Below are 90,383 nucleotides of genomic sequence, written 5' to 3'. Positions count from 1 at the left end.
CAGGTACTTCCCCTGTCTATTCCGATACAAAGTTCGATTGCTTTCGCAATCGCCCACTTTTTATTGTCCATTTCTGGTCAGGTTGTGGTGGGAACAGTTCGCACTTTCCTTCATTATACTACACTATTCACCAGGCTTGTCGACAGGACTAGAAGAAAAACGAAAGGTGATGGAACGGGGACATCATTCCGAACAGCCAAAAAAGAATTGCGCCCTGCCTCGGTCCGACCGTTTCTCGCCCGATGCCCAGTTCGGCGCCAATCTCCTTGTTTGTTCTATCACGGGAACGAATCAGAACACCTCCCTTGTACAAATAAAAGGAGGTGTTCCGATTTGATCTAAAAAATCAGGATTCTTCCGTAACGTTGAAACTCATCCGGATCGCGGGAATTCGCGTTCCCGGGTGATCCTCGCCGTACGTCAGTTGAGGCGCCAGATAGACATTCGGCGTCGTCTGACGCCCCTGGTAAATGCCGGGATACAGATCGATCAGATGCGTTCCCGGTTCGCCGGAAGCGACGACCGTAAACTTCACGGTGCCCTGGCTGTTGAACCCGCACATGTAGCCGGTATAGGCGTTGTCGTAAGTCATATAGAAGGCATTGTCGAATTCGGTCCATCCGACACCTTGCAGCGTGATCTCCACCGCCGTTCCGGCCGGACCGGACGCCGGCTCCATGCCGACGATGGACGGGACGATTCCGACATAAGCCTGTCCGTAGACGACGCCCCCAACCTTCACGTCGATCCGGTGCGGCACTCCGCCCAAGTCCTCGGGAATCGCGAACGGATACGTCAGCTTCCCTTCTCCGTCGGTCGCGGAGCGACCAAGCGCAATCTGCTTCTCGGCAAATCCCGTACCGGATACGCGGCTTCCGGCCATCGTATTCCAGACCAACTCCACCGGCTTGCCGGTCGGAAGCCCTTCCGCGGTCAGCGTTACCGGATCGCCGACCGCGCCGGAGTCGCGGCTGACCGCCACCTTCACGTTCGGCTTGTTGCGCAATTCGGGAACGACGACGCCTCCGCCGCCGGCAGGCACCGGCTCTACCGCGTTCGTCAGATCCGCCGCTCCGTCCGTAACTTCGAACTCGAAGGTTGGAACCGGCAAATAGGCGGTCGGAGCTTGCTGGTGATTGAGATACGCCGCCCCGCGATAACCGTGCCAGATCGTCAGCGTATGCTTGCCCGCGGGACCCGCGGCGCGAATCTTGGCCGTCGCCTTGCCGTTCGTCGATACGGCGGAGATCAGACCGGTAAACTTGTTGTCATAGGTCAGCTGCCAGTTGCTCTCCATCGTCGTCCAGCCGATGCCTTCCGCCTCAATCGTAATTTCCGTGCCCACCGGACCGGATTCCGGCGACATCTTAAACGTCGGACGGACAAAATAGACGTTCTGGGCCAGGCGTTCGCCGTCCTGGCGGACGTACACGGTATGATCTCCGCCGAAGCCTTCCGGCACTTTGAAGCTGCCGCTCCAGCGTCCCACCCGGTCCGTCGTTCCGGCAAGCGCCACTTCCTCGCGCTCCATGTATCGTTGGCCGACGAAGGAATAAATGCCATCCAGTTCGTAGCTGCCGTCTACCGTTACCCAGATCAGCTTTGCCGGTTTATTCGGGTTCAGTCCCGTCGCCTCGAATTCAACGACCGATCGCACCGTTCCCTGATTTTGCGCCAGCATGAGCGTTCCCTTCCCGGTCTCTGCGGCCGCCGACGCGGACAAGAGCCAGGGGAGCAGCAGTCCGGCTGCCAGCAGCATCGCCGCCAGTTTGCCGGCAGTCCGCCGTGCAGCTCCCTGTCGCCCGTTCGCAAATCCAATCTCGCGATGACGCACGATCATGCTTCACCGTCGGCGGCAGGCTCCGAAGCCGGCACGTCGGTCGCCGGAACCAGCTGATCCGGGGACACAATCGTAAGCAGAGAAGGCACGACGTTAAAAGGCTTGAATTCGCCCTTCTTGTCTCCCGATTGCGCCGTTACGCGATAATTAAGCGTTCCCTTGGGCGTATCTTCCGTCACCTCGTACTTGGCGCTCCAGAATCTGTCGGCGCCCGGCACTTCCGGAGGATGGTCGCCCAACTGCATATCGAGCACTTCCCCGGTGGAAAGGTGCACTTGCAGCTTGGCTCCCTCCGCCAGCTGTCCCGTTGCCGAATCGGTCGCTTTCATGCGGAAGACGATCGCATCGCCGGGAATAAAACGGTTCATAACGAGACAGCTTCCCATTTGCACGGTATCTCCGTACACAACCAGCGCGTTCTCCGAAACTCCCTGTTCTCCGAACGTAATCTGCACTGTATTCGCGGCTTTGTTCCAACGAATTTCGGCTCCCGCCGCGGCGGACAACTCGCGGACCGGCGCGAACGGCACGCCGCCTTTCAATTGAATCGGAAGCGGCTTCCCGTTGACGGACAAGGTTCCGGCTTGGGTATCCAACGTATAAGGCAGGCCGAACAGCTCGGACAATTCGGCGATGTTGACGTAGGTCCGTCCGTCGGAAATATAGCTGCCGGTGAGCGGAAGCGGCTTGCCGTTGAGAGAAACGATCGGAGAGCTTGCGGCCGCCGAAGCGAACGCGGGAATCGAGAGGGCGACGGCGGCGGAAAGCAAAGTGGCCGTGGCCGCTTTTTTCATGACTTTTCTCATTGGGGAATTCCTCCTGAATATAGGGATATAGGTTTTATTGCGGATCGATGTTGTGGTTGTGGCGGAAGCGATTATCGGGATCCCACTGCCGCTTCAACTCCCGGAGCCGCTCGAAGTTGCCGCCGAACGCGTGTCGGACCACTTCGCCGCCCGGGGCGATTCCGTTCAAATAAGAAGATTGCTTCAGCGAAAAAGGCAGCAGGTCGGCATAGACGGCTTGCGTCCATTCGCGGCAGCTGTCGATCGAAGCGCCCATCGCCATCGCATCGAGCAGCAGGACGAAGGAAGCGTCGCGGTTGGCGAAAGCCGTATCCTGCGCGGCAATTCGATTCATCTGCCCGCCGAGCGGCCATAGTTGGGCCAAAATCGCCGGAGTCGGCGCATGGTCGAGCTGCCGCAGAAAACGATCGATGGCCTCGTCGTCCAGCTCGGCAAAATAAAGCGACGTGCCCGACACCGGAACCGAATCCGGCACGAGCGGGTCCAGCTTCTGCTGCAGCGCTTCGTAGGAAATGACGGCGCTCTGGTCGGCAATCGGAGTCGCCCATCTGCGCAGCGGTCCGATGGCCGCTTCTCCCTCCTCCGAACTGCCCGCGTACATGCCGGACACGATCGCCACCCTCCGGTTGTGCAGCGCTTCCGGCAGGAACGGCGCCGGAGGCAGCTGCGTAGCCGTGATGTTAAACGTCACTTCGTCCGGCGCAGACTTGGCATAGTCGCGAGCCTGTGTCAGGATCGACCGCAAATCGGCATAATCGTAGAGAATATCGATCGCCAGCACTTCCGGGCCTACTGGCTGCAACCGGTAAACGAAGCTGGAGACGACGCCGAAGTTGCCTCCGCCTCCGCGTAATGCCCACAACAGTTCGGGAAACTCGCTCTCGCCGACCTCGATCGTCTCCCCGTTTGCCGTCACCAGCCGAGCTCCGATCAGATGGTCGCAGGTCAGTCCGTATTTACGCCTTAAGTACCCGAGACCTCCGTTCAGCGTCAGCCCGGCGATGCCGGTTTTGGACACCGTTCCGGTCGGTACGGCAAGCCCGTGCTTCTGCGTCTCCCGGTCCACGTCGCCCAGCGTCGCTCCGGCTTCTACAACGGCCACGCGGCGAACGGGATCCACTTCCACCTTGTTCATTCCGGACAGATCCAGCATCAGCGCTCCTTCGCCCGCCGCCGTGCCGCCTACATGATGGCCTCCGGCTCGCATGGATACCGCGATTCGGCGGTCGGCCGCGAACCGAACCGCCTCCGCGATGTCCGCTTCCGACCAGCAGACGACCACCGCGGCCGGCTTGTTGTCGATCGCCGCATTCCACAGCGACCTTCTCGTCTCGTAAGAGCCGTCTCCGTGCAGCAGCACCGAGCCGCTCACTTTCTCTTGCAGCAATTCGAACATCTTCTTACTCCTTCCCTTTCGCCCGAAAATCAACCGCAACGCAATCTGCCTTTCCAATTCATACGGGATGTTATCCGTATTGCAATCGCTAATTATTATAAGGAGCGGCATAAAAAACCAAAACACCCCCCTGTATAGACTGGTCCGGACGCGTTCCCCAGCCTGTCGGCGCTGCCGAAGGGCCGCGATGGAAACGGACAAAGGAGGGAGAGGCGAACGAACGATGTTGCGGTTCAGTAATAGCCGCAAATCTGCTACAGTAAAGAAGACGGTTCGGCATCGGAATAGCGAGCGCGCGAGCGGCGAATGCGTCCGGCATGATATGTAGTCTGCCGGCTTTTCGGCTTGGCGCGGCCGGACCCGCGAAATGAAAGCGAATACAAGGGGGCGAATCGCCCCTGAGGATGGCGAGGTAGACTATGTATCATGTATTGATTGCCGAAGACGAACAGTGGATCAGACAATCGGTCGCCGAGATGATCAACCGGATGGGCGACGACTTCGTACTCGCGGGAGAGGCGAGGAACGGCCAGGAAGCCTGGACGCTGATCGAGGAACTGTGGCCGGCCATTCTCGTCACCGACGTCATGATGCCCCAGATGGACGGGCTGGCTCTCATCGAACGGGTAGTCGAACAGCAAATCCCGATGACCTTCGTAATTCTGAGCGGTTACGACAATTTCGAGTACGCGCGGCGGGCCATACGCTACGGCGTCACCGAATATTTGCTGAAGCCGGTGCAGATGGAGCAGCTTCACGAGGCTCTTAAACGCTCCGCCGCGCAGCTCGGGAGCAACGGAGAGCTCAACCGTCTGCTGGTCGGCTTCCGCAATTTGCTCGACCGGTTCGATCCGGCGGACAGCGGTCTCTTCTATCGCAAGGCGCTGCAATTGATCGACCAGGTGCTGGCGATGCCCCGGCTCGACGGTCCGGCGAAGCTGAATCTGCTGAGACTGTTCGAGCATCGTCTGCTGTCGCTGCTGCGCGATCTGCAGGCGCCCGCAAGCGCGCTGGACATCGGCAGATCGACGGACGATCCGACCATCCGCCGGCACTTGCAGACGCTGCTGGAAACGTGGGTGCTGCACAAGAGCGAGTCCGCCGCGCTGGACAACCATCGCACGGCGATGAGAAAAGCGTGCGAATATATCGGGCAGCATTACAAGAAAGACATCTCGCTCACGCAGATGGCCGCCGCGACGCACATGAGCGTCTCCCACTTCAGCCTCAGGTTCAAGGAATATACGGGCAAAACGCTCGTTCAGTATATTCAGGAAACCCGGATTCACAAAGCCAAGGAGCTGCTGCGCGACACCTCGCTCAAGGCGTATGAAATCGCCGAGGAAACCGGATTCAGCACGCATTCTTACTTCGTACGGGTATTCAAAAACACGACCGGGCTGTCTCCCGGCGAGTACAAGAAGAGGATAAACCCATGAAGCGCTACCCTTCGTTTCTTCACTATTTCTCCCTGCGGCAGAAGATGATTCTCGGTTTTCTCCTCGTGAGTCTGACCGGCGTGTTCACGATTGCCTTATCCGCGCACCACTACTATACGAAAGCGACGAGCAAAGATTTCTACACGCTCGCCAACGGAGCTTCCGCCGGCCTGAACAATCAGATCGACCAGTACCTGAACAGCATGGCGGAGTCCACCTACGCGATGGTCGCCGGCTCGCTGCAATTGTCCGGCGATTCGCTGCTGCACATCCCGGACTCTTACATTATTCAGGAATGGCTGGCGGGGAGTATCGAGCGAACGGCGCAGAACCGGCTGCAGATCGAAAATCTGTTCAAGCTGCACATCACGCTCAGCTATTCGGAAATCGAGAGCATGGTGCTCATCTCGAATACGGGCGAAGTCGTCTCCTCCCGCGGAGAGAGCGACGCCGCCGTCTACCGGCAGCAGCGCTGGCAGGAGCAGCCTCCGCAGCCGGTGCCGACGCTGCTGCAGATGAAGCAGTCCAGGCTGAGCCGAATTCCGGTCGTTCCGCTCGTCGTGCCCATCTACAATACCAAGAAGGTCAAAATCGTCGGCAGATTGATTCTGAACGTGTCCACGACGGAAATTCGCAAAATCATGGGAGGAACGCCGATCGGCGACACGGGTTATTTCTTCATCCTCGATCCGGGCGATCATATCGTCTACCACCCCGATCCGGCGCTCGTCGGCCAATCCATCGCCGAATCCCGTTTGTCTCCGTTCAGCCGCATTCGACCCGACTCCATCCTGACGGTGGATAAGGTCAAGTTCTTGACGACTTACAGCGCCTCGGACTTTACGGGCTGGCGCATTATGGCCGTCGTGCCCCTGCCGGAGATGGCGTCCGGTCTGCACGTGGCGCGCAATTCCATCATTATGGTCATGCTGTTCCTGCTCGCCTTCGTCTTCCTCATTGTCCCGCTGCTGACCCGAGCGCTGCTGGCGCCGGTCATGAAGTTGAACAAAAATATGCGCGAGGTGAGGCGAGGCGATCTCAACGTTACGGTCGACGTCCTGCCGAGCCGCGACGAATTCCAGATGCTCGGCAACAATTTCGCGCATATGCTCACCACCCTTAACGAACTCATCGACAAAGTATACCGGTTCCAAATCCGCGAAATGAATCTGGAATTGCGGCAGAAGGACGCTACGATCCATGCGCTGCAAAATCAGATCAATCCCCATTTTCTATACAATTCGCTGGACATTATCAAAAGTATCGCTTTTCTGGAGGACGTACCGAAAATCGAACGCATGGTGGGCAACCTGGCCGCTTTTTTCCGCTATACCGCAAAATCCGACAGGATCGAAGTCAGCCTGCGGGACGAAATCGTCCATCTGAACGAGTATCTGGAAATCATTCGTATCCGGTTCAACGACCGGCATATCGGCAAAAACTATATTCCCGAAAAGTATATGGACGTGCGGCTGGTGAAGCTGACGGTTCAACCGATCGTCGAGAACGCCGTCAAATACGCGGTGGAGGCCACGCACGGCGAAGCGGAAATCATCATCAGCGCTTACGACGCCCAGGACGATCTGTTCATTGAAGTGGTGGACAACGGTCCCGGCATCGACGAAGAGCGAATGAACCTCATTCGCGAGCAATTGTCCGCCTCCGGCGACGATTATTACGAAAGCCCGACGCCGGGGGACAAATCCGTCGGACTCGCCAACGTCCACGCGAGATTAAAGCTGCAGTACGGGACTCCTTACGGACTGAGCGTCGTTTCCTTCCCCGGCAGAGGCGCCGCCGTAACCGTTCGCATCCCGATGCAGAAAAAGAAAAACGTGCAAGCAAACATAAAAATGTGAAATAAATCGAGGGCGTCCGTTTGCTAACATAATAAATGTAAGGTGGCCATTGGAGGACAGCATGAGACGTACAACGATTGCAGCAACGTTTCTGACCGTCGCAATGTCATGGGCAGCCATAGCGCTGTGGCTGCCGGGATGCGGCATAATGCCCGGCAATGCGGATCGTTACGCCGCCAGGCCCGCTCCGAAGCCGCAATATGCAGAGCATCTGACCCTTACGTTAATGCCCTTCTCCTGGGAAGGCGGACTCAGATGGCGGGAGGATCATCCCACCATTCAGTACTTGAACCGGAAGTTCAACATCGATCTCCAATTGCAGTGGACGGATGGCGAATCCTACAAAGACAAGCTGAACGTCATGGCGGCGTCGGGCAAGCTGCCGGATATGTTCCAAGTCGAACCGGACATGTTCGTAAACTGGCAGGACGACGGAGTCTTCATGGATTTGCAGCCGGTGTTGGACAGTTATTCCCATCTGTCGCAAGCCTTCTCCGTTGGGACCTGGAGACTGCTTAATCCGGAAGGAGCGCTGTTCGGCATTCCGGTCAACGTCGTCTCCAACAGCGACAGCTATCAGATTCGCGCCGACTGGCTGGAGAAGCTCGGACTCGGGATTCCGGAGGAAGACAGCTTTACGATCGATCAATTTTACACGATCGTACAATCGTTCGCGCTGTACGATCCCGACAGCGACGGCATCAGCAATACGTACGGGTTGTCCGTTACCAACTTGCTGACGGGCGAGGCCCAGACCAACTCGGCGCAGCTCAGGGCGGCATTCGGCTTGGCGAACGAATGGGCGCTGCAGGACGGCAGGCTCGTCTCGCAGTACGCGCAAGTTCCGGAGATGAAGGCCTTCCTCGGATTTTTGCGCAAGCTGTACGCCGAAGGACTGCTCGATCGCAACTTCAGGGAAAAGGGCTTTACGAACATTTACGATGACTTTCAGTCGGGACGCACAGGCATCCTGACGAGCCATCCGGATTCGCTGAAGAGCGACGAGTTGCTGCTGCAAAGAAGCCATCCCGGCACCCGGCTTGTCCAACTGCCGCCGCCGATCGGTCCGAACGGGCAGCGAGGCAATCCGACGAACCTGCAAGGCGTGAACAAGAGCGTCATTAACGGACGAATCGAGCCGGCCAAGCAAGAGCGGATCCTGGCGCTGCTCGATTGGTGGGCGACGGACGAAGGCACGTTCATCATGCGCAACGGTTTTGAAGGCCTTCACTTCGAAATCAACGAGGATGGAAGCGCGACCAAGAAACCGCTGACGGACAGCGATCTCCCCAGGCTGCTGGATAACTGGTTTTTCTCTCGCAGCGACATTGCGGTCGGTTACGTCTACTCTCTTCCCGAAGAAATAGAGTTCAACCGACGCTATTACGAACGCAACGCCAAATATCCGTACGTCAACGACGCCGGCGGGCTGGAGGTGCTGTCGCTCGCTTACCGGTGGTACTACAAGAAACTGGAAGAAGCTTATCGCGACGTGCAAATCCGGATTATTCGGGGAGAGCTTCCGCTGGACAGCGTTGACGATGCCGCGGCCGCCTGGCGCAGAGGCGGAGGGGATCGGATTACGATGGAAATCAACGAGATATACGCCAGAAACAAGACGCATAAAGCCGCGTCCAATACAGGTGCAGAGGAGTATAGCAAATGAGCGAAACATTGCCGAACGGCGTATGGCCGGTTATGCTGACGCCTTACACGGACGATTACGAAGTGGATTACGAGGCGCTGGAGCAAATGATCGAATGGTACATCCGCAAAGGAGTGCACGGTCTGTTCGCGGTCTGCCAGTCCAGCGAGATGGTGCAGTTGACGCTGGAGGAACGGGTAGCCGTCGCCCGATTCGTGCGGGAAAAAGCGGGCGGACGGGTGCCCGTGGTCGCTTCCGGCCATGTCGCCGACGCCTACAGCCAACAGTCCGAGGAGATCGCTCGCATCTCGGCGACAGGCGTTGACGCCTTCGTGCTCGTCACGAACCGGTTGGCGGCGGAAGACGAGGATGAAGCGGTATGGAAACGCAATGCGGAGAAAATATTGAACGATTTTCCCGAGGTGACGTTCGGCCTGTACGAATGCCCGAATCCGTATCAGCGCTTGCTGTCGCCCGAGCTGCTGGCATGGTGCGCGCAAACCGGGAGATTCACCTTCATGAAGGAATGCAGCAACAATCTTGAACAGATCAAAGCCAAGATCGCGGCAGTCAAGGGGACTCGACTCAACCTCTATGTCGCGAACAACCCGCACGTATTGGAAACGCTGCAGGCCGGCGGCCACGGCTACAGCGGCATTCTGGCGAACTTCCAGCCCGATTTGTACGCATGGCTTACAGAGAATTGGAGCGGAAAGCCGGAGCAAGCGCAGCTTGTTCAGGATTACCTCGGGGCATCCTGCCTGTTCGAAGGCCGGCATTATCCGACCAGCGCCAAATATTATATGCAGCTGGACGGCGTGAACTTGACCTTAAAGGGCCGCACCAAAAGAATCGCGGATTTCAAGGAGACGCATCGGCGAGAGATCGAGCAATTGCGCAGATTTAACGGGAACATCGCGAAATCGCTTGTTTGATTTTTCGCATTATTACTTTTAGCTATAAAAAAATGTAAATTGTTAGATTTTTCCTATAACCAAAGACGTAGAAGCTTCTTTCCGATTGTAAAAAAAATGAAGGGGTGTTGTATTCTTATGCGTCGTATTCAGTCAACCGGATTATTGGCCCTTGTGCTGCTCCTGGTGCTCGCGGCATGCGGCGGCAACAACCAGAATTCCGTTCAGCCCGGCAGCGGCGGCGGATCGTCGTCCTCGGGCGAGCAGGCGGCTTCGCAGCCCCCTGCGGAGAAAGCCGAGCTTCGCATGACCTGGTGGGGCAATCAGAAAAGAGCGGACTTAACGCTGCAAGTGATCGAATTGTTCGAGAAGAAGTATCCCCATATTACGATAGCGTCCGAATTTCTGGCCCAGGACGTATTCGGCGATAAAATCAAAACGCAGATGGCCAGTCGAAGCGAACCGGATTTGATCATTCTCGGCAACGACTACGGCGACTATGCGGAACGCGGCATCCTGCGCGATTTGACGCCTTACGTCGGCAGCGAAATCCAGATCGACAAGTTCGAGGAATCGTTCATCAATCCGGGCCGCTACAACGGCCAACTCATCGGACTGAATCTTGGCAACAACGGAATCGGCATGATCTACAACCAAACGATGATCGAAAACGCGGGCTTGCAGTTCCCCGAGACGATGAACTGGGACGAGCTGGAGGCGTTCGGCAAGGAACTCGTCGCCAAGCTCGGCAAAGGAAAATACGCCTTCGCGGATCAATCGAACCTGAACGAGTATTTTGAATACTTCCTGCGCCAGAGAGGGAAAGCGATCAACGATAACGGCAAAGTCGGCTTTACCGAACAGGACGCGGAGGATTGGTTCGCCATGTGGGACCGATTCCGCAAGGAGGGCATTATCCCGACGGCCGAAATCGCCGCCGCCCATGTCGAATTGAGCGCCGAGACGTCCACGCTGATCGAGGGGCTTACCGCCATGGTGTTCCGTTACTTGAACCAGCTGCCGGCTTTCCAGGATGCCACGCAAGATGAGCTGGAGCTCGGAAGGCTGCCGACCGGCGGCCCCGGCGCCGAGGAAGGGGAATGGCTGCACCCGGGACAATTCATCACGGTGAGCGCCAATTCCAAGCATCCGAAAGAGGCGGCCATGTTTATCGATTTCATGATCAACGATCCGGAAGCGACCAAGGTGCTGGGCAGCGACCGCGGCATCTCCATCTCGGCGGAAGCGAGGGAAGCGATCAAGCCGACGCTTACGCCGCCGGAACTGAAAATGATGGAATATTTCGAAGAAGTCATCGCCAAAGCCAAGCCCCTGCCGAAGCAAATGCCGGCGGGAGCGTGGAACGGCGCATTGACGAACGCCGCCCAGAAAGTCGCTTTCGGCAGATCCACGGCCGCCGAAGCGGCGAAGGAAGTGTATCAGGCCGCCGCGGACACTCTGAAATAACTCCGGAATGAACGAATGGGCCGGCAAGCGCAGCGGTTGCCGGCCTTTCCCGACGAAATGGAAAACGAGGTGCGCTAGTCATGAGCAGCATGTATCAAGCCGCGAGCGGCCGCTACGGAAGAATGCGGTATCGCCGTTCCGGCATCAGCGGGCTTCGCCTTCCGGCGATCTCGCTGGGACTGTGGCATAACTTCGGAGGCGCGAACGCGTACGGGACGGCGCGCGGACTTATCCGCCATGCGTTCGACGCGGGGATTACGCACTTCGATCTGGCCAACAATTACGGGCCTCCGCCCGGATCGGCCGAACAAACCTTCGGCCAAATTCTCGCGGCGGACCTGCGTCCCTACCGCGACGAAATCGTCGTCTCGAGCAAGGCCGGCTATACGATGTGGGACGGACCTTACGGCGACTGGGGCTCGCGGAAATATTTGATCTCCAGCCTCGATCAAAGTCTGTCCCGCATGAAGCTGGATTACGTAGACATTTTCTATCACCATCGCTTCGATCCGGAAACGCCGCTGGAGGAAACGATGGGCGCACTGGACCATCTGGTACGGCAGGGCAAGGCGCTGTATGTCGGTCTGTCCAATTACGATGCCGACAGCACCCGGCAAGCGTCGGCCCTATTGAAACGGTTCGGAACGCCGTGCCTCATTCATCAGCCGCGCTATTCGATGCTCGACCGCGGGCCCGAGGCCGAACTGCTGGGCGTGCTCGAGGAGGAGGGAATCGGCTGCATCGCCTACTCCCCTCTGGCCAAAGGGATACTGACGGATCGCTATCTGCAAGGGATTCCCGCCGACTCCAGAGCCGCCGGTTCGAGCGTCTTCCTGCAGCCGGAGGATTTGACCAAACGTGTGCTGGATCAGGCCAGAGCGTTGGAGAACACGGCCTCGCGCCGCGGGCAGAAGCTGTCCCAACTGGCGCTGGCTTGGGCGCTTCGCTTCGATACCGTGACATCGGCTCTGATCGGAGCGAGCCGGACCGGTCAAATCGATGATGCCGTCGCCGCGTTGGACAACTTGCCGTTATCGGACGAAGAGCTTGCGGAAATCGAACGAATTTTACAGCCGGAGCCCGCTGGCGAGGAGCCGCCTGCATGAAGGCTTGGAAGGAGGGATACAGGTGACGCGTACGTCGACGGCCGCCCGTCCCGCGATCAAGAAGAACGCCAAAGCGCCGTCCGGGAAGCTTTGGCGGCAGGATCGGGCCGCCTTTTTATTTTTATTGCCCTGGTTGATCGGTTTTATCTTCCTGACGTTCGGGCCCATGGTCAGTTCCCTCTATCTATCGTTCACGAATTACGACATGCTGCTTGGGGCGCGGTGGATCGGGCTCGACAACTTCAGGATAATGTTTTTCGAGGACCAGCGGTACGCCGCATCGTTGAAGGTCACGCTGATCTACGTGCTTGCTTCCGTGCCGCTTAAGCTGCTGTTCGCATTGGCCGTCGCGATGCTGTTGAACAAAGGGCTGCGCGGACTCGCCTTCTACCGGACGGTCTATTACATCCCCACTTTGTTGGGCGGCAGCGTGGCGATTGCGGTGCTGTGGAAGAAAATGTTCAGCGGGAACGGCGTCTTTAATCAGGCGCTGCTCACGTTGTTCGGTTATCAGGGACCGGACTGGGTATCCAATCCCAAGTATGCGATTTATTCGATCGTCGTCCTGTCCGCCTGGCAGTTCGGTTCGACGATGATCATTTTTCTTGCGGGATTAAAGCAAATTCCCCACGAGTTCTATGAGGCCGCCCGGGTGGACGGCGCCGGGAGAATTCGCCAGTTCTTCAATCTTACGCTGCCTTTGCTGACGCCGGTCCTGCTGTTTAATATCGTTATCCAGATGATTACGGCTTTTCAGGCCTTCACGCAGGCATTCATTATAAGCGGCGGCACCGGCGGTCCCATAGATTCCACGCTGTTCTATACGCTGTATTTATACATGAAGGGCTTTACGCTTTTCGAGATGGGGTACGCTTCCGCTATGGCATGGGTGCTGCTGTTCATTATCGGATTTTTTACGGCTATCGTGTTCGTGTCTTCCAAGTACTGGGTCAATTACGGGGATGGGGGCGATTGAGATGGAGATAACGCGAATTCGTCGCGCCTGGCTGCTGCATATTCTCATATTCGGCCTTGGCCTCGCCATGCTCTACCCGATTCTGTGGCTCATTGCCAGCTCGTTCAAGCCGAGTTACCTGATTTTCTCCGACCAACGGATTTGGCCTGCCGAATTCACGATCCAAAACTATATCGACGGGTGGAAAGGCATCCTGCGCAACGGGTTCCATACATTCATGATCAACTCGATCGTGCTTTGCCTGTTCGCGGTGATCGGCAATGTGATTTCCTGCTCGCTGACGGCATTCGCCTTCGGCCGATTGAACTTTCGTTTCAAAACCGTATTATTCGCGCTAATGCTGACAACGATCATGCTGCCGCATCACGTCACTATCATTCCCCAGTACGTGTTGTTCCGGGAATTGGGCTGGGTAGATACCTACTTGCCCTTGATCGCGCCGAAATGGCTTGCGACCGAAGCCTTCTTCGTATTTCTGATGGTGCAGTTCATCAGAGGACTGCCGAAAGATCTCGACGAGTCGGCCCGAATCGACGGGTGCGGCCCCGGGCAGATTTATTGGCGGATCATTATGCCGCTTATGGTTCCCGCGCTCATTACGACCGCCCTGTTCTCCTTCGTATGGACGTGGGACGACTTTTTCTCGCAGCTTCTGTACATTAACTCGGTTCAATTGTACACGGTGCCGCTCGGCTTGCGCCTCTTCCTCGACTCCACGGCCGATTCCGCCTGGGGACCCTTGTTCGCGATGTCCGTCGTGGCCCTGATTCCGAGCCTGATCCTCTTCTTCACCATGCAAAAGTACTTCGTGGAAGGGATATCCACAACGGGTCTCAAAGGCTAAGCGCATCCGAAAGCGAACGACGAACGCCGTTCCTCTCATCTAAATGGCAGCGGCCCGGACCGTAACGGTCCGACCGGCTGCCATTCGTTATTTCTGCGGGCGAAACATGGCTTCGATGTATGATTGTCAATTTCTGCAGCGTTTCTGCAACATTGCTCACGGACAGTTCCTTCCAAAGGTTGTATAATGATACGGTCACGCGAAGGAGGAGATCGCATGCTTCATCCGGCCAGTCTGCTTATTCCGTTGTTGATTCTGCTGCCCAACCTCGTTTTTGTCCGCTTTCCGCCAACAAACCCGCCGGCCCGGCGAACCGCCAACCTCCTTCTTAAGGCAAGTGAAGCAATCGGCAGGCTCGGCGTCATGGTCATTCCATTGTTTTATTCGATGCGCGCCGAACGAAGCTATGAAACGATCTCGCTGATCGTTATGCTGGCCGCGATTCTCTTCTATTATTGGGGCTGGATCGAGTATCTCCGCAGCGACAGGAGCTATGCTCGCCTGCTCGCCCCGATGCTGGGCATCCCGGTTCCGATGGCCGTGTTTCCCTGTCTCTATTTTCTCGCTGCCTCTATCGTTCTGCATTCCATCCTCTTCTTTGTTTTCGCCGCGATTTTTGCGCTCGGTCACATTGCGAACAGCTGCAGGGATTACCTCCTCATCGGAAAAAGCTGAAGCGACCCCGAACAGGCCTTCGGACGATAAGCTTTCCCTCAAAAATCCGCATCCGTCCGGACCGATTTGTGAATTTATTCATATATCGGTTTTATAGGAGGTTATCCCTTTGCCAAACTTAATTTTAGTGCCGCAGGATTTTCCGACGATTCAAGCGGCCATAAATAGCGCATCGGACTATGATACGATCCGCGTTGCTCCGGGAACGTACACTGAAAGCATCAACGTAAATAAAACGATCCAGCTATTAGGCGCTCAAGCGGGGATCGACGCACGAACAAGAAACGGCGCTCCGGAATCCATTATTACCGGCACGGGGAGCACGCTTCTTCGCATCTCCGCGAACAATGCCGTCATCGACGGGTTCACGATTCAAGGAAACCCGGCCGGCAACGGTATGCATGCGGGAAACGTGAGCGGGTATTGGATTTTCAACAATATTATTCAAAATAATACGCTTGGCGTGTTTTTGGAGCCGAACAGCGGAACGACGACGTCCCAAGTCAGACAAAATCTGATACGGGACAATGTCAGCCCCACCGGAAACGGCCTCTTTACGCGCGCGATCAACGTACTCATTGACAGCAATCTTTTCACGGGGCATCGCGAGAACGCTTCTATTAACATAACGGATGACTCCACAAACGTGATCGTGACCAATAACGATATTTTGAACGATACGTCCATTACCTTGGCGGGTTCCACTAACGTAAAAATCGCGAACAACAGACTTATCGACACTCAAGGAACCGCCATCTTCATCGGCGGAAATACAAATATCACGGAGATTGAAGGGAATACTCTTAGCGGCAGCACCGGGAACGGAATCAGCGTGAACAACATTTTCTCCCCGATACCGAATCAAAATATTAGAGCCAAGGATAATTCCATAGAGGGGAATCAATCGGCGGGTTTGAATGTCGCTGCGGCCAGCTATAACGACACTCCGCCCAACCGGCCGCTGGATGCGACCAATAACTGGTGGGGAAGCCCGAGCGGCCCCAACTACAACGGAACCGGGCCCGGGACGGGACAGACGATTACCGATCCGTCGAACGTGGTGCTTTATACGCCGTTTTTGACGGCTAATCCGGCTCCGCCGACTCCGACCGCCCCTGTGACGCCCATTCAACGTTTGGTCAGCAACCCTTCTTCCGTGTATATCACCACCGATAGAAATTCGGCTGTTCTCGTGGCTATTTCCGGTATCGGGCAGGTTGCCACCGAACAACCGCAGTTATATATGTGGTGGCCGAACCTGCAGAAATTCGCCAATGACAACTCGCCTTTCGGCGGCACGCCCAATCCGGTTTACATCTGGGACAACACGACCAGCGACGGCCAGACTCGCGGTTTCGCCATCTCCTCGAACCCTTTCATTCTCGACGCAGCGTCCCAGTTGGTGATCAATCTGAATGCTTTTGCCGATAACGCCTTGGAGGCGCAGATCGACTTGGTGGACGCGGCCACCAATCAAATCATTTCCGCTCCCCCCATGGGCGCCTTGCTTACGGATGGAAGCATGAATCCGAACACCGGCGTAACCGTTGAAACAAGTCCGCCCTACAATTGGCAAAGCATTCGTTTCTACTCCGTCGTGACCGCTCCGATTCTTCCCGGCTCCTATAAGGTGATCGTTTCCTTCCAGGTCGTCAATTACAGCAACTTTTCCGGCTACCCCAATCCGGCGGGCTTGGCCTTTGTGGCCGATATATATCAGGCGATCTGAGGATCGGCGAAAAAAGGCTCCACTGCTCCACCGGTTGTGACTCGCGGCCCCGATCTTCCCTACGCGTCTCGCTGCGGCTGCATATCGGAGGAGATGCCTCAAAGGCCCGTACTTCCGGAAGGAAGATACGGGCCTTTGATTTGCCTTGCCGCTCGTTCTACTCGTCTTTGGCCGGCGCGTCTTTCTCCTGCCGATCGATCAGGCGCATTAACATGACTACGATCTCCGCGCGCGTCGCGTTGGACGCGGGCAGGAACGTCGAATTCGGATACCCGTTGATCACGCCGTGGGAAGACAGAATATCCACGCTATTCGCGGCCCAAGACGGGATCGGGTCCCCGAACGTCTTGCGGTTGCCGACGTCCGCCGTCAAACGGTAAGCGTTCTGGAACAAGACCGCCGCTTCCGCCCGCGTGACGAGCGAAGCTCCATTGACGTAAAGCTTGCCTTGGCGCAGCTTGCCCGTCACCAGTCCGTTCGCATAAGCGGCTGCAATGTAAGGCCGGCTCCACTGCGCCAGCTCGTGCCAATCGGCGAAGTGCGCCGCCGCAGCGTCCAGATCGGCTTGCTTGCCGATCGCGAGCTTCCGGGCTCTGACCAGCATCGCGATCGCTTCGTCTCTTCTCGTATGGCTGTTCGGAGCGAATAGATCCGCCGTCCGGCCCGATACGATGCCCAGCTTGTAGGCTCGCTCGATTGCCTCTTCGGCCCAGGCCGCTTCGATATGCACGTCCTTGAACGTCTTCTCCGCCAGCGTTCCGTTGTCCGTTGGACTGTCGGTTTGTCCGTCTTCCGTCGCAGGCGCGCTGCCGGAACCCGCATTCGTGCCCGTATTCGTGCCGCCGCCATTCGTGCCCGTGCCTGATCCCGGGTTAGCCGGTTGGCTGCCTCCAACGATCGAGACATCGTCTTGCGCGACGTTCCCCAAGGAATCGATAGCCGTGACGGTGCTGTAAGCTTGCGTACCGGAACTGAGCGTGCCGCTTAAGCTAAATTGCCCCTCATGGTCCGCCGTCGTGCGATTCCCCCGGTCGTCCATCACGGTCGCGTAAGGAAGCGTGCTGCCTGCAATTCGGTAACGCCCGGCCGAATCGGCGGCGATCCTGCCGTCCGTTCCCGTCTCGACGAACAGGGCAGGCGGGAGACGGTTGTAGTGGACAGCCAGCCCGTACTCGGATACGTCGCCTTGATCGTTCTCGGCGACGATTCGCAGCAGGGTCGATCCCGCATCTCCGTCGACGATAATCGGCACGGAAATCCGATTCTCATAATCAATGCTGGAGTAAACTTGAACGAACCTCGGCAGATTCGTGTTTTCGTCGATCGTTCCGTCGCTTTGCCATACGGTGAACCTGACACCCAAATCTTGCGTCTGTCCGTCCTCCGCGCTCACGTAAGTGGTCGCGGCATCCAGCGTAAAGTCGCCGCCTACCGTAAGCACCTTGCCCAACAGCGAATCGTTCGCAATGACGCCCGCGCTAGGTCTAACGTGAATATTAGGACTCTTGACTAGCGGAACGTCGACGACATTCGTCACCGTTGTCGCGCCGTAAATATAGGACGAGTTCATCTCCGCGTCGTCCGCGTAAGCGAACGGCGTGACGGCAAGTCTATAGCTGTTGCCCGGATCTATTCCGCCGAAGCGGAGGCCGATCTGTCCGTTCGCTTCGTCTTCGGCCGCCACTTGATACTCGATCGGTCTACCGGCATGCACGACCCGATTGCCCGTCGGATTGCCGTCGCTGCCGATCTCGTCCGTGTACGTCAAAGGCGACATGACTGCATTGCCGTCGGCATCGTACAACCGAACAAGATAACCGTCCGCATCCGAGACTGCGCTCCACGCCGCATGGATCGTGCCGTTGCCGCCCGCGGACACGGTTACGCCGCTAATTGAACCCGGCGCGAGCGGATTGACGACGTTCATCGCCTGCTTCGCATTTCTGCTCGCATACGGAATCGATCTGGAGGCATCGGACATCGGCGTTCCGATCAGCGTCACTCTCGCGTAATACTGACCGCTCTGCAGATAGTTCAAATCTTGCTCCGTGAACGTATAACTGCCCGATGCCGCTCTGTCTGTTACATCCGCAGCGTCGATGCTGGACGTGTGGACCAGCACACCCGCGCTCCTGGCGTTCGGATCGTCGCCGTTGTCCGTCGACAGACGGACTTCGACTTGATAGTCTTCCGTCGAAGCATCCAGACCCGACAAATCCCAGCTTACCTTGCCCGCCCCGGCGTCATAGGAAGTGCCCGCGATTTTCGGAACCGGAGCAATGGCGATAATCGAGCTGTCGAACGGCTGGCCGGAAGCAATCGTCCAATCGCCCGCTTCCGCGCCCAGGCGAATCATGACCGTGCTCGCGGACACGACCGCCGCATTCGCGTTAGGATCGTCGTAATAAGGCGTTCCGTCCTCCAGCGATCCCGGATACGTCAAGCCGTAGGGGCTGCCGCTCGGGTCCAGAATGCGAAGATCGTCCGGATCGGCGGATACGAGTACCGCATAATCCTCCGTCAGGCCCGCCGGGAACGACACCGTATGCTCCGTTCCCTCGGCGTTCGTCGATATCGCCGGCTCAACCGCAAGCGTCCTTAGCAGACTTGGCGAACCGCCGCTCGACGCGACGAGCCGCACGTTGGAGAAGGCGTTAATCTGTCCGAGGGCGGCGCCATTCTCGTCGTACACGGTCTGTCCTGCCGGTCCCGTCTGCGCCGGAGCGAAGCTGCGGCGTCCCACGCTGACGGAGCCGCTGCCGAACGCATAGTTCACCTTAAGTCCGAAACCAAGAAGGCTGAACGACGCGTAGGCGTTCGTATTGCTGAGCCCGACGTCGCTGTCGAGCAGCGTATACGGACCGATGGAGAACAGCCCCACTTCGATCTCCGGCACCTGAAGTCTTCCGCGCAGCTGCCCATTTAAATTGAAGCCGTTATTTCTGTAATAAGTGAGGTTGGCGTTGCCGCCAGCCAGAATGACCGAGAAGTTCTTCAGAATGTTGGCTGCAATCTGCATTTGATACGATACGGAAGATTGGGTCACGTAGATGCCAGCCTGGAATTTGTCGAAGATCGACATCTTCAGCAGGGTCGGATTCCCGGACAGTTCAATCCGGGAAGGCCCGATCGCGAGCTCCACGTTGCTGAATTCGAGCAGGCCGGCGCCCGGAATAAGGCTTCCGACTTCAAAATCGCCCGTGAGCAAAATCAAGATCGGCGCGATGCCTGTATAGTTGCCGCTGATCGTGTCCGCCAGGCCCGAGACGCCGCCGCCGACTCTTGTCAGCTTCGCGATCGGCGTCATCGGCGTTACCGGAATTCCGTTCTCTAATCCGACGATGATCTTGATCGAGTCGGGAATGAACCGCCCGGACTCGCTGTTCTTCTTCAGGCTCAAGCTCGACGCGAAATTCGCCAGCTTGGCGTCTACGTCGAATGCGACAGCGTACTTGCCGTTGAACGTATCGATCGAGCCTGCCGCGCTGCCGTTAATTCCGAACCCGCCGAGCAGCTTCTTCGATATCTCCGTGCCCGGAGTGAAGGAACCGTCCGCCGTCACCCCTTGGAAGCTCAGATTCCCTTGATCGTCCATGCCGTACTGGAGCCGATCGATGTTCAGGTCGATCCCCACCGTGTCGCTGCCCGGCAGCGCCATGCCGAAATAAATTCTTCCGTCGAAGATGACGGCGCTGCCGAGCAGCGTGGCCCCCGTAATGCCGGCCTGCATGCCGCTCCCCACAACGGTCAGCTTGTTCTGGTTGCGGATGGAGACCTCCATATTCCGTTTGGCCGGATCCTCCAGCTCCCCGTCCTCATCCCTCGCATAATCGGAGATGTACTCGATGCCCTTATCCAGCCTGATCGAGCCGTCTGACGTTGACATGATGCTGAACGAGCCTGCGGTCATGTTGACTTTTTCCATCGTCAGCCTGACCGTGCCGTCAAGATCGTCGCGCACATTGAGCAAGCTCTGCGTGTTCGGCAGATAGACCGCCACGCCGCCATTAAGGATCGTCGTGCCGCTGAACACGTATTCGCCCCTCATGTTCGCGTTGGCCGGGAAGCTGCCCTTGATCGTCAGGACAGGCGTACGATCGCCCAACTGCTGCGTCAAGTCCCTCTCGCTCTCAGAGACGATGACGGAATGATTGAATTGGCTGTCCGAGACTACGGCCATGTAACCAAACTTGATGTGGCTCAAGTTCTCGGCGGCCGGTATCGTCACGGATCGCTGTACGCCGTTGCTGGACACGTAATACGTAACGTCCATCGTACGGGACAGCATATTGGAAGGAACCTGGACGACGAGAGAGGTCGCCGTTACGTCCGTTACGGCAGCCGTCACCGTCGGATTCGGCGACGTGCCGATGAACACTTGCCCTTGGCCGTTCATATTCGTTCCGAATACGTTGATGGTTCTGAACAGGCCCGCCAATCTGGAGTTCGGCGAGACGGAGGCGATATTCCTGAGCTTCGTTGCGCCCGGCGCGCCGCCTGCGGCCGGAGAATCCGTGTCGATCGCATCGTACAGCAATTCGACCAGATCGATGCTGTTCTTCGTAACGGCCGGACAGGTGTATACGCTCTTCGTCTGATCCTGCGAATCGGACCTCACGTACGTGCAGGCATATACGGCCTTGTTGTTCAGCCTGTCGCGGAAGCGGACGACCGGATTGTAGATTTTGCTTGCGTCGCTCGGCGGCGTGAAGCTGAACGTAATCGGTTCGTTCAAGTTCGCCCTGGCCGGATAGTTCGAGAATTGCGCTGCGCTTGCCGTCGTTACGGGCATCGAGACGTTCTCGAACCTGGCGACGACTTTTAACGTCGCGCCGGCCGTCAGTTGGGCGGTAGACGCGTAAGGCATAATGCCGACATTCATTCTGGAGTCGTAGGGGTTGGCCGGCTGCACCTGCTTGACGAAGGTGCTGGAAGTCCCCGACACCCGGTACACTTGCACATTGGCCGCGTATTTCGCCGGATCCTTGTTCACGATCTGCACGTCAATCGTATCGCCCGGATAATATTCCTCGAGTGCGACTGTCATTTCCGCGTTCGCATTCGTCGTAATCTCCGTCTCGATCGGGTTGGATACGATCTTCTGGACCAGCACGGTAACGTTCGCGTCGGTGAACGGCATCACGAACGAATAGGTGCCGTCGCCGTCAGGCGTTACCGGCAAAGCAACGTTCAGCAGGTCGGAGCGCACCTCGACCCCGGTAACCTTGTACATTCGACGATTATAGCTTCCCGGATCGACGGTGATAATAGCGCCGGAATAATCCGTCGCCGGGGCCCTTGCGGTCGCCTGCACGAACTGCGGACCGCCGGACAGTGTTGGCGTTAAGACGCCTGGAATCGTCGCTTGCACCGCGATATTATGCGCGGCCTTTCCGTCCGTCGAGGTCACGGACAGGAAGATCGGCTCGCTCGGCATCGAGAAGGTGTAACCGAATCGATAGTTCGTCGTGTCGAACAGCGTATTCGTCACGGGCGACGTTTTGGACGTATTTTTGCCCACAATCTGCACGCCCGCCGGAATCAGCCCGCTCGACGTCGTCTGCAGCTTTAACTGATCACCGGTTAGAAAATAATAATAATTGCCGTATTCGTAAGGACTGACGCCTCCCAGGGTCGGATACAAGTATTCGATCGTCGGATTCGTGAATCCGATCAGATTACGAATATCGATTCGCCGAGCGGTATCGGTATTCACCGTTACCGTAATCAGCCTGGCCGCCGCCGTCGCATTGCGATCGATCGTAATTTGTAAGCTCCACGGGTGATTTTGCGCGACGCCGGTCGATACGGTCTGCACGCTCATCGGCACCTCGTTGCCGAGACTGTCCCTGACGAAAATGCTCTTGACCATCGCGGCGGTGAGCGGCGCGGACGGGTTCGTCGTATCGATGGATTCGTTAACGAGCGTAATGCTGTAGTCGTTCTCTGCAGAGACGACGAGCCCCTGCTCGGGAATAAGCGTGCTGCCTGAATACGCGCGGAAATCGGTCGTATTGCCGATGTGGATTTTGACCGAATCGGCAATTTCCGTCGCCGGCCAGGCGACAATAATCGTGAGCGTATCGTTCGATGTGCTTGTCGTCGTCACCTGTGCCGTGAACGTGCCCGCCCCCAGGTTGACGATACTGATCGCATCGTACGCTCCCGCCGTCGCGTTGAATTGATAGCCCGCCGCGGCGGTGAGCACGTACCTGGTCCTATAGCTCTTCCCGATGGCGAACGTCCCGCCGGCCGGCTCGTACGTGACGCCGTTATCGGCAGACCAGGCAATGCTTGAAGAGACATGATTGAAACTATTGCTCCCGTCCGACTGGGCGGCTCCCGTCACCGGAGCCGCCGTACCGATCGAGAGGTCTGCGGGGACGATTATTGCCGCTCCCGTAGCCGGCCATGTGATCACGATCGTTAACGTATCGTTCGACGAGCTCGCCGTCGATACCGTCGCGGAGAATGCGCCTGCGCCGAGATTGGCGATTCGGCCCGAGAGATCTCTCGCTCCGTTCTTCTCGTAGACGCTCGCCGCCGAGTCGAACGCGTAACCTTCCATAGCCGTCAGTACGTATTTCGTCTTATAGACTTGAGCCGCGGCGTATGCGCCGTCCGCTTCCGCATAGGAAGCGCCCCCGTCGCTTGACCAGGTCACGACCCCCGCCGCATGCGCGAACGCATTCGTCCCGTTCGCCTGAGTCGCGCCCGTCGACGGCGCCATCGTTCCGATCGAGATATCCGCAGGCACGATCTCGGCTGCGCCCGTTGCCGGCCAAGTGATCTCGATCGTCAACGTATCGTTGAACACGCCCGACGTGGACACGTCTGCGCTGAGCACAACTCCGCCCGGATTCTCGACGGCAACGGCATTGTAGGCATTCATCGCCGAATTGAACGTATAGCCGCCGTCAGCGGTCAGCACGTATTTCGTCCTGTACACCGTATTCGGCGCGTAGACTCCGCTTGCCGCCGCATAAGAGAGGCCCCCGTCGCTTGACCAGGCAACGCTCGCGGTCGCATGCGGGAACGTATTGGCGCCGTCCGCCATACTTGCGCCGGTTACCGGCACGATCGTCTTGATCATGAGCTCGTTCGCAGCGATCGTCGCCGCCGCTGTCGACGGCCAAGTCACCGTAATCTTCAGCGTATCGTTGGACGTGCTTGTCGTCGACACTTGCGCAGAGACCGTGCCTGAGCCCAAGCTCGGGATCGGGATCGAATCGTAGGCTCCCGCCGTCGGATCGAATGCGTATCCCGCTTCTGCGATCAGCACATACTTCGTCTTGTACGCCTTGCCGGGCGCGAACGCACCGCTCGCGGAAGCGTAGGACGCGCCATTGTCAGCGGACCAAGTCACGCTTGCCGCCGTATGCGCAAAAGCGTTCGTGCCGTTTGCCATGTTCGCCCCCGTTACCGGAGCGACCGTGCCGATGGACATTCCCGATGCCTCCAGAATCGTGAACGGCGCCGCAGCGGTCTGCGGCCAAGTGACGACGATCGTTAACGTATCGCTCGAAGCGCCCGACACGACCGCGGTATACGTACCCGATCCGAGATTAGCGATGCGGCTGGTCAACGCCTTCGCTCCCCCCGCTTCGTATACACCCGCTGCGGAATCGAAGAAATAGCCGGCTTCCGCAGTAATTGCATATTTCGTCTTATAAGTCGTTGTGAAGGCATAGGTGCCGCTCGCCGGATTGTAGGTCATACCGTTGTCTGCGGACCAATCGATCTCAGCCGCGGCATGACCGAACGTATTGGCGCCGTTCGCCACCGCTGCCTCCGCGACCGGCGCCAGCGTGCCGATCGAGATATCGTTCGGCAGGAGGAGCCCTGTCTGGGGCCAAGTGACCTTAATATAGATCTCTTCGCCTCCAGAACCTTCAAATACCTGGAACGCACCCGATCCAAGATTCGCAATGCGGCTCGACAGATCTCTGGTCCCGCCTTTCAAGTAGGCCGAGCCCGAATCGAATGTATAGCCGCTCGCCGCCTTGAGCGCATACTCCGTTGTATAAGTCGCCCCGGAGACGAATGGATCTCCCTCATCCAAGTATGCAAAAGGAGTCTCTCGACTCCACTCCACATAGGTTGCCGTCGCATGATTAAACATGTTCGTTCCATTCGCCGCGACGCCGGATGGCACCGGAGCAGCCGTGCCGATCGAAATATCGGAGGCCCCGATGACGATCTGCCCCGATCCTGCGCCGGTCGACTCCCAACCTACGACGAGGGTCAAAGTGTCATTAGGCCGTGCCGTTGTCGATACGCTTGCTCCCGCCAAATAGCCCGTGCCCAGATGGGCAATGCGTCCCTTTAACGACTTTGCTCCATCCAGGTAGATTCGGTTCGTGGTGTCGAAGGCGTACCCCTCGTTGGCGGTAATGACGTATTTCGAGTAATAGTACGTATCGGCCGCGAACGTTCCGCTCGCCGCACCGAAAACCGTGCCGTTGTCGGACCAAGTAATCACGGCCGCGGCTTTGTTGAACGTATTCGTGCCGTCCGCGATTGCCGCGCCCGCTGCCGGAGCGATCGTGCCAATCGCGACATCCGAGGGCTCGATCGTCGCATCGGGCCACGTGATCACGATCGTCAGCGTATCGTTCAGCGAGAATCCCTGGCTTACGGTCGCGGTGAACGTCCCCGAGCCTAAGTTGGCGATTCTGCTCGTCAAGTCGCTGGCTCCGCCTTGCTGATATACGCCGGCTGCCGGATCGAACACATAACCCGAGTTGGCCGTCAGCACATATTGGGTCCGGTAAACGGTGCTCTGCGCGAACGTTCCGCTTGCGGCGGCATAGCTTGTCCCGTCCGATGACCAGGTCGCAACCGTCGTTCCTCCGCTGAACGAGACCGTTCCGTCGGAGATAGCCGCCCCGTTCACCGGCGCCGCCGTTCCGATCGTAATATCGGATGCGGCAACGACCTCCTCCGCCAACGCGGTTACCGGCATCATCGTACCCAGGAGGGCAATCGATAGAAGGACAGCCGCGAGCTTAGCAGCAAATCTTGTTCCCAAGTACGATCGCAATCGATTCATATGGTCCTCCTTAATCTCCCCATTGAAGATCGACGTTGCGGCAGACAGTCAGCATACGAAGAATCATGGCGACCGCCTGTTCGCGCGTCGCGTGGGCGCCCGGATTAAACTTGCCGTCGCCTCCGCCCTTCACCACTTCGACGCCAGCCAGCAGTTCGATCCATTGACGCGCCCAACTGCCGGTCGTATCCGTGAAAGAGACATTGCCGGCAGGCTCGTCGAAAACCATGAGCCGGGCCAGAATGGCCGAAATCTCGGCCCGGGAAATCGGCCTATTCGGCTTGAAAGCCCCGTCGCCCATGCCCTCAATGACGCCCGCAGCGGTCAAAGCGCGAATGGCCGGTTCCGCCCAGTGACCCTTCGTATCGGAAAATGTTGTGCTCACGCCGTTTGCCGCGCTTGCCGTATCGAGATGCAGCGCGTTCGCTGCCATTGCCGCGAACTCGGCGCGCGTAATCGAATCGCCGCCATGGAAGCTCCCGTCGGTTCTCCCTTGAACGATGCCCAACCGCTGGGCGGCCCGGATCGCTTCGAAGCTCCAGCTATTCGCCTTCACGTCGCCGAACGGCTTGTACGCGGCCGTTTGAAGCGCGGCCAACGAAGCTTCTCTTACCTTCGACGCGTCCGCGATCTTCTCGTTCAACAACGCCCCCCGAGAGACAGGCGGCGGGACATCGCCGCTCGCTCTCGTTACGGTAATCGTGTACGTCTTCGTCGTGCCGTCCTCGGCAGTAACCGTAACCGCGATCGGATTGTCCCCTATGCTCAGAACGATCTCCCCGGATGCCGCATCGCCCGGCACAGCCGTACCGCTCACCTTGACCGCTGCATAACGGTCGCTTGTTATCGACGTTAGGGTAATGCGGCTCACGTTGTACGCTACGTTTGCCGTATAGCTCGTCGTGTCGGATGCAAACGCCGGGTTCAAGCTGCCGCCGGACAGCGTCAACCCGCTTAGGCGCGCGTCGCTGCTCCTGCTGATACCGCCCCCGCCTCCGCCAACCGGCGCTGCTGCTTCTCTCGTCACCGTCACGGTATACTCGTCCCTCGTCGCGCCATCCTGCGCCGTCACCACGATCGGGATCGCATTCGCTCCCACGTTCAAGTTGATTGCACCGGACGGCGCTCCGCTTGCCACGCCCACGCCATTTACCGTCACCGTCGCGTTGCTCTCGCTCGTCGTCGGCGCAACCGTTATGCTGCTCACGCCGTTTGCCACGCTGGCCGCATATCCCGTCGTGCCCGATGCAAACGCCGGGCTCAGACTGCCGCTCGACAGCGCCAAGCCGCTCAAGCTTGCATCGCTGCTCGGATCTCTCGTTACCGTCAGTGTATACGTCTTCGTCGTGCCGTCGTACGCCGTTACGACGATCGGAATCGTGTTATCCCCCACGCCCAGGTTGATGGATCCGGATGACGTGCCGCTGGTCGCTGCCGTACCGCCAACTGTCACGGATGCATCCGCGTAGCTCAACGTCGGCCTTACCGTTAAGCTGTACACGCTGTTCTGTACGCTTGCCGCATAGCTTGTCTCGTTCGATGCGAAGGTCGGATTCAGGGTGCCGCCGGACAACGTCAAGCCGCTCAAGTCGGCATCGTCGGACGGATCGATTCTGCTAATGAAGTTGACTTGTGAAATGTACACGTTATTGTCGCCGTCAACCGCTACGCCGAATGGATAGCATAATGCAACCTCCGCTGCTGTTCCTTCGTTGACCGCACAATCTGCGGTACCCGTACCTGCGATTATCGTAAGGATACCCGTAGATTGATTCACTCTGTAAACACGATAATTATCTAGATCTGCGATAATCAGATTGCCGCTTCTATCGATAGCCAATCCCATTGGCGAGAACATAAGCGCCTCGGTTGCCAATCCCCCTGCGCCAGAATCGCCAAAATCGCCCGTTCCCGCTACCGTGCTGATGATCTCCGACCTATGATCGACTTTTCGAACGCGATGGCTATATGTGTCCCCGATATACAAATTGTCGTTGCCATCGATCGCCAACCCGTACGGAAGATTCAATTGAGCCGTGGTCGCAGGCATCCCGTCGCCGGAATAGCCAAAGGATCCATTGCCTGCTACCGTGTCGATTTCTCCTGTTGCCTTATCGATCCTCCGAACCCGGTGATTTCCGCCATCGATAAAGTACAGATTGTCACTGCTGTCAAACGCTAAATCGACAGGGTCCCACACCTCGGCCAACAATGCCGGTCCTCCATCGCCGGAGAAGCCAAACGCTCCAGTGCCTGCAATCGTCGAAATTTTACCTTCCGAGTCTACTTTCCGAATGCGACCGTTACTCGAATCCGCAATGTATAACGTATCTTTGCTGTCGAACGCAACCGCATAAGGTCGATTGATTTGGGCATCTACCGCATATCCGCCGTCTCCCGAAAATCCGGCAACTCCCGTTCCTGCTACCGTGCTGATCTTCCCCGACGACTTCTCCACCTTTCGAATTCTGCTCGCCTCAATGTCGGCAATGTACAGATTGCCGACACTGTCGACGGCTATATTCATTGCCGACATAATCTCGGCATCCGTTGCCGCGCCGCCGTCTCCGGAATCCCCGTAATTCCCCGTCCCTGCCACCGTAACGAGCAGGCCGCCGCCAGCCGCGTAAGCCTGTCCGCCGGACAGTGCCGGCAAGCCTGTCGTCACCAGCAAAGAAGCCAATATTAAGGCCGTAACACGTCTCATTCCACGCACGCCCGTCCCCCCTATTCAACTATGCCATCGCCAATTTTAAAGAATAAGCGACAAGAGCACATCTATAGAAAGTTATAGAAATGCAAATAAACCCGCCTATTGTCGAAGCGAGTCAACTGCCGCCGCATTAAAAAAAAGGCACAGCTCTCCGACGGGAGACTCCGTGCCTTGTCGCCTAGTTCAACAGGAGAAGCTCACGCGCCTTCTTGATCGCCTGCACTCGCGTACGGACGTCCAGCTTCTCATAGATATGGTTGGCGTGACTTTTTACCGTTCCCTCCGTAATATCCAGATCCTGCGCGATCTGCTTGTTGGACATCCCTTCGGCCATAAGACGGACGATCTCCATCTGGCGGTTCGTCAGCCGTTCGATCTGCGGCTTCCTGGCGCGGCGTGCCTCTGCCCGAACCGGTACCGCCGATTGATGCCGAGACAGCTGGAGAGCCTGAAGCAGGCTAACGGCATAGTCCGGCGGAACAGAGGCCGCGGACCTTAAACGGTCGTCTTGGCGCGCGCTCAAGTATGCGGTAAGGATCTCCGCCATGACTGGACCTTCGTCCACAAAGCTGCGAACGAACCTCTGCGGCCACGCCAAACGCAAAGCGGTCTCCAGCAAACCGATCGCCTTATTCTTTTGCCCGCCGCGATATTGCGTCACGCTTTGCAAAATGAGCATCTTGATTCGCTCCCGAAGACGATCCTCTTTCCAGAACAGCTGCTGCAGCCGTTCCGACAAAGACAGCGCTTCGTCCATCCGTCCGCAGGCAGCCAGCACTCTGGCCAGAGCCGCATATTCGGCCGCTTCGTTCAGCGGGATCTCATCCGTCGGGGTCATGCCGCATCGTTCCAGCCACTCCGCTGCCGCCGGCAGGGATCCCTGTCGTACGGCCAAGCAAGCCTGCTCCGCTTCAATTTTTCGCAGAAAGACCGCGTAATCCGGAGATTCGATCTGTACCTTCAACCGCTCCAGCAGCTCTGCCGCTTGTACCGGATGGCCCAGTGCCTGCTGAATTCGCGAAGCGCTAACGTTAATCTGCAGCATGCTCCTCGTGTTGGGCGGCGCATCCTGGGGGCGAAGGACCTGATCGATACAACGCTCGGCTTCCTCCAGCCGATTCCATTCATAGAGCAGCTTGCTGTAAGAAGCTTGAATTCGGCCGGCAAACGGATGCGTTCTTCTGTCCCCCCACCGGGTGATCCATTTCAACAGAAATACGGAGGCGCCATGATAGTCGTTAATAAACGTCAAATGGTCCTCGAATTCATCGTAGCCGTTATAACGATTGTCCCCGATCGTTTGCAAGAAGCTGCCTTCCGGCGCATACTGGTCGACCAGCTCGAAGTAGTCCGATACCTGGGTCAGATCTTTCTTGAAATAACTCGAAGTTGCGCACAGGTAGCAGATATTGCCCATGACGTTCTTCCATTCCGCGTCATCCATCGTCCCTTGCAGCGCGTCGTAGCGAAGCTTGGCCCGCTCTATTTTCTCCGAGGCTTTGTCCCATTGCCGGATTCCGATCAGAAGGAGCAGATAGAACATTTCAACCATGGGTCGCTTCGAGATGACGCTCTCCGGCAGTTGCAGAATCCATCTGCTTAGCGCGGCAAACTTCTTTTTCAAAAAGGCTTGAAGGTTGTTCTCGATGACCCGGACGACATCCTCGTACTGCTTCCCTTCCAAATAATGCTCGGCTGCTTCTTCTTCAAATCCGTGGCTTTCCAGCCAACGGGCGGCTTGGACATGCGTTCGCGCCCATTGTCCGGGATTGGTTCGAATAAACATTCGTCGCAAAAAATCGGACATTAAATGATGATAACGGTACCAGTTCCGTTGATCGTCCAGAGGGGTTATGAATAAATTCCACTGTTCCAATCGCTCCAGCTGCTCCTGGGCGTTCGCTTGGCCTGTGGCAGCTTCGCACAAGGAATGATTCATGCGGGTTAATATGGAGGTTTGGAGCATAAAAGCGCGGGTGGACTCCGGTAAATGAAGGTATACCTCTTCCAGCAAATAATCGGAGATATGAGTTTGATGGCCGCTGAATTGCCGGATGGATTCCGCAATATTATCGCTTCGCTTCAGGGAGAGTGCCGCGAGCTGCAGACCGCTGATCCAGCCTTCCGTCTGATGGTACAGCTCTGCGAACTGCTCTCTGGACAACGATAAACCCGCGGTCTTCCGGAAGAAAGCATGCCCTTCCTCCGGATGAAAACGTAAATCCTGAATCCTAATCTGCCGCATTTCTCCCTTGGCCATAAGCCTGGCAGTCGGGATAGGCAGATCGGTACGGCTGGCGATATATAAATGAATCTGAGGGGGTAAGCGGTCCACGAAATAACTCAACGACCTCTGGATTTCGGGAAGCTCAATGCAATGAAAGTCGTCCAACACGATCGCGAGCTCGCCTGGCAGCTGATTCAACTCGTTCAGCATAGCCGTGACCGCAGGCTCCGAAGATGCGAAAGACGCCGACGGTCCGTTCGCCAGCAGCGGCAAAACCGTCTGCGCGAAGCCGGGAGCTTGCTCCTGAATGGAAGAGGTCACATAGGTCCAGAACGCGATCCACTCGTCGTCCTGCTTATCCAGGGACACCCAGGCGACAGCAACTCCGCTCTGCCTGGCCCATTCGCTTAGCGCCGTCGTCTTCCCATAGCCGGCCGACGCGGAGATCAAGATCAGCTTCGCTTCGAGCCCCTCGTCCAGCTTGCGCATCAACCTCGGCCGCGGCACCGAATCATGGCGTTTGTGCGGGATGTACAGTTTCGTCTTCACAATCACCTGAAATCCCTCCAGGATCGATTCCAAAATGAACAAAGATGATGATCCTGCGGTAATCCAACGTCCTATAAATAGAATTCGGCAAAATTCTTTGAAATCCTCCGCTGTTCCGCTCCCGACAATTCTTGGCCCCACTATAGAGGGGTGTGCGGACTACCGTTTCCTCGCCCGGTTGCCCACCGGAATGCTCTGGGAGAACCGAAACACATTATGCGGATCGTACTTTCGTTTCACCTGCTTTAATCTGCCGAAGTTCGCCCCATAATACGCCTTGGGCCAGTTCTTGATCTGCAAATCGGGAAAGTTCACATAATCCCCCTTAACGAAGGGGCGCAACGCTCTGCGAAACCTTTTCACCCACCGAGTATTCCTCTGCTGCTCCCCGTTGTTCCTCCAGCGGGCCGACAGTTCGTAGATGGTCTCGGCCTTCCGATGAGGATAGGCCGTTGCCGTCGATGCTACTCGACTCACCGCGCTTCCCGCGCCGCCCAGGCTTTGACTCCACACGGTAGAATGTCTATTGGGCGCTTTGGCTAAAAAGTCGCGTATGATCCGTACTCCCTTGCGAGGCAAAGGTTTATACCCGTAAGCTCCGGTTATTTTAAACTTCGGTTCCAGATTCAGGTCCGATTCGGCGAAAAAACGGGTCGCTTCGATAAAAGGCACCGTCTTCACCCTCACCTGTATCGGAGTGCCTGCCCGCAAGAGCGGTCCAATCAATCGACGCAGCTCCCCCGCGCCGCCCAGCAATTGCCCGGTAGAGACAATCGTCCCCACCTGCTTGGCAGACACTTCAATGGTTGAAGTCAAGCGGTTGGTGACAGACGGAGCCCAGCGCTGCCAAGCCGGCAGCACCTTCTCAAGATCGCGCCATTTCCACGTGATGCTGTAGATTGAAACCGTTGAGATCGGTCTGACCCGAAAAGTATAGGCCGTTGCAATGCCAAAGTTTCCTCCCCCGCCGCCTCGCGATGCCCACAGCAGGTCGGAATGTTTTTTCCCGTTGGCTACGATCGTCTTTGCGCCATACCGCCCCGAAGCTACGACCATCTTCACTTGTTTCAGGTTATCGCACGTAAGTCCGTATTTGCGGGACAGAAGTCCGATCCCGCCTCCCAAGGTTAGCCCTGCTACACCCACGTCGGGCGCAGTCCCGGCCGGAAGCGCCAGACGCTTATTCCACAGCTTTCTGTACACGCGGGCAAGCGGATTTCCCGTCTGTACAACGGCCACCCTGTTTTTGCGATCGACCTTAACCTTGTTCATCTCGCTTACATCGATAATGATACCGCCGTTTACAGTCGAGAAGCCCTCATAGCTATGCCGCCCGCTGCGCATTCGCAGCCGCACGCCCCGCTCGCGAGCCCATTTGACGGCGTTGATCACATCCTGGGTCCTCCTGCAAAAGACAATGACCCTCGGGAACTTCGAAAAGCGCCTGTTATACTCCATTCTGGCCGCGTTGTATGACGGATTGTCCGGGAATACGATCCTCCCGGTTAATCGTGTGTCTGTCTTTTTCCGGCTTTGCGCCATCCGCTCTCCACCGTCCCCGTTCATGGAATAAGCCTTTCTCATCATCAGCTTATTTCTATGTAGGGACACTTGACCCAGCAACGGCGGATGCCTTGTTTGTATCGTAGAAATAGCTGCTTAACACAGGGCCAGCGAAATGTTCAAGACTGCTGATCGGTTTGTATTCCGAATCGAAGCGTCTGCTCCCGGTTCTCTTATTCCCAGTAGAACATCGCTTCGCTGCGAGATTTAATGTCTGGAAACGTTAAGTTGTTGTCCGTTTGTACGCGCGCATTGCGAAGGTATAAGCTGCGAGCGTAATTCCGAGGCACCAAGCCATCGCGATCCAAATATCGCTGCCCACAGGCTGACCTGACAGGAGCGCACGGATCGCTTCCACAATGGAGGTCACCGGTTGGTTATCGGCAAAAGCGCGAACGACCTTCGGCATCGAATCGGTCGGCACAAAGGCCGAGCTGATAAACGGCAGGAAGATAAGCGGATAGGAAAATGCGCTTGCACCTTCCACCGATTTCCCGGTCAATCCGGCAATCGCCGCGACCCACGTCAAAGCCAGAGTATACAGCAGGAGTATACCGACTACGGCTAACCATGGCAGGACCCCTGCCGACGAGCGAAAGCCCATAATGAGCGCTGCCAGAAGGATGACGACAAGAGAAATGGCGTTGGATACCAGCGAGGTCAGCACATGCCCCCACAGCACGGCGGAACGTGCAATCGGCATTGTGTGAAACCGCTCAATGATGCCCCTCTGCTTATCCAAAAACAGGCGGTAAGCCGTATAAGATATCCCGCTGGCAATCGCAATCAGCAGAATACCGGGCAACAAGTAGTTCACATAGTTATCCGTACCGGTTTGGATTGAGCCGCCAAACACATAGACAAACAGCAGCAGCATCGCAATCGGAATGACGCAGACCGTGATGATGGTGTCCATGCTGCGGAAAATATGACGCATGGAACGCCCAAGCATCACGCCCATGTCGCTAAAAAAACGACTCTTTGCCGTCTCCATTTACATGGCCTCCTTTCTGCCGATAATAGCGAGGAAAATTTCTTCCAATGAAGGTTGTTTTTCCACATACTCCACCTTCGCGGGCGGGAACAGCTTTTTCAGTTCCTGAAGCGTGCCGTTGGCAATAATCCTGCCTCCATGCAAAATGGCAATTCGATCGGCCAGTTGTTCAGCCTCCTCTAGATACTGAGTGGTCAGGAATACCGTTGTCCCACCGTTGGCAAGCTCTTTAACCATCTTCCAGGTCTCCATGCGCGCCTCGGGGTCAAGCCCGGTGGTCGGCTCGTCGAGGAAAATAAGCGGCGGTTTCCCGATCAGGCTCATGGCAATGTCGAGCCTGCGGCGCATGCCGCCCGAATAGGCGGCCGCCTTGCGGTCGGAGGCGTCGTCCAAGCCGAAGCGGTTCAGCAAATCATCCGCGACATGACGCGGGTTTGCAAGGTGTCGCAGCTTGGCGATCAGGATCAGATTCTCCCGCCCGGTCAATATCTCGTCCACGGCGGCAAATTGCCCGGTCAGGCTAATCGTATGCCGCACAAGGTCGGGTTTTGACGCGACGTCAAATCCGTTTACAACGGCGGTGCCTCCGTCCTGCTTGAGCAGCGTGGCAAGGATTCTGACAATCGTCGTCTTGCCCGCGCCGTTGGAGCCCAGCAGGGCGAAAATCTCGCCTCGCTTCACTTCAAAATCGACGCCCTTCAAGACATCTGTGTCCTTGAAAGACTTTTGCAGCCCTTTTACTTGAATCGCTTTTTCCATCCCGTCATCCCCCTTTCTGCTTTTTTTTATTCGTCACCTTTTTCACTGCCTTGTTCACTTCCTGATTCACGGATTCTTGATAGCTGTCCGCGTACGTTTTTGAATCTCTGATGAGTTCGTCGCAAAAAAACGCTACGTCGGTTCCCGTTACATCGAGCACGCCTTTCCCCAAAGCCGCGCCCTCTTCGAAAAGATCGACAATCCCCGACAACAAACCCGTACCGTCCGTTAATTCAACAGGACCGACTTTAAAGAAATATTTCTGAATCTCTTTATAAACAATCTGATAATCCTGCGGGAGCGCTTTGACACGCGCTGCGTGTGCCCGCCACTCTTTTTTGCCTTCGATGATATCCCGTATTTTCATTTCATCCCCTCCTATCTGCCTAATTTTTTGGCGATATTGTGGTTGAGCTGCTCGCGCCACCTGTCGCGAACGGACTTGGCTCCTTCTTCGCCGGCCAGCGCCGAACAAAAGCCTTTGATGTCGTCGCCCAGAACCTCTTGAACACTCTGACCGTCAGCCGCCGCTTCTTCGAGCAGACCAAGCACGCCGTCGAGAATGGGCATAAGATTGCGACCGGTGAAATCCGAGTAGGACCAAAGATTCGCATTGACTTTCTCCCATGCCGCTTGATAATCAGCCGGCAGCTTTTGGGCTCGAGATTCAAAAGCCCTCATTTCTTTAGTCATGTCGCTGCCGGTGATTTTTTCCCAAAAGTTCATGATTATTCCCCCTTTAACTCGTTAATTTTTGAGGATACGAACTCCCACTTTTCCCAGAACCTCCGCAGCTCCTCGCGCCCCGCGTCGTTGATCGCGAAAAATTTTCGCGGCGGTCCCATATCCGAAGGCTTCTTCGTCGTCTCTACCAGCTTGTTTTTTTCAAGCCGGATCAGGATGGTGTATACCGTTCCCTCCACAACATCCGTGAAGCCGAGAGCGTTCAGCCGCCGCGTAATTTCGTAGCCGTAGGTTTCTTCGCGGCTTATAATTTCAAGGACGCAGCCCTCAAGCACCCCTTTGAGCATTTCCGTTAGGTTCTCCAGCACAATCACTCCTCACTATTCCGTATGACAGGTATGCAGTATCACTTATTACCACTATAAAGTATCACGCAGTAGCCGATTTGTCAATGGCGCTTGCTCTGGCACGGACTTTTCCCATTTTCCCATTAAGATAAAAATACAAAAAAACGGCATCGCTGCCGTTTAAAGATTCAAAAGGACATTCCACTCTTACGCATAGTCGCCCGGCTGAGTCTTGCTCTTCATCGCTACCCCGAAGTCGGTATAAATCCGCTGGGTCAGGTCGATTCCTCTTGCTCCCGCAACGTGATGGGCCAGAATCTGGAACGGAATAATCAGTAGGAACGGAGCCATGAACTCGTCCAGCTCCACCTCCAGACCGATCGTACGGTCGTTCTCCGCTTTACCCAATGTGATGGTATAGTTGTAGTCGGTAATCCGGCTCTCATACGCGATCAGCAGTTCCATTCGTTCCTTGACCGGACTTTCCGTCTCCACGAAGAAGATGCGGTGCTCCGGATTGACCTCCAGATATGGCCCATGCATGAAGGCCTCCAGATCGATCCCCTGCGACGGCATTCGAACCGTCTCTGAGAATTTGGTTTCGAATTCCTTCACCGTTCCGACGGTAGGGCCGTAACCGACAGCGGAAAATCTCGGCGCGCTCGCCAGATTGTCCTTGTGCCGCTCGAAGAAGGCTTCTGTTTTGGCGATCGTTTGCGGGATGGCGGCCGCTGCAGCGCGGAATTGAGCGAGATGGGACTGCTCCTCCCGCTCCGTCAGCGTTTTTTTCGTAGCAGCTGTCTTCAGGCCGGTGAGCATCAGCGTCAATACGGTAGAGATAAACCCCTTGGTCACGTAGCCGACTCTTTCCTTGCCGCAGCCGATATCGAGCGTCAAGTCGGCCGCTTCGGAAATGGCCGTCGTCACGTCGCTCGTAAAGGCGACCGTTTTAAGGCCGGTCTGCTTGCGAATCCGATTCAGGGCGCCGATCGTCGAAGTGCTCTGGCCGCTTTGCGAAATGCCGATGACCAGATCGCAGTGCGGGCTGATTTTATCGTAGTGCGTAAAATTGAACGGCTCTTTGACGTCAATCCGCACGTCCGCCACTTTCTCGATATAATACTTGGCGCTCAGCGCGGCATTGATGCTTGAACCGGTCGCCAAAATCAACCATTCCGTCTTGTCCGTCGCCAGCTCCGCAAAGGCGGTCACATTGCCCGGATAGCTGCCGAGAATGCCTTCCGCGACCGCCTGCTCTTCTTGAATATAGGTCATCATTGTCGGTTTCATCGATTGTTCCTCCCTGACCGGCAGTCGCGCTGCCGGTCACCCTTGTCGCATTAGGGTCGGATCAAGCCCCGCCCTGCTCGTCGTATTCATACAGGTCGGAAAGCAAAGACAGCCATTTGCCTGCAAGACCGACCCATACTTCCTTGTAGGTGGCGTTGTTCATTTGCGGCCAGTAGGGGACATCTTCGTTCTCGAAGGTTTGCACGCCTACCGGGATTTCGCCTACGATTTCTCCGCTGAGCACGCTGTACTGCTGGGCGAAGTGATAGCCTTCGCCGTACATCAGCGACTGACCGAACGGATTTTTGCCGACGACCCACTGCAGCTGGCTCTCGGCAATCGAGATCAGCTCCCGATCCCCAAGCAGCATGCCTGCGAGGGACGCGGCCTTTCCTGTGGACAGGACAATCGCCGTGTTGCCCCTGAACGAGAACCAGACCGGGAACCGCTTCAAGTAATAGTCGTCGTTCAGACGGACGCCCTGCTTCAGTTGCTCCGTATACAACGCTTTGGCCTCCTCCCCGACCAACAAATGCTGGAGATCGAAGCTTTCGCGGTCCTCATTCTCGTCCGCACGGTAGATACCGCTTGAAAGCATCGGATACGGCGCCGTGAAGGCGGTCAGAAACTTGATGTATTCCCCGTAGCTTCGGACGGATTCCATCCAGCGATCACACTTGGCATGCCCGGGCTGCGTCTTCAGAATTTCGCTGAAAGCCTGCAAGTATATATGCTCTCTGGCCTGGTGGTTGAAATGCTGGACGACCTTCTTCTCCGGCGTTCGGTAGAAGAAGCCGGCCACGGTCCTGCCGTCGTCGGTTCGAATGCCGGCAAGCTCTTGCGAATCGATCACATAGTCCAGATATTCGACTGCCTTGCCTGCATAGGAAGCCTCGCCCGTCAGCCGATATTGGAGCGACGCCGACCAGGAAGCCGTCGCCATGAACAAGCTTTCCGAGCTCATGTAGGTGTGCTCCCAGAAGATCGGCTTCGGCGCAAAACCTCTGAGCTCGAACTCCTCAACCGCATAGTGGAAATCCTGCACCGCGCAGGCCGCTAGTTTAGCCTTGAGTAAATCCTCCTCCTCCATGAACAGGGCGATCTGCGCTTCGATGCCGGAGAGGATAAAGTTTTCATACGGATTATTGTGCACTCGGGCTGTCATATCATCCATATTGCCCATGATGCCGTCCGACCAGATGCGGATGCCCGCGCTTGTAGCCCGGTAGCCGTCGCCGAATCGGGTCTTCAGAATGAAGTCCACCCCCCATTCTCCCTCTTCGACAAGACGAAGGTACAGCGGATAGTTGCTCTCCTTCACCTGATGGGCCATCTCGTAGAGGGCGCTTGCCACCTCCGCCGTCTGCACCAGCTGCTGGGAGACATCGCCCGCATCGTGCCAGCCGCCGTTGAAAATAATCGTCCCGCCGTTATGCCGGGCGAGAATATCCTCATGGCAGCTGCCGTGAATGCCGTGCACCGGACAGCCGCAGCGCTCGCAATAGATAAAGTTGATCGATTTCCAGATCGAATCTTCCCACCGGTCCGCCGCGCCGCCAATCTCGAAAGGTTTCGTCAGCAGCTCGCCCACCCGGACGATATACGTCCCTTCCTCCTTAAACGCGGAAAAATCCACGACGGAGAAGCTGCCGATCGAGGTGCTTACAGGATGAACGGGACCGGTGAACTTCTCCTCTCCCGTCTCAAGCTCGATAACGGAGAAAGACGACGTCTGCCGCTCCGCCAAAATCATCGTTTTAGGCTGCTCCGCGCTGTAGCCGTTATGGGAGAAAATAATATCCTTGCTTCTGGGCTGCCATCCCTTCGAAATGTTCGGATACGCCACTTTTTCCAGGAAGACGTTGCGAATGCGATATTCCATCGTGTCGCCGGTCGCACGGTCTTTGCCGTACATGTCATAGCCAAATTCCAGCTCGGTAATCCCGTCCCGCGGCAGATCCGGAATTTCCATCGAGCAGACGTTCCACTGACGGTTTTTCAGATTGATGACATTGGAGCCTTCGCGGTGATAAATATCGGGAATTTTGATCGTGCCGTCGTTTTTAATGCCGACTTTAATATGCGGATTCGACATGCCGCTGCAATCCGGGTAAATTTCGAAGGAGATCCGGTTGAACCTCTCCCAGTTCTCATGATCGAACGTCCGATAGACGCCCACATGCCCGTAAGTGCTGTAATCTCCGTCACTGGGCGAGCCTTCCGGCCATGCCTCCATAACAAACGGAGAAGTCAGCTGCAGCTGACCGTCTTCAAGCACGCTGGACGCCCCGAGTCCGCGGTGCATCCACCGATCGCCGCCCGCAGCCGGATCGAGAATGACGACTCTGTCCAAAACTTCCTTCTTCAAGCTGTCCGCTTCCAACGACGCGCTCTCGTCCACCTTCAGCGGTCTGTGAATCCAATTCGAGCGTTCAAGCTCGCGCGCTATTTTCGATGCCATGATTCCGTTATCCCCCTCCCTTTTAAACCTCCGGCTTGGACATCGCTCGTATCGCCAGCCAGGCGGCGCCCTTCAAGCCGATAAAGTCCTCGTCGATCGCCGTCTTCTTCACACCGTTAATCACGAAACGCATCGTCTTCGTCTGCAGCCGGGGCTGCAGCTTATCCATAAACCAGCTCCCGCTAACCACGCCGCCGCCAAGCACGACAGTGTCCGGATCGGAGAAGCGGACCATATTCATAATCGTTTCCGCTACGGCCTGCAGCGCGGTATCCACAACCTCGATGCAGAGCGGATCGCCGCGATCGTAGCCTGCAAAAATCTCTTCCACGCCCACGCGGCCTTCATTCGGGATGACAAGGGACGAATCGGGATAGGACGGCTTCAGCGCAACGATCCGATTGTGCATCCCGAGCCCGGAGGCCAGCGGCTCCACGCAGCCCTTTCTTCCGCATACGCATTGAACGTCGCTGTTGTAATCTACGACATGATGCCCAACCTCGCCCGCATTGAAATGCCCGCCGATAATCGGCTCGCCGTTGACGACGCAGCGGGCGGCAATCCCCGTGCCGATATTCATATAAATAAAATTGTCCGAATAAGTGCCGCAGCCCCATTGCTGCTCCGCGAGCGTTGCGCAGTAGACATCGTTGCCAATCGTACACGGCAGCGCGAACCGCTCGCCGATCTTCCGGGCGAGCTCGATCGGCCGGCTTCGGGAAGGATCGATCTCGAGCCAGACGCCCTCGCTCGTATTGACCCGTCCGACTACGCCGATCCCGATCGCCGCCGCCTCGCGCCGCAGTCCCACATCCCGGATATAATCTCCGAGGCATGCCGCCAACGTCTCGAATGCTTGCTCTTGCGATACGACCGTCGATTCATAAACCTTGCTTCCGAGCACCTCGCCGTCCGGCGAAACCTCCCCGATCAAGATTTTGGTCCCTCCCAAATCAACGGCCAGTACAGACTTCTCCATCGTGGTTCCTCCTGATAGCACTTGCTTATGTGGCGCAGGGACTGAAGACCGATCAGGGCGCGAAGACCTGTCTTTAATGGTCATCCTGAATAAACTCGACGAGCTCGCCGCCCGGCGCGCGAACGTAGGAGAAGCTCAAGCCGACGATTTCGCCCGAGCGGGTCGGAATATTGCTGTGGCGCGGAACGCCAAGAGGCGTCGCTCCCGCCGTTACGGCCCGGCGCACCGATTCCTCGATATCCGTCGTACGAACCGCCAGATGCTCCCACATCCCATCGACGAATTCTCTCTTTGTCTCGTAGATTTCCAGGAAATCTCCATCGCCCAGATCCACCAGCACCGCATGATCCTCGGCTCCATCCTTGCCCCATTCCACGACAAAGCGCGCGCCGAGACCTTCCCTATAAAACTTGACCGTACTTTCGATATCCTGCGTCTTTAAGCAAACATGATGAATGCCCTGCTTTTTAGTTGTCGTATACATGGTCTCAGCTCCAATCAAAAATAACGCAGGGCTTCGTCAAAACGCCGTCGGCAATTCCCGCGTAGACTTCTCCGCATGCGCTTGGCGCATAGCTATCATAGATGTTGTCGACCCGGATCAGCCCGTCGCGAATCCATTCCATCGCTTTCCTGATGCTCCCGTGATTGCTGTTGGGATGGAACTCCGAAGAATGCCGCGGAAGCGACCACTCCCACCCGGAATTAACCTGTACGTAGCCGTAGAAAATGCTGCGCAGCAAATCGTGCGCGAACTTGTCCGTCGAACGGTACCAAGGCACGCCGACCAGGTACAGCTCCCCGCCCTTGCGCAGGTTGGCCAGCAAGGCATACACCGCCTCTTCCCTGCCGGAGCAGTCCATTGCCAACCCAGCCGTTCCTTTCAGTCCCGGCACCTCATCCGGCGAGGCATACACATGGCGCAATCCGCAAGAGCGGGCTGTCGCCCTGCGGCCCTCGTTCGGATCGAAGGCATAGACCTCATAGCCGCAATGCTGCATCACCTGCGCGCACATGAGGCCCACAATGCCGAGTCCCGTTACCATAACCGATTCCGTCGGGCGAATCCGGGAATGAATCATGGAGGTCATCGAGACGGCCGGGAAACGGCCAAGCACGGCATGCTCCGGCTTCATTCCCTCCGGTACGGGAATATAATCGTTGAATTTGACCCGGCTGTAGGTCTGATGCGGGGACAGAGCAAGCACGCGTTCGCCTGCTTTCACGTTCGTAACTCCTTCGCCTGCCTCAAGCACCTCGAGAATAGCGGCATAGCCGGTCTCTACCGGGTACTTCATTCCCCCGGAGTAGTCCTTGTATGCGCCCATCTCCGAGCCATTCGAGACGAGCGATACGAGCGTTCGCCCGATAATTTCATCCGCTGCAAGCGGCGACGGATCCCAGTCGCACTGCACAAGCGACGCTTGCTGCTTGCCCGTGAACTTGATCGCCTGATTGGTCTGTATCACAGCAACATCTCCTACTGGTTTAGTAACAAAGCCGACGCACGGGCCGACTAAAGCCGCCCCAACTGCTCCAGCATCCCGGCATAACACCGTTCCGCGCCGTCAAACTGCGGATATTCGGTTTCCGATTCATGCTCCACGATCAGCCATTCGGTTCCCGAGCGGCTGCACGCCTCAAGAATCGCCGGCCAGTCGTTGTCATCCGTAGCGCTGCCGATGAACGTTTCGTGGCCAACATGGCCGGAGAACGGCTTGCAATGCACAAGCGGCACTCTCCCCGGGTGATCTGCGATCGCCTGGGCCGGATCGGCTCCCGCTTCGATGCAATTGCCCGAATCCAGCTCCAACAGGACGCCGGAATGGGTATGCTCGCTAAGCAGCGACCACGGCGTCGACTCTCCGAAATGCGTATTGAATTCATGCGCATGGGTATGGTAGCCAATGCGGAGATTCCGCTCTTCCGCCAGTCTCGCAAGCTCATTGATGCGGTCTGCGTATCGCACCCACACCTCCGCGCCATCCTCACTTTGCTTATGTCCGATTTGCCAAGGCCCGCCCAAGGCCGGGATAATGATATGGGTCGTTCCGGCGCGGGTATGGTAGTCCAGGGTGGCCTCTATCGTATCCGGCTGGAGCAATTTCCATTCCGTATGCCAGCCGCAGTTGACGAGTCCGATTGCCTCCAGATAAGCTTTAATCTTCTCCGGCTCATGAATGAACGGGCCGTAGAATTCCACCCCTTCATAGCCGATCACCTTGACTCTGCGCAGCGTCGACTCCAGGTCGCGCTGAAACTCCTTATATACCGAGTACAAGCCTAATGCCACTGACATCGAACCCACCGACACATCGCCTCCCTCGTTATGCTCTAGCTCTGCCGAGCAGCCCAGTCCGCACCATTTTTCATCAGCTGAATCATTTGAGGATGACCCAGCGCCTCTGGATTATGTCCGGGGGTCAGCGCCACGACTTTGCCGTTCCCAACCTGATGCGCCCATCCCCCGACTGCCGTCAAATGCTGGGAAGTGCTGAACAGAATCACATCGGTTTTCGTCGTATCGACTTGGCAGTAATAATGCTCGTCGATCGCTACGAACGGCTCGATGCCTTCGATCATCGGATGCTTAAAGCTGGTCGCCGGGTTGTTCGTCACCGCCACATGATGGGGAGAATGCTCGACGAAACGGCCGGAATTCAGCTCCACATAGAACGGGCTGTCCGGCTCGATGAGGACAAGCCCCGCGTGAATGAACATCATGCCCATGCCGTCCCTTACCTTACGAACAATCTGGCGCTGCTCGTCCGGGGTCATATTGGTCTCCCCTTCCGGGCGCCCGTTGGTAAAGAACAAGGCCAAATCCACCGATGCCTCGGTCTCGATCAAATCTCTCGCCCGGTCCGTGAGAATAACCTCCCACCGCTCCGCATCGAACACCTTTTCCATGACCGGATCAATGACTTCCTTCGGATGGTTAATATCATCGCGAATTATATACACCCTGCTCTTCATTGTATCTGCGCTCCTCGCCATTGCGATGTTTTAGGCTTCCATACCGGCATGCGGGCTCTTGAACACCGCCCTTTCCCTTGCGGGAAAGGACGGGTCTGCGAATCTATTGCTTTTTGGATGCAAGCCAGGCGTTGACCTGTTTCTCCACTTCCGCTCTGATCTTGTCCAGACCCGCGGCCTTGGCTTTATCCAGATAGGTCTGGTAGGCCTTATCCACATCTTTGAGCAGACCTGCCTCCAGCGGGTATCCATATTGGCTGTTTACATCGTTAAGCGCCGTATACTCCGTCTCGAAGCTGCTCTTGTCCATGACAAAGCCTTCGAAAATGTCGGGCACCACCTTGCTGTTGATCTTCTCCATCATGGTGTCGTAATTCACCCAGGCATCGCTCTTGCGCTTCTTGAAGTTGGCGTTGGCAAACATGCCGCTCGGGAAGTAGTTGAAGGATGCGCCGTCCGCGATGTTCGACGTATCGATCGTTCCATCCTCGGTCAGGTTGTAGTTAACGCCCTCCATGCCATAAGTAATGAAATCCCAGAGATCTTCATGCTGCTGGATATAATCCAGAACCATCAGCGCCCGTTCGGGATGCTCGGCATTCGTAGAGATGGCCGTCATGCTGCCGGTTGTGGAGCCTTGAAGAACGGAATCCGGATTTCCTTCGAAATACATGAAGTAGTTCAGTTCCCAGCCCTCGTCGCCGTGTTCCTTCGCCACCTGTGTCGCATGGTTGTTATAGCCGGGCAGCTGCTCGTTAAAGGATGCCGCCGCTACTCCGTTGAGCACCTGCGATACGCCCCAGTTCGTGCTGGTAAGCACGCTGGAGGACCAGAAGCCCCGGTCTGCCCAATCCTTCATTTTATACATAAATTCTTTGAATTCGGGCGTCTCGACAACGCTCAGCACTTGACCGTTTGTCGGATCGTAAACAAAGTTGAACAGTCTGTCATGGATTTCGTCGATGCCGATATAATGCGTGGTGTAAATCCAGGAAGTGCCGTACACCTGACTCTGATAATCGTCGCTCGGGATGATTCCCGGCTCGTTGTCCTTGATCCCCTGCAGATAGGTCTCGATATCGTCCATGGACTTGATTTCAGGCAGATTGTGCTTCTTCCTCAAATCCTCCCTGTATACGAAGGCGGGGGCCGTTACTCCCGTGTCCATACCGGGGACGCCGTAAATCTTTCCGTTGACGGAAGCCGCATCCCAGGTCGTCTTCGGGATATTCTCCCAAAGGTATGGCGCATACTGCGGCAGCAGATCGTCAAGCGGGATGAACGCGTTCTTGGCCGCATAGCTTTGATAATCCAACCAGCCTGGAGCCGCCTGCATCAGGTCGTATTTTTCTCCCGAAGCGATGGCCAGGGCATAGTTGTTTTTGTAGTCGTTGCCTGCCGCATAAGTGAAATCGATCGTCGTATTCAGTTCCTTTTTCAATCTGTCATTGAGCTTATCCCAGTACTCCTTGGCCAGGTCCGTATTATTGGGCGCATCTGAAATCGCATACATTTTCAGCTTCACATACTCCAGATCCCCCGCGTACCCCGAGCTCTCCGCACCTTCTGCCGGCGCCTTGCCGTTGCTGCTGCTGCTGCCGCTGTTGCTGTTGCCGTTGCTGCTGCATGCGATACTGCCAAGAACCATTGCCGATACCATTAACCCTGCCGTCAATTTCTTAAGGCTGTTTCCCATCTTTCCGTTTCCTCCTCTTGTGGACATGAACTGTTCCCGCTTTTTGACCTTTGCCCCAATTTTCAAAAAGTAGGTTTATATAGTAATTTGCATTACTACCGCTTGTGAATTATCCTTTGACCGCCCCGATGGAAATCCCCTGAACAAAGTACTTCTGAAGGAAAGGATAGAGGAAAATAATCGGCCCTGTCGCCACGATCGCGTTCGCCAGCTTCTGAGTCTCCGTCGGCAGAATTTTGCTGGTAAAGTTCTCCGCTCCCACCGATGCGATCTTGGAGGCGGCATTCAGGATGTTGTATAACCGGTATTGCAGAGGCCACATATCGGCTTTGGTAATATAAAGGGAAGCCAGATACCAGTCATTCCAGTAGGCCAACGCCAGAAACAAGGCAATCGTGGCCAGAATCGGCTTGGACATCGGCACGACGATCTGCAGCAGCGTTCGAAACTCCCCCGCCCCTTCCAGCCTTGCGGATTCCACAAGCGCGTCCGGAATCGTCTTCATGAAATTACGAATAAGCAAAATATAGAACGAGCTGCAGATGGACGGTATGATCAGCGCCCAGATGCTGTTCTTTAATCCCAGCTTGGTCACTACGATATACCAGGGCACCAAGCCGCCGGAAAAAAGAGTCGTAAAATAAATCGTGAAGGAAATGATATTGCGATATTTTAATTCGCTTCTGGAAATCGCATAGCCGCACAAGGTCATCACCGCCAGACCGATGCCGGTTCCCGCTCCGGTTACAAAGATGCTGACGCCGTAGGCTTTGGCAATCTGCGCCGGAAACAGGAAGATGCTGCGATAGCCGTCCAGCGAGAATCCCCTGGGCAGAATGGAATAACCGCTTCGCAGGATCTGCGAGCTGTCCGAAAGCGAACCGGAAATCACCAGAATAAAGGGCAGCACGCAGATCAGAGACGCAAGGGAAAGAACGACATAGAATAATAGCTTTAATCCTTTTTCACTGGCAGACATTTCATGTTTATCCATCTTCCTCGACTCTCCTTATTTAGAACAAGGCGTTTTCCGAATTCGTCTTGCGTATGATCTGGTTCACGGTGACCACGAGGATAAAGCCGAATACAGACTGGTAAACGCCTGCCGCCGTAGAGGTTCCCAGATTGAAATTGACGGTCATCGCACGGTAGATATAAGTATCCAGAACATCCGTCACGCTGAATAACTGCCCGTTTCTCTGAATCAGGTTATAGAACAGTTCAAACTGCCCTCTCATGATGCCGCCAAGGCTGAACAGCACCAGCATAATAAAGGTCGGCTTCAGCATCGGCAGCGTGATATATCTGATCTCCTTGAACAGGTTGCAGCCGTCGATTTTGGCCGCCTCGTAAATCTCCCGGTCAAAGCCCGTGATAGCGGCCAGATAGACGACCATCCCGAAGCCGGTCCCTTTCCACAGGAAGAAGAACGTGATGATAAACGGCCAGATCCATGGAATCATATACACGCTGACTTCGGTTCCGCCGAAAGTCTTCAGCACCGAATTAAGTACGCCGTAATTGCTGTTGAAAATGTTGTAGGCGATCGTCCCCACGATTACGTAGGATACGAAGTGCGGCAGCAGCATGACGGATTGCGTTAATCTCTTGAAGAACCGTCCGACAATCGTCGTAATCATGATGGCAAACATGCACTGCATGATATTTCCCAGGAAAATAAACACGAGATTGTAGAGGATCGTATTCTTGGTCAAGTAGATAATCGGCGCGTCCCATCCACCGGAAACGAAATACTGAAAGTTCTTCAATCCCACGAACGGACTGTGAAGAATCCCCTTGCCAAAGTCGTAATCGACAAAGGCATAATACACGCCCATCATGGGGACATAGCTGAAAATCAGGAAAAAGCACAGCGCCGGAAGCGTCATTGCATATAAAACCCTGTGCCTGTACAGCTCGTTGAATACACCACGCATCGCAACTTCTCCCTTTACGATCGGCATCGATACCCATGCCTGGTTTTAAAGACATTTCTCCCTGCAAACTTACTTCAACGACAACTTGGAAGCGGTACCAAAGCGAAGTAAAAAATAAAAGCAGCCTCCATTTGTTCCCTCTTGGCACCTTTTCTCTCTGACCCGAACCGAAACTGCCCTATTTCTTGTTTTGCCGAAAGCTTTTTAACGATAATTTCCCTTATGAGTCTTTGGTACCGGTACCAAAATGAGTTAAAAAAATTAGCGTGGCCTCCATTTGTCATTTTTTGGGACTCATTCTTCCTAAGTGAACTATAAATTAAACCGTTCTTTCTTGTCAACAACAATTTTGAAGTAGAATCTTCTTTATCGGTTGACTTGGTACCGGTGTCAATTCGGCATCCACTTCCTAAATTGAACTATAAATTACGCCGTTCATTTTTGTCAATCCGATTTTTGTCCGAATTTTTGGGTTTTCTGCTCCGGTCCCTCATTTTGATATCGGTGTCAAAAACATTTTGTTCTCCGTTGACTTTTAATTTCCCCCATACTACAATTAAGAAAAATATCGGATTGCTTATTTTTTCCTGTTTTTAAGCATAATGTACAGTTAATACGACGCCTTGGTACCGGTTGCAGCAAAGTGAGTTGGTGTTCCTATATATAGAACTTAGCAGAAAGGGATTTTTTTCATGCCAGAGGATCGGAAGAACCTTACCATCTATAAAATCGCCGAGTTAAGCGGGGTGTCCGTCTCCACCATCTCCCGCGTAATCAACAACAGTCCCTATGTTTCCGCGAAAACAAAGGCGCACGTGACCGACATCATTAACAAATACCAGTTCTCTCCGAGCTCCGTGGCACGCGCCATGAACAGCAATCACACCCAGACGCTGGGCGTGATCGTGTCGGACATTACCAACCCTTACTTTAGCGAGCTGTATTTGGAGATCCAGCGCTATGCGGTGGATTTCGGGTATTCCATCATTTTATGCAACACCTTTTATGGCGGATCCAACCATGGCGTCTCCGATGCCATTCCGGAAAAAACCTATTTCCAGACGATGCTGGATAAAAAGGTGGACGGCGTATTGATTCTCGGCGGCGAAATCGACCGGGATCACATTTCCGATGCTTATAAAGAAGCCCTGAATCGGATGGGCCGACAGATTCCGGTAGTCATTCTGGGACAGTCCGTTCCGGACTGCAGCTGCACCTTCCTGAACCGGAATATAAGCGGCGGCATCTCCGCCCTGATCCATCATCTGCTGGCGCTGGGCCGCCGCAGGATCGGCTTTGTCGGAGGCGAGGAAGGGATTCGTACAACGACGGCCCGACTGGCCGCCTTTACGCAGACGCTGAAGAATCTGGCGATTCCTTTTGACCCCTCGCTGGTCTCTCTAAGCAATTATTACGCGCCGGACGGCTATCGGGCGATGGCCAAGCTGCTGGAGCAGCCGGAGACGACCCCCACCGCCATTATCTGCATCAACGATGCGGTCGCCCAGGGCGCCATCCGGGCCATCGCGGATAAAGGACTGCGCGTACCGGAGGATATCTCCGTGGTCAGCTGCGACCAGTTTCCTTCGGGCGAATATACCTGCCCCCGCCTGACGACGCTGGACCAGCAGAACAGCTACCTGGGACGCATGTCCATCATGACCTTGATCAGCGCGATCAACAAGGATTCCGAAGGCCTCAACATTTCCCATGAGCCCCACTTAATCATCCGGGAATCCTGCGGTTCGCGTCTGGGTTTTCAATTCGAACAATAGGGGACTTTCCTAATGGAACGCAGAATCCGGGTCACCATATTCAACGAGCACAATCAGGACCGCAGCGAGCCGGTAAAATCCGTCTATCCCGACGGTATTCATGCCGCTATCGCCCAGGCTTTTCATGGCTGCGACGACTTTGAAGTGACGATTGCCACTCAGGATATGCCGTCCCACGGGCTTCCCGAAGAAGTCCTCACGGCTACCGACGTTCTGATCTGGTGGAGCCACATCGATAACGCCGCCTTTGACGACGCGGTCGCCAACCGGATCTGTTATCACGTCGTCCATCGCGGAATGGGTTTTATCGCGCTGCATTCCTCCATCTTCTCCAAGCCCTGGCAGCGAATGCTCGGGATCTATTACGATGCCGGTCCTTGGGGACGCTTTCGCACCATGCCCAAGGGGGAGAAGGAGAAAGTCTGGGTCATTAACCCCGGCCATCCCATCGCCTACGGCTTGGACGAATGCATCGAAATTCCCGCAGACGAAATGTACGGCGAGCCGCAGCTGATTCCCGAACCGGATCAAACTCTCTTCATTTCCTGGTGGGAGGGCGGCGACGTTTGCCGCAGCGGCAACCTTTTCTACCGCGGGAGAGGAAAGCTGTTCCAGTTCACCCCCGGACATGAAACGTTTCCGATTCTGTATCAGAAGGAAATCCACCAGGTGCTGCGCAATGCCGCCAGATGGATGGCGCCGAGTCCGGCTATGATCCTTCCGACAACAGGAGCCGGACACCTCCATGGCGATGCGCGCGAAAATCTGGATCACAGACAATAAGGAAGGCAGGGTGTTCAAATTATGTATTCCAAGTTAAAACAAAAGGGGATCCATCACGTTTGTCTGCGCGTGCCCAATCTGCATGTCGCCGCCGACTTTTACAGAAATGCCTTTGATGCCGAGCTGGTTGCGGAATGGGGGGCGGAAGGGAAAGAGGACCACGCCTTTATTCTGGATCTGGGTACCGGCGATTTCCTGGAGATCTTCGGCAGCCCCGAACCCTTCGCCCTTGGCAAATGGCAGCATGTCGCCATCTGGACCGACGATATGGAAGCCGCTTACGAAAGAGCGCTTGCCCACGGCGCCACTGTCGCCACCCAGCCCGCCATCTCCCATATTCCGACCCGTTCCGGCCAGGTCGTTCACATGAAATTCGGCTTCCTTAATGCACCCGGCGGAGAAGTCGTGGAGCTGATTCAAGATGTGGATGCGGATGCCCGTTGAGGAACTAACTTAGGACCGCTAAAAGCGGGCAGCTGCCCGCTTGGGCCTGCGTAACGGCCTGGCAGACCGCTAAAAGCGGGCAGATGCCCGAATGGGCCTGTGTAACGGTCTGTCAGACCGCTAAATGCAGGCAGCTGCCCGATTGGGCCTGCGTAACGGTCCGACAGACCGCTAGAAGCAGGCAACTGACCGAATGGGCCTGCGTAACGGCCTGGCAGAACGCTAAAAGCGGGCAACTGCCCGAATGTGCCTGTTTAACGGTCTGGCAGAACGCTAAATGCAGGCAACTGCTCGAATGGGCCTGCGTAACGGCCTGGCAGAACGCTAAAAGCAGGCAGCTGCCCGAATGGGCCTGCGTAACGGTCTGTCAGGCCGAGTAGGGGATTCGCGATTCCTGCGAGTCCATATATGCGAATTGGTCGGTCATAAAAAGATGCAGGGGCTTTCCATTATCCGGAAGGCCCCTGCGCTGTATTTCCTTCTTCAATTCCCACTCCGAGCTTGCTCGAAAATTCGTTTTACTTTCGGCGCCACGTAGCCGCTGCCTCCGCGACCCTGTACGTTCTCGATCATCATGGAGATTAGCAGCTGCGGGTCGCCCGCATCAAAACCGACGAACCAGCCGTTTTCCTGTCCTTTTGTCCCCTTGCTCGCTTTCAGCTCCGCCGTGCCCGTCTTGCCGGCGATCGAAGCGCCGGCAATATTGGCGCCATGCCCGCTGCCTCCCGGACTGGCCACCGCCTTCACAAGATCGGCCTTGATTAGCTCCGCCGTATCCGCCGACATCGCTTGCTCCTTCCACAGCTTTCCCGCAGAAGCCGCATCGGCCTCCGACAATTGCGGATACACGATATTTCCATCGTTGACTAGCGCGGAGTAAGCGAAGGCGACATGCAGCGTCGTCATCTCCACCTGCCCTTGCCCGTAGCCGGAGTCGGCAAGCTGAATATCGCCGGACGGCCCGCCTCCGCCGGTGGCAAGCTGCGAAGCGCTGAACGGATAAGAGAGCGGCAGCGGCTCTCCTATCCCGAATCGCGCCGCGCCCTCGACGAATGGCTTTTTGCCGATGGCCAGCGCCGTCTGAGCAAAATAGATATTGTCGGAATAGGTCAACGCCCGCTGGAGATCGACCGGATTCGTTTCGTGCACCCGCTTCACGTAATACTTGCCCCAGGAGCTGTCCTTCTTCCAGGTCAATCCGGCAATCTCCTTCGCCTCGTTCGGATCAAGCGCGCCGCTGTCGAGCCCGATCGCCGCCGTTATGACCTTGAAGGCCGAGCCTGGCGCATACGTCCGGGAGAACCGGTTCAGGAACGGATGACGCGGATCTTCATTCCATTGCCGGTATTGCTCCTTGGACACGCCCTGTACGAAAGCGTTCGGATCGTACGACGGGCTGCTGAGCAGCGCCAGCACCTCGCCGGTCGCGGGCTGAATTGCCGCAACGGAAGCTTCGTCGGCCTTTATTTCCTCGTAGATTGCTTGCTGCACCGCCGTATCGATCGTCAGCTTGTACGTCGCGCCGTTCGTGGCATCCTGTCCCGCGACCACCGATTTTCGCACGCCTGCCTTATCGATAATAACAGCCGACTGGCCTGAAGTACCGCGCAATTGCGTCTCCAGCGCAAGCTCCAGCCCCGTCTTGCCGATCAGATCGCCTGCCTTGTAGCCCTGAGCCTCGCGCGTCTTCAGCTCGTCGGCGTTGATCTCCCCGATATAGCCGATCAGATGAGCCGCCGCTTCCCCCAGCGGGTAGCGCCGGACCATCACTTTCTGTGCCGCGACTCCCGGAAGCGCGACAAGCTCGTCCCTTACCGCATCGTCGGCCGCTACGGCGATCGGAACGAACAGATGCGGCTTTACCCACGACGCGCCCAGCTTACGGTCAATCTCCTGTACCGTCATGCCCAGCTTTGCCGCCATCGCCGCTTTGACCGTATCGGCCGAATCCCCCAGCTTGTTCGGCACAATGCCGAGCTGCGCCGCCTCGACGTTAACCGCCAGCGGATTGCCGTTGCGATCGACAATCTCGCCGCGCACCGCCGGGGTCTTCTCGATCCGCACCGTATCCCCTTCTTCCATGCCGGGGAAAATATAGGAAGGATTCCAATCGATGAGCCAGGCCGTGACATCGTCCTCCACCGTCTTTCTCACCCGGCCCTGGTTGTCGAATGAAACGGGTCCTTCCGCCGTATCCATCGTGACGCGATATGAGAATCCTTTGACGGCAGTTCCGGTTCCCGTCACCGCCGTACCTTCCGTGCCCGCACCGTCTCCGTCCGACGCCTGTTGTTCCGCCGGAAGCGCCGTGACGACCAGATTGGATACCTTGAGTGCATCGTAGATCGTCTGATATCGCTTGACGAACTGTTCTTCCGTCAGATTTTTCTTCACGAAGGGCGAGAGCAGCGCATACATCCCCGCATAATCCAACCGTTCCCATGCCGACAAATACGCGTTTACGCCCCCCGACGCATCGGGCGCGGCCGAAGGCTCCGAAGAAGGAGAGCCCGTGGATGTCTCCGAAGCTGAAGGGTCCGGAGACGATTTGCCGAACAAATCGGAACAGCCCCCGAGCAGGAAGGAGAACAGCAAAACGATAATCGCCGCCGAACGAACGCTGATCGGTCTTTTCAACTCTATCGACCTCCTCGATCTCCCACAATCACCGGCTTGCAAACACAACACTATTGTTTATACCGCGATCGGGGTTCGATGTTTCTGTCGGCCGGAAATTTTGTTGTAAAACCGCTTCTATTTTCACATTTTTACCTCATGCAATTTTAAGATAAAAACAGCTGCCACGATAAGGAAGGACACCGCCAAAAAAGCAAGACCGAGCACTCTCTGCTCGGTTGCGTACAAAGCTGCGGAAGCCAGAACAAATACAACAAACTTTAGCGCCGTTCGAATGGGGAAGGAGAAGACGGGAAGCGAAGCCTTCGGGGAAAGAAACACTCCCCACAGAATGGCGACGGCTAGCGGCAAAGCGATTGCCAATATCATATTGACAGCTGTCCCCGACTCGATATGGTAACCGTAATAGCCGAACGCAATCATTGCGAGGATCTCCAGCAGAAAAAATAGAGCGAGGATACTGCCGCCGATCACTTTCATTCCATCCGCCTCCGAGGTCAACGATTATTTATCTTGAAAAGAAGAACGATTAAACCCCTTCGCGATGAGCCACACTGCAAGGGACATTTCATTGGCGAATATCGGAAGCGCCAGGATCGCCCCCCAAGCGGAAACTTGATCGATAACATCGAATATTTCCAGCATGGCGGCCAAGAGGATCAGTACCGACCCTGTCATTCCCAACACGGGGATGAACCTGGGAACAAGCTTGGATTTATAAAAGATATAGCTGTACATCATCGTATTAATGCCCAGAAAGAAATTGGGACCAAGCAGAAACGTATAGTCGTGCAAAGCTTTTAGCAATGTACCCGAAGCCTGATAAGACGCGATATCCGGAGCCCCCGCCGCCACATAATCCCGGCTTAAGGCCAACAGGGACAATACGCTGACGATTCCTATCGTGATAACTATGGCCTCCAAAAACCGGAAACAGACATGCCACAAAGCAATCGTTCCATTATACTTTTTCAAGAATGGGAACATTGTGGTAGCCGTGCCGACTGCCGAGACGACAAGAATGAGCTCCATAATCGCTCCCAGGATCACCTGATTGGCGTGTGCCGAACCTTGAATCAGGTAATCCGGATCGTTCAGAACCGGTGCATAGAACAGAGCGCCTAATACGGCCGTAACGGCCGCCACAATAAACAGAACGCCAACGATTTTGGACGCTGTCCTCGTTGAGAACTCCATCTTCATCGTCCCTCCTCTGAGTTTTCTCCGTAAAAGAATACCTCTTCCAACGATAAACCGAAGGCATGAGCAATACGAAAGGCCAGTTCCAGAGACGGGGAGTAATTCCCTTTTTCAAGAGCCACAATCGTTTGTCTGGTTACGCCCACCTTGTCAGCCAACTGCTGCTGGGTCATCTCGTTATGGTTAAATCGTAGTCTTCTGATATGATTGCCGACAAGATTTTTGCCCATCTTAGACTCCTCTCTTGTAGTGATACAGTCTCGATAGGGATCCGGTTACATCCGAAAGAAAGCCGGAGACGATCAGGATGATGAACATCACCTGCGAGGGCCGATCCATAACTAGGGAACCCATAGCCAGAAGAAAACCAAGGACAAAGACGGCGAATGAATTTCGAAAAGCCAACAAGTCGATACGCTTATCCAGTTCATCCGCGAATGAAGGCTCCTTCTCCCCTGTCGTCATTCGGAAGAAGATGTTAAAAATAATGCTGATAACGATATGCGCCGCAATGGAGACCAATGTCAGAACGAGGACGAAGGACCCCCAGTAGTGGAAAATTACCTTGGAATCCACTCCCCCTTCAGGATACTGCGGATACCTGTACAAGCTATAAGCTGCAAAAATAAGTATGGAACTGATCAACGATACGATGCTCTTCTTTTCCTGATAGCTCATATCCCAACACCGCCTCCATCAAAGTCAAACCTGCTAAACATAATGTATAATAAACTTTACATTAAGTCAACTTTATTATACAAATTAATTCGCGTAGGCGGTCGATCTCAAGGACGTGGGATAGGCCGAGAAACGAAGCAGGTACATCTATTGCACCATCAGATTGGATATGCACAACGGCCATGATCAGCAATTGCACACCCTGACGGAGATTGCGCATTTACAATTGTAAGGGCTTACTTTACATTCAGACTGTACTCGGCCGAGTAACGACTCAAGGGAGGCAGGGAACCCGCTATTGGACACGTAATGAACAATGCCGCCCGTACCCTGGGCAGAGGCATGCTGCGCAGCTGGCAGCTGTATGTATTGCTGGTCCCGGCACTAGCCTACCTGTTTCTGTTCAGGTACGTGCCAATGTATGGGGCGCAAATTGCATTCAAGGATTTCAACATCGCCAAAGGCATCATCGACAGCCCCTGGGCAGGATTGAAGCATTTCGACAGGTTCTTTCATGCGTACGACTTCTGGAGAATCATCAAGAATACGTTATTCCTGAGCGTCTATCATCTGGCAGCCAGCTTTCCGATTCCCATTCTGCTTGCGCTCAGCTTGAATTACGTTAGGAACATGCGCTTTAAGAAAACCGTTCAGATGGTAACCTATGCGCCCTACTTTATCTCGCTTGTCGTGCTGGTCAGCATCATCATGCAATTCCTCGCGCCCAGAACGGGGCCGATCAACAATCTGCTCACATTCACGGGGATGAGCGAGATTAATTTTATGGGCAAACCGGAATTGTTCAGTTCGATTTATGTCTGGTCCGACGTATGGCAGAATGCCGGATTTGCCTGCATCATCTATTTGGCGGCGTTATCGGGCGTCGATCCGGCCTGGCATGAATCGGCGGTCATCGACGGCGCTTCGATCGCCAGAAGGGTTTGGCATATCGACCTGCCGACCCTTATGCCGATTGCGATCATTCTGCTTATTCTGAACATCGGCAACATGTTCGATCTCGGCTTCGAGAAGGTGTTGCTCATGCAGAACCCGCTTAACTTGCGCTCGTCCGAGATTATCGACACTTATGTGTACAAGCTTGGTCTTACCGCGCAATTGCCCAATTACTCTTATGCCGCAGCGATTGGACTATTCAAGAACATCGTGGCCTTTATCCTGATCGTCGGCGTTAACCAGACCGCCCGGAAACTGGGCAGAACGAGCTTATGGTAAGGGGCTGGGCGTTATGATCCATACGAACCGAATAGGCGCGGCCAGAAGCGACAAGTGGCTGTATGCCGTCAATTACACATTCTTGACCGTTGTTCTTATTATTGTTCTCTACCCTCTGATCTATATTGTCAGTTCGTCCTTCAGCTCGATTGAAGCTGTCGTGTCGGGAAGGGTATGGCTGTGGCCGGTTGAATTTTCTCTTGAGGGCTACGCGGCCGTGTTCAAGCATCACCTCCTGCTCAACTCTCTTAAGAATTCGCTATACTATATGGCGGTAGGCACGGCGATCAATATCGTCATCACCGTAACGTCGGCCTACGCCCTGTCGCGCAAAGACTTGTTCGGCCGGAATTTCTTCATGATGATCTTCGTGTTCACGATGTTCTTCAACGGCGGCCTGATCCCTACCTATATTCTTGTGCAAAAACTGGGCATTCTGAATACGCCGTGGGCGATCTGGCTGCCGCTGGCGCTCATTATCTGGAACATGATCATCGCGCGCACCTATTTTCAGACAACCCTTCCGCAGGAGCTGCTGGAGGCCGCGCAAATCGACGGCTGCAATGACTTTCTGTTTCTGCGCAAGGTGGTGATCCCGCTATCGGGTCCCATCATCGCGGTCATCGCACTGTTTTACGGCGTCATGCACTGGAACCAGTACTTCAACGCCATGATCTATCTTCGCGATCCGCAATTGTTTCCGCTGCAGCTGGTGCTGCGCGAAATTCTCATTCTGAGCCAGATGGAATTCGACATGGTCGCCGACGCCGATGCAGTGGCTGCGGTTGTCGGTCTTGGCGAGCTGCTGAAGTATTCGCTGATCGTCGTATCGGCCCTGCCGCTCTTGATCGTCTATCCGTTCGTCCAGAAATTTTTTGTGAAAGGCATCATGATCGGCGCGCTCAAAGGTTGACACTACTAATCAAAGAGGGGTTCCATGCATGCGAAAACTGGCATATGCCTTAATTGCCGTCTTAGTCGTCCTGACCGCCTGCAGCTCAAGTAACAACGGCGCTTCGCCGACAGCGACGTCCGACACCGCCGCGCCGTCGTCCTCCCCGGCTTCACCCGCCGTACCGTCGGGGTCGGCCGCAAACGCCAGCGGGCTGGATTCGGCTGCGGGCCAATTCCCGCTGACGGAGCAGAAAGAGACCATCACGATTCTTGCCGTACAGGATCCTCTCATCACCGATCTGGTGGACAACGAGTTCACCCGTTATTACGAGAATTTAACCAACGTGCATATCGAATGGGAGGTCGTACAGCCGAACAGCAAGGCCGAACGGCTTAATCTTGCGCTCGCCAGCGGCGACTATCCGGACGTGCTGCTTAACTTCGGCGTATCGACAAGCCAACAGATGGTGTACGGCAGTCAGGGCACATTTTTGTCGCTGAACGACCTGATTGCGAAGTACGGCTTGGAAACGCAAAAGATATTCGACACCTATCCGGAAGTCAAGCAAGCGATTACCGCTCCGGGGGGCAACATCTATGCGCTTCCGACCATTGATCGCAATCCGCACGTCATGATGTTCTACAAGATGTGGATGTATACGCCGTGGCTGGAAAAGCTCGGATTGTCCGTACCCCAGACGACCGAGGAATTCTACCGGATGCTCAAGGCGTTCAAGGAGCAGGATCCTAACGGCAACGGGATCGCCGACGAAATTCCGCTGACCGCCTCCTACGCCGGACCCGGAGCGGTACCGCTCGAGGAATTTCTGATGAATGCTTTCATTCTCCATCGACCGGACTATCTGATCTTTGACGAATCCGGCAGCATCGATGTGAACTTCAACAAGCCGGAATGGAAGGAAGGGTTGAAATACCTGAACCGTCTTTATTCCGAAGGGCTGATTCCGGCGGAGACGTTCGTCCAGAACAATCAACAGATGAAAGAACGGGTAGAGAACCCCGGGGACGTCATCGTCGGCGCGGTGCGCGCCAACACGCTGGCGCAGTTTATATCGCTGAATCATGAACGGGCATCGGAATACAAAACGGTACCGCCGCTCGAAGGGCCTTCCGGCTATCGTCAATTTCCGTATGACTATTACAATCACATCGGCGGCAACTTTATCATCACCGACAAGGCCGGCAACCCGGACCTGATCTATCGCTGGATCGACGGGCTGCTCAGTCCGGAAATGACGCAGCTCGCCAATATCGGCTTGGAGGGCGTCGGCTGGGAGAAGGCTTCTCCCGATATGAAAGGGTTGTCCGGAAAGCCGGCGGTATGGAACCGGCTGATCCAGGGCGGTCAGCAGACGAACGCACACTGGGGTCAGACGATTATCCGCCACTTCTCCAGGGAGATGTTCGAAGGACTTGCGGCTACGGAAACCCAGCAGCCGTACATTCTGTACAACGAGACAAAAAATAACTACGAGCCGTACAAGGCGCCGATCGAAGAGATGGTTCCGGTCATGTTTTTTAATGAAGCTCAGGCGTTCGAATATGCCGATCTGAACAAAACGATCACCGATTACGTGAAGGAAATGCTCGTTCGCTTTACGATCGGAGAAGTTTCGATTGACGAGGGCTGGGATAAATACCTTGCCACGCTCGACTCCATGAACCTTGATCGTTACCTGCAAATTCATAACGAGGCCTATCGGGCGCAATACGGATCGTAAATTGGCAAGCGAGAAGGTGAAAGCGGTGCGTCCGCCCAACATTTTGTGGATTTGCACGGATCAGCAGCGTTTTGATACAACGGGATGCTACGGGAACCGCTTCGTACGGACGCCGCATATCGATCGGCTGGCGGAGCAGGGAACGCTGTTCGAGAACGCCTTCTGTCAGTCTCCTGTATGCACCCCGAGCCGCGCAAGCTTCCTGACCGGAAGATACCCGAGAACGACCCGGTGCAGACAGAACGGCCAGAACCTTCCGGAGAATGAGCGGCTGGTTACCCGACTGCTCGCCGACGCCGGGTACCGTTGCGGACTGGCAGGCAAGCTGCACGTCTCCGCCTGCGACCCTTCCGTCGCGCCGGACGGCGAACCGCGCATGGACGACGGATACGAGACTTTCCACTGGTCGCACCATCCCGAAGACGATTGGCCGTCCAACGAGTATGCCCGCTGGCTTGAATCGTCCGGCTTCGTCCGGGAACCGCAATCGGCTCCGGAGAGCCCTTACGTCCGATGCGGTCCCGATGCGCCGTACAGCCAGACCGCCTGGTGCGCAGATATGGCGATCGGGTTTATCGAGAGCCGGGCGGGCGCCGACCGGCCTTGGCTGTGCTCCGTGAACATGTTCGATCCGCATCACCCGTTCGATCCGCCTGCCCGACACCTGCAGCGATACCTGGATAGGCTGGAGCTCATCCCGCTGCCGAACTTTGAGGCGGGAGAGCTGGACGCCAAGTCCTACTTTCAGCAGTACGATCACCATGGCGCCTATGGCGACAGCGGCAGCTACCCCTATTCGAAAATGTCGGATACCGATCACCGTCTCATTCGCGCCGCTTACTGGGCGATGGTCGAAGCGATCGACGAGCAGGTCGGCCGGATGATCGAGACGCTGGAACGGACAGGCGAGCGGGACAACACGATGGTCATCTTCATGTCCGATCACGGCGAGATGCTCGGCGATCACGGCATTTATTTGAAAGGCCCTCATTTCTACGAGCCGGCGGTGCACGTACCGCTCATCGTCTCGTATCCGGGCGTCTGGCCGCAAGGGCGGCGCTGCTCCGGTCTGGTCGAGCTGACGGATCTGGCGCCGACTTTGCTGGAAGCCGCCGGATTGCCGATTCATCCGGGCATGCAGGGTTCTTCGCTGCTGCCTCTCCTGCAAGGGACGGCGGCCGGACACCCGCATCGCGCCAGCGTCTATTGCGAGTTCTATAATGCGAACGCCAAGCAGGGCGGCGTCGGGGGATTCGCCACAATGGTCCGAACGGAGCGGTACAAGCTGGTACGTTATCATGGACGCGACGAGGGCGAGCTGTACGACCTGGCGGCCGACCCGGATGAGCGGAACAACCTGTGGAGCCGCTCCGACGCGGCCGATGTACGATCGGATTTACTGATCCTGCTGTCCGATCGGATGGCGGAGACGGTAGATCCGTTGCCGGAACGATTGTCTATGTGGTAAGGGAAGGGGCGACCGCATGAACAGGAAAAATATTGTCATCATCATGAGCGACGAACAGAAGCGCGATACGATCGGCAATTTCGCTTCATCGAAATCCGTCACGCCGCACCTTGACCGTCTTGCCGAAGAAAGCGTCGCCTTGCGGCATTGCTATACGCCGTATCCGCTCTGCTGTCCGGCACGGACGAGCCTGTGGACCGGCTTGCACGCGCACAATCATCACGTCACAGGCAACTGGCGCCGTATTCGGGACGATCTGCACGACAGCGGACTGGTCGCAAGCTTCCGGCAGGCGGGATACCATACGATCTACAACGGCAAGTGGCATGTGCCGGGAACGACGCCCGAGAGCTTCCATTTCGAGCACGTATCGGCGATTCCCGCCGTGCTGGAAGGGCGCGACCGCGGCCGATATATCGGGGAATACCGGGAATATGTGCGGAGTCTGGGGTATACGCTGCACGAGAACGACCTGGAAAACTTGACGCCATCCGATATCGCGCAGTTGAACCGGCCGGGCAAGGCGCCCTGCGGAACGGCGGAAATACCGCTCGAGCATAGCCTGGAAGCCTGGCAAACGGAACGATTTCTGCACGCCTTGGACAACCGGCCTGCGAACCAGCCGTTCCTCGCTGTCGTCTCGTACAACGCGCCCCATTTTCCGATGATCGTGCCCGCTCCCTACGACCGTCTGGTTCGGCCGGAGGACGTGAAGCTGCCGGATAATTTCCTCGCCGGTCTGGAGGGGAAACCGCGGGAAGTGCTTCAATCGAAGTATCTCAAGGAGCTATCCGGATTGAGCGAGTACGAATGGCGCCGATATATCGCGCATTACCTCGGTCTGTGCGCGCTTGTGGACAGCCAGGCCGGCGCTATCGTGGCATGGCTGCGGGAACGCCGGCTCTATGACGATACGATCCTTGTCTATCTGTCCGATCACGGAGATATGATGGGCGCGCACGGATTGATCAAGAAAGGCTTCCCGCTGCATTATGAGGAAGCGCTGAACGTGCCGTTGATTATAGCCAATGCCGGAGGCAGAGCGGGATCGGTCCCGGACGCGCTCGTGTCGTTGCTCGACGTGATGCCTACGCTGGCCGCATTAACGGGCGTAGAGCTCGAGCAAGCGATAGACGGACGCTCGTTTGCCGGAATTCTGGACGAACGGGCACAGACGCAGCATCGCGAATGCGTGCTGGCGGAGACGTTCCGGCTCGGGCCGGACGAGAGCGCCGTGGAAGGCGGCGAAGTCAGGGCGCCCGACACGTTCGACCCGGAGACGGACAGCGTCAACCTGTCGATTCGTACCGATCGCCTGAAATATATTTTTCGCTATCGGGATATAGAAGAGCTGTACGATCTCCAACGGGATCCGGGTGAGAACTCCAATGTAGCAGGTGCGCCGGAATATGCAGACGAGCTGGCGGCCATGCGGTCGATGCTGATCGATGAGCTGACTCCTTCCGCCGCATTCCTTGCGACGCTGGTCAAGAACAGCCTATATGCCGGATGACACAGCCAACGAAGAGGAGCGAAGGCCGCTTGAAGAAGCCTCATATTCTGTTGATTACCGCGGATGAATTGCGCAAGGATTCGCTCGGGTGCTACGGGAACCGTACGGTGAAGACAGCCCATCTGGACCGGCTGGCCGCCGAAGCGCTTCAGTTCGAGAGCGCTTATTCGGCCAGCCCGTGGTGTCTGCCTTCCCGCTGCGCGATATTGACGGGACAGCTGCCGCACAACTCCGGCGCTTACAGCAATTTCCGCCGCTGCGAGCTGGCGGCCGGCATTCCCAACCTGTTTACGGAGCTGAAGCGGACCGGCTACAGGACCAGCGTACACGGCAAGTGTCATTTCGCCCCGGTTCCTTACGAGACAACCAGGCCGGATGCGACGCAGCCCTATGAAGCATTTCGCAATTATTACCTGTCGTTAGGCATCGATTGGCTGGATTTGCAGGACGACAAGCAGGTATCGGTCTGGTTCCGCGACGATTATGCCGAGGAACTGGATCGGGCCGGTTATCTGGCGGCGTATCGGGAACGGGTATGGGACGACAGTCTGGCCAAGGTATTCCCTTTTCCCGCGCCGGACGAGTGGCACCCGGATCGGTGGGTCGGACGCAAGGCTGCCGAATACATCGACGGGTATAACGAGGAAGAACCGCTGTTTTGCTGGGTGTCTTTCAGCGGACCGCATTATCCGTTCGATCCGCCGGAATCGTACATGGATCGCGTCGATATGTCGCTCGATCCGCCGCGCGCCGTCAAGGAAGAAGAGTTCGCCGATCCTTCGCGCATTCACCATCGCAGCTATTACGGCAACGGACGGGGCATTGCCGACGGCTGTTATACGGCCCCGGATTATGCCCAAATGCATTACTCCGAACCGTACTGGCACTCGCTGCGGAAGAGCTATTACGCCAATGTGGCGCTGCTTGACGACGAGATCGGCGCGATTGTCGATTGCTCGCGCCGCAGGTGGGGAGACGATATCCTGATTATTTTCACCGCCGACCATGGCGAGATGCTCGGCAACCACGGCATCTGGGGGAAAGGCGACTGCGGATACGAGGACGTGCTCAATGTGCCGCTGCTTGTACAGTATCCGGGGGATAAGCGGCATCGGCGCGTGACGGAGCAGGTACAGCTGACCGATTTGATGCCGACCTGCTTGCAGGCAGCCGGCGCCGATTCGTCCGGACTCGCGCTCGACGGCGCGGATCTGCATGCGGTAATTGCGCATGGCGGGCACCCCTACGTCTTCAGCGAAGGCGAAGGCTTCATTACGGTCAGCGACGGCAGGATGAAGTACATCCAAGTTCGCAAGCAAGGACGGGAACACGGCGAGCTGTTCGACAGGCTTCACGATCCGCTGGAGTTCGAAAATGTCATTGATCGGCCTGAGTATGCCGCTGCGCTCGCGGAGCTGCGCCTGGCGATCAACAATCTGTTTATGCACAAATTGCTCGGGTAGGAGTTGAAATCGATTTGCAACCGCTTGAAGGCAAAATAGTTATCGACAGCTGCAATGTGATCGGCCGTATCGACGACCGCATCTACGGAGGATTCGTCGAGCATATGGGCCGCTGCGTGTACGGGGGGATATATGAGCCCGATCATCCTCTGGCCAACGGCTCCGGATTCCGGGTCGATGTGCTGTCGTATGTTCAACAGCTCCAGATCCCCCTCATTCGTTACCCCGGCGGCAACTTCGTATCCGGGTTTCGTTGGGAAGACAGCGTGGGCCGACCGGAGGATCGTCCGGTGCGCATCGACCTGGCCTGGAAGAGCATTGAGCCGAATCGGGTCGGCCTCCATGAGTTTACGCAATGGGCGGGCGAAGCGGGAAGCCGGGTGATGATGGCAGTCAACCTCGGTACGCGCGGCGCGGCAGAGGCTGCCGACCTGCTGGAATACTGCAACGTTCCCGGCGGTACGCAGCTGAGCGAGCTGCGCAAGTCGCACGGACAACACGAACCGTATCACTACAAGGTGTGGTGTCTGGGCAACGAAATGGACGGTCCATGGCAAATCTGCAACAAGACGGCGGCCGAATACGGCCTGCTGGCAAGAGAAACGGGCAAAGCGATGAAGCGGCTTGATCCGTCGATCGAGCTGGTGGCGTGCGGCAGCTCCGGCAGCTATTTGCCGACTTACCCGGAATGGGACGCCACGGTGCTGGATCTGGCTTACGCGCACACCGACTATTTATCCGTTCACGCGTACATCAACGACAAGAACAGCGACCTGCCCAACTATTTGGCCCAATCGCTCCAGTTCGAAGCGTATATCCAGTCGCTTGTGTCGGTGTGCGATTATATCAAAGCGAAGCATCGCTCGCGTAAAACGATGTATTTGTCCGTGGACGAATGGAACGTCGAGCCTTTTAACTGGCTGAACAATGACGGAGTCGATCAGCCTGTCGTCGGACCGGCGCTGTGCGAAGGCAATTTCTCGCTGGCGGACGCGGTCGTTTTCGGCACGATGATCATCGCGTTGTTGAAGAAGAGCGACAGGGTCAAGATTGCTTGTCTGGCGCAGCTGGTCAACGTTTTCGGTCCGATTATGACGGAGAAGCGCGGTATCGCCTGGCGGCAGACGACCTATTACCCGTTCCTGCACGCCTCGCTGTATGGCAGAGGCACAGCCGTCCACGTCCACGTATCTTCGCCGAAGGTGGACACGACGGATTTTACCGATGTGCCGCTGGTGGAATCTGTGGCTGTCGCGCACGATGATGGCGGATTGACCGTCTTTGCCGTCAATCGCAGCGTCGATCGCGCGCTTGAATTGGAATTGGATCTGCGCGGGTACGCGCCGTTTACGTCACTCCGCCGGATCGAGCTGACCGGTCAGCAGCCGGATACGTACAACGCGGCCTCGTCGCCGGATGCCGTCATCCCCCGCGAACAAACGACCGGCCTGCAATCCGATTTGTCGCCGACTGTGCGGCTGGCGCCGCTGTCCTGGAATGTGATTCGATTCACGTGAAGCATCAGTAAGGTTGGGCCATACTCGGTGGAACAAAATACGCATGCATAAAATGGAGGGCTTCTCACATGAAGAAAGTATCCGTTTTGATATCGGGCATTCTGGCAATGGTGCTTATGTATCCGTTATTCTTGTTTCCGCAAACGGCTTCCGCAGACAACATTTCGGCTGTCATCGATTTTGATACGGAGCAGGAAAGCACGTATGAACGCGGATTCCGCGGCTTAAACAACCCGCTGCAAAAAGGGGCAATATCGTTCCTCGACGACGACTTCATCGAGGCGCTCAAAGACGCCAATACGGGTTGGTCGCGATACGGCAGCGGCACGGTCGTCGGAGATTACAATTGGAAGCTTGGAGAACCGGATGACGAGTATATCGCCCAATATCGGCTGTCCAGCCACATGTATGAGTTCGTCGACTATCGTCGGTATGTGATCGCCAAGGGGAAGGAGCATTTCAAAGACTTTTACGAATCGGCGCGGTTGACCGGAACCAAAATTATTGTGACGGTCAATACGTTCACCGAGACGCCCAAAGCCGTGGGCGATTTGGCGAAATACGTCAAAGACAATCACATCGATGTGGAATATTGGCAATTGGGGAACGAGCCTTACTTCTTGAATTATATCGGCGATGCGGGCGTAAGGCCCAAATTTTATAACGGTGCGAACGACTACCTGAATAAAGCCAAAGCCTTCAACGATGAAATCAAACAGAACCTGCCAGACGCCAAAACGCTGATCTATTACGCTCCCAATCCTGAGCATGCCACAAACGCGACAATCAAAAATTACCCAGCGCCCTTCTGGGACGGTATCTCCTTCCACCAGTACCGGGGCAATGGAAGCACGGTGGCGGAAGCTGTGGTGAATACCAATCAGGCATTGGCCGAATGGGAGGACCGTATTGCAGAATACGAACGGCAAAGCTGGAATGGCGTGCCGATGGTCATTCCGGAATACGGCGTCTCGACCGGAGGCATGCTGGAGGGCACATTGTATCATGGCATTTTCATTGCAGAGTCCGTCCTGCAAGCCACCAAATATTCGAACATCAAGTTTATGGGCGGATTCCGAGCCTACGGCGGGCTGGTCACTCCCGGAAATCCGCGATTCGACGAGGCCGAAGACGCCTTCCAGGACGGACAGTCGGTCGATACAACCGGCTGGGATTTCGACAGCTACAGTCTCGCGCCTGCACTCGCATTAAAGATTATCGACCACGCGATAAACAACGGCAATTCGCTGTGGGCCACGACAGTAACCGGCGGCGCAACCGTCAATACGGCAACCGGGACGCTTCCTGCTCTGTACGCGCAAGCCTACAAGGGAGATAACGGGATCAATTATGTCACTATCGTCAATAAATCCGACCAAGCCCATGACGTCGCCGTCCAGGAAGACGGCAATCCCGTGACGGCAAGCTTGACGAAAACCTACGTGACTTCAACGGATCCCGGAGCCCTCAATACGGACAGCGCCCGCAACACCGTGTCCATCCAGGTATCTTCGACATCCAATCCGGTGACCGTTCCGCCTTACAGCGTGATGCGCGTCGAATGGGACGCGGAACGCGCGCCGGAGGTGCTGCCGACTCGGCTAACGCACGCGCAGGTCACGGACAGCGGCGAAGTGACCCTGAAATGGTGGCCGCTGGAAGGGGTCTCGACCTATCGCATCCTGTATGGAACTTCGCCCGGGACCTATACGGATTCGATTGTCGTCAACAACGCATCGGAATACGCCATAGCGGGGCTTGCCAACGGATCGACCTACTACTTCGCCGTTTATCCCGAAACCTCCAGCAGCGTGTTGTCCAACGAAATGAGCGCGGACTTGACAGCGCCCGCCGCTCCGGTCATTGTCAAGGCTTACCCTAAGCGCAACGGGGAAATCGGCGTCGAATGGAAGACCGTACCGAAGGCGACAGGCTACAAGGTCAAGGTGGGCACCGCGCCTGGCGTCTATACTTCCTGGATCGATGTCGGCAATGTTGCGGGCCACAAGTTGACCGGGTTAACGAATGGCACGACGCATTATGTGGCGGTGTCCGCCTACAACGGCATCGGTGAAAGCGGCAATTCCGACGAATTGTCCGCCATTCCCAGATCCAATCTGCCTTACGCGCCCAATAATCTGCGCTTCCAGAAGGTCGACTCCAATTCCGTCAAGCTGACGTGGGATCCGTCTTACGTGGAGGTGATGTACGACGGGTTTGAAGACGGCAGCATGACGGATACGGTTAAAAACAACGTAAACGATCTGGATACCGTATGGTCCGTCGAGAACGGCACGTTCTCCATAGAAGATCATCCGACACGGGCCAACGCCAAGGTGCTGCAGTCTGGAGCGTCCGGTGAACATCTTGCCGTAAGCGGCAATTCCGGGTGGGTCAACTATGATATAGAAGCGAAGTTTGAATCGACCGACTGGAATCAGTTCGGCGGCGTAGTGGCCAGATACGATTCGGTCACCGACAGCTACTACCGTCTGATCGCCAGCGCATACGATTGTTCGGGCAATTACAGCAGCACCGACAAGTACATCAAGCTCCAAAAAGTAATCAACGGCAATCCCACGGGGTCGGATCTGATCTGCGAGCCGACTTCTCACAGCAAGATGAAACTCAGACTGCAGGTTTCCGGCTCCAAGCTCAGCGCCTTCCTGGACAACGTTATTGTCGGAGAAGCGACAGATAATGCGCTGAGTCAAGGGCAATACGGCGTCATCAGCAAAAACCAGACAACGCTGTTCGATCGGGTGGCGGTATACAAAACGAACACGCCGCAGGGCACCTATCATGTGTATCGCAGCACAGTGCCTTACCCGGGACCGGGAACGCTGGTGGCGACCGTAAATTCCGCGCCGTATTATGAATATACGGATACCGGCCTGACGCCGGGAACGCAATACTACTACAGGGTCTACGCGGAGAACGATCAAGGAATGAGCAATGATTACTCCAATATTGTGCCAGTCAAGCTGTAGCCCGCCTTAACGCAAGACGGCCCGAAGTCCTGAGCATCAGGAGCCTCGGGCCGTCTTCCGTTTACCTCTGCAATTCGCGATATTCCATGGCGCTGATGCCGGTGGCGCGCTTGAATGCGCGGCCGAACGTGTTCAAGGAGTTGTAGCCGACGGCAGCCGCAATATCGCCGATGCTCAATCGCGAATCGGACAGCAGCTGCTTGGTTCGTTCCAGACGCAGCTGCTCCAGATATTCGAAGAACGTGACGCCGGCCTGTTCTCGAAACGAACGGGAGAGATAAGCCTCCGATACGTTAAACTTGTCCGCAACCATCATGACGGAAAGCTCGGGCAGCATGTAGTTCTGTTCGATCCAGGTACGGATGTCCTGCAGCAGCTGCGATTTTCTGCCTTTCTTCCTCTCCCCGGCCAGACGACAGATCGACAGGAATGATTGACTGATTTCCCGGAAGATCGATTCCAGCTTTTCGCGCGTTTCGATGCTCTTGTAGATGGAGGAAAGCAAATCCTGGGTGTTCAGTTCTCCCAGAGCCATCTGCTCATTCAATTTCATCAAGGTTGCCCACATGTCAAACAACCATAGCTTTAGCATGAGCACAGGCAGGTTCCGATCCGCGAAGTTGGCCTGATGCAGTTCGCCCAGCAGCTGCTCCAACTGCGACTCGTCTCCGGACTTCACGCAGTTCGCCAGACGCAGCTCAATATTGTCGGGATAGTAATAGTTGCTGTCGTCGCGCCCGAGCTGGTCGAACCTTACCAGCATGTTCTCGTTGCTGCGAACGAGCGCCTGCTCCGCCTCGTGATAGGAGCGAGAGATGTCCATCGCTTGTTGGTGGATGCCCCCGACGGAACAGACGGTCGTCATATGGTATTCACGCTGAAGGTCCTCCTGCACGGCGGCCAAATGCAGGCTGACGGAGGCGGCGACATCGGCCCGATCCAACGGATCGAAGGCCATCAAGATCGCCAGCTTGTCATCGTCGATATCGTGAATATGGCGGACGTATTGCAGCCTCCTCGAGATGGCCTCGCTCACAACGTATTTATGCCGCGCCAGCAGCTCCAGCACCTTCTCGTTCAACTCCGGGTAGTCCTCCCGGACATAAACAATCGCCACGGCGAACCAGTCGCCGTCCAGATTCACTTGGGCATGCTTCATCAGCGTACGGATATCGTCCAGCGAATGAAAATCGCCGCGAAGCAGCCGCTCGAAGAATGCCGATCGCACGAAAGGCAGCTGTTGCTCGAATCGGCCTTCCAGCTCGGCGCTCGCCGCGATCAGCGCCTGAACCGGCTTGCTGTTGCGCCAGGCCAGGAACGCAGCGGCCAGGCCGACCAGCAGGAACACGAGAAAAATGAAGAATGTGATTCTCTGAATATAGTTCAGTTTCTCCAGCACGACCGCCGCCGGCTGTACCGCAACGTATTTCCAGCCGTTGTAAGAGGAGGTCACCCAGGTGACGACATTGTCCGCCGCGTTGATGCGCGTTTTGAAGATCCCGCGAGATTGTCCTTCCGGCAATGCCACCAACGGTTGTCCAACCGGCCGTCCCGAAGATTGGCCGATGATATTGCCCTGCCCGTCGGTAATATACGCCCAACCCCCGTTGGAGATATTGATCCCTTGGAACAAGCTGCGGATTTCCTCATAATCGAGCAGGACAATGACCGAAGCGTGCGAGAAGGACGGAAATCCGAACGAATGAATGTACGGAAGCGCCGTTTGACTTTGGCCTTCGATCAGCACGGATTGCGCCGGCATGATTTTGCGGTAATGGTATTGGTTGATGAGATGATCGATAAAATTGCCGGATTGCTCGGGGAACGCAAGACGATTGTGAATGTCGGCCAGGCGGGCGGTGACATTGTCGTTCAGTAGAAGCTGGCTGTTTTTGAAGACGATATAATATTGCAAAATGAAGCTGTTGTAAAAATTGTAGTTTTTCAGCTGTTCGCGGGTCTCAATAATTTTATACAGATTTGCCGTGCTGAACGGATCCTGAATTTGCTGGAATCGAGTGAGACGTTCGTCTCCGGTCATTCTGTTGATGATAAGATCCGTCTCTTTCATCCGATTGTCGAGCACCGTCATGCCTTGTTCCAGCAGCGAAACGTTAGCTTTTTCCACTTCCTCCTGCAGCACTCTTGAGGTGCGATCGTACACAATATATCCGATCAGCACGGCGCTGATCAGAATAATGCACGAGGGGATAACATAACGGATGGCTAGGCGGCTGCCCTTCATGTCCGACCACTTCATGATGCTTCCTCCCGTATGTCGACTGCCGCGGCGCACCCTTGCGAATACCGGCGGCTTAAAATAAGAAAGCGCTTAAATTAATCTTATCATAGCCGAGGCGCGGTCAGGAATGTGCAATTCCGCTAAGACTGTTCAATAACGATAGATAAGCCTCAATCCCTCTCGAGAACACATACTGCATGACATGCAGCACAAGCAGACGTGCAACAGCCGCAACGGGAAGAGCAAGAAGACGAGTACGACGAGCAAGAGATTGCTGTTCCGTGAAATCGTCAAGGCGGGTTCGAGCCGCTCAAGCGAATGGCTCAGTAACAACCATTCTCCATAATTTCTCTTCCATTTTCCCAATTCCCATCAATTAACCGACGCTGCCGATCCGGCTTGGCTGCAGCTGCAGCAGCGTCTGCCGCACTTCGTTCCAGACCTCCTTGATCATGTGTTGGACGATCCAGGACGACGAACCGGCGGCCGTTACCGCCAATCCATGCCGATAAGTCATGGCGGCGCCCGCGTACAGCTGATCGCTCGGAAACGGCAGCCGATCCAGCGCCGCTCTCACCGATTCCAGCAGCCCCGTGTCGACCCGATCGGAGCATATAAGAAACGAGCCCAAGTGGCTGTAAGCATCCCAAGCCCCCTTGGCAGCGATCAGCTGCCGATCCGGACGGACGAGCTGCTTCTGGTGATGAATCAGCTCGCCTTCATAATAAACGGAGATCCGATTGTCCAACTGCTCGTAAGCGAAGGACTCTCCGCGGAGCACCCGGCCCGGACTCAGCACCTCGCCCTGCATCCATATGGCGCCTCGCTCCAGCTCAACTACCGTCCGATTCGTATAGGATGCATCCTTGTACAGCATAATGGGCTTCATCATCGTCTCGATGCAGGCGCCAGCCGCGAGGCGATAGCGGTTCTCCATCGACGCGCCGAGCTCAGGCGTGCAGGGATGCACTTTGGTAAAGCCCTGATTGGTCAGACAGAGATGAGCGCCCGCCCCCGCAGTCCACTGCATCTCGTAACGGTCGCCCTTCAGCATGCCTGGAGAGGCGTCCATCACCATCACACAAAGCGACTTGTCTTCGGGGAACGTCTTGGCGATCTTGATCGGCGACGTGCAATAGCGACCGTCCAATACCGTCCTGTCGCCCCGACAGGCGGCGGAGACGTCCAATACGGCGGTGCGATACCGCTCCCGATCAGCTATGGCTGTGTTCGATGTGATTGGCATGCTGATATTCGTGCGCGAGCCACGACACAATCTCGCTCACGCCTTCGCCCCCGCGCAAGTTCGCAAATACGTAAGGACGCTCCCCGCGCATCCGCTTCGTGTCTTCCTCCATCACCTGCAAGCTCGCGCCGACATGAGGCGCAAGATCGATCTTGTTAATAATCAGCAGATCGGAGCGCATAATGCCCGGTCCGCCCTTGCGCGGAATCTTCTCGCCTTGGGCGACGTCGATAATGTAGATGAAGCGGTCGGCCAGCTCCGGGCTGAACGCCGCGGCCAGATTGTCGCCGCCGCTCTCGATCAGCACCAGCTGCAAGTCGGGGAAGCGCCGCTCCAGCTCGGATACGGCTTCGAAGTTCATCGACGCGTCCTCACGAACGGCCGTATGCGGGCAGCCGCCCGTCTCCACGCCGATCACGCGTTCTTCGGGAAGCACGCCCGTCGCGAGCAGGATGCGGGCATCCTCTTTCGTATAGATATCGTTCGTGATGACGCCGAGGCTGTAGCGCGACTTCAGTTCCCTGGCGATGTTCTCCAGCAATGCGGTTTTGCCCGATCCTACCGGTCCTCCGATCCCGATTCGCATCGGACGCGATCCCTCGAATACCGGCTGCGACCAATCATGATGGTGATGATTTCCTTGTCCTTGGCACATTTGCTGTTTCCTCCGTCCTATTGGTTAAATATAAGTGAATTACGACATGAACAACCGGGAATACAAGCTCTCGTGCCGGATGGCACATATCTCGGATAATGGCGCGCTGCTGTAGGCTTCCTCCGGCTGCAGCTCGCGTGCGATCCGCCATCCTTCCTCAATCGCCGGTCCGAGCTTGGCGATGAGCGCTTGGCATTCGGTCTGGCCGACCGGCAGCAGCTTGAGCGCACTGCCGGTCGTCGTGACGACACAGGAATACAGATAGCCCTGCACGGCTTCGTCGAGTGGCAGCCCGAGTCTCCAGCACACGAAGCCGTGAACGAGCGGATGCGTAGCCAGGCAGGCACCGGTCCGATGTGCATCCGTAAGCGGCGACCAATCCAGCGTCGGATGAATGGAGGCGACCAATTGAAGCAGCCGCCTGCCCATCTTCTCGACGCCCTCGCGGGACTCGCTCCCCGCACGCTGCAGATGAACCTGCCGCTCGATCCGCCAGAGCCGCGGCCAGTCCTGGATATCGGCAGTCTCGTAGACCGCCTTGACGACCATCGCATCGGAGGTCGACCAGCTCTGGCGAATCATGACGCGCATGTACTGCTCCAGCTCCGGCATATTCCCGATCCTGCCGTCCTGTACGGCGGCCTCCAATCCGAACGAATGCGAGAATCCGCCGATCGGAAGCGCGGAGTCGAGCAGTTGTTGAGCCGCGAGCCATCGAGTCATAGCCTCTCCTCCGCTTCGGTTCGTCTGTCTGTCAGAATAAGAAGTATCGCTGGGCCATCGGCAGCATCTCCGCCGGCTCGCATACGGCCGGCACGCCGTCCACCGTGACCGCATAGGTCTCCGGATTGACATCGATTTCAGGCGTCGCGCCGTTGTGGATCATGTCCGCTTTGGAGACACTCCGGCAATTTCTGACCGGTTCGATCCGTTTGCGGAGACCCAGCTTGTCGGGCAGGCCGCTGTCGTAGGCAATCTGCGAGACGAATGTAATCGCGCTTCTCTCCACGGCTTTGCCGTACGCGGCGAACATCGGGCGGCCCATCACCGGCTGAGGCGTCGGGATAGAGGCATTGGGATCGCCCATCTGCGCATAAGCGATGCTTCCGCCCTTGAGCACCAGGTCCGGCTTGACGCCGAAAAACATCGGCGTCCAGATCGACAGATCCGCGAATTTGCCGGGCTCGATGGAGCCAACGATATGCGAGATGCCGTGCGTAATCGCCGGGTTGATCGTGTACTTCGCGATATACCGCTTGATGCGGTAGTTGTCGTTCTCCTTGTCCGGCGCCAAAGGTCCGCGCTGGCGCTTCATCTTGTCTGCGGTCTGCCAGGTCCGGACAATGACTTCGCCGACGCGTCCCATCGCCTGCGAATCGGAACTGATCATGCTGAATACGCCCATATCGTGCAAAATATCCTCGGCGGCGATCGTCTCCGGCCGAATGCGCGAATCCGCGAAGGCGACATCCTCGGGTATGCGGCTGTCGAGATGGTGGCACACCATCAGCATATCCAGATGCTCCTCGATCGTATTGACCGTGAACGGACGGGTCGGATTCGTGGAAGAAGGCAGAACGTTAGGATGCGATGCCGCGCGGATGATGTCCGGAGCATGGCCTCCTCCCGCCCCCTCCGTATGATAAGTATGAATCGTCCGGCCATTGATCGCCGCGAGCGTGTCCTCCAGGAAGCCGGCTTCGTTCAGCGTGTCGGTGTGAATGGCGACCTGCACGTCGAATTCGTCCGCTACGCGCAGGCAGGTATCGATCGCCTTCGGCGTAGTGCCCCAGTCCTCGTGCAGCTTGAGTCCGATCGCGCCCGCCTCGATTTGCTCGATGAGCGGAGCCGGGAATGAAGCGTTGCCCTTCCCGGTGAATCCGAGATTCATCGGAAACGCTTCGGCCGCCTCCAGCATCCGTCTCATATGCCACGCGCCCGGCGTACAGGTAGTGGCGTTGGTCCCGGTAGCCGGGCCCGTTCCTCCGCCGATCATCGTCGTGACGCCGGACGACAGCGCCGTCTCGATCTGCTGCGGACATATAAAATGGATATGCGAGTCGATGCCGCCCGCCGTGACGATTCTCCCTTCTCCGGCAATGACCTCGGTGCTCGCTCCGACGATCATCTCCGGGTGAACGCCGTCCATGATATCCGGATTGCCGCCCTTGCCGATGCCGACGATCAAACCATCCTTAATCCCGATATCGGCCTTGACGATGCCCCAATGATCGATAATAATCGCATTCGTAATAATCGTATCCAGCACACCTTCATCCCGGACGGCATGAGAGGACTGCCCCATCCCGTCGCGAATCACCTTGCCGCCGCCGAACTTGCACTCGTCGCCATAAACCGTATAATCCCGCTCGATCTCCGCCCACAGCTCCGTATCCGCGAGCCGAACCGCATCGCCCGTCGTCGGACCGAACATATCGGCGTAAGCGCCGCGATTCATGCTACTCACGGGACGCCCTCCATTCCGCCAGCCTGACGGCCGCCGCTTCGGGCAATGGCCCGGCGTCGGCCGGCCCTTCGGTCAGGCCGTTCAGGCCGAATGACCGTTTGGCGCCCCCGAGCTCCGTCAGCTTCACCGGCTTCTCTTCGCCGGGCTCGAACCGAACCGCCGTCCCCGCCGGAATATCCAGCCGCATGCCGAATGTCCGAACGCGCTCGAATTGCAGCTGCTTGTTGACTTCGAAGAAATGAAAATGCGATCCGACCTGTACAGGACGATCTCCCATATTGGCCACCCTAATCTCGACCTGCGAGCGTCCCGCGTTCAATTCGATCTCGCCTGCCCGTACACGATATTCTCCCGGTACCATCGCCTATTCAACCTCGCTTTCTCCGCTGCAGCGCCCTCTGCTCCAATTCATCGGTCCGTCCCGGTGACGGAGCATCAAATGATAGGCTGGTGCACAGTAACCAACTTGGTGCCGTCCGGGAACGTCGCTTCCACCTGAACCTCGTGAATCATCTCCGGAATCCCCTCCATGACTTGCTCGGCGGTCAGAATCTGCCTGCCGTAAGCCATCAGGTCCGCCACACTTCTTCCGTCGCGCGCGCCTTCCATAATCTCCGAGGTGATCAGCGCGACGCTCTCGGGATAATTCAGCTTCACGCCTCGCTTCAACCTGTCGCGTGCCAAATTCGCCGCAACCGTGATCAACAGTTTTTCTTTCTCACGCTCCGTCAACTGCATGCCTGCTCCTCGCTCCTTTACGCAGCATCGCGAACGACACCCAGGTCGCTACAAAAAATACGACCAATCCCAAGCCCAAATATACAAAATCAAGCCGCTCGGACCAGGCAACCCAGCTTCCCGGCAGTTTTTTCTCAAACAAATGCAGCATCTGTATGAATCCGATAAAGAACGCGGACAGCACCGAGACACCCGTCACAATCAGATTGTAGATCAGCCTCCTCCGAGGCGTTGCGGAAGACAGCCGGTAGGCCCGGCTCATCATCATGCCGTCGGTCGTATCCAGAAGCGTCATCCCGGCGGCGAACAGAAGCGGAAGCGACAAGATGCCGATCAGGGAGGCCGATTGGCCGGCGGCTCCGGCCGACAATGACAGCAGGCCGATCTCGGTAGCCGTATCGAATCCGAGCCCGAACAGGAAGCCGAGCGGATACAAATGCCAGCTCTTCCGTACGAGACGATAGAGAGGCTTGAGCATCACCGTCAGCATGCCGACGGGCATCGCGGACGAAGCTCCGCCCTCGTCGGGAGCGGATCCGCCGCGCGCTTGCCTGGCCTCGCGAATCGAGCGAACAAGCATCGCCACATTAACAAATCCGATAACGATCAGGAAAAATCCCGACACGAATGTCCCGATGATCGAACCGGCTTCCCGCAGCGTCTCGTTATTGAAAATATAAGTGTTGGCGGTGAGACCGATGGCCAGCACCATCAAAAAAACGACCGTTGAATGGCCCAGCGAGAAAAACAAACCGACGCCGTGCGGATTTTGGCGACTCGTTATCAGCTTGCGAACCGTGTTGTCGATCGCCGAAATATGATCCGCATCGAACGCATGGCGCAAGCCGAACGAATAGGCCAGCATGCCCAGCCCCCAGAAGACGGGGTCGCGCGCCGCAGCGACAAAAAATCCCGCAAAACCGAAAATATGGAGCAGCGACACGACAACAAAATACCTTTTCCACGGATAATTCAGATCTGGCCCCTCCTTCTTCTCTCGTCCTGCTGCCGCTTATCGGGTTAGATGGTTAAATATCGCATCACGTCCGGATTGTCGAGCTCCTCCTTGCCCCCGCTCCAGACGATCGTTCCTTTCTCCATGATGTAAAATACGTCGCCCACGCTGCGAACGAAGTCCAGACTCTGCTCGACGAGCAAAATCGAAGTACGGCCCTCATTGCGGATACTGCGAATAACGTCTTGAATATCCTGCACGATCGACGGCTGAATCCCCTCCGCCGGCTCGTCGAGAAGCAGCAGCTCCGGCTCGGAGACCAGCGCTCTGGCGAAGGCGAGCTGCTGCTGCTGTCCGCCGCTGAGATCGCCGCCTCTTCGTCCGTACATCGACGGCAGTACAGGGAACTTCGCGATCGCCTCGTGCGGTATCTCCTTGGACTTGCGCCGCTTCTTGTCGCGGCATGCTTCGAGTCCGATTCGCAAGTTCTCGAAGACGCTCAGTTGGCCGAAGATCTCCCGCCCTTGCGGAACGTACCCGATCCCCGCCTTTGCCCGCTCTCCCGAAGCCGATCGGGTCATGTCGCTGCCCTTAAACTTGACATGTCCGCGCTTCGTCTTGATGACGCCCATAATACTCTTGATCAATGTGGACTTGCCCACGCCGTTTCGTCCCATCAAGCAGACCACTTGACCGGGCTCCACCTTCAGGCTCACATCGCGCAAAATCATGCTCTCGCCATAGCCCGCCTCCAATGCTTCAACCGACAGCATACGCATCCCGTCCTTTGCCCTTGCCCAGGTACACTTCGGCCACCCGGTCGTCGCTCTGAACCTCGTCCATCGTTCCTTCCTTCAGAAGCTTGCCTTCGTGCATAACCGTCACCTTGCTGGCGAAGTTGCGCACGAACTCCATGTCGTGCTCGACGACGACGACCGTCCGCTTGCGGACGATCTCTCTCAACAGCTCGCCCGTCTTGTCCGTCTCCTTGTCCGTCATGCCGGCCACCGGCTCGTCGAGAAGCAGAATTTCCGGCTCCTGAAGCAGCATCATCCCGATCTCCAGCCACTGCTTCTGGCCGTGAGAGAGCAGCCCCGCCCGCAGGTGACGCTGATCGCCGAGACCGATGAGCGCCAGCTCCTCGTCGATTCGTTCGCGCTCGCTCTGCTTGAGGGACGCCCGCAGCGTCGCCCATACGCTGCGATTCTGCGACATGGCGATCTCCAAATTCTCCATTACCGTCAATTGCGCGAAGATGGAAGGCGTCTGGAACTTGCGCCCGATGCCGGATTTCGCGATCTTGTGCTCCTGGAGCTTGGTAATGTCCAGGGCTCCCGACCGACGGTTGAACGACACGCTCCCCGATACCGGCTTGACCTTGCCGCAGATGATGTCCAGCATCGTCGTCTTGCCCGCGCCGTTCGGCCCGATCAGGAAACGCAGCTCTCCCGGCAGCAGCATCAGATTCATCCCCTGTACGGCCTTGAACCCGTCAAACGCTACGGTTACTTCCTTGCAAGACAGAATGGGCGCCTGACTCATGCATATTCCTCCTTCCGCGTTTAAGACGGACAGCTTCGGTGCCGGATCGAATCAGACCGGCAATGCCGCCCGGCAGGAAAACCGTCACGACAATAAACAGTACGCCGAGGAAAATCGTCCAGAAATCCGGATAGGCCTCGGAAAGACCGCTCTTCGCGTAGTTAAGCGCCAGAGCGCCGATCAGAGCGCCGATCAGCGTGCCCCTTCCTCCGATCGCGACCCACAAAATCATCTCGATCGACGGTACAATGCCCATCATCGACGGCGAGATAATGCCGACATGAAGCACGAACAGCATTCCCGCTATGCCCGCCAGCGCACCGGAGAGGGCAAATGTCATCATCTGGTACGTCGCCGGATTGTAGCCGAGGAAGCGAACCCGGTTCTCCCCGTCGCGAATGGCGCGCAGCACCTTGCCCGTCCGGCTGTTCGCGATATAACGGCACAACATGAATACGAGCACGAGCGTCGCAGCCGTCACAAGATACAAAACAACCTTCATCGTACCCGACTTCAGCGGCTCGCCAAGCAGCCTGGTGAAGCTCGTCAGTCCGTTCGTGCCGCCCGTATAAGCCTGCTGGCCGATGAACAGCGTCGTCACGATAATCACGAGCGCCTGCGTCAGAATGGTGAAGTAAACTCCCTTGATCCGATTGCGGAACGTAAAGAAGCCCAGGAACAAAGCGAGCAGCGCCGGGATCAGGATGCCGAGCAGAACCGCGACGGGAAACGATCTGAACGGCTCCCAGAACCAAGGCAGCTTCGTTAATCCGCTCCAATCCATAAAGTCGGGCAAACGCGTCCCACTGGCCTCAAGCTTCAGATGCATGCCCATCGCATAGGCTCCCAGTCCGAAAAACACGCCATGACCGAGACTCAGGACGCCGGTATAGCCCCAGAGCAAGTCGAGACCGAGCGCCGCGATCGCGAACGCAAGAAACTTGGCAAGCAAATTAAGCCGAAAGTCGCTTAAATACAGCGGAGCGCAAAACAATACCGCTGCGGCTGCGATATAACCGAGCAGCAGCCAGAGTCTCCGACGATCCGCAAAAATCGACGTCATGCCATGCTCACCCCCACTTCGATGCAAATGATCTCATACGATCGTTAATCCAGTTGGCGCGTGCGAACCGCGAACAATCCCTTCGGCTTCCATTGAAGGAACGCCACGATCAATACAAAGACGAACACCTTACCGAGCGAAGCGTTCGACCACCATTCGAACATGGTGTTGAAGACGCCGATGCCAAGGGCCCCTGCTACGGTCCCGATCAGCTTTCCTACGCCGCCAAGGACGACGACCATGAACGCATCGACGATATAATAAGTGCCGATGTTCGGGCCGATCGGGCCGATCAGCGTCAACGCGCAGCCTGCGATTCCCGCAATTCCCGAACCGATCGCGAACGTCAATCCGTCCACGCGTCTGGTCGAGATGCCGAGACATGCGGCCATCTCGCGATTCTGCATGACCGCCCGCATCCGTCTGCCGGACGCGCTGCGATAAATGTACAAATACATGGCGATCAGACAGATGGCGACCAGCGCGAGGATAAACAGCCGCTTGTAAGGGAACACCACGCCGTCGATGATCTCCAGCCCGCCATCCAGCCACGACGGACTGCTCACGGCGACGTTGGGCGCGCCGAAGATCAAGCGCGCGACCTGCTGCAGAACGAGGCCGACACCCCAAGTCGCGAGCAGACTGTCCAGCGGACGGCCGTACAGATGCCGGATCAAGATCATTTCAAGCAAGTAGCCAATTGCGAACGCAACGAGGAAGCTGGCGAGGATCGCCGCGATAAAGTAGCTGTCGAAGGCCCCCTTGGGCATCATGTCCTTGAACAAATTCTGCGTCAAATAAGCGGTGTAACTGCCAATCATGATAAACTCGCCGTGCGCCATATTAATGACGCCCATGAGGCCGAAGGTAATGGCGAGGCCGAGTGCAATCAGCAGCAAGATAGAGCTGACACTCAAACAATTGAACAGCTGGGAGATCCATATCTCCATGATTTCGCCCCCTCCCTGCGATGAAGGTAAAGCGGGAGTGCGCCGTGTCGTCGAAGATCTCGCCGTGCGCTGCTCCCGCCCAATCGGTTGCCCTTATGCCTAGAGGTTTAGGATCCCGAGCTGAGGTCGCCTGCCCAGTCGTAGCCTTTGAGATACGGGTCCGGCTTCACCGGACTGCCGGAGTTCCACAGCTCCGCGATCATGCCGTCGGACTGAATCTCGCCGATCCGGACCGTCTTGTAGATGTGTTGAGTCTCCCCGTCAACCGTGACCTTGCCTTCCGGAGCGTTGAATTCGATGCCGTCCGCGGCTGCCTTCACCGCGTCCACGTCGAAGGAGCCTGCCTTCTCTACCGCCGTCTTCCACAGGTAGACTGCCGTATAGCCCGCTTCCATCGGGTCGCTCGTCACGCTGTCCGCGCCGTACTTCGCCTTGAAGCTCTCGACGAACGTCTTGTTCTCCGGCGTGTCGGTTGTCTGATAATAGTTCCAGGCCACCAGGTGTCCGGCCAGGAAGTCGGCGCCGATGCCCTTGACTTCTTCTTCGGCGATGCTGACCGACAGCGTCGTCAGATCCTTGGCGGCAATGCCCGCATCCTTCAGCTGTTTAAAGAACGCAACGTTGCTGTCGCCATTCAGCGTGTTATACACGACGTCCGGCTTCGCCTCCTTGATTTTGGCGATAATCGTCGTATAGTCGGTATGACCGAGCGGCGTATACTCTTCGGCGACAGTCTCGCCGCCCTTGGCCGCCAGCTGCGCCTTAATGATCTTGTTCGCCGTGCGCGGGAATACGTAGTCGGAGCCGAGCAGGAAAAACTTCTTCTTGCCTTGCTCCAGCAGGTAGTCGACCGAAGGCACGATCTGCTGGTTCGTCGTAGCGCCGGTGTAGAAAATGTTAGGAGAGGATTCGAGGCCTTCATACTGAACCGGATACCACAGCAGGCCGTTAAGCTCTTCGAATACCGGCAGCATCGCCTTGCGGCTCGCGGATGTCCAGCCGCCGAATACCGTCGCCACCTTATCTTCGGAAATCAGCTTGCGCGCCTTCTCGGCGAAAGTCGGCCAGTCCGATGCGCCGTCTTCGATAACGGGTTCGATCTGCTTGCCCAGAACGCCGCCAGCGGCGTTAATCTCGTCGATCGCCATCAATTCGGAGTTTTTGACCGTCACTTCGCTGATGGACATCGTGCCGCTGAGCGAGTGCAGAATGCCAACCTTGACCGTGCCGCCTTCACTTGCTGCGGACGAAGAGGCCGGCGCCGAGGAAGCCGGTGCCGAAGACGAGGCCGAGCCGTTCCCGTTATTGCTGCCGCATCCCGCCAGGACAAGACTCACCGCTACGGCCAACCCCATGCCTTTAAACCAATTTTGTTTTCTCTTCACAACTCCACTCCCTTTTCCCAATCCCATTGTATTTCCGAACATTTCTGTTTATTTGTTTGGTAACCGTTCGGATGTATGTATTATAGTGTTTGATTTATTTTTATGTCAATATATCTTACATTAAAATGTTTATTCTTATTAAAAAAGCATAATTTGAGTTAGATGAAAATAAAATATTGTGTACAAAAAGAGATTAAACCTATCATAAAATTGCATTTTTACGCAGCGGGAATAAAAATAACAGCATTTATGTTATAAAATATGACTTTAGAGATTAATTGTCGACATGATTAAGCAGCGCTTACCCAAGCTTTCTGGTAACCGCGTAGACGAGAGGTTCCTTGATCGGTTGCTCACTCCAGCAGCGCAGGGAATGTGACGGGGATAGCGTCTTCCTTCTATATAGGCGGCTTGGTCGGGAATCAGCGGCTCGCCAGCCAAGATCTGCAATAGCTACGCGACGGGAACGGTAAAGGGGAGAAAACGGAGGGCAAGTAAATATCCACCCTTCTTACGCGCGGCGGAAGGCAGGACTTCTTTTTAATCATGAAGCATCGCCGTCCCTCCCCACCTGCGATGTTTTTCAAAACGAGTATGTAGATGCTGGTATTAGTGCCATTAGCATTGGAGGACAGCTGGCATTGCAAAACTTCTGATAAGATGCAGAAAAAGGGCTGGTTGATGAGGTTTTAGTTTGGAGGATAAATCGACTGGCTAGGAATACGCTGGATCCACTCATCACTATTGAGGATTGGAAAGGGCTGAACAGATGATGAAGCCTTAGGTGGACCTCAGTATATCTCTCTCATTTCGCAGGAGAAATTAGTTCAGTTTCTATTAAAAATGGATAAGAAACCTTGGATAATTGATGAGGAATTCAGATAAGAAAGGTGCAACAGCCTTTTTTCAGACAGAACCCTCACTACCGAAACAGCGGCTTTTGCTGTGAATCGGTAAAAGTAAATTTAAGTAATCTACCTCCAATGCAATCAAACTACAACATTGGAAAATTATTGTTGTAAGCTTGGATCTCAAGAAAGTATAATAAACTTAGTGCTACTATATAACTCTATATCAGAAAAGGGATCTAGATTATGTCCGATAGTTATTTGAAACCAGATAAACTAACAAAAGGTGTTATTAGCACAATTCTCGAAAATAATTGGAAAGATATACCTCATATTAATAAATCAGACTTGAGAGAAATTCATCAAGTACTAATTGAACATGACCTCTTTGGTGAAGTTGCAGAAAATATATACGTTCCTATTGCGGAAGAGAAAGAAGAGTTGAGTGAAAAATTATTACAAGGAATTCAGTTACATTTAGATAGAGGTAAGGAAGAACCACAAAATAAACTAAACCATGTATCGTTATTTCCTCAAAATGGGTTTATTCTAAAAGATGGTATTCACGGTGCCGCTTTTGGAAGATTTCAGTATGTATACCGATCAAAAGGTATTCGTATCTTTTGGTTTGAATCCGGATTAATTGAGCACCGCCCTGTCTACTCCACTATTGATGGACACGGATTTCAATATGCTGCTGAAGAGTTTGATGGTTGCAACATTTTTGATGACATAGAACTAGATGACATTGAACATTCACCTTTAGGTGAGGCATTTGGAAATGGTAAAATACTTATTTCGAATTTGGCGAGAATAAAAAAAGATTTTGTTAGAGATTATCCCATTGAATATCTGTTATATCCACCAGACGTAGAAGAACTTTCTTCCTTCTCAGTCCAATTGCGTGAGCAAATTTGGGATTCTATAATTGAGTTGATTAAAGAACTTGCAATTAACACAAAATCCGAGGATGAACGAGCAGACCTTCTTAAGTATTTAATCGACTTTATGGAGGAACAGAATATTCAGCCTAATGCATATCACATAATTACATTGTTTGACTTCTATAAGGAGAACCAATCAAAAATTAATCAATCTGATTTTGCTGAGTTATTATCCCTTGTAAGAAAACAAAGCTCCCCTTTAGATGTTACTTTTAATCCCATTGAAGCAAATCTGCTTATTAAACATTTGGAGCAAATACCTTCGGGTACAGAAAATGCCGGAGCTTATCATGATCTGATTTTTAGTTGTTTAACACAAGTTTTCAAAGGGAACTTAAAAAGAGGACAAAAGGAAACCCCTATAAATGAAGGAAGAAAAAGGATAGATATTACTTTCGACAATCATGATAATACAGGGTTTTTCGCATTTATTAGAGATCGTTATCAAATTTTTTGTCCCAAGATATTTATCGAATGCAAAAATTACTCCTCAGATCCTCAGAATCCTGAAATCGACCAATTACTTGGAAGATTTGGACAGTATTCAGGTAAGTTTGGTATTCTCTTGTGTCGCCATATTACTGATTACGCTAAATTGTTACGACGTTGCAAGGATGCTATGCACCAATCTAAAGGTCATATTATTTTTTTAGAAGATGCAGACATAATAAATTTATTAAAGTTAAAGGAAGTCTCTGATGAAGAGGGTATTTTGGATTATCTATCAAATAAATGGGATCAGTTGATACTGAATAACTAATATTAATCTAACTATATTTTTCATGCATCAACAATACGGAGTTTTTGTTCTTTAGATTCACCCCTTTCTCGATTCGGAAGAAGGGGCTTTTGTTATGAGCCGCCAACAACCCGCTTCGAAGCACCTCCTCATTTTGTTGAATAAATCACCCCGCAGAAGCCCGTTTACGCATTCTTCCGACCAGAGTGTGACCTACCTGCTCCTATCGTCTGCATCTGCAAATACAGGTTCCTGCAGGTTTTTCTTTAAACAAACATGCCCCGCTTGTAATACGGTTCTACGGTATCATAGCAAAGGCGAAATTTATGGCGGCGCTGCGTGCTTCTCCTGTATATAAAAAGCCAACCCCTAAATGAGATCAGCTACAAAAATGTGCGTATTTTGTCTAAGCACTCATTAACTAATTCATTCGGGGCTTTTCCGACAATGTCAATGCGTCTAGCTCGCCAATCAAGATTTTTGATCTGATCCGTTAAAATGACCCCGTCAAACACCAACCCTTTGGGGAGCAACACTTCAAACCCCCAGCCTCGAACCGTATGAGTGATTGGGCAAACTGAAACAAAACCCGTCGTTTCATTAAACGATTTTGGTGAGAGCACGATTGCAGATCTTCTACCGGCTTGTTCGTGACCTGCCTGGGGGTTAAAGTTTATCCATACTAGATCTCCTCGATCTGCACTCATCTAAAGCAATTCCTTCCCTTCTACACCAAAATCGATTTCATCGTGTCGATTTTCCGGTTTGCATTGGGCCAACAATTCTTCCAATGTCGGCTTTTTCTTTTTAGGGATTACGATGAGCGAATGATCATCACCCACAATCAAGTCAACTTCCGAACCTTGGCTGATCGCAATCTTTTCCGCGATCTGGCTGGGAATGCGAATGCCTAGACTGTTTCCCCACTTTTGTACGGTGGTAGACATGGTGAGTCCCCCCTCTTTTCGACTTCTTTCTCTCATTTTATCACACCTCCAACTTCGGCGTATATACCAGTATATACGCCGAAGTTGGAAATGATACCTTAACGAGGAAAAGGGGCAACACAACTGATATGAAGGTAGCCGTCAATCTCATGATTCTGACGCTGATTCGCTTAAGAGATAGAACTTTTGAAAAGTCCCAATTGATACGTATAAATACTTGGATGTCCTAAATCTTAACGGAAAATTATATGAAATCCCATTACCAGATTTCAATCCCGATCTCAAATACGTATGTTTTATCCGTGAGCAGCATAAACCTTACCCTGATGTAATTGATGAGAACGAAAGCATGATCCCCTTTTATACAATTACAATTAAGAACATGAAAAATGAGAAAAAAAATAAGAAACGTTGCGTACAAAAACCACGGGATACAGTACTCGATGATTTGGAACGCGATTATAACGGTAAAAAGACGACTTTTCGTTGGCCTTGAGGTTAGGTAGCTGTCCGGCGTCCTAAAAAACCGAATGCTCGTCAGCACGTGCCCGCCTGCACGGGCGATCTTCCCCCCGATAAACCTGCTCCTGAAGCATCACCCGCATCATTTAATGAGGGTAAGTCACTCGCCCGAACGACAGCTTCTTGTCGGCATGGTTCCCATTATTATTACATTGTTTATGCTTCAATCCTCTTCAATATTTCCTTCGCTTTTGCTTTTATCTCGTTACTAATACTGGGATGACTCGACTCGATTGCCGCTCTTAACATATCTCGTTCCCAGTAGTTCGAAAAGATTTCCAAGGTGTAACTAATTCGTGTAATTTGACCATTAATAGAACTCGCTCTCGGATTCGACTCGAGTAACTTCTGAGCCAGTCGCTTCTTATTAGCAGATGTTTGGTGTTCATAGTAACGACGATAATCCTCGTAAAACTCAACAAAAATTGAGAGGCCCACTGATACTCTGGCACGATCAAAAGTGACCATTAAATTGAATCTCCTTGAATGTTTACATTTATCTTGGATAGAACCTTGCGGCGCTTAGTACAGCACCAATTTTTCGCCGTCACTTATGGTAAATTCAGCTTAACGTGCCCATCGGCGAAATTCCTTGCAATATTGCACGAAAATTTTCGCCGTTGCTTGTGATAGGTATGAGCTTAACGGGTCTATCGGCGAAAAATGCGCCGCGGCGCATAACTTCCAACCTTTACACCCACCTGCGGTTCTGATCAAATCTGCTTAATATGCACGGAAGGCCGTCGAAGTTCTCCGCGACCTTTGAGTGATTCAACTAATCGTTTCCCGTTAGATTCCTGTAGATGGATAAATTTCAACTTTGTAAAAAAGAAGCGCCTCTGTACGATGGAAGTACGCTACGAGTCAAAGCCCTTTAATGCCATCACCCAGGAGGACCCCCCATAGCTGCAACGAAATAATGAGCCTAATCCGACAGTGCTCGCATGATGTTGGATTTCGCCTCTGCCGCAATCGCTTCATTCCCGTCATTGACCGCTTGCATCAAGATCAGTACGGGGATGTATACTGCGATCAGCCGCGCCAGCAGCTTCGTTTCCTCGTCCGCTCCTCCGTAAGTTTCGAAAAACACGCCGCGAGCGTAAGGTGGTAAAAAGCTGTAAGCAACGCTCAAATCGCAAGCCGGATGGCCTACGCTCAGATCGCCCCAATCAATGATGCCGGAAACGATCCCGTTCTCATTCACAAGCATATTTTTGAAATGAAGATCGCCATGTAGCAGTGCAATCACTGCCTCGACACGGTCCGTTTGCAGCCTGCTAATATACGCTTCGATCACACCGGACTCCTCCGGCGACAAGTGCTCAACCACCTTCGATAGAAAGCCCTCCAATTTCACTTTGCGCGACGCGATGTCCGTCAAGCTTCGATGATCTTGCTGAACTCCGCACTTCAGCGCCGCCTGCACCGGAAATTCATGCAATCTCCGCAAAAATTTCGCCAGCGTCTCTGCCGATAAAGCCCGGCGTTCTTCCGTCAAACCGATGGGGAAATCTCCTGGCACGTAGGCATAGCCAAGAAATGGTGCCGGGTATCCGTCACTTGCTTCGCCATAAAACAACGGTTTCGGATAGGGCATGGTCATATATGCCTCCAACTTCGGCAGCAGCTTCCCTTCCATACGAATCGAGCCAACTGCAATCGTTCTTCTTGGAAACCGGAACACATACTCGTCACCGATGAGAAAAACCGTATTGTCCCAGCCCCAGCCCAATCGCTTCACTTGCTTCGATGACAGCTGAGGGAATTGTCTGCCGATCAGCATCCGCGCCTGCTCTTCGTTAACCTCCCACTCCGCATCCCATACATTCGTTCCTCCCATGAAATGTCCGCCTCCTCATTCCTTACTTTATTTAGACGTTTACATTCCCTGGAAGTTACGCATAACTGCCCGTTAGCTTAACAAAGGTTTCCCGCCGCGCGGTGGCATTCCGGTCTTCAAATGTGTTTTTGCAGTTCAGCTCTGCAACGTAGAGCTTACCGAACTACTGCCGGAAACCACGGGATCGGAAGCAATAGGGCAAGTTCTCCATAAACCCTTCTTGATCGTTCACCAAATTCAAGTTTGAAACTATCCCGCTTCTCCCCTATGCTTTACTCGAATTGGGACTTGTACAATATGGGGGGATGGACTAATGGAATGGGATGAATTGCGGAGCCGCTTCGATAGGCTCTATGTCGCTCAAGCATCTAATGCTGGTGTAGGCGAGCAGTCGATTGACAATTATGATTATCAAGCTGAGTTGGTAAAGCTTTATGATCGCTGGGCAGTGGTGAATACGGAAGGCAACTTGCTTGGTGATTCAATGTGATTAGACGTTTAGAGCAGCGGAAGGCTCCACCTAAGTGGATCCAGATATACCAAAAGAGCATGTGCGCCACATCAAATAATGCTCCAATTAGGGAGCAAGATTGAACAAGTCGAATTTATAATAATTTCCCTCGGCTAGAAGACTTGCTCTTTCCAAAACATTCATTGAAGAGTTGTAACTTCTCTCAAATGACTTCCTTTCATTTTCACTAAGTGATTCTATATAACTTGGCGTAAAAAATACATTTTCAGTATTCTCGATAACGAGGTAATTTAAATATTTTGTAAGTTTCTGGTCGTCCAGAGCATCCAAAGAATTGAAATAATTTTGATATACCTCCGAATCAATATTCAAATACGAAATTAATATATTTGTAGTCCCCTGTGGTGTAGGATATATGTTAAGAAATATTGAGGGCATTCTGTCATTTTTGGTACTGAAAGTGTCATTCATGACTTTTCCATTAATATCGTATCGAACAGTAAAAGACGAACATGCTGCAAACTTTACTCCGTATTGAAGTTCCCGGTGAATGGTTCTCACCCCTGTGTAGTCACCGTTTTGAAAACCTTGCTTAAATAATTCATATTCAATTTGATGATCATTTACATCTGACATTGCTACACGATACATATATACAAATTGTGGGTCAAGCATAATTCTAGGTCTTTGTGCAAACATCCGTTTGACATTTTCCAATTGTCTTAGCTTTTTATGCATTTCAACTGCAAGAGCTCTAAAAGCAAATAAAAATTTTTGCTGAATATCACCGGTGTAATCGAAAAGTTCAATTGGTTTAAATAATTCCGTATCATGAAAATCGCAAAAACCAAAAAAGGTGCTTGCATCGTTCTTTCCAATTTTTTTAATAACTGAAGTAGGTCCAGAATCAACTACCTCTGGTTTGAAATAATATAGATGCCCATTCTCACAAATGACATTTAATATTCTATTGTTTTGTAACGAATGAGCGTTTTTAATCGGACCACTACATTGGTTATTTTCAAATGCAAAGCATGTTCTGAAGTCAGTAGCCGCATAAAATTCACGGATCAAGTGATTTACCCTGCCCAGGCTAAACCCTTTAGCCATTGGAGCTGAAGTATCTTTTTTTGCCTTCTGATAGCAACAGAACTTAAATTTCTTGTCCAAATGGCATGGACAAGGTTCATACGGTTCAATAGTTAAATTTCGATTATTTCCTGTATATATCATAATTCATCCCCCCCAAAGACAGAGTACATTATTTTCCATTTTTCGGCAACTTGGAAAATTACGCTCGAAGGGAAAGTTTATGCGGCGGAAGGAGAACTTCTCTTTGGTACCCTTATGATGCAGATTATCTTTTTAAAATTTGCTATAATTACCATAATAAAAAGGTTGGGGGGGATGCTGCTATGAATGTCCAAAAACTAGGACAGATACTGAATGAAATGTACAATAAGGCACCAAACGGTGACCGAGTTACAAATATCCACCTTTTCGGCATCAAGTTCGCTGAAATAATTCTTAAAAACCATTTTAGTGTAAAGTCTATAGTCGAGTGTTCTGGCATTAATGTCTCTTACGCAGCTGAAGTGAGTAAAGGAGTTCGTCTTGCCCGATATGTGACACCTAAAGAATAAAGATTTATTCAAATAGTACATTGTCACATACCAGTCTAAGAAAACGCTCCGGAGGCACTTCATGGCAAATTACTTTTTTAAAGCGAGCAAAGATATTGAGCAACAAATTGTTGAATTATACAATTTTCTTTGGCCAACAGCATCTGCACTTTGGAATTTTAGATGGCAAGTCCGGGGATACTTAACGGTCAGACCTGATGCCAATACTGATGAATTATCTGGAAGATTTGTTCACGGAAGTGGGCTGCCCAACGTCGATTATAAAGCATCTTGCGTTAATCAAGATTGGGATGAGCAACTCGAAATATTTGCTAGATTTCTTATTGTTAACCTTTTTGCATTGCATGAGAGTTGGACAACGCAAGTGTTAACAACATTGGGTTACGGAGCAACAGGAATCAAACAATACGAAAAACAGTTGCAGTTCCCAAAGCTGACGCATCGGGTCGCGTTTCGGGAATATGGAACGCAATCAATAACATTTGTAGTCCTGAGTCAGCTGTATTAAAAAACACATTTTACTCGTCATTTATTTCGTCAAGGAAGTATTCAGCCAACAAGCTAGATAACTTAATGCGGTGCTATCGATATTTTAAAGAATGCCGTAACTGTATAATGCATAATGGTGGAGTTGCTGACCAAAAGCTTCTTGATGCATATAATGATTTTGCAATCGTAGCAACTGTAACAGATTTAGGAGTTGAAGAAGTACCACTCCATTCGTCTGTAACAGCTGTTGGAGAAAAGGTAAGATTACATCTTCGGGGAATTGTAGGCCTAGGTGATGTAATTATTCGAATCGTTACTACTTGCGACTCAGAATTATTGAAGTCACAACTTGCTGAACAGGATTTTTTAAATCGATGGAAAGCTAAACATCAAACTACTAGGACATTGAAAACAAAATATGTACATCAACGTAATGCCCAATTAAAGAGGTTAATTAATCAGGTCTATTATATAAGCCCAAACAACATCGTTGAAACGGAAGGCTTCCTAAAGAGAAAAGCTTTAGTTAACTAGTTCCCCCTGATAAATTCGATTTTGAAAAAAGGGAATTCCAAGCAGAGGCGATCAATCGGAGTTTGGACGGTCCCATGGTCCCTTCGTGGGGATTACTTGGCCATTTGGGCTGCTTTTCTAAGGTTATGAACCCAGATTCCGAAGCCGATCCAGGTTTTGGAACCAACAAGGCCCCTGTACCGGCTTCGACTCAGGCCGTACTTGCGTTTAAGCAAACTGATTTTCGCTTCCCCTGCCGCGCGATAGCGCTGTAGGTTCTGAAACCAGTGCTGCTTCTCGTATTCGGTTCGTTTCTTGCCTTTCTTACCGCGAATGGGCATGCTGACTCGCGCAACACCAAGGGCCACAGCCGCTTTTTCATTCGCCGCACTCGTAAAGCCGCGATCCGTTGCCACCGCGTGCGGTGCCTTGGCGAATCGGGCGATGTGCTGCTCAACCGCCGGCACGAACAAGTCGTCGTCGGACGGGTTTCCCGCATAAAGCGCATAGCCTGTGACGAAGCCGCTTTCCGTCTCGTCGATCCGAACCTTGTAGCCGAACTCTGCCGTCTTGCCCAGCTTGCCCTTCTTGATTGGCCGGGCTTCCGGGTCGAAGAAACTAACGATTCGCTCGGGAATGATGCGATTGCCCGAGACGACTTGACGTGCTTGCGCGACCAACTTACGCGTGAGCGACGCGGCCTCCGCAAGCTTGCCCTTGAGCGTAGACGCCGCTTTCTTCCCTTTCTCTTTGATCGCATCGGCCGCTTGCTCCACCTGCTGGCAGACACCTTCCGCCAGATCGGCTACGTCTGTCGTAATAGCATTCAGTTCTTCCCATGACTGCTGAGTGCGGCGGCGAAGGAGCTTGGCAATGGAGAGGATTTTACCTTTGATTTCCTTGCTCTTGTCTTCAAAGCGTTG

72 protein-coding genes (1 of these 72 only partly in view) are annotated in these 90,383 nt (G+C 54.8%); 26 read left to right on the top strand and 46 right to left on the bottom strand.

All coding sequences use genetic code 11. From position 1 onward, the window contains the following. Window positions 1-346 precede the first annotated feature (346 nt). Genes ACFFT4_RS31345 through ACFFT4_RS31335 form a run of 3 tightly spaced genes read right to left on the bottom strand, consistent with a single transcriptional unit; the run spans window position 347 to window position 4,042 of the window. Window positions 347-1,834 (bottom strand): hypothetical protein, encoded by a 1,488-nt coding sequence (locus tag ACFFT4_RS31345; protein ID WP_378053057.1) that lies wholly within the window; start codon window positions 1,832-1,834, stop codon window positions 347-349. 2 nt (window positions 1,835-1,836) lie between these two features. Then, window positions 1,837-2,646, bottom strand: a complete 810-nt coding sequence (locus ACFFT4_RS31340) for a stalk domain-containing protein (RefSeq protein WP_378053056.1) — start codon at window positions 2,644-2,646, stop codon at window positions 1,837-1,839. A gap of 34 nt (window positions 2,647-2,680) precedes the next feature. Further along, window positions 2,681-4,042 (bottom strand): FAD-binding oxidoreductase, encoded by a 1,362-nt coding sequence (locus ACFFT4_RS31335; RefSeq protein ID WP_378053055.1) that lies wholly within the window; start codon window positions 4,040-4,042, stop codon window positions 2,681-2,683. Between the two features lie 419 nt (window positions 4,043-4,461). Between ACFFT4_RS31335 and ACFFT4_RS31330 the strand changes: the two genes are divergently transcribed. From ACFFT4_RS31330 to ACFFT4_RS31285, 10 genes are all read left to right on the top strand, one after another. Beyond that, complete coding sequence (locus tag ACFFT4_RS31330; protein WP_378053054.1) at window positions 4,462-5,481, top strand: response regulator transcription factor; 1,020 nt, start codon at window positions 4,462-4,464, stop codon at window positions 5,479-5,481. Then, the gene (locus tag ACFFT4_RS31325) at window positions 5,478-7,340 is read left to right on the top strand and encodes a sensor histidine kinase (RefSeq protein WP_378053053.1); all 1,863 of its coding nucleotides are present in this window, start codon (window positions 5,478-5,480) and stop codon (window positions 7,338-7,340) included. The genes ACFFT4_RS31330 and ACFFT4_RS31325 overlap by 4 nt, the downstream gene beginning before the upstream one ends. Before the next feature lie 61 nt (window positions 7,341-7,401). Further along, the gene (locus tag ACFFT4_RS31320) at window positions 7,402-9,006 is read left to right on the top strand and encodes an extracellular solute-binding protein (RefSeq protein WP_378053052.1); all 1,605 of its coding nucleotides are present in this window, start codon (window positions 7,402-7,404) and stop codon (window positions 9,004-9,006) included. Beyond that, window positions 9,003-9,920 carry a dihydrodipicolinate synthase family protein gene (locus tag ACFFT4_RS31315; RefSeq protein ID WP_378053051.1) on the top strand — a complete coding sequence of 306 codons (918 nt, stop codon included), beginning with the start codon at window positions 9,003-9,005 and terminating at the stop codon, window positions 9,918-9,920. The genes ACFFT4_RS31320 and ACFFT4_RS31315 overlap by 4 nt, the downstream gene beginning before the upstream one ends. Before the next feature lie 117 nt (window positions 9,921-10,037). Continuing rightward, entirely contained in the window at window positions 10,038-11,366 is a 1,329-nt protein-coding gene (locus ACFFT4_RS31310; protein ID WP_378053050.1) for an ABC transporter substrate-binding protein, read from the top strand. Window positions 11,367-11,446: 80 nt separating this feature from the next. Continuing rightward, window positions 11,447-12,472: an aldo/keto reductase gene (locus tag ACFFT4_RS31305; RefSeq protein WP_378053049.1), complete on the top strand. Its 1,026-nt coding sequence runs from the start codon at window positions 11,447-11,449 to the stop codon at window positions 12,470-12,472. A gap of 55 nt (window positions 12,473-12,527) precedes the next feature. Continuing rightward, a complete protein-coding gene (locus tag ACFFT4_RS31300; RefSeq protein WP_378053085.1) occupies window positions 12,528-13,448 on the top strand; it encodes a carbohydrate ABC transporter permease in 921 nt (306 codons plus the stop codon). A gap of 1 nt (window position 13,449) precedes the next feature. After that, window positions 13,450-14,292, top strand: a complete 843-nt coding sequence (locus tag ACFFT4_RS31295) for a carbohydrate ABC transporter permease (RefSeq protein ID WP_378053048.1) — start codon at window positions 13,450-13,452, stop codon at window positions 14,290-14,292. A gap of 216 nt (window positions 14,293-14,508) precedes the next feature. After that, the gene (locus ACFFT4_RS31290; RefSeq protein ID WP_378053047.1) at window positions 14,509-14,967 is read left to right on the top strand and encodes a hypothetical protein; all 459 of its coding nucleotides are present in this window, start codon (window positions 14,509-14,511) and stop codon (window positions 14,965-14,967) included. 412 nt (window positions 14,968-15,379) lie between these two features. Then, window positions 15,380-16,696: a right-handed parallel beta-helix repeat-containing protein gene (locus ACFFT4_RS31285; RefSeq protein WP_378053046.1), complete on the top strand. Its 1,317-nt coding sequence runs from the start codon at window positions 15,380-15,382 to the stop codon at window positions 16,694-16,696. A gap of 157 nt (window positions 16,697-16,853) precedes the next feature. Here the strand turns inward: ACFFT4_RS31285 and ACFFT4_RS31280 are convergent, their stop codons facing one another. The 19 genes from ACFFT4_RS31280 to ACFFT4_RS31190 form a co-directional block, all read right to left on the bottom strand. Beyond that, window positions 16,854-25,748, bottom strand: a complete 8,895-nt coding sequence (locus tag ACFFT4_RS31280) for an S-layer homology domain-containing protein (RefSeq protein WP_378053045.1) — start codon at window positions 25,746-25,748, stop codon at window positions 16,854-16,856. 10 nt (window positions 25,749-25,758) lie between these two features. Further along, window positions 25,759-28,455 (bottom strand): cadherin-like beta sandwich domain-containing protein, encoded by a 2,697-nt coding sequence (locus tag ACFFT4_RS31275; RefSeq protein WP_378053044.1) that lies wholly within the window; start codon window positions 28,453-28,455, stop codon window positions 25,759-25,761. A 184-nt stretch (window positions 28,456-28,639) separates the two neighbouring features. Continuing rightward, entirely contained in the window at window positions 28,640-31,243 is a 2,604-nt protein-coding gene (locus ACFFT4_RS31270) for a winged helix-turn-helix domain-containing protein (protein ID WP_378053043.1), read from the bottom strand. Between the two features lie 153 nt (window positions 31,244-31,396). After that, complete coding sequence (locus tag ACFFT4_RS31265) at window positions 31,397-32,779, bottom strand: FAD-binding oxidoreductase (protein ID WP_378053083.1); 1,383 nt, start codon at window positions 32,777-32,779, stop codon at window positions 31,397-31,399. Window positions 32,780-33,023: 244 nt separating this feature from the next. Next, a complete protein-coding gene (locus ACFFT4_RS31260) occupies window positions 33,024-33,794 on the bottom strand; it encodes an ABC transporter permease (protein ID WP_378053042.1) in 771 nt (256 codons plus the stop codon). Beyond that, window positions 33,795-34,553 (bottom strand): ABC transporter ATP-binding protein, encoded by a 759-nt coding sequence (locus tag ACFFT4_RS31255; RefSeq protein WP_378053041.1) that lies wholly within the window; start codon window positions 34,551-34,553, stop codon window positions 33,795-33,797. It lies immediately after the preceding gene. A gap of 4 nt (window positions 34,554-34,557) precedes the next feature. Next, window positions 34,558-34,920, bottom strand: a complete 363-nt coding sequence (locus ACFFT4_RS31250) for a DUF1048 domain-containing protein (RefSeq protein WP_378053040.1) — start codon at window positions 34,918-34,920, stop codon at window positions 34,558-34,560. 11 nt (window positions 34,921-34,931) lie between these two features. Further along, window positions 34,932-35,279, bottom strand: coding sequence for a DUF1048 domain-containing protein (locus ACFFT4_RS31245; protein ID WP_378053039.1), 348 nt, complete (start codon window positions 35,277-35,279; stop codon window positions 34,932-34,934). A 2-nt stretch (window positions 35,280-35,281) separates the two neighbouring features. Then, entirely contained in the window at window positions 35,282-35,584 is a 303-nt protein-coding gene (locus tag ACFFT4_RS31240; RefSeq protein ID WP_378053081.1) for a PadR family transcriptional regulator, read from the bottom strand. Window positions 35,585-35,791: 207 nt separating this feature from the next. Further along, entirely contained in the window at window positions 35,792-36,874 is a 1,083-nt protein-coding gene (locus ACFFT4_RS31235) for an SIS domain-containing protein (RefSeq protein ID WP_378053038.1), read from the bottom strand. 61 nt (window positions 36,875-36,935) lie between these two features. After that, window positions 36,936-39,335 (bottom strand): glycoside hydrolase family 9 protein, encoded by a 2,400-nt coding sequence (locus ACFFT4_RS31230; RefSeq protein ID WP_378053037.1) that lies wholly within the window; start codon window positions 39,333-39,335, stop codon window positions 36,936-36,938. A 22-nt stretch (window positions 39,336-39,357) separates the two neighbouring features. Then, window positions 39,358-40,314, bottom strand: coding sequence for an ROK family protein (locus tag ACFFT4_RS31225; RefSeq protein ID WP_378053036.1), 957 nt, complete (start codon window positions 40,312-40,314; stop codon window positions 39,358-39,360). A gap of 73 nt (window positions 40,315-40,387) precedes the next feature. Continuing rightward, window positions 40,388-40,798, bottom strand: coding sequence for a VOC family protein (locus ACFFT4_RS31220; RefSeq protein ID WP_378053035.1), 411 nt, complete (start codon window positions 40,796-40,798; stop codon window positions 40,388-40,390). 4 nt (window positions 40,799-40,802) lie between these two features. Continuing rightward, window positions 40,803-41,783 (bottom strand): zinc-dependent alcohol dehydrogenase, encoded by a 981-nt coding sequence (locus tag ACFFT4_RS31215; RefSeq protein WP_378053034.1) that lies wholly within the window; start codon window positions 41,781-41,783, stop codon window positions 40,803-40,805. A 47-nt stretch (window positions 41,784-41,830) separates the two neighbouring features. Then, window positions 41,831-42,613, bottom strand: coding sequence for a sugar phosphate isomerase/epimerase family protein (locus tag ACFFT4_RS31210; RefSeq protein WP_378053079.1), 783 nt, complete (start codon window positions 42,611-42,613; stop codon window positions 41,831-41,833). 35 nt (window positions 42,614-42,648) lie between these two features. After that, window positions 42,649-43,290: a ThuA domain-containing protein gene (locus tag ACFFT4_RS31205; protein ID WP_378053033.1), complete on the bottom strand. Its 642-nt coding sequence runs from the start codon at window positions 43,288-43,290 to the stop codon at window positions 42,649-42,651. Window positions 43,291-43,393: 103 nt separating this feature from the next. After that, window positions 43,394-44,986 (bottom strand): extracellular solute-binding protein, encoded by a 1,593-nt coding sequence (locus ACFFT4_RS31200; RefSeq protein WP_378053032.1) that lies wholly within the window; start codon window positions 44,984-44,986, stop codon window positions 43,394-43,396. A gap of 109 nt (window positions 44,987-45,095) precedes the next feature. After that, window positions 45,096-45,980, bottom strand: coding sequence for a carbohydrate ABC transporter permease (locus ACFFT4_RS31195; RefSeq protein WP_378053031.1), 885 nt, complete (start codon window positions 45,978-45,980; stop codon window positions 45,096-45,098). Window positions 45,981-45,999: 19 nt separating this feature from the next. Beyond that, window positions 46,000-46,923, bottom strand: a complete 924-nt coding sequence (locus ACFFT4_RS31190) for an ABC transporter permease (protein ID WP_378053030.1) — start codon at window positions 46,921-46,923, stop codon at window positions 46,000-46,002. A gap of 692 nt (window positions 46,924-47,615) precedes the next feature. Here ACFFT4_RS31190 and ACFFT4_RS31185 point away from each other — a divergent pair. Genes ACFFT4_RS31185 through ACFFT4_RS31175 form a run of 3 tightly spaced genes read left to right on the top strand, consistent with a single transcriptional unit; the run spans window position 47,616 to window position 49,925 of the window. Next, complete coding sequence (locus tag ACFFT4_RS31185; RefSeq protein WP_378053029.1) at window positions 47,616-48,698, top strand: LacI family DNA-binding transcriptional regulator; 1,083 nt, start codon at window positions 47,616-47,618, stop codon at window positions 48,696-48,698. 12 nt (window positions 48,699-48,710) lie between these two features. Beyond that, window positions 48,711-49,481, top strand: coding sequence for a ThuA domain-containing protein (locus tag ACFFT4_RS31180; RefSeq protein ID WP_378053028.1), 771 nt, complete (start codon window positions 48,711-48,713; stop codon window positions 49,479-49,481). 21 nt (window positions 49,482-49,502) lie between these two features. Continuing rightward, complete coding sequence (locus ACFFT4_RS31175; RefSeq protein WP_378053027.1) at window positions 49,503-49,925, top strand: VOC family protein; 423 nt, start codon at window positions 49,503-49,505, stop codon at window positions 49,923-49,925. 483 nt (window positions 49,926-50,408) lie between these two features. Here ACFFT4_RS31175 and ACFFT4_RS31170 read toward each other — a convergent pair whose 3' ends face one another. The 5 genes from ACFFT4_RS31170 to ACFFT4_RS31150 form a co-directional block, all read right to left on the bottom strand. Beyond that, window positions 50,409-52,562 carry a penicillin-binding transpeptidase domain-containing protein gene (locus ACFFT4_RS31170; RefSeq protein WP_378053026.1) on the bottom strand — a complete coding sequence of 718 codons (2,154 nt, stop codon included), beginning with the start codon at window positions 52,560-52,562 and terminating at the stop codon, window positions 50,409-50,411. Between the two features lie 123 nt (window positions 52,563-52,685). Further along, a complete protein-coding gene (locus tag ACFFT4_RS31165) occupies window positions 52,686-53,042 on the bottom strand; it encodes a YrdB family protein (protein ID WP_378053025.1) in 357 nt (118 codons plus the stop codon). Window positions 53,043-53,066: 24 nt separating this feature from the next. Next, on the bottom strand, window positions 53,067-53,765 hold the full coding sequence (locus tag ACFFT4_RS31160) for a DUF4386 domain-containing protein (RefSeq protein ID WP_378053024.1): 699 nt from the start codon (window positions 53,763-53,765) through the stop codon (window positions 53,067-53,069). Further along, the gene (locus ACFFT4_RS31155) at window positions 53,762-53,992 is read right to left on the bottom strand and encodes a helix-turn-helix transcriptional regulator (protein WP_378053023.1); all 231 of its coding nucleotides are present in this window, start codon (window positions 53,990-53,992) and stop codon (window positions 53,762-53,764) included. Before ACFFT4_RS31155 ends, ACFFT4_RS31160 begins: the two co-directional genes overlap by 4 nt. Before the next feature lies 1 nt (window position 53,993). Beyond that, entirely contained in the window at window positions 53,994-54,440 is a 447-nt protein-coding gene (locus tag ACFFT4_RS31150; RefSeq protein ID WP_378053022.1) for a hypothetical protein, read from the bottom strand. Between the two features lie 309 nt (window positions 54,441-54,749). Here ACFFT4_RS31150 and ACFFT4_RS31145 point away from each other — a divergent pair, with 309 nt between their 5' ends. The 8 genes from ACFFT4_RS31145 (at window position 54,750) to ACFFT4_RS31110 (ending at window position 67,260) form a co-directional block, all read left to right on the top strand. Then, window positions 54,750-55,673, top strand: a complete 924-nt coding sequence (locus ACFFT4_RS31145; RefSeq protein WP_378053021.1) for an ABC transporter permease — start codon at window positions 54,750-54,752, stop codon at window positions 55,671-55,673. A 13-nt stretch (window positions 55,674-55,686) separates the two neighbouring features. Next, window positions 55,687-56,586 (top strand): carbohydrate ABC transporter permease, encoded by a 900-nt coding sequence (locus ACFFT4_RS31140; protein WP_378053020.1) that lies wholly within the window; start codon window positions 55,687-55,689, stop codon window positions 56,584-56,586. Between the two features lie 28 nt (window positions 56,587-56,614). Next, complete coding sequence (locus tag ACFFT4_RS31135; RefSeq protein ID WP_378053019.1) at window positions 56,615-58,309, top strand: extracellular solute-binding protein; 1,695 nt, start codon at window positions 56,615-56,617, stop codon at window positions 58,307-58,309. 25 nt (window positions 58,310-58,334) lie between these two features. Beyond that, on the top strand, window positions 58,335-59,777 hold the full coding sequence (locus tag ACFFT4_RS31130; protein WP_378053018.1) for a sulfatase family protein: 1,443 nt from the start codon (window positions 58,335-58,337) through the stop codon (window positions 59,775-59,777). 16 nt (window positions 59,778-59,793) lie between these two features. Beyond that, the gene (locus ACFFT4_RS31125) at window positions 59,794-61,290 is read left to right on the top strand and encodes a sulfatase-like hydrolase/transferase (protein ID WP_378053017.1); all 1,497 of its coding nucleotides are present in this window, start codon (window positions 59,794-59,796) and stop codon (window positions 61,288-61,290) included. Window positions 61,291-61,319: 29 nt separating this feature from the next. After that, window positions 61,320-62,753: a sulfatase-like hydrolase/transferase gene (locus ACFFT4_RS31120; RefSeq protein ID WP_378053016.1), complete on the top strand. Its 1,434-nt coding sequence runs from the start codon at window positions 61,320-61,322 to the stop codon at window positions 62,751-62,753. Window positions 62,754-62,767: 14 nt separating this feature from the next. Beyond that, complete coding sequence (gene arfA / locus ACFFT4_RS31115; protein ID WP_378053015.1) at window positions 62,768-64,270, top strand: arabinosylfuranosidase ArfA; 1,503 nt, start codon at window positions 62,768-62,770, stop codon at window positions 64,268-64,270. A 68-nt stretch (window positions 64,271-64,338) separates the two neighbouring features. After that, window positions 64,339-67,260 (top strand): fibronectin type III domain-containing protein, encoded by a 2,922-nt coding sequence (locus ACFFT4_RS31110; RefSeq protein WP_378053014.1) that lies wholly within the window; start codon window positions 64,339-64,341, stop codon window positions 67,258-67,260. A 61-nt stretch (window positions 67,261-67,321) separates the two neighbouring features. On the opposite strand, the gene ACFFT4_RS31105 is transcribed toward ACFFT4_RS31110, so the two are convergent. The 13 genes from ACFFT4_RS31105 to urtA form a co-directional block, all read right to left on the bottom strand. Further along, on the bottom strand, window positions 67,322-69,520 hold the full coding sequence (locus ACFFT4_RS31105; RefSeq protein ID WP_378053013.1) for a helix-turn-helix domain-containing protein: 2,199 nt from the start codon (window positions 69,518-69,520) through the stop codon (window positions 67,322-67,324). A gap of 358 nt (window positions 69,521-69,878) precedes the next feature. After that, window positions 69,879-70,748 carry an urease accessory protein UreD gene (locus ACFFT4_RS31100; protein ID WP_378053012.1) on the bottom strand — a complete coding sequence of 290 codons (870 nt, stop codon included), beginning with the start codon at window positions 70,746-70,748 and terminating at the stop codon, window positions 69,879-69,881. After that, window positions 70,717-71,403 (bottom strand): urease accessory protein UreG, encoded by a 687-nt coding sequence (gene ureG, locus ACFFT4_RS31095; RefSeq protein WP_378053011.1) that lies wholly within the window; start codon window positions 71,401-71,403, stop codon window positions 70,717-70,719. Before ureG ends, ACFFT4_RS31100 begins: the two co-directional genes overlap by 32 nt. Window positions 71,404-71,442: 39 nt before the next feature. After that, window positions 71,443-72,126: an urease accessory protein UreF gene (locus tag ACFFT4_RS31090; protein ID WP_378053010.1), complete on the bottom strand. Its 684-nt coding sequence runs from the start codon at window positions 72,124-72,126 to the stop codon at window positions 71,443-71,445. Window positions 72,127-72,157: 31 nt separating this feature from the next. After that, the gene (gene ureC, locus ACFFT4_RS31085; protein WP_378053077.1) at window positions 72,158-73,861 is read right to left on the bottom strand and encodes an urease subunit alpha; all 1,704 of its coding nucleotides are present in this window, start codon (window positions 73,859-73,861) and stop codon (window positions 72,158-72,160) included. Between the two features lies 1 nt (window position 73,862). Further along, a complete protein-coding gene (gene ureB / locus ACFFT4_RS31080; protein ID WP_378053009.1) occupies window positions 73,863-74,231 on the bottom strand; it encodes an urease subunit beta in 369 nt (122 codons plus the stop codon). A 74-nt stretch (window positions 74,232-74,305) separates the two neighbouring features. After that, on the bottom strand, window positions 74,306-74,608 hold the full coding sequence (locus ACFFT4_RS31075; protein WP_378053008.1) for an urease subunit gamma: 303 nt from the start codon (window positions 74,606-74,608) through the stop codon (window positions 74,306-74,308). Next, window positions 74,589-75,551: a HoxN/HupN/NixA family nickel/cobalt transporter gene (locus ACFFT4_RS31070; protein ID WP_378053007.1), complete on the bottom strand. Its 963-nt coding sequence runs from the start codon at window positions 75,549-75,551 to the stop codon at window positions 74,589-74,591. Before ACFFT4_RS31070 ends, ACFFT4_RS31075 begins: the two co-directional genes overlap by 20 nt. Before the next feature lie 77 nt (window positions 75,552-75,628). Further along, window positions 75,629-76,336 carry an urea ABC transporter ATP-binding subunit UrtE gene (gene urtE / locus ACFFT4_RS31065; protein WP_378053006.1) on the bottom strand — a complete coding sequence of 236 codons (708 nt, stop codon included), beginning with the start codon at window positions 76,334-76,336 and terminating at the stop codon, window positions 75,629-75,631. After that, window positions 76,323-77,105, bottom strand: coding sequence for an urea ABC transporter ATP-binding protein UrtD (gene urtD, locus ACFFT4_RS31060; protein WP_378053005.1), 783 nt, complete (start codon window positions 77,103-77,105; stop codon window positions 76,323-76,325). The genes urtE and urtD overlap by 14 nt, the downstream gene beginning before the upstream one ends. Continuing rightward, window positions 77,056-78,168, bottom strand: coding sequence for an urea ABC transporter permease subunit UrtC (urtC, locus tag ACFFT4_RS31055; RefSeq protein ID WP_378053004.1), 1,113 nt, complete (start codon window positions 78,166-78,168; stop codon window positions 77,056-77,058). Before urtC ends, urtD begins: the two co-directional genes overlap by 50 nt. A gap of 44 nt (window positions 78,169-78,212) precedes the next feature. Then, window positions 78,213-79,118 carry an urea ABC transporter permease subunit UrtB gene (gene urtB, locus ACFFT4_RS31050; protein ID WP_378053003.1) on the bottom strand — a complete coding sequence of 302 codons (906 nt, stop codon included), beginning with the start codon at window positions 79,116-79,118 and terminating at the stop codon, window positions 78,213-78,215. Between the two features lie 107 nt (window positions 79,119-79,225). Then, on the bottom strand, window positions 79,226-80,473 hold the full coding sequence (gene urtA / locus ACFFT4_RS31045; protein WP_378053075.1) for an urea ABC transporter substrate-binding protein: 1,248 nt from the start codon (window positions 80,471-80,473) through the stop codon (window positions 79,226-79,228). Between the two features lie 1,124 nt (window positions 80,474-81,597). Here urtA and ACFFT4_RS31040 point away from each other — a divergent pair. Next, window positions 81,598-83,055 carry a hypothetical protein gene (locus tag ACFFT4_RS31040; protein WP_378053002.1) on the top strand — a complete coding sequence of 486 codons (1,458 nt, stop codon included), beginning with the start codon at window positions 81,598-81,600 and terminating at the stop codon, window positions 83,053-83,055. 362 nt (window positions 83,056-83,417) lie between these two features. Here the strand turns inward: ACFFT4_RS31040 and ACFFT4_RS31035 are convergent, their stop codons facing one another. From ACFFT4_RS31035 to ACFFT4_RS31020, 4 genes are all read right to left on the bottom strand, one after another. Next, entirely contained in the window at window positions 83,418-83,741 is a 324-nt protein-coding gene (locus ACFFT4_RS31035) for a type II toxin-antitoxin system PemK/MazF family toxin (RefSeq protein ID WP_094049143.1), read from the bottom strand. Beyond that, window positions 83,742-83,981, bottom strand: a complete 240-nt coding sequence (locus tag ACFFT4_RS31030) for an AbrB/MazE/SpoVT family DNA-binding domain-containing protein (protein WP_378053001.1) — start codon at window positions 83,979-83,981, stop codon at window positions 83,742-83,744. Between the two features lie 678 nt (window positions 83,982-84,659). After that, window positions 84,660-84,971, bottom strand: a complete 312-nt coding sequence (locus ACFFT4_RS31025; protein WP_378053000.1) for a hypothetical protein — start codon at window positions 84,969-84,971, stop codon at window positions 84,660-84,662. 457 nt (window positions 84,972-85,428) lie between these two features. After that, window positions 85,429-86,343: a phosphotransferase gene (locus ACFFT4_RS31020; protein ID WP_378052999.1), complete on the bottom strand. Its 915-nt coding sequence runs from the start codon at window positions 86,341-86,343 to the stop codon at window positions 85,429-85,431. A gap of 313 nt (window positions 86,344-86,656) precedes the next feature. On the opposite strand from ACFFT4_RS31020, the gene ACFFT4_RS31015 reads away from it, so the two are divergent. Continuing rightward, entirely contained in the window at window positions 86,657-86,833 is a 177-nt protein-coding gene (locus ACFFT4_RS31015; protein ID WP_378052998.1) for a hypothetical protein, read from the top strand. Between the two features lie 87 nt (window positions 86,834-86,920). Here the strand turns inward: ACFFT4_RS31015 and ACFFT4_RS31010 are convergent, their stop codons facing one another. After that, window positions 86,921-88,048, bottom strand: a complete 1,128-nt coding sequence (locus ACFFT4_RS31010; protein ID WP_378052997.1) for a hypothetical protein — start codon at window positions 88,046-88,048, stop codon at window positions 86,921-86,923. A 182-nt stretch (window positions 88,049-88,230) separates the two neighbouring features. On the opposite strand from ACFFT4_RS31010, the gene ACFFT4_RS35390 reads away from it, so the two are divergent. The 3 genes from ACFFT4_RS35390 (at window position 88,231) to ACFFT4_RS31000 (ending at window position 89,481) form a co-directional block, all read left to right on the top strand. Continuing rightward, entirely contained in the window at window positions 88,231-88,458 is a 228-nt protein-coding gene (locus tag ACFFT4_RS35390; RefSeq protein WP_446681808.1) for an HTH-like domain-containing protein, read from the top strand. A gap of 61 nt (window positions 88,459-88,519) precedes the next feature. After that, complete coding sequence (locus tag ACFFT4_RS31005; RefSeq protein WP_378052996.1) at window positions 88,520-88,966, top strand: hypothetical protein; 447 nt, start codon at window positions 88,520-88,522, stop codon at window positions 88,964-88,966. Window positions 88,967-89,073: 107 nt separating this feature from the next. Beyond that, window positions 89,074-89,481: a hypothetical protein gene (locus tag ACFFT4_RS31000; RefSeq protein WP_378052995.1), complete on the top strand. Its 408-nt coding sequence runs from the start codon at window positions 89,074-89,076 to the stop codon at window positions 89,479-89,481. Window positions 89,482-89,573: 92 nt separating this feature from the next. Here the strand turns inward: ACFFT4_RS31000 and ACFFT4_RS30995 are convergent, their stop codons facing one another. Further along, a protein-coding gene (locus tag ACFFT4_RS30995; protein ID WP_378053073.1) for an ISNCY family transposase crosses the window boundary here: on the bottom strand, window positions 89,574-90,383 show its 3' portion. Its footprint extends 546 nt past the window's final position; the window shows 810 of its 1,356 coding nt (coding positions 547-1,356); its start codon lies beyond the right edge, outside the window; its stop codon occupies window positions 89,574-89,576.

Source organism: Cohnella cellulosilytica (assembly GCF_042431195.1).
GTDB classification, from domain to species: domain Bacteria; phylum Bacillota; class Bacilli; order Paenibacillales; family Paenibacillaceae; genus Cohnella; species Cohnella cellulosilytica.
The sequence above is the reverse complement of the archived record's forward strand: the minus strand, read 5'-3'. Positions and strand labels throughout refer to the sequence as shown.

Excerpts from the sequence above, each read along its gene's own strand:
- ACFFT4_RS31160 (WP_378053024.1), bottom strand. The coding sequence starts at position 53,765 with ATGAAGATGGAGTTCTCAACGAGGACAGCGTCCAAAATCGTTGGCGTT.
- ACFFT4_RS31105 (WP_378053013.1), bottom strand. The coding sequence starts at position 69,520 with ATGAAGTGGTCGGACATGAAGGGCAGCCGCCTAGCCATCCGTTATGTT.
- urtE (WP_378053006.1), bottom strand. The coding sequence starts at position 76,336 with ATGCTGTCGGTTGAAGCATTGGAGGCGGGCTATGGCGAGAGCATGATT.
- ACFFT4_RS31135 (WP_378053019.1), top strand. The coding sequence starts at position 56,615 with ATGCGAAAACTGGCATATGCCTTAATTGCCGTCTTAGTCGTCCTGACC.
- ACFFT4_RS31225 (WP_378053036.1), bottom strand. The coding sequence starts at position 40,314 with ATGGAGAAGTCTGTACTGGCCGTTGATTTGGGAGGGACCAAAATCTTG.
- ureG (WP_378053011.1), bottom strand. The coding sequence starts at position 71,403 with ATGTGCCAAGGACAAGGAAATCATCACCATCATGATTGGTCGCAGCCG.
- ACFFT4_RS31005 (WP_378052996.1), top strand. The coding sequence starts at position 88,520 with ATGGCAAATTACTTTTTTAAAGCGAGCAAAGATATTGAGCAACAAATT.
- ACFFT4_RS31245 (WP_378053039.1), bottom strand. The coding sequence starts at position 35,279 with ATGAACTTTTGGGAAAAAATCACCGGCAGCGACATGACTAAAGAAATG.
- ACFFT4_RS31220 (WP_378053035.1), bottom strand. The coding sequence starts at position 40,798 with ATGTATACGACAACTAAAAAGCAGGGCATTCATCATGTTTGCTTAAAG.
- ACFFT4_RS31150 (WP_378053022.1), bottom strand. The coding sequence starts at position 54,440 with ATGAGCTATCAGGAAAAGAAGAGCATCGTATCGTTGATCAGTTCCATA.
- ACFFT4_RS31195 (WP_378053031.1), bottom strand. The coding sequence starts at position 45,980 with ATGGATAAACATGAAATGTCTGCCAGTGAAAAAGGATTAAAGCTATTA.
- ACFFT4_RS31260 (WP_378053042.1), bottom strand. The coding sequence starts at position 33,794 with ATGGAGACGGCAAAGAGTCGTTTTTTTAGCGACATGGGCGTGATGCTT.
- ACFFT4_RS35390 (WP_446681808.1), top strand. The coding sequence starts at position 88,231 with ATGAATGTCCAAAAACTAGGACAGATACTGAATGAAATGTACAATAAG.
- ACFFT4_RS31335 (WP_378053055.1), bottom strand. The coding sequence starts at position 4,042 with ATGTTCGAATTGCTGCAAGAGAAAGTGAGCGGCTCGGTGCTGCTGCAC.
- ACFFT4_RS31340 (WP_378053056.1), bottom strand. The coding sequence starts at position 2,646 with ATGAGAAAAGTCATGAAAAAAGCGGCCACGGCCACTTTGCTTTCCGCC.
- urtA (WP_378053075.1), bottom strand. The coding sequence starts at position 80,473 with ATGGGGTTGGCCGTAGCGGTGAGTCTTGTCCTGGCGGGATGCGGCAGC.
- ACFFT4_RS31230 (WP_378053037.1), bottom strand. The coding sequence starts at position 39,335 with ATGGCATCGAAAATAGCGCGCGAGCTTGAACGCTCGAATTGGATTCAC.
- ACFFT4_RS31025 (WP_378053000.1), bottom strand. The coding sequence starts at position 84,971 with ATGGTCACTTTTGATCGTGCCAGAGTATCAGTGGGCCTCTCAATTTTT.
- ACFFT4_RS31090 (WP_378053010.1), bottom strand. The coding sequence starts at position 72,126 with ATGACTCGATGGCTCGCGGCTCAACAACTGCTCGACTCCGCGCTTCCG.
- ACFFT4_RS31015 (WP_378052998.1), top strand. The coding sequence starts at position 86,657 with ATGGAATGGGATGAATTGCGGAGCCGCTTCGATAGGCTCTATGTCGCT.
- ACFFT4_RS31205 (WP_378053033.1), bottom strand. The coding sequence starts at position 43,290 with ATGAAGAGCAGGGTGTATATAATTCGCGATGATATTAACCATCCGAAG.
- ACFFT4_RS31180 (WP_378053028.1), top strand. The coding sequence starts at position 48,711 with ATGGAACGCAGAATCCGGGTCACCATATTCAACGAGCACAATCAGGAC.
- ACFFT4_RS31185 (WP_378053029.1), top strand. The coding sequence starts at position 47,616 with ATGCCAGAGGATCGGAAGAACCTTACCATCTATAAAATCGCCGAGTTA.
- ACFFT4_RS31330 (WP_378053054.1), top strand. The coding sequence starts at position 4,462 with ATGTATCATGTATTGATTGCCGAAGACGAACAGTGGATCAGACAATCG.
- ACFFT4_RS31290 (WP_378053047.1), top strand. The coding sequence starts at position 14,509 with ATGCTTCATCCGGCCAGTCTGCTTATTCCGTTGTTGATTCTGCTGCCC.
- ACFFT4_RS31040 (WP_378053002.1), top strand. The coding sequence starts at position 81,598 with ATGTCCGATAGTTATTTGAAACCAGATAAACTAACAAAAGGTGTTATT.
- ACFFT4_RS31200 (WP_378053032.1), bottom strand. The coding sequence starts at position 44,986 with ATGGGAAACAGCCTTAAGAAATTGACGGCAGGGTTAATGGTATCGGCA.
- ureC (WP_378053077.1), bottom strand. The coding sequence starts at position 73,861 with ATGAATCGCGGCGCTTACGCCGATATGTTCGGTCCGACGACGGGCGAT.
- urtB (WP_378053003.1), bottom strand. The coding sequence starts at position 79,118 with ATGGAGATATGGATCTCCCAGCTGTTCAATTGTTTGAGTGTCAGCTCT.
- ACFFT4_RS31125 (WP_378053017.1), top strand. The coding sequence starts at position 59,794 with ATGAACAGGAAAAATATTGTCATCATCATGAGCGACGAACAGAAGCGC.
- ACFFT4_RS31030 (WP_378053001.1), bottom strand. The coding sequence starts at position 83,981 with ATGTCTACCACCGTACAAAAGTGGGGAAACAGTCTAGGCATTCGCATT.
- ACFFT4_RS31035 (WP_094049143.1), bottom strand. The coding sequence starts at position 83,741 with ATGAGTGCAGATCGAGGAGATCTAGTATGGATAAACTTTAACCCCCAG.
- ACFFT4_RS31325 (WP_378053053.1), top strand. The coding sequence starts at position 5,478 with ATGAAGCGCTACCCTTCGTTTCTTCACTATTTCTCCCTGCGGCAGAAG.
- ACFFT4_RS31210 (WP_378053079.1), bottom strand. The coding sequence starts at position 42,613 with ATGTCAGTGGCATTAGGCTTGTACTCGGTATATAAGGAGTTTCAGCGC.
- ACFFT4_RS31165 (WP_378053025.1), bottom strand. The coding sequence starts at position 53,042 with ATGAAAGTGATCGGCGGCAGTATCCTCGCTCTATTTTTTCTGCTGGAG.
- ureB (WP_378053009.1), bottom strand. The coding sequence starts at position 74,231 with ATGGTACCGGGAGAATATCGTGTACGGGCAGGCGAGATCGAATTGAAC.
- ACFFT4_RS31295 (WP_378053048.1), top strand. The coding sequence starts at position 13,450 with ATGGAGATAACGCGAATTCGTCGCGCCTGGCTGCTGCATATTCTCATA.
- ACFFT4_RS31265 (WP_378053083.1), bottom strand. The coding sequence starts at position 32,779 with ATGGCGCAAAGCCGGAAAAAGACAGACACACGATTAACCGGGAGGATC.
- ACFFT4_RS31190 (WP_378053030.1), bottom strand. The coding sequence starts at position 46,923 with ATGCGTGGTGTATTCAACGAGCTGTACAGGCACAGGGTTTTATATGCA.
- ACFFT4_RS31240 (WP_378053081.1), bottom strand. The coding sequence starts at position 35,584 with ATGCTCAAAGGGGTGCTTGAGGGCTGCGTCCTTGAAATTATAAGCCGC.
- urtD (WP_378053005.1), bottom strand. The coding sequence starts at position 77,105 with ATGAGTCAGGCGCCCATTCTGTCTTGCAAGGAAGTAACCGTAGCGTTT.
- ACFFT4_RS31305 (WP_378053049.1), top strand. The coding sequence starts at position 11,447 with ATGAGCAGCATGTATCAAGCCGCGAGCGGCCGCTACGGAAGAATGCGG.
- ACFFT4_RS31255 (WP_378053041.1), bottom strand. The coding sequence starts at position 34,553 with ATGGAAAAAGCGATTCAAGTAAAAGGGCTGCAAAAGTCTTTCAAGGAC.
- ACFFT4_RS31000 (WP_378052995.1), top strand. The coding sequence starts at position 89,074 with ATGCATAATGGTGGAGTTGCTGACCAAAAGCTTCTTGATGCATATAAT.
- ACFFT4_RS31145 (WP_378053021.1), top strand. The coding sequence starts at position 54,750 with ATGAACAATGCCGCCCGTACCCTGGGCAGAGGCATGCTGCGCAGCTGG.
- ACFFT4_RS31250 (WP_378053040.1), bottom strand. The coding sequence starts at position 34,920 with ATGAAAATACGGGATATCATCGAAGGCAAAAAAGAGTGGCGGGCACAC.
- ACFFT4_RS31280 (WP_378053045.1), bottom strand. The coding sequence starts at position 25,748 with ATGAATCGATTGCGATCGTACTTGGGAACAAGATTTGCTGCTAAGCTC.
- ACFFT4_RS31140 (WP_378053020.1), top strand. The coding sequence starts at position 55,687 with ATGATCCATACGAACCGAATAGGCGCGGCCAGAAGCGACAAGTGGCTG.
- ACFFT4_RS31020 (WP_378052999.1), bottom strand. The coding sequence starts at position 86,343 with ATGGGAGGAACGAATGTATGGGATGCGGAGTGGGAGGTTAACGAAGAG.
- urtC (WP_378053004.1), bottom strand. The coding sequence starts at position 78,168 with ATGACGTCGATTTTTGCGGATCGTCGGAGACTCTGGCTGCTGCTCGGT.
- ACFFT4_RS31175 (WP_378053027.1), top strand. The coding sequence starts at position 49,503 with ATGTATTCCAAGTTAAAACAAAAGGGGATCCATCACGTTTGTCTGCGC.
- ACFFT4_RS31275 (WP_378053044.1), bottom strand. The coding sequence starts at position 28,455 with ATGAGACGTGTTACGGCCTTAATATTGGCTTCTTTGCTGGTGACGACA.
- ACFFT4_RS31310 (WP_378053050.1), top strand. The coding sequence starts at position 10,038 with ATGCGTCGTATTCAGTCAACCGGATTATTGGCCCTTGTGCTGCTCCTG.
- ACFFT4_RS31315 (WP_378053051.1), top strand. The coding sequence starts at position 9,003 with ATGAGCGAAACATTGCCGAACGGCGTATGGCCGGTTATGCTGACGCCT.
- ACFFT4_RS31010 (WP_378052997.1), bottom strand. The coding sequence starts at position 88,048 with ATGATATATACAGGAAATAATCGAAATTTAACTATTGAACCGTATGAA.
- ACFFT4_RS31110 (WP_378053014.1), top strand. The coding sequence starts at position 64,339 with ATGAAGAAAGTATCCGTTTTGATATCGGGCATTCTGGCAATGGTGCTT.
- ACFFT4_RS31320 (WP_378053052.1), top strand. The coding sequence starts at position 7,402 with ATGAGACGTACAACGATTGCAGCAACGTTTCTGACCGTCGCAATGTCA.
- ACFFT4_RS31155 (WP_378053023.1), bottom strand. The coding sequence starts at position 53,992 with ATGGGCAAAAATCTTGTCGGCAATCATATCAGAAGACTACGATTTAAC.
- ACFFT4_RS31100 (WP_378053012.1), bottom strand. The coding sequence starts at position 70,748 with ATGCCAATCACATCGAACACAGCCATAGCTGATCGGGAGCGGTATCGC.
- ACFFT4_RS31235 (WP_378053038.1), bottom strand. The coding sequence starts at position 36,874 with ATGAAACCGACAATGATGACCTATATTCAAGAAGAGCAGGCGGTCGCG.
- ACFFT4_RS31075 (WP_378053008.1), bottom strand. The coding sequence starts at position 74,608 with ATGCAGTTGACGGAGCGTGAGAAAGAAAAACTGTTGATCACGGTTGCG.